106 protein-coding genes and 1 pseudogene (2 of these 107 cut by a window edge) are annotated in these 115,063 nt (G+C 66.1%); 52 read left to right on the forward strand and 55 right to left on the reverse strand.

Annotation, left to right across the window (positions count from 1 at the left end):
* The 6 genes from A7G45_RS01355 to A7G45_RS01380 all read left to right on the forward strand — a co-directional run.
* A protein-coding gene (locus tag A7G45_RS01355) for an acyl-CoA dehydrogenase family protein (protein ID WP_043984032.1) crosses the window boundary here: on the forward strand, window positions 1–797 show its 3' portion. Its footprint begins 352 nt before the window's first position; the window shows 797 of its 1,149 coding nt (coding positions 353–1,149); the start codon falls outside the window, past its left edge; it ends in the stop codon at window positions 795–797.
* Window positions 794–2,389, forward strand: a complete 1,596-nt coding sequence (locus A7G45_RS01360) for an acyl-CoA carboxylase subunit beta (protein ID WP_260932741.1) — start codon at window positions 794–796, stop codon at window positions 2,387–2,389. Before A7G45_RS01355 ends, A7G45_RS01360 begins: the two co-directional genes overlap by 4 nt.
* A 7-nt stretch (window positions 2,390–2,396) precedes the next feature.
* On the forward strand, window positions 2,397–4,355 hold the full coding sequence (locus A7G45_RS01365; protein ID WP_260932743.1) for an acetyl/propionyl/methylcrotonyl-CoA carboxylase subunit alpha: 1,959 nt from the start codon (window positions 2,397–2,399) through the stop codon (window positions 4,353–4,355).
* Window positions 4,352–5,515 carry an acyl-CoA dehydrogenase family protein gene (locus tag A7G45_RS01370; protein WP_043390799.1) on the forward strand — a complete coding sequence of 388 codons (1,164 nt, stop codon included), beginning with the start codon at window positions 4,352–4,354 and terminating at the stop codon, window positions 5,513–5,515. Before A7G45_RS01365 ends, A7G45_RS01370 begins: the two co-directional genes overlap by 4 nt.
* 11 nt (window positions 5,516–5,526) lie before the next feature.
* Window positions 5,527–6,294: an enoyl-CoA hydratase family protein gene (locus tag A7G45_RS01375; protein ID WP_260932752.1), complete on the forward strand. Its 768-nt coding sequence runs from the start codon at window positions 5,527–5,529 to the stop codon at window positions 6,292–6,294.
* A 90-nt stretch (window positions 6,295–6,384) separates the two neighbouring features.
* Window positions 6,385–6,972, forward strand: coding sequence for a DUF1707 SHOCT-like domain-containing protein (locus tag A7G45_RS01380; RefSeq protein WP_043390795.1), 588 nt, complete (start codon window positions 6,385–6,387; stop codon window positions 6,970–6,972).
* Between the two features lie 36 nt (window positions 6,973–7,008).
* Here A7G45_RS01380 and A7G45_RS01385 read toward each other — a convergent pair whose 3' ends face one another.
* Entirely contained in the window at window positions 7,009–7,647 is a 639-nt protein-coding gene (locus A7G45_RS01385; RefSeq protein WP_260932756.1) for a TetR/AcrR family transcriptional regulator, read from the reverse strand.
* 190 nt (window positions 7,648–7,837) lie between these two features.
* On the opposite strand from A7G45_RS01385, the gene A7G45_RS01390 reads away from it, so the two are divergent.
* Complete coding sequence (locus tag A7G45_RS01390) at window positions 7,838–9,736, forward strand: linalool dehydratase/isomerase domain-containing protein (RefSeq protein WP_260932760.1); 1,899 nt, start codon at window positions 7,838–7,840, stop codon at window positions 9,734–9,736.
* 9 nt (window positions 9,737–9,745) lie between these two features.
* Here the strand turns inward: A7G45_RS01390 and A7G45_RS01395 are convergent, their stop codons facing one another.
* Window positions 9,746–11,713, reverse strand: a complete 1,968-nt coding sequence (locus A7G45_RS01395; RefSeq protein ID WP_260932763.1) for a VWA domain-containing protein — start codon at window positions 11,711–11,713, stop codon at window positions 9,746–9,748.
* Complete coding sequence (locus tag A7G45_RS01400; RefSeq protein ID WP_260932767.1) at window positions 11,706–13,100, reverse strand: sigma 54-interacting transcriptional regulator; 1,395 nt, start codon at window positions 13,098–13,100, stop codon at window positions 11,706–11,708. Before A7G45_RS01400 ends, A7G45_RS01395 begins: the two co-directional genes overlap by 8 nt.
* A gap of 76 nt (window positions 13,101–13,176) precedes the next feature.
* Between A7G45_RS01400 and A7G45_RS01405 the strand changes: the two genes are divergently transcribed.
* Window positions 13,177–14,190 (forward strand): alpha/beta hydrolase, encoded by a 1,014-nt coding sequence (locus tag A7G45_RS01405; protein ID WP_260932770.1) that lies wholly within the window; start codon window positions 13,177–13,179, stop codon window positions 14,188–14,190.
* A 67-nt stretch (window positions 14,191–14,257) separates the two neighbouring features.
* Here A7G45_RS01405 and A7G45_RS01410 read toward each other — a convergent pair whose 3' ends face one another.
* Window positions 14,258–15,163, reverse strand: coding sequence for a LysR family transcriptional regulator (locus A7G45_RS01410; protein WP_260932773.1), 906 nt, complete (start codon window positions 15,161–15,163; stop codon window positions 14,258–14,260).
* A gap of 84 nt (window positions 15,164–15,247) precedes the next feature.
* Between A7G45_RS01410 and mqo the strand changes: the two genes are divergently transcribed.
* Complete coding sequence (mqo, locus tag A7G45_RS01415; RefSeq protein WP_260932774.1) at window positions 15,248–16,666, forward strand: malate dehydrogenase (quinone); 1,419 nt, start codon at window positions 15,248–15,250, stop codon at window positions 16,664–16,666.
* Between the two features lie 63 nt (window positions 16,667–16,729).
* On the opposite strand, the gene purH is transcribed toward mqo, so the two are convergent.
* The 5 genes from purH to sfnG form a co-directional block, all read right to left on the reverse strand.
* Window positions 16,730–18,298, reverse strand: coding sequence for a bifunctional phosphoribosylaminoimidazolecarboxamide formyltransferase/IMP cyclohydrolase (purH, locus tag A7G45_RS01420; protein ID WP_260932776.1), 1,569 nt, complete (start codon window positions 18,296–18,298; stop codon window positions 16,730–16,732).
* A complete protein-coding gene (purN, locus tag A7G45_RS01425; RefSeq protein ID WP_260932779.1) occupies window positions 18,295–18,924 on the reverse strand; it encodes a phosphoribosylglycinamide formyltransferase in 630 nt (209 codons plus the stop codon). The genes purH and purN overlap by 4 nt, the downstream gene beginning before the upstream one ends.
* Window positions 18,925–18,933: 9 nt before the next feature.
* Entirely contained in the window at window positions 18,934–20,457 is a 1,524-nt protein-coding gene (locus tag A7G45_RS01430; RefSeq protein WP_260932781.1) for a cell division protein PerM, read from the reverse strand.
* Window positions 20,458–20,533: 76 nt separating this feature from the next.
* Window positions 20,534–21,460: a DUF5336 domain-containing protein gene (locus tag A7G45_RS01435; protein WP_260932784.1), complete on the reverse strand. Its 927-nt coding sequence runs from the start codon at window positions 21,458–21,460 to the stop codon at window positions 20,534–20,536.
* 129 nt (window positions 21,461–21,589) lie between these two features.
* Window positions 21,590–22,720: a dimethylsulfone monooxygenase SfnG gene (gene sfnG / locus A7G45_RS01440; protein ID WP_260932789.1), complete on the reverse strand. Its 1,131-nt coding sequence runs from the start codon at window positions 22,718–22,720 to the stop codon at window positions 21,590–21,592.
* Between the two features lie 184 nt (window positions 22,721–22,904).
* Between sfnG and A7G45_RS01445 the strand changes: the two genes are divergently transcribed.
* From A7G45_RS01445 to A7G45_RS01460, 4 genes are all read left to right on the forward strand, one after another.
* Entirely contained in the window at window positions 22,905–23,756 is an 852-nt protein-coding gene (locus A7G45_RS01445; protein ID WP_260932793.1) for an LLM class F420-dependent oxidoreductase, read from the forward strand.
* A gap of 223 nt (window positions 23,757–23,979) precedes the next feature.
* On the forward strand, window positions 23,980–24,213 hold the full coding sequence (locus A7G45_RS01450) for a hypothetical protein (RefSeq protein ID WP_260932794.1): 234 nt from the start codon (window positions 23,980–23,982) through the stop codon (window positions 24,211–24,213).
* A gap of 169 nt (window positions 24,214–24,382) precedes the next feature.
* On the forward strand, window positions 24,383–25,912 hold the full coding sequence (locus A7G45_RS01455) for a DUF4185 domain-containing protein (RefSeq protein WP_260932796.1): 1,530 nt from the start codon (window positions 24,383–24,385) through the stop codon (window positions 25,910–25,912).
* Window positions 25,913–25,914: 2 nt separating this feature from the next.
* The gene (locus A7G45_RS01460) at window positions 25,915–26,478 is read left to right on the forward strand and encodes a hypothetical protein (protein WP_260932800.1); all 564 of its coding nucleotides are present in this window, start codon (window positions 25,915–25,917) and stop codon (window positions 26,476–26,478) included.
* Window positions 26,479–26,550: 72 nt separating this feature from the next.
* Here A7G45_RS01460 and A7G45_RS01465 read toward each other — a convergent pair whose 3' ends face one another.
* Window positions 26,551–28,080: an acetyl-CoA acetyltransferase gene (locus A7G45_RS01465; RefSeq protein ID WP_260932803.1), complete on the reverse strand. Its 1,530-nt coding sequence runs from the start codon at window positions 28,078–28,080 to the stop codon at window positions 26,551–26,553.
* A gap of 331 nt (window positions 28,081–28,411) precedes the next feature.
* On the opposite strand from A7G45_RS01465, the gene A7G45_RS01470 reads away from it, so the two are divergent.
* Window positions 28,412–29,524 carry an ATP-binding protein gene (locus tag A7G45_RS01470; RefSeq protein ID WP_260937884.1) on the forward strand — a complete coding sequence of 371 codons (1,113 nt, stop codon included), beginning with the start codon at window positions 28,412–28,414 and terminating at the stop codon, window positions 29,522–29,524.
* Window positions 29,525–29,527: 3 nt separating this feature from the next.
* Window positions 29,528–30,613 carry a MarR family transcriptional regulator gene (locus tag A7G45_RS01475; RefSeq protein ID WP_260932806.1) on the forward strand — a complete coding sequence of 362 codons (1,086 nt, stop codon included), beginning with the start codon at window positions 29,528–29,530 and terminating at the stop codon, window positions 30,611–30,613.
* 60 nt (window positions 30,614–30,673) lie between these two features.
* Here the strand turns inward: A7G45_RS01475 and sucD are convergent, their stop codons facing one another.
* Both sucD and sucC read right to left on the reverse strand, forming a co-directional pair.
* Window positions 30,674–31,576, reverse strand: a complete 903-nt coding sequence (gene sucD / locus A7G45_RS01480) for a succinate--CoA ligase subunit alpha (RefSeq protein ID WP_020099021.1) — start codon at window positions 31,574–31,576, stop codon at window positions 30,674–30,676.
* 15 nt (window positions 31,577–31,591) lie between these two features.
* Window positions 31,592–32,755 carry an ADP-forming succinate--CoA ligase subunit beta gene (sucC, locus tag A7G45_RS01485; RefSeq protein ID WP_260932819.1) on the reverse strand — a complete coding sequence of 388 codons (1,164 nt, stop codon included), beginning with the start codon at window positions 32,753–32,755 and terminating at the stop codon, window positions 31,592–31,594.
* A 269-nt stretch (window positions 32,756–33,024) separates the two neighbouring features.
* Here sucC and A7G45_RS01490 point away from each other — a divergent pair, with 269 nt between their 5' ends.
* Both A7G45_RS01490 and A7G45_RS01495 read left to right on the forward strand, forming a co-directional pair.
* Entirely contained in the window at window positions 33,025–34,116 is a 1,092-nt protein-coding gene (locus tag A7G45_RS01490; RefSeq protein WP_043390982.1) for a M23 family metallopeptidase, read from the forward strand.
* Window positions 34,117–34,119: 3 nt separating this feature from the next.
* Complete coding sequence (locus A7G45_RS01495; protein WP_377042095.1) at window positions 34,120–34,809, forward strand: hypothetical protein; 690 nt, start codon at window positions 34,120–34,122, stop codon at window positions 34,807–34,809.
* Between the two features lie 66 nt (window positions 34,810–34,875).
* Here the strand turns inward: A7G45_RS01495 and pcrA are convergent, their stop codons facing one another.
* Window positions 34,876–37,212 carry a DNA helicase PcrA gene (pcrA, locus tag A7G45_RS01500; protein WP_043390770.1) on the reverse strand — a complete coding sequence of 779 codons (2,337 nt, stop codon included), beginning with the start codon at window positions 37,210–37,212 and terminating at the stop codon, window positions 34,876–34,878.
* A 200-nt stretch (window positions 37,213–37,412) separates the two neighbouring features.
* Here pcrA and A7G45_RS01505 point away from each other — a divergent pair, with 200 nt between their 5' ends.
* Window positions 37,413–37,706, forward strand: coding sequence for a chorismate mutase (locus A7G45_RS01505; RefSeq protein WP_133763263.1), 294 nt, complete (start codon window positions 37,413–37,415; stop codon window positions 37,704–37,706).
* A 45-nt stretch (window positions 37,707–37,751) separates the two neighbouring features.
* Entirely contained in the window at window positions 37,752–39,416 is a 1,665-nt protein-coding gene (pgi, locus tag A7G45_RS01510) for a glucose-6-phosphate isomerase (RefSeq protein WP_260932829.1), read from the forward strand.
* Window positions 39,417–39,467: 51 nt separating this feature from the next.
* Here the strand turns inward: pgi and A7G45_RS01515 are convergent, their stop codons facing one another.
* On the reverse strand, window positions 39,468–40,217 hold the full coding sequence (locus tag A7G45_RS01515) for an SDR family oxidoreductase (protein WP_260932832.1): 750 nt from the start codon (window positions 40,215–40,217) through the stop codon (window positions 39,468–39,470).
* Between the two features lie 60 nt (window positions 40,218–40,277).
* Here A7G45_RS01515 and A7G45_RS01520 point away from each other — a divergent pair, with 60 nt between their 5' ends.
* Window positions 40,278–40,835: a chorismate mutase gene (locus tag A7G45_RS01520; protein ID WP_260932837.1), complete on the forward strand. Its 558-nt coding sequence runs from the start codon at window positions 40,278–40,280 to the stop codon at window positions 40,833–40,835.
* Between the two features lies 1 nt (window position 40,836).
* Here the strand turns inward: A7G45_RS01520 and A7G45_RS01525 are convergent, their stop codons facing one another.
* Window positions 40,837–41,700, reverse strand: a complete 864-nt coding sequence (locus A7G45_RS01525; RefSeq protein ID WP_043984016.1) for an Fpg/Nei family DNA glycosylase — start codon at window positions 41,698–41,700, stop codon at window positions 40,837–40,839.
* A gap of 40 nt (window positions 41,701–41,740) precedes the next feature.
* On the opposite strand from A7G45_RS01525, the gene A7G45_RS01530 reads away from it, so the two are divergent.
* A complete protein-coding gene (locus tag A7G45_RS01530; RefSeq protein WP_260932840.1) occupies window positions 41,741–43,528 on the forward strand; it encodes an FUSC family protein in 1,788 nt (595 codons plus the stop codon).
* A gap of 48 nt (window positions 43,529–43,576) precedes the next feature.
* Here A7G45_RS01530 and A7G45_RS01535 read toward each other — a convergent pair whose 3' ends face one another.
* Window positions 43,577–43,972: a phage holin family protein gene (locus tag A7G45_RS01535; RefSeq protein WP_260932843.1), complete on the reverse strand. Its 396-nt coding sequence runs from the start codon at window positions 43,970–43,972 to the stop codon at window positions 43,577–43,579.
* The gene (cobF, locus tag A7G45_RS01540; protein WP_260932846.1) at window positions 43,969–44,724 is read right to left on the reverse strand and encodes a precorrin-6A synthase (deacetylating); all 756 of its coding nucleotides are present in this window, start codon (window positions 44,722–44,724) and stop codon (window positions 43,969–43,971) included. Before cobF ends, A7G45_RS01535 begins: the two co-directional genes overlap by 4 nt.
* Window positions 44,725–44,840: 116 nt before the next feature.
* Between cobF and A7G45_RS01545 the strand changes: the two genes are divergently transcribed.
* On the forward strand, window positions 44,841–46,037 hold the full coding sequence (locus tag A7G45_RS01545) for a diiron oxygenase (RefSeq protein WP_260932850.1): 1,197 nt from the start codon (window positions 44,841–44,843) through the stop codon (window positions 46,035–46,037).
* Window positions 46,038–46,096: 59 nt separating this feature from the next.
* Window positions 46,097–46,972 (forward strand): LLM class flavin-dependent oxidoreductase, encoded by an 876-nt coding sequence (locus tag A7G45_RS01550; protein ID WP_260932853.1) that lies wholly within the window; start codon window positions 46,097–46,099, stop codon window positions 46,970–46,972.
* Window positions 46,973–47,031: 59 nt separating this feature from the next.
* Here A7G45_RS01550 and A7G45_RS01555 read toward each other — a convergent pair whose 3' ends face one another.
* On the reverse strand, window positions 47,032–47,394 hold the full coding sequence (locus A7G45_RS01555; protein ID WP_260932854.1) for a DUF5709 domain-containing protein: 363 nt from the start codon (window positions 47,392–47,394) through the stop codon (window positions 47,032–47,034).
* Window positions 47,395–47,518: 124 nt separating this feature from the next.
* On the reverse strand, window positions 47,519–48,679 hold the full coding sequence (locus A7G45_RS01560; RefSeq protein WP_260932856.1) for an acyl-CoA dehydrogenase family protein: 1,161 nt from the start codon (window positions 48,677–48,679) through the stop codon (window positions 47,519–47,521).
* Between the two features lie 95 nt (window positions 48,680–48,774).
* Between A7G45_RS01560 and A7G45_RS01565 the strand changes: the two genes are divergently transcribed.
* Genes A7G45_RS01565 through rnhA form a run of 4 tightly spaced genes read left to right on the forward strand, consistent with a single transcriptional unit; the run spans window position 48,775 to window position 50,637 of the window.
* On the forward strand, window positions 48,775–49,353 hold the full coding sequence (locus A7G45_RS01565; protein WP_260932858.1) for a TetR/AcrR family transcriptional regulator: 579 nt from the start codon (window positions 48,775–48,777) through the stop codon (window positions 49,351–49,353).
* Window positions 49,350–49,994 (forward strand): glyoxalase, encoded by a 645-nt coding sequence (locus A7G45_RS01570; protein WP_260932860.1) that lies wholly within the window; start codon window positions 49,350–49,352, stop codon window positions 49,992–49,994. Before A7G45_RS01565 ends, A7G45_RS01570 begins: the two co-directional genes overlap by 4 nt.
* A complete protein-coding gene (locus tag A7G45_RS01575) occupies window positions 49,991–50,170 on the forward strand; it encodes a hypothetical protein (RefSeq protein WP_043984000.1) in 180 nt (59 codons plus the stop codon). The genes A7G45_RS01570 and A7G45_RS01575 overlap by 4 nt, the downstream gene beginning before the upstream one ends.
* Window positions 50,167–50,637 (forward strand): ribonuclease HI, encoded by a 471-nt coding sequence (gene rnhA, locus A7G45_RS01580; protein WP_043390745.1) that lies wholly within the window; start codon window positions 50,167–50,169, stop codon window positions 50,635–50,637. The genes A7G45_RS01575 and rnhA overlap by 4 nt, the downstream gene beginning before the upstream one ends.
* Here rnhA and A7G45_RS01585 read toward each other — a convergent pair.
* Window positions 50,624–52,840, reverse strand: a complete 2,217-nt coding sequence (locus A7G45_RS01585) for an ATP-dependent DNA ligase (protein ID WP_260932865.1) — start codon at window positions 52,838–52,840, stop codon at window positions 50,624–50,626. The two genes, rnhA and A7G45_RS01585, sit on opposite strands and share 14 nt — an antisense overlap.
* A gap of 46 nt (window positions 52,841–52,886) precedes the next feature.
* Here A7G45_RS01585 and ku point away from each other — a divergent pair, with 46 nt between their 5' ends.
* The 4 genes from ku (at window position 52,887) to A7G45_RS01605 (ending at window position 57,345) form a co-directional block, all read left to right on the forward strand.
* The gene (gene ku, locus A7G45_RS01590; protein WP_043983996.1) at window positions 52,887–53,681 is read left to right on the forward strand and encodes a non-homologous end joining protein Ku; all 795 of its coding nucleotides are present in this window, start codon (window positions 52,887–52,889) and stop codon (window positions 53,679–53,681) included.
* An 89-nt stretch (window positions 53,682–53,770) separates the two neighbouring features.
* A complete protein-coding gene (locus tag A7G45_RS01595; protein ID WP_260937888.1) occupies window positions 53,771–54,562 on the forward strand; it encodes an SDR family oxidoreductase in 792 nt (263 codons plus the stop codon).
* Window positions 54,563–54,573: 11 nt separating this feature from the next.
* Window positions 54,574–55,650 (forward strand): NAD(P)H-dependent amine dehydrogenase family protein, encoded by a 1,077-nt coding sequence (locus A7G45_RS01600; protein ID WP_260932870.1) that lies wholly within the window; start codon window positions 54,574–54,576, stop codon window positions 55,648–55,650.
* A gap of 132 nt (window positions 55,651–55,782) precedes the next feature.
* Entirely contained in the window at window positions 55,783–57,345 is a 1,563-nt protein-coding gene (locus A7G45_RS01605) for a flagellar motor protein MotB (protein WP_260932872.1), read from the forward strand.
* 69 nt (window positions 57,346–57,414) lie between these two features.
* Here A7G45_RS01605 and A7G45_RS01610 read toward each other — a convergent pair whose 3' ends face one another.
* Window positions 57,415–58,305, reverse strand: a complete 891-nt coding sequence (locus A7G45_RS01610) for a LysR family transcriptional regulator (RefSeq protein ID WP_071286622.1) — start codon at window positions 58,303–58,305, stop codon at window positions 57,415–57,417.
* 74 nt (window positions 58,306–58,379) lie between these two features.
* Between A7G45_RS01610 and A7G45_RS01615 the strand changes: the two genes are divergently transcribed.
* The gene (locus tag A7G45_RS01615) at window positions 58,380–60,929 is read left to right on the forward strand and encodes an AAA family ATPase (protein WP_260932877.1); all 2,550 of its coding nucleotides are present in this window, start codon (window positions 58,380–58,382) and stop codon (window positions 60,927–60,929) included.
* Window positions 60,930–60,971: 42 nt separating this feature from the next.
* Complete coding sequence (locus tag A7G45_RS01620; protein ID WP_043390733.1) at window positions 60,972–62,198, forward strand: Nramp family divalent metal transporter; 1,227 nt, start codon at window positions 60,972–60,974, stop codon at window positions 62,196–62,198.
* On the opposite strand, the gene A7G45_RS01625 is transcribed toward A7G45_RS01620, so the two are convergent.
* From A7G45_RS01625 to A7G45_RS01635, 3 genes are read right to left on the reverse strand one after another with little or no spacing between them, the layout of a single operon-like run.
* Window positions 62,188–63,405: a lysine N(6)-hydroxylase/L-ornithine N(5)-oxygenase family protein gene (locus tag A7G45_RS01625; protein WP_452296532.1), complete on the reverse strand. Its 1,218-nt coding sequence runs from the start codon at window positions 63,403–63,405 to the stop codon at window positions 62,188–62,190. The two genes, A7G45_RS01620 and A7G45_RS01625, sit on opposite strands and share 11 nt — an antisense overlap.
* A complete protein-coding gene (locus A7G45_RS01630) occupies window positions 63,398–64,186 on the reverse strand; it encodes a GNAT family N-acetyltransferase (protein WP_276554701.1) in 789 nt (262 codons plus the stop codon). Before A7G45_RS01630 ends, A7G45_RS01625 begins: the two co-directional genes overlap by 8 nt.
* A 46-nt stretch (window positions 64,187–64,232) precedes the next feature.
* The gene (locus A7G45_RS01635) at window positions 64,233–65,747 is read right to left on the reverse strand and encodes an MFS transporter (protein WP_081936517.1); all 1,515 of its coding nucleotides are present in this window, start codon (window positions 65,745–65,747) and stop codon (window positions 64,233–64,235) included.
* Between the two features lie 64 nt (window positions 65,748–65,811).
* Between A7G45_RS01635 and A7G45_RS01640 the strand changes: the two genes are divergently transcribed.
* Window positions 65,812–66,633 (forward strand): LLM class F420-dependent oxidoreductase, encoded by an 822-nt coding sequence (locus tag A7G45_RS01640; RefSeq protein ID WP_043390730.1) that lies wholly within the window; start codon window positions 65,812–65,814, stop codon window positions 66,631–66,633.
* Here A7G45_RS01640 and A7G45_RS01645 read toward each other — a convergent pair.
* Window positions 66,614–68,179: an alpha/beta fold hydrolase gene (locus A7G45_RS01645; protein ID WP_051954489.1), complete on the reverse strand. Its 1,566-nt coding sequence runs from the start codon at window positions 68,177–68,179 to the stop codon at window positions 66,614–66,616. The two genes, A7G45_RS01640 and A7G45_RS01645, sit on opposite strands and share 20 nt — an antisense overlap.
* 195 nt (window positions 68,180–68,374) lie before the next feature.
* Here A7G45_RS01645 and A7G45_RS01650 point away from each other — a divergent pair, with 195 nt between their 5' ends.
* The 3 genes from A7G45_RS01650 to A7G45_RS01660 all read left to right on the forward strand — a co-directional run bounded on the left by A7G45_RS01650 (window position 68,375) and on the right by A7G45_RS01660 (window position 71,703).
* The gene (locus A7G45_RS01650) at window positions 68,375–69,025 is read left to right on the forward strand and encodes a TetR/AcrR family transcriptional regulator (protein WP_043390728.1); all 651 of its coding nucleotides are present in this window, start codon (window positions 68,375–68,377) and stop codon (window positions 69,023–69,025) included.
* A gap of 22 nt (window positions 69,026–69,047) precedes the next feature.
* The gene (locus A7G45_RS01655) at window positions 69,048–69,605 is read left to right on the forward strand and encodes a type 1 glutamine amidotransferase domain-containing protein (RefSeq protein WP_043390726.1); all 558 of its coding nucleotides are present in this window, start codon (window positions 69,048–69,050) and stop codon (window positions 69,603–69,605) included.
* A gap of 79 nt (window positions 69,606–69,684) precedes the next feature.
* Window positions 69,685–71,703 (forward strand): MDR family MFS transporter, encoded by a 2,019-nt coding sequence (locus tag A7G45_RS01660; protein WP_377042108.1) that lies wholly within the window; start codon window positions 69,685–69,687, stop codon window positions 71,701–71,703.
* A gap of 17 nt (window positions 71,704–71,720) precedes the next feature.
* Here the strand turns inward: A7G45_RS01660 and A7G45_RS01665 are convergent.
* Window positions 71,721–72,140 (reverse strand): annotated as a pseudogene (locus A7G45_RS01665) (protein kinase domain-containing protein); the annotation flags it as partial.
* A gap of 258 nt (window positions 72,141–72,398) precedes the next feature.
* Between A7G45_RS01665 and A7G45_RS01670 the strand changes: the two are divergent.
* The 6 genes from A7G45_RS01670 to A7G45_RS01695 all read left to right on the forward strand — a co-directional run bounded on the left by A7G45_RS01670 (window position 72,399) and on the right by A7G45_RS01695 (window position 78,199).
* Window positions 72,399–72,602, forward strand: coding sequence for a hypothetical protein (locus A7G45_RS01670; protein WP_043390723.1), 204 nt, complete (start codon window positions 72,399–72,401; stop codon window positions 72,600–72,602).
* 44 nt (window positions 72,603–72,646) lie between these two features.
* Window positions 72,647–73,918, forward strand: coding sequence for a PucR family transcriptional regulator (locus tag A7G45_RS01675; RefSeq protein WP_260932893.1), 1,272 nt, complete (start codon window positions 72,647–72,649; stop codon window positions 73,916–73,918).
* A 108-nt stretch (window positions 73,919–74,026) separates the two neighbouring features.
* Window positions 74,027–74,647 carry a hypothetical protein gene (locus A7G45_RS01680; protein WP_043390719.1) on the forward strand — a complete coding sequence of 207 codons (621 nt, stop codon included), beginning with the start codon at window positions 74,027–74,029 and terminating at the stop codon, window positions 74,645–74,647.
* 69 nt (window positions 74,648–74,716) lie between these two features.
* Window positions 74,717–75,868: an acetyl-CoA C-acetyltransferase gene (locus A7G45_RS01685; RefSeq protein WP_260932896.1), complete on the forward strand. Its 1,152-nt coding sequence runs from the start codon at window positions 74,717–74,719 to the stop codon at window positions 75,866–75,868.
* Between the two features lie 3 nt (window positions 75,869–75,871).
* Entirely contained in the window at window positions 75,872–77,023 is a 1,152-nt protein-coding gene (locus A7G45_RS01690) for an acyl-CoA dehydrogenase family protein (RefSeq protein ID WP_260932900.1), read from the forward strand.
* 21 nt (window positions 77,024–77,044) lie between these two features.
* Complete coding sequence (locus A7G45_RS01695; RefSeq protein ID WP_260932903.1) at window positions 77,045–78,199, forward strand: acyl-CoA dehydrogenase family protein; 1,155 nt, start codon at window positions 77,045–77,047, stop codon at window positions 78,197–78,199.
* Between the two features lie 66 nt (window positions 78,200–78,265).
* Here the strand turns inward: A7G45_RS01695 and A7G45_RS01700 are convergent, their stop codons facing one another.
* The 14 genes from A7G45_RS01700 to A7G45_RS01765 all read right to left on the reverse strand — a co-directional run bounded on the left by A7G45_RS01700 (window position 78,266) and on the right by A7G45_RS01765 (window position 90,870).
* A complete protein-coding gene (locus A7G45_RS01700; protein ID WP_260937892.1) occupies window positions 78,266–79,570 on the reverse strand; it encodes a phytoene desaturase family protein in 1,305 nt (434 codons plus the stop codon).
* Between the two features lie 29 nt (window positions 79,571–79,599).
* Window positions 79,600–80,166, reverse strand: a complete 567-nt coding sequence (locus A7G45_RS01705) for a nuclear transport factor 2 family protein (RefSeq protein WP_260932905.1) — start codon at window positions 80,164–80,166, stop codon at window positions 79,600–79,602.
* The gene (locus A7G45_RS01710; RefSeq protein WP_260932907.1) at window positions 80,067–81,233 is read right to left on the reverse strand and encodes an acyl-CoA dehydrogenase family protein; all 1,167 of its coding nucleotides are present in this window, start codon (window positions 81,231–81,233) and stop codon (window positions 80,067–80,069) included. The genes A7G45_RS01705 and A7G45_RS01710 overlap by 100 nt, the downstream gene beginning before the upstream one ends.
* 96 nt (window positions 81,234–81,329) lie before the next feature.
* Window positions 81,330–82,523: an acetyl-CoA acetyltransferase gene (locus tag A7G45_RS01715; RefSeq protein WP_260932910.1), complete on the reverse strand. Its 1,194-nt coding sequence runs from the start codon at window positions 82,521–82,523 to the stop codon at window positions 81,330–81,332.
* Window positions 82,520–83,797: an OB-fold domain-containing protein gene (locus tag A7G45_RS01720; protein ID WP_260932912.1), complete on the reverse strand. Its 1,278-nt coding sequence runs from the start codon at window positions 83,795–83,797 to the stop codon at window positions 82,520–82,522. Before A7G45_RS01720 ends, A7G45_RS01715 begins: the two co-directional genes overlap by 4 nt.
* A complete protein-coding gene (locus A7G45_RS01725) occupies window positions 83,794–84,990 on the reverse strand; it encodes an acetyl-CoA C-acetyltransferase (protein WP_260932916.1) in 1,197 nt (398 codons plus the stop codon). Before A7G45_RS01725 ends, A7G45_RS01720 begins: the two co-directional genes overlap by 4 nt.
* Window positions 84,987–86,168 (reverse strand): acetyl-CoA hydrolase/transferase family protein, encoded by a 1,182-nt coding sequence (locus tag A7G45_RS01730; protein WP_260932917.1) that lies wholly within the window; start codon window positions 86,166–86,168, stop codon window positions 84,987–84,989. The genes A7G45_RS01725 and A7G45_RS01730 overlap by 4 nt, the downstream gene beginning before the upstream one ends.
* Window positions 86,165–86,377, reverse strand: coding sequence for a hypothetical protein (locus tag A7G45_RS01735; RefSeq protein ID WP_043983981.1), 213 nt, complete (start codon window positions 86,375–86,377; stop codon window positions 86,165–86,167). The genes A7G45_RS01730 and A7G45_RS01735 overlap by 4 nt, the downstream gene beginning before the upstream one ends.
* Window positions 86,377–86,862 carry an aromatic-ring-hydroxylating dioxygenase subunit beta gene (locus tag A7G45_RS01740; protein ID WP_110788917.1) on the reverse strand — a complete coding sequence of 162 codons (486 nt, stop codon included), beginning with the start codon at window positions 86,860–86,862 and terminating at the stop codon, window positions 86,377–86,379. Before A7G45_RS01740 ends, A7G45_RS01735 begins: the two co-directional genes overlap by 1 nt.
* Window positions 86,862–88,103, reverse strand: coding sequence for an aromatic ring-hydroxylating oxygenase subunit alpha (locus A7G45_RS01745; protein WP_043983978.1), 1,242 nt, complete (start codon window positions 88,101–88,103; stop codon window positions 86,862–86,864). Before A7G45_RS01745 ends, A7G45_RS01740 begins: the two co-directional genes overlap by 1 nt.
* Before the next feature lie 9 nt (window positions 88,104–88,112).
* A complete protein-coding gene (locus A7G45_RS01750; protein WP_260932924.1) occupies window positions 88,113–88,886 on the reverse strand; it encodes an enoyl-CoA hydratase/isomerase family protein in 774 nt (257 codons plus the stop codon).
* A 1-nt stretch (window position 88,887) separates the two neighbouring features.
* A complete protein-coding gene (locus A7G45_RS01755) occupies window positions 88,888–89,682 on the reverse strand; it encodes an enoyl-CoA hydratase/isomerase family protein (protein ID WP_260932927.1) in 795 nt (264 codons plus the stop codon).
* Window positions 89,675–90,415, reverse strand: a complete 741-nt coding sequence (locus tag A7G45_RS01760; RefSeq protein ID WP_260932929.1) for an enoyl-CoA hydratase/isomerase family protein — start codon at window positions 90,413–90,415, stop codon at window positions 89,675–89,677. Before A7G45_RS01760 ends, A7G45_RS01755 begins: the two co-directional genes overlap by 8 nt.
* A complete protein-coding gene (locus A7G45_RS01765; RefSeq protein WP_276554702.1) occupies window positions 90,412–90,870 on the reverse strand; it encodes a MaoC family dehydratase in 459 nt (152 codons plus the stop codon). The genes A7G45_RS01760 and A7G45_RS01765 overlap by 4 nt, the downstream gene beginning before the upstream one ends.
* Before the next feature lie 153 nt (window positions 90,871–91,023).
* Here A7G45_RS01765 and A7G45_RS01770 point away from each other — a divergent pair, with 153 nt between their 5' ends.
* On the forward strand, window positions 91,024–91,704 hold the full coding sequence (locus A7G45_RS01770) for a TetR/AcrR family transcriptional regulator (RefSeq protein ID WP_043983974.1): 681 nt from the start codon (window positions 91,024–91,026) through the stop codon (window positions 91,702–91,704).
* Between the two features lies 1 nt (window position 91,705).
* Here A7G45_RS01770 and A7G45_RS01775 read toward each other — a convergent pair whose 3' ends face one another.
* Together A7G45_RS01775 and A7G45_RS01780 are read right to left on the reverse strand one after the other, a co-directional pair.
* The gene (locus A7G45_RS01775; protein ID WP_192830159.1) at window positions 91,706–92,920 is read right to left on the reverse strand and encodes an enoyl-CoA hydratase-related protein; all 1,215 of its coding nucleotides are present in this window, start codon (window positions 92,918–92,920) and stop codon (window positions 91,706–91,708) included.
* The gene (locus A7G45_RS01780; protein WP_260932938.1) at window positions 92,917–93,786 is read right to left on the reverse strand and encodes an HpcH/HpaI aldolase/citrate lyase family protein; all 870 of its coding nucleotides are present in this window, start codon (window positions 93,784–93,786) and stop codon (window positions 92,917–92,919) included. Before A7G45_RS01780 ends, A7G45_RS01775 begins: the two co-directional genes overlap by 4 nt.
* An 81-nt stretch (window positions 93,787–93,867) precedes the next feature.
* Between A7G45_RS01780 and A7G45_RS01785 the strand changes: the two genes are divergently transcribed.
* Window positions 93,868–94,890 (forward strand): MBL fold metallo-hydrolase, encoded by a 1,023-nt coding sequence (locus A7G45_RS01785; protein WP_260932940.1) that lies wholly within the window; start codon window positions 93,868–93,870, stop codon window positions 94,888–94,890.
* Here A7G45_RS01785 and A7G45_RS01790 read toward each other — a convergent pair.
* Genes A7G45_RS01790 through A7G45_RS01800 form a run of 3 tightly spaced genes read right to left on the reverse strand, consistent with a single transcriptional unit; the run spans window position 94,887 to window position 99,102 of the window.
* A complete protein-coding gene (locus A7G45_RS01790; protein WP_260932942.1) occupies window positions 94,887–96,614 on the reverse strand; it encodes a class I adenylate-forming enzyme family protein in 1,728 nt (575 codons plus the stop codon). The genes A7G45_RS01785 and A7G45_RS01790 overlap by 4 nt on opposite strands.
* Window positions 96,611–98,221 (reverse strand): class I adenylate-forming enzyme family protein, encoded by a 1,611-nt coding sequence (locus A7G45_RS01795; RefSeq protein WP_260932945.1) that lies wholly within the window; start codon window positions 98,219–98,221, stop codon window positions 96,611–96,613. Before A7G45_RS01795 ends, A7G45_RS01790 begins: the two co-directional genes overlap by 4 nt.
* Before the next feature lie 20 nt (window positions 98,222–98,241).
* Window positions 98,242–99,102, reverse strand: a complete 861-nt coding sequence (locus A7G45_RS01800; protein ID WP_043390956.1) for an SDR family oxidoreductase — start codon at window positions 99,100–99,102, stop codon at window positions 98,242–98,244.
* Between the two features lie 184 nt (window positions 99,103–99,286).
* Here A7G45_RS01800 and A7G45_RS01805 point away from each other — a divergent pair, with 184 nt between their 5' ends.
* Genes A7G45_RS01805 through A7G45_RS01820 form a run of 4 tightly spaced genes read left to right on the forward strand, consistent with a single transcriptional unit; the run spans window position 99,287 to window position 101,762 of the window.
* Window positions 99,287–100,084, forward strand: a complete 798-nt coding sequence (locus tag A7G45_RS01805) for an SDR family NAD(P)-dependent oxidoreductase (protein WP_260932948.1) — start codon at window positions 99,287–99,289, stop codon at window positions 100,082–100,084.
* Between the two features lie 43 nt (window positions 100,085–100,127).
* Window positions 100,128–100,871, forward strand: coding sequence for a hypothetical protein (locus A7G45_RS01810; protein WP_043983967.1), 744 nt, complete (start codon window positions 100,128–100,130; stop codon window positions 100,869–100,871).
* On the forward strand, window positions 100,855–101,487 hold the full coding sequence (locus A7G45_RS01815; RefSeq protein ID WP_338048585.1) for a cytochrome c oxidase subunit 3 family protein: 633 nt from the start codon (window positions 100,855–100,857) through the stop codon (window positions 101,485–101,487). The genes A7G45_RS01810 and A7G45_RS01815 overlap by 17 nt, the downstream gene beginning before the upstream one ends.
* 2 nt (window positions 101,488–101,489) lie before the next feature.
* Window positions 101,490–101,762: a cytochrome C oxidase subunit IV family protein gene (locus tag A7G45_RS01820; RefSeq protein ID WP_043390675.1), complete on the forward strand. Its 273-nt coding sequence runs from the start codon at window positions 101,490–101,492 to the stop codon at window positions 101,760–101,762.
* Between the two features lie 23 nt (window positions 101,763–101,785).
* Here the strand turns inward: A7G45_RS01820 and A7G45_RS01825 are convergent, their stop codons facing one another.
* The 7 genes from A7G45_RS01825 to A7G45_RS01855 all read right to left on the reverse strand — a co-directional run bounded on the left by A7G45_RS01825 (window position 101,786) and on the right by A7G45_RS01855 (window position 109,540).
* Window positions 101,786–102,349: a TetR/AcrR family transcriptional regulator gene (locus A7G45_RS01825; RefSeq protein ID WP_052506257.1), complete on the reverse strand. Its 564-nt coding sequence runs from the start codon at window positions 102,347–102,349 to the stop codon at window positions 101,786–101,788.
* An 84-nt stretch (window positions 102,350–102,433) separates the two neighbouring features.
* A complete protein-coding gene (locus A7G45_RS01830; RefSeq protein ID WP_157850336.1) occupies window positions 102,434–102,973 on the reverse strand; it encodes a TetR/AcrR family transcriptional regulator in 540 nt (179 codons plus the stop codon).
* 16 nt (window positions 102,974–102,989) lie between these two features.
* On the reverse strand, window positions 102,990–104,534 hold the full coding sequence (locus A7G45_RS01835; protein ID WP_043983962.1) for an acyl-CoA synthetase: 1,545 nt from the start codon (window positions 104,532–104,534) through the stop codon (window positions 102,990–102,992).
* Window positions 104,535–104,536: 2 nt separating this feature from the next.
* Entirely contained in the window at window positions 104,537–105,775 is a 1,239-nt protein-coding gene (locus A7G45_RS01840; protein ID WP_043390670.1) for a cytochrome P450, read from the reverse strand.
* A complete protein-coding gene (locus A7G45_RS01845; RefSeq protein ID WP_043983959.1) occupies window positions 105,772–106,734 on the reverse strand; it encodes a PDR/VanB family oxidoreductase in 963 nt (320 codons plus the stop codon). Before A7G45_RS01845 ends, A7G45_RS01840 begins: the two co-directional genes overlap by 4 nt.
* On the reverse strand, window positions 106,734–108,155 hold the full coding sequence (locus tag A7G45_RS01850; RefSeq protein WP_043983958.1) for a wax ester/triacylglycerol synthase family O-acyltransferase: 1,422 nt from the start codon (window positions 108,153–108,155) through the stop codon (window positions 106,734–106,736). The genes A7G45_RS01845 and A7G45_RS01850 overlap by 1 nt, the downstream gene beginning before the upstream one ends.
* Window positions 108,155–109,540, reverse strand: coding sequence for an aldehyde dehydrogenase family protein (locus tag A7G45_RS01855; RefSeq protein WP_260932967.1), 1,386 nt, complete (start codon window positions 109,538–109,540; stop codon window positions 108,155–108,157). Before A7G45_RS01855 ends, A7G45_RS01850 begins: the two co-directional genes overlap by 1 nt.
* Window positions 109,541–109,682: 142 nt before the next feature.
* On the opposite strand from A7G45_RS01855, the gene A7G45_RS01860 reads away from it, so the two are divergent.
* Window positions 109,683–110,510, forward strand: coding sequence for an SDR family oxidoreductase (locus A7G45_RS01860; protein ID WP_260932970.1), 828 nt, complete (start codon window positions 109,683–109,685; stop codon window positions 110,508–110,510).
* 1 nt (window position 110,511) lies between these two features.
* Here A7G45_RS01860 and A7G45_RS01865 read toward each other — a convergent pair whose 3' ends face one another.
* Both A7G45_RS01865 and A7G45_RS01870 read right to left on the reverse strand, forming a co-directional pair.
* The gene (locus tag A7G45_RS01865; RefSeq protein ID WP_260932972.1) at window positions 110,512–111,723 is read right to left on the reverse strand and encodes an acyl-CoA dehydrogenase family protein; all 1,212 of its coding nucleotides are present in this window, start codon (window positions 111,721–111,723) and stop codon (window positions 110,512–110,514) included.
* A 43-nt stretch (window positions 111,724–111,766) separates the two neighbouring features.
* Complete coding sequence (locus A7G45_RS01870; protein WP_071286653.1) at window positions 111,767–112,483, reverse strand: TetR family transcriptional regulator; 717 nt, start codon at window positions 112,481–112,483, stop codon at window positions 111,767–111,769.
* Window positions 112,484–112,566: 83 nt separating this feature from the next.
* Here A7G45_RS01870 and A7G45_RS01875 point away from each other — a divergent pair, with 83 nt between their 5' ends.
* Window positions 112,567–113,649, forward strand: coding sequence for a fatty acid desaturase (locus A7G45_RS01875; RefSeq protein ID WP_260932976.1), 1,083 nt, complete (start codon window positions 112,567–112,569; stop codon window positions 113,647–113,649).
* 28 nt (window positions 113,650–113,677) lie between these two features.
* Window positions 113,678–113,860 carry a rubredoxin gene (gene rd / locus A7G45_RS01880; RefSeq protein ID WP_043390653.1) on the forward strand — a complete coding sequence of 61 codons (183 nt, stop codon included), beginning with the start codon at window positions 113,678–113,680 and terminating at the stop codon, window positions 113,858–113,860.
* Here the strand turns inward: rd and A7G45_RS01885 are convergent.
* Window positions 113,848–115,063 carry the 3' portion of a heavy metal translocating P-type ATPase gene (locus A7G45_RS01885; protein WP_260932981.1) on the reverse strand. Its footprint extends 734 nt past the window's final position, so the window shows 1,216 of its 1,950 coding nt (coding positions 735–1,950); its start codon lies beyond the right edge, outside the window; the stop codon is at window positions 113,848–113,850. The two genes, rd and A7G45_RS01885, sit on opposite strands and share 13 nt — an antisense overlap.

Here is a 115,063-nt window from a genome sequence, read left to right on the forward strand (position 1 = left end):
GCAAGATGATCGGCTCGCTGGCCATCACCGAACCCGGCGGCGGCTCGGACGTCGGACACCTGACGACGCGCGCCGAGCGCGACGGTGACGACTTCATCATCAATGGCGCCAAGACCTACATCACCTCGGGCGTGCGGGCCGACTATGTGGTGACCGCGGTGCGCACGGGTGGCCCTGGCGCAGGCGGGGTTTCACTGATCGTGGTGGACAAGAACACGCCCGGTTTCACCGTCAGCCGCAAGCTGGAGAAGATGGGCTGGCGCTCGTCGGACACCGCTGAGCTGTCCTATGTGGACGTCCGCGTCCCGGCCGCCAACTTGGTGGGGCCGGAGAACTCCGGCTTCCTGCAGATCGCCGGCGCCTTCGTCTCCGAGCGGGTCGGCCTGGCCGCCCAGGCATATGCGAGCGCGCAGCGCTGCCTGGACCTGACCGTGCAGTGGTGCCGGGACCGGGAGACGTTCGGCCGGCCGCTGATCTCGCGGCAGTCGGTGCAGAACACCCTGTCCGACATGGCCCGTCGCATCGATGTGGCCCGGGTCTACACGCACCACCTGGTGGAGCGGGAGTTGGCGGGTGAGACGAACCTGATCGCCGAGGTCTGCTTCGCCAAGAACACCGCCGTCGAGGCCGGTGAGTGGGTGGCCAACGCCGGCGTGCAGTTGTTCGGCGGCATGGGCTACATGGCCGAGTCGGAAATCGAGCGGCAGTACCGCGACATGCGCATCATCGGCATCGGCGGCGGCACCACCGAGATTCTCACCTCGCTGGCCGCCAAGACGTTGGGATTCCAATCGTGACCGCACTCAGATCCAGGCTCGACACCGCGTCGGCCGGGTACACCGAAGCCGCCGCCACCATGGCGGCCAAGCTCACCGAGCTCGATGCCGAGCATGCCAAGGCCGTCGCCGGTGGTGGCGCGAAATACGTTGACCGCCACCATGCCCGCGGCAAGCTGACCGCGCGCGAGCGCATCGAGCAGCTCGTCGATCAGGACTCGCCGTTCCTGGAGCTGAGCCCCCTGGCCGCCTGGGGCAGCGACTTCGTCGTCGGCGCCAGCCTGGTCACCGGCATCGGCGTCGTCGAAGGCGTCGAGTGTCTGATCGTCGCCAACGATCCGACCGTCAAGGGCGGCACCAGCAACCCGTGGACGCTCAAGAAGATCCTGCGCGCCAACCAGATTGCCCGTGAGAACCGGCTGCCGGTGATCTCGATGGTCGAATCGGGCGGCGCCGATCTGCCGACGCAGAAGGAAATCTTCATCCCCGGTGGCGCGATGTTCCGGGACCTGACCCGGCTATCGGCGGAGGGCATCCCGACCGTCGCGCTGGTGTTCGGCAACTCGACCGCCGGCGGCGCCTACATCCCCGGCATGTCCGACCACGTGGTGATGATCAAGGAGCGCTCGAAGGTGTTCCTGGCCGGGCCGCCGCTGGTCAAGATGGCCACCGGCGAGGAGTCCGACGACGAATCCCTCGGCGGCGCCGAAATGCACTCCCGGACATCGGGGCTCGGTGACTACTTCGCGCAGGACGAGCTCGACGCCATCCGCATCGGCCGCCGAATCGTGGCCCGGCTGAACTGGCGCAAGCAGGGCCCGACGCCGGCACCGGTGGTGCCGCCGCTGTACCCCGAAGACGAACTGCTCGGCATCGTCGGCGCCGATCTGCGGATCCCGTTCGATCCGCGCGACGTCATCGCCCGCATCGTCGACGGCTCGGACTTCGACGAGTTCAAGCCGCTGTACGGCTCCTCGTTGGTGACCGGTTGGGCGAACCTGTGGGGCTACCCGGTCGGCATCCTGGCCAACGCCCGTGGCGTGTTGTTCAGCGAGGAGTCCCAGAAGGCCACGCAGTTCATCCAGCTGGCCAACCGCTCCGACACGCCATTGTTGTTCCTGCACAACACGACCGGCTACATGGTGGGCAAGGCGTACGAGGAAGGCGGGATGATCAAGCACGGCTCGATGATGATCAATGCCGTCTCCAACTCGAAGGTGCCGCACATCTCGCTGCTCATCGGCGCCTCGTACGGCGCAGGTCACTACGGCATGTGCGGGCGGGCCTACGACCCCCGGTTCCTGTTCGCCTGGCCCAGTGCGAAGTCCGCCGTGATGGGCGGTGCGCAGCTGGCGGGCGTGCTCTCGATCGTCAGCCGGGCGGCCACCGAAGCCCGGGGCGGCCAGGTCGACGAAGCCGCCGATGCGGCGCTGCGGGCCGCCGTCGAAGCGCAGATCGACGCTGAGTCGCTGCCGGCGTTCCTGTCCGGCCGGCTCTACGACGACGGCATCATCGACCCCCGTGACACCCGCACCGTGCTGGGAATGTGCTTGTCCGCCATTGCCAATGCCCCGATCGAGGGGACGTCGAACTTCGGCGTCTTCCGGATGTGAGTATCAGATGATCACGAAAGTACTGGTTGCCAACCGCGGCGAGATCGCCCGCCGGGTGTTCGCCACCTGCCGTCGGCTCGGCATCGGCACCGTCGCGGTGTACACCGATCCCGACGCTGCCGCGCCGCACGTCGCCGAAGCTGACGACCGGGTGCGCCTGGAAGGTCGCACCGGTTACCTCGATGCCGTGCAGCTGATCGCCGCGGCCAAGGCATCTGGCGCCGACGCGATCCATCCCGGCTACGGATTCCTTTCCGAGAACCCGGATTTCGCGGCCGCGGTGCAGGATGCCGGGCTCACCTGGATCGGCCCGCCGGTGGCGGCCGTGCAGGCCATGGGCTCCAAGATCGAGGCCAAGAAACTGATGTCGGCGGCCGGGGTTCCGGTCCTGACCGAGCTGGACCCCGACACCGTCACCGCCGACCAACTGCCGGTGCTCATCAAGGCGTCCGCCGGTGGCGGCGGCCGCGGCATGCGGGTGGTTCGCGAATTGTCCGCGCTGCCGGCCGAAGTCGCGGCGGCGCAGCGCGAGGCCCAGTCCGCGTTCGGCGATCCGACTGTGTTCTGCGAGCGCTACCTGGCCAGCGGGCACCACATCGAGGTGCAGGTGATGGCCGACGCGCACGGCACGGTGTGGGCCGTCGGCGAACGCGAGTGCTCCATCCAGCGCCGGCACCAGAAGGTCATCGAGGAAGCACCGTCCCCGCTCGTCGAGCGGACCCCCGGGATGCGCGAGAAGCTCTTCGAGGCAGCCCGGTTGGCGGCCACCGCGATCGGGTACACCGGCGCCGGCACCGTCGAGTTCATGTCCGATGCGAACGGCGATTTCTTCTTCCTGGAGATGAACACCCGCCTGCAGGTCGAGCACCCGGTCACCGAGGAGACCACCGGACTCGATCTGGTGGAGCTGCAGCTGGAGGTGGCCGACGGCGGCGCGCTCGCCGCGGAACCGCCCGCCACGCAAGGACATTCGATCGAGGCCCGGCTCTACGCCGAGGACCCGGCGAAGGACTGGCAGCCCCAGGCCGGTACGGTCCACCGATTCGAGGTGCCGGGCGTCCGAACCGAGTTCAGCCTGTTGGGCCGAGCCGGAACGCGTCTCGACTCCGGCATCGTCGACGGTTCGGTCGTCTCGGTGTTCTACGACCCGATGCTGGCCAAGGTGATCTCGTTCGCGCCGACTCGTGACCGGGCCGCGGCGATCCTCGCCGACGCGCTGTCCCGTGCTCGCATCCACGGCCTGCGCACCAACCGCGACCTGCTGGTGAACGTGCTTCGGCATCCCGCTTTCCTGGCCGGTGACACCGACACCGCGTTCTTCGACACGCACGGACTGGCCGAACTGGCGGCACCGGCGGACACCGATGTCACGCTGGCCGCGGTCGCGGCGACGCTGGCCGATGCGGCACACAACCGCGCCGCGGCAACCGTTTTCGGCGCCGCACCCAGCGGCTGGCGGAACCTCACGTCGGGTTACCAGAGTCGTTCGTACGCTGACGCAGCCGGCGCCGAGCACCAGGTGCGGTACCGGTTCACCCGCGACGGAGTCGACCTGCCCGACCGCGACGACGTCACCGTGGTGACCACCGACCCGGCTCGGGTCGTGTTGTCGCGGGGTGGAGTTGAACGCTCGTTCGACGTCGCTCGATACGGCGCGGACGTGTTCGTCGACTCCCCCGCCGGCGCGGTGCATCTCGTGGCCCAGCCGCGGTTCCCCGACCCGGACGCGGCGGTGGCCCAAGGTTCGCTCCTGGCCCCGATGCCCGGTCTCGTGGTCCGGGTCGGCGCGGCCGTCGGCGACGCGGTCACGGCCGGCCAGCCCCTGATCTGGCTGGAAGCCATGAAGATGGAACACACCATCGCCGCACCGGATTCCGGTGTGCTCACCGAACTCAACGTGCAACCCGGCCAACAGGTCGATGTCGGCGCCGTGCTGGCCCGCGTAGAAACCCCCGAAGGAGAATGACCGTGTCTTTCATCGAATCCGAAGAGCGCCAGGCGCTGCGCGAGGCCGTCGTCGGCATGGCCTCCAAGTTCGGCCAGGACTACTTCCTGGAGAAGGCCCGCGCCGGCCAGCACACCGATGAATTGTGGGCTGAGGCAGGCAAACTCGGCCTCCTGGGCGTCAACATGCCCGAGGAGTACGGCGGCGGCGGTGCCGGCATGTACGAGCTGAGCCTGGTCATGGAAGAGATGGCCGCGAACGGCTGTCCGCTGCTGATGATGGTGGTCTCGTCGGCCATCAACGGCACCATCATCTCCAAGTACGGCACCGAGGCACAGAAGAAGCGTTGGGTTCCGGGCCTCGCCGACGGCTCGTTCACCATGGCGTTCGCGATCACCGAACCCGACGCCGGCTCCAACAGCCACCGCATCACCACGACCGCCCGCCGCGACGGCGGCGACTGGATCCTGTCCGGGCAGAAGGTCTTCATCTCGGGCATCGACCAGGCCGACGCCGTGCTGGTCGTCGGGCGCACCGAGGACCACAAGACCGGCAACCTGAAGCCGGCGCTGTTCGTGGTGCCCACCGACGCGCCCGGGTTGAGCTGGACCAAGATCGAGATGGAGATCATCAGCCCCGAGAGCCAGTTCCAGGTGTTCCTGGACGAGGTGCGGCTGCCGGCCGATGCCCTCGTCGGCTCCGAGGACGCCGCCATCGCGCAGCTGTTCGCGGGCCTGAACCCGGAGCGGATCATCGGTGCGGCCATGGCCGTCGGCACCGGTCGCCTCGCCATCCGGATCGCCACCGAGTACGTCAAGACCCGGCAGGTCTGGAAGGTCCCGGTCGGTGCCCATCAAGGCATCTCGCACCCGCTGGCCCAGATTCACATCGAGCTCGAGCTGGCCAAGCTGATGATGCAGAAGGCCGCCACGTTGTACGACGCCGGCGACGACTTCGGCGCCGCCGAGGCCGCGAACATGGCCAAGTACGCCGCGGGCGAGGCGTCGGTGCGCGCGGTCGATCAGGCCGTCCAGTCGCTGGGCGGCAACGGCCTGACCAAGGAGTACGGCATCGCTGCCGCCGTCACGGCGTCGCGACTGGGACGGATCGCTCCGGTCAGCCGCGAGATGGTGCTTAACTTCGTGGCGCAGACCTCGCTGGGTCTGCCCCGCTCGTACTAAAGAGGGACCTCATGACCGCACTGGTCCATTACTCCGTCGAAAGCGGTGTCGCCCGGCTGACGCTGGACTCACCGCACAACCGCAATGCGATGTCGACCGCGCTGGTGGACCAGTTGCGGCAGGGCCTCACCGATGCCGCTGCCGAGCCCGGCGTCCGGGTCGTGGTGCTCGGCCACACCGGCGGGACCTTCTGCGCCGGGGCCGACCTGAGTGAAGCAGCCGGACGCAGCCCCGGCGACCTCGCCGCTGCCCGGGCCCTGGAGGCGGCGCAGTTACTGCGGTCGATCCTCGAGCTGCCCGTTCCGGTGATCGCCGCGATCGACGGTCACGTCCGGGCCGGCGGCATGGGGTTGATCGGTGCCTGCGACCTGGTGGTCGCCGGCACCGCCAGCACCTTCGCGCTCACCGAGGCCCGGATCGGGGTGGCTCCGTCGATCATCTCGCTGACGCTGCTGCCGAAGATGACGGCCCGCGCGGCCGGTCGCTATTTCGTCACGGGCGAGAAGTTCGGCGCCGAGGAGGCCGAACGGATCGGCCTGGTGACGGTCGCGACCGACGATGTACCGGCCGCGGTCGCGAAGCTCACGGACGAGATCACCAAGGGTTCACCGCAGGGCCTGGCCGCATCGAAGGCGCTGACCACGGCGTCGATCCTGGCTGACTTCGACCGCGACGCGCAGAAGCTGGCCAAGCAGTCGGCGGAGCTGTTCATCTCCGACGAGGCGCGGGAAGGCATGATGGCGTTCCTCCAGAAGCGGCAGCCGAACTGGAATAAGTGATCCACATCCCGTAACGGATCCGACATCGATGCGGCCACAGTTTGCAACATCAGCCTTGCAAGTCCCTGTGATCGTCGTAGGCTCGACTTGATGAGCACCCCAGGTTCGCGCGCACAGATGCGCGTCGTCGATACCGACCGGATACAGGTCGCTCACCTCCTCAGCGACGCGGCCGCGCAGGGACGGCTGCCGATGTCCGAGTACGAGGACCGGCTGAACCGCGCCTATTCCGCGCAGACGTACGCCGAACTGTCGAAGCTGAGTTCTGACCTGCCCTACATCACCACCGCGCCGTGGGAAGCGGGCGGCGAGTGCCACCCCGCACCCTCGACGCTGTTATTGGCGATCATGAGCGGATTCGAGCGCCGGGGCCGCTGGAATGTGCCGCAGCGGCTGACGTCGTTCTCGTTGTTCGGCGGCGGCGTCATCGATCTGCGGTACGCCGATTTCACGTCACCGGACGTCGAGATCCACTCCTACTCGATCTTCGGCGGGCAGACCATCCTGCTGCCGCCGGAGGTCAACGTCGACGTGCACGGTGTCGGTGTGATGGGCGCGTTCGACCACCTCGGGCAGCAGGGCACCCCCGGCGCCCCGCGCGTCACCATCCGCGGCTTCTCTCTGTGGGGCCGCGTCGGCATCAAGTCGAAGAAGCGCAAGCCACTCGAGTCCGCCTAACCGCGAGCGCGCGTGTCTGCACAGCGCGGGGCGTAGTCAGTCGCCGGTGACACCCCAGGCCGAGGCCAGCCAGACAGCGCGGACCGCCGCCATGACGCGCTCGGACGAAGCCGGCTGCGCACCGACGTGTTGTTCGTGCAACGCCCAGATCGTCATTCCGAGTAATGCCTGCGTCAGCGCCGCGGTGTCCGCAATCGCCGGCCGGGCTCGTCCGTCCGTGTTCAGCATGTCGATGAAGGCTGACAACTTGGCCGACAGATTGCCGATGAAGCGCCCCCACAGCTCACTCAGCTGCTCATCGGACTCGCGCGCCTGCAGGCACGCCCGCAACACCGGGTAGTGGCGTAGCCATACCTCGATGACCGCGGTGATGATGCGGTCGCTGAACTGGGCAGGCGGTTCGGCGAAGTCGTAGGACGCCAAATCAGCCGTTGCCGCGTCGATCTCGGCCCAGACCTCTTCCAAAGCCGCGGCGACGACCGCGTACTTCGATTCGAAGTAGAAGTAGAACGCCGGCCTGGTGACGCCGACGTGCTCGGCAACGCGTGACACCGACAGGTTCGCGATGGGCACGTCAGCGAGCAGCTCTGCGACGCCGTCGATGATCAGCGCACGCTGGCGGTCACCTCGGCTAGGGGGCCGACGATCACCGACGACTGTCCGCGGCTGTGTCACATGTCGCATCATATCGTGATTGACACCACGTCAGACAACCTGACACTGTGTCAGGTATGGGCTGTTGCATCGCCGCCACCTTCGTCATCGCGGTCATCCTGAACGCCACCCGCCGACTATTCGGCCGACCGGCGGTCGGATCGGTCGACTTCCCTCCACCCGCAACCCGCCGCGCACCGGAGCTGATCGCATGACCGTTGAAACCGACCGTCGTTACACCCTGCGACTCACGGCTCGCCGCTGGACGGGACCCGTCGCCCGCCGGCGCATCTCGCACTCACTGACAGTCCTGGCCGCGCTGTGGCTGACCGGATTGACGGCAGTCGTCGCCGGCGCCCCGCAGCAGCTGACGGCCTTCGCACTCAGCCTCGCCCTGCCCGGCGGCGGGCTGCTGTACCTGGGCCACTGGCTGCTCTTCGCCGCCGGCCTGGCGCTGCTCGTCTGCTCGGTGTTCATCTGGTGGGCCGCCGGCCCGGTGGCGTTGCCACTGTTCACCTGGCTGGCATTGGCAACCTTGTCGGCCAGCCACCGCCACGACAGCGTGCCGTCATGGACGGCCGCAGCGGCGCTGGTGATCACCCCACTGTTGGTCGCGGTCGCCGTTGGAGTTCAGGCGATTCGGTTTCGCGGCCAGGTGCGCCGCGGACGTGACATCGACGCCCGGCTGGCGCGCGAAACCTTCACGCTGCCAACGACTTCGGCCGTCCCGGACGTCGCCGAATCAACCCCGGAAGACCTCGCTTCGCTGCGCTACGCACTCGACCTTGCATTGCAGCCGATCGACGCGTTCGACGGGTTCACCCACATCGACCAGTTCCGCGAAGCAGCCCTGCGTTATCAACTGAATTCGCTCGGCTATGCGCTGGCCACGTCGCAATACACCCGCACACCGGCCTTCTCCGGCTATCTCGCCGAGGCACAGCGCAATGCCATCGCCAAGATGCTCGACAAGAGGGTCTGGCGCTACTGGGCACTCGAGAACCTGTGGGGCAACCTGCGCTGGAACCCCGACCCGGCCGACCGCGAGAACGTCATGCTCACCGGGTTCATGGGTCTGCAGGTCGGCATGTACGAATCGCTGAACGACGACCGCTACAGCCGGCCCGGCGCGCTGACCTTCACCTGGGACGACCGTCGCGTCTACCCGCACAGCCTGACCACGCTCGCCGAGTCCGTCCACCGCAACATGCTCGGGTCCGACTTCACCCTGTTCCCGTGCGAGCCCAACTGGATCTACACCGTCTGCAACACATTTGGTCTCAACACCATGCTCGTGCACGACCGCCTGCACGGCACCCGCCTCACCGGCGATATCGCAAAGCGACTGCAACACTCCTACGACACCGAATTCACCCGCCCTGACGGCCGCATCGTCGGCGTGCGCTGCGAACGTCTCGGATTGTCCTGGAACTTGTGGGCAGGCCCGGCCATTCAGCTGACGACGGCGTTCTGGGCCAACGCGGGCCTGCCGGAGGTGGCCCAACGAACCTGGTGGATCGTGCGGGACCAGGAGATCCGCGACTACGGCGACCGCGTCGGCTTCGCTCCTTCGGTCAGCAGCCGACTCGACCCGGGCAACTACCGCCTCGGCAACGACGCCTACGGCCAGGCGATGATCGCCATGGCGGCCCGCGAGATGGGCGACAGCACAATCGCCGCCCGAGCGGTTGCCGGTCTCGAGGAGAGCGGAAAACCCGTCACCGCCAAGGGAGTTCGCCGCTACAGCGCGCTATCGACCCTGGCCAATCTGTACGCCCTGCAATCCCGCTTCAATCGCGCCAACGGTCTGCACGACTTCGTCAACCAGGGCGCTCCCGACGAATGGCGACGCGGTCCGATTCTCGCCGAAGCCGCCTATCCCGACGTGTTGGTCGCCAAAGCCGTCACCGACGGCCACACGCTTGATCTCGTCCTGCGCCCCGGCGCCGGACCGCGCCGCACCTCACTGCGCCTCGAACGGCTTGTCCCACAACGCGATTATCGCGTTGTGGGCGCGGTCGATGATTCGTTCACCGCCTCGGCGGATGGCACAGCCACCGTCACCGTCGATCTGGGTGACCGGATCGATGTACGCGTCATTCCTCGCTAACGCGGCAACCTAGCGGCGACGACGCCGCGAGCGCAGGTAGTCACCGACCACCGCGGCACCCAACCCGTCCAATTCGGGTTCCACGACGCGACCTTCGACGCGCCGGGCCACCTGGTCGATGAACCGGGCCAGGCCCGGATCGCTCCCCAGCCGGAAGATGGTGATCTGCGCGCCCATTCGGGCCACCTCGTCGAAGCTGCGCACCGTGAAGGCGATGGTGCGCGGATGCGGCGGGTAGTCGAAGAACGTCTCGGTCCCGTTGCGGTACTGCTCCAGGTGGGCCGTCGGCTCGCCGTCGGTGACCACCAAGATGACCGGCTGCGCATTGGGATGACGACGCAGGTGCCGGGCGGCGAGCAACAGCGCGTGGTGCAGGTTGGTGCCCTGTTCGTAGACGCCTTCCAGCCCGGTCAACTCGGCCGCGGACACCGTGCGGGCGTGCCGGCCAAAAGCGATGATCTGCAACGCATCTGACCGGAACCGGGTGCTCACCAGATGATTGAGCGCCAGGGCGGTGCGCTTCATCGGCAGCCACCGGTTCTCCATCACCATCGAGAACGAGGTGTCCACCAACAGCGCCACCACAGCCTGGGTGCGGGTCTCGGTTTCTGAGATCTCCACATCGTCGACGCTGATCCGCAACGGCCCGTCGGGGTCCGTGCCCGCCTGCCGCAGCACCGTGTTGGTCAATGTGCGCGTAACGTTCCACGGCTCGGTGTCACCGAACTGCCACGGCCGGGTGGCTCCGGTCAGCTCGCCGGCCGCACCGGCCCGACGAGTGTCCCGCTCGCCGTGGCGGCCGGAAAGTTGTTGCGCCACATCACGCAGCGCCGCCTGGCCGAGCTGGCGCATGGCCTTCGGCGACAGCCGCCACTGCCCGTCCGAGCCGCGGTCCAGGAAGCCCTGATTCATCAGGGTGCGTTCCAGCTCCGCCAACGAGCGCGCATCGACAGCGGCCTCGTCGCCCAGCTGCCGGGCGAGCATGTCCAGATCGACGTCGTCCATCTGGGCACCGGCGTAACTCTGCGAAAGCTGTTCCGCCAGTTGCTCCAACTCGGCGATGTCCACCATCGCCTGGGCGGCCTCCCCCATGCCCAGCGGGTTGTTTCCCGTGAAACTCCGCTCCCCGGTCCAGTCTTCGCCGGGGCGGGCGGCCTGCAGGTTGCCGTCGAGTCGGTCGAGCGCGTTCATCAACGACGGTGACCCGAATGCCTGCTGCGCCAACGCATCCAGCTCGGCGCGCTGGTCGGGCGACAGACTGTTGCGGAATCGCTGCGCGGCCGCGGCCCGCTGCGCCAAGGAGTCCAGCAGCTCATCGACGTTCTGCGGATTCTCCGGGAAGAACTGGCCGTGCTTGGCCATGAAATCCTGGAAATCCTGTTGGGTGTCTTCGTCTTTGGCGTGCTTCTCCAAGAGGTTGTTCAGGTCGTCGAGCATGTCATTGACGGCCTGACGGTCCTCGTCGGTGGCGTTCTCCAGCGCGTCCTTCATGCCGGCGAACCGTTGGTCCAGCATCTCCCGGCCGAGCAGATCCTTGATCTGCTCGTACTTCTGCCGGGCCTCCGCCGAACGCCAGTCGTATTCGGACAGCTCCTGGACAGCTTTCGCCGGCGACGGCGACAACGACTCCAACTGCAGTTCGCCGAACCGCGCGTCGTCGTCGAGCGCCCTGGCCAGCTCCTTGCGCTCGGCGAGCACGGCCTCGTCGAGCAGCTTCTTGATCTCCTGCAGGGTGCCGTCAAGGTTGTTGCGTGACAGCAACTCCCGACGACGCCGGTTGGCCTCGGCGGCCAGCCGGTCGGCACCGCGCATGTTCTGGGTACCCCGACGCAGGAGTTCGGACAGCGCGCGCCGGGGCGACGCGCCCTCCATGACGTCCTGGCCGATCTGCTCCAGCGCCTCCCTCAGGTCAACAGGGGGCGCCAGCGGATCCGGGCCGCCGGTGTAGCGCGAATACCGCGAGAGGTGTTCAGCCATAAACCGTTTCGCCGTCGTCAGAAGTCTTGTCGATGCGCTTGGCCAGATACAGTGCTTCCAGCGCCAGCTCGACGGCCGCCGCCCGCTCGCCGTCGGATTGGGCATCGAGACGCTCAGCGATCGCCTCGATGACGGGCAGGTCGGGCAGTGCAGCCAGGACGTCCTTGGCCGACACCCGCTCCCCCGTCGTCACCGGCGAATCCCCTTCCACCGCAGCGACCAACGAACCGACATCGATGCCGCCGAGCAGTCGCTGTGCGGTGTCGGCGGTGGCGCGACGCAGCAGGTGCTCCAGCACCGCCTGCTCGCGCCCCTCCTCACCGGATTCGAATTCCAGCTTGCCGCGCAGCACGCCGATGATGGTCTGCAGGTCGACGACCCGGGCCACCGGATCCTGTTCGCCCAGAATCGCCGAACGGTGCTGAGCCGCGGCGCCAACGGTTTCGGCCGCGGCGATGGCGAAGCGGGCCGAAACACCGGAGCGCTGATCGATCGACTGCGACTCGCGCAGGTACCGCGCGAAGCGGCCCAGAATCTGGAGCAGGTACCCCGGAACCTCGGCGGCCAGGTGGGCCTCCTGCTTGATGACGCCGACCTCGGCGTCGAGTTCCAACGGGTAGTGCGTGCGAATCTCGGCGCCGAAGCGGTCCTTCAGCGGCGTGATGATGCGGCCACGATTGGTGTAGTCCTCGGGGTTGGCGCTGGCCACCACGAGCACGTCGAGCGGCAGCCGCAGGGTGTAGCCGCGGACCTGGATGTCGCGCTCCTCCATCACGTTGAGCATCGCGACCTGGATGCGCTCGGCGAGGTCGGGCAGCTCGTTGATCGCGACGATGCCGCGGTGCGCCCGCGGGATGAGTCCGTAGGCGATGGTCTCCGGGTCGCCCAGGCTGCGTCCCTCGGCCACCTTGATGGGGTCGATGTCGCCGACGAGGTCGGCGACGCTGGTGTCCGGCGTCGCCAGCTTCTCTGTGTAGCGCTCGCTGCGGTGCTTCCAGGTGATGGGCAGGTCGTCGCCCGAATCCGCGGCCCGACGGATCGACTCGGGTGTGATCGGCGAGTAGGGGTGCTCACCCAGCTCAGAACCCTCGATGACCGGGGTCCATTCGTCCAGCAGCCCGACCAGGCCGCGCAGCAGGCGGGTCTTGCCCTGGCCGCGCTCGCCGAGCAGCACGACGTCGTGCCCGGCGATCAGCGCGCGCTCCAGCTGCGGCAGCACGGTGTCCTCGAAGCCGAAGATGCCGGGCCATACATCTTGGCCGTCAGCCAGCGCAGCCAGCAGGTTCTCGCGGATTTCGGTCTTGATGCCCCGTTCCCGGTGGCCGGTCGCTTTCAACGCGCCGACGGTCTTCGGCAGATCGGCTGGCAGGTCGTTAGGTGATGTCACGACCTCCACGCTACGACGGTGCTCGGTGACCGGCAGCACCTTGGGCTCCGGAGCTTTACCCAGTACCCTCGGTATCGTGAACTCGCTCGACTGGACGAACCGCCCCACAGACCTCGAGTTCGGCCCCGCCGCATGGCAGAGCCGACTGCTCGGCGGGCTGACCGCGGTGTTCGTCCGACCGGTAATTGCCCTGCTCACGCTGGTCGGCATGGTCGTCAACCGGTTCCGTCCCGAGCTCGTGCAGCGCGGTCGCTACGACATCATCGACCCCGCCTTCCGAGTCTTCCGTCCGTTGCCGGGCACCGAGGTGACGTCGATCGCACTGCCCAATTGCCCGGCCGAATGGATCGTCGCGCCCGGCGCACGGGATTCCGATCGGGTGATCGTGTACTTCCACGGCTCTGCGCTGATCACCCTCGGGTTGAACTCGCACCGGCGCTGGGCCAGCAAGCTCTCCGCAGCGACGGGAGCCCGGGTTTTGAACGTCGGCTACCGACTGGCCCCGCAGGCCACGATCGAAGAGGCCGTGAGCGACGGACTCGACGCCTACCGCCTGGTGCTGGCCTCCGGAGTGGACTCCACGAAGATCGTGTTCGCCGGCGACTCGGCGGGCGGCCTGATCGCCGCCGACACCGCGATCGCCGCACGCGACAGCGGTCTGCCGGTGCCCGCGGCACAGGTGCTGCTGTCGGCCCTGACATCGTCGGACATGAACTTGAAGTACAACGCCATGCTGGAATCGCGCGACGTGCTGTTCCCGTTCATGGCGGTGAAGTACATCTACACGGTCTTCGCCACGAAGAACGGCACCCACCCCGTGCCCCAGATGCCCACCGAAGCCGACCTGCACGGCCTCGGCCCGACGCTGCTGCAGATCGGCACCAACGAGATGCTGCGCAACGACTCCTTCGCGCTCGCCGACGCACTGCGCGCGGCCGGTGCCCAGGCCTGGGTTCAGGTGTGGGACGCGGCAATGCACATGTTCCAGCTGAGCTTCGACGTCAACCCGGACGCCCGCAAGGCCGTCTCCGAGATCGTCGCGTTCTTCGAATACGCCACCACTCAGAAGCACGACGAGGTCGCTTCCTAGCCCTCAACAGCGTTGACCCTGCGTCAGCGGCGTGAGCCACTCGACATTTGTCGCCGCGGGCTCAGGGTCAACGCCGACGACCAGACTCGATTGACCATTCAGCCCGCAAGAAGGTGAGCAACCTGCGGGCTGCCGGAGTGACCGCGGTCGACGCCCATGCCAGTGCGATTTCTCGCTGATAGGTGTTGGGCGTCAACGGGATTTCTCGAACCTTGCGCGAAGTGTGCTCGTCATGCGGTAGCAGCGCTATTCCCATACCTCGTCCGACCAACTCGCGGATGGTCGAGAACTCCGTGATCTCCACCGGCACGCGCGGCACGAAACCCGCATCACGGCACCAGCTTTCAGTCACTTGGCGCAGGTGATAGCTGGCTGGGTTGGCAATGAACGTCTCGTCGTGCAGCTCATCCAAACGGAGACGACGGCGGGCAGCGAGCGGATGCAATGCGGGTAGCACGGCCCTGATCTGTTGGCCGCCGATAAGTGCATGCTCGACGTCGCCGGGCGGAGGGATCACCACCGCCACGTCGAGCATCCCGGACTTGAGGTCGGCGGCCAATTCACTGCCGTGCGCCTGTTTGATCTGCAGCCGGATTCCCGGTGCGCGCCGGTGGAATTCAGTGACCAGGTTCGGCACCACGCCGGCCCCCATCGTCAACGGGAAGCCGAACCGAATGGTGCCGTGTTCAGGGTCGGCTTCACCGGCGATGGTTTCGACGATCGCTTCCAGTTCCCGCAGCGGGCGCCGAGTCTGCTCGGCCAGGTGTACCGCTGCCGGTGTCAGGCGCACGGCCCGGCCCTCCTGGGTGAGCAATCGAACGCCGAGCGTCTTCTCCAATGCGTGGATACGTCGACTCATCGACGACTGCGGAATCCCCAGGCTATCCGCGGCGCGGGTCATGTGTCCGCCTTGGGAGTCAAGCTCCTCGAGCGCCCGTAACTGTGGCGCAAGCAGACTCATCCATTGATCCATATTCGGATGGTAATCGCCAAAACATTCATTGGACGGATTGAAGTTGTCGGAGTGATGCTGGATTCATCGAGACAAGGAGCAACAATGAATACCGTTGAACCCGATGTCGCCGACGTCCTCCTCATCGGTGGCGGCATCATGTCGGCCACGCTCGGCGCGATGCTCAGTGTGCTGGAGCCCGAGTGGCGAATCATGTTGATCGAACGGGCATCCGACATCGCAACCGAGAGCAGCGGACCGTGGAACAACGCCGGCACGGGCCACTCCGGCTACTGTGAGCTCAACTACATGCCAGACCCCGCAGACGGCGCGGCGGCCACTGAGATCGCCAAACAATTCCAGCTGTCCCGCCGATGGTGGGCACATTTGGTCGAGCAGGGCCTGCTGGACCCGGCGACCTTCGTCCACGGCACCCCGCACATGGACGTGGTGTTCGGCGACCACGACGTGGCGTACCTGCGACGGCGGTTCGAAACCCTCAGCGCCGACCCACTGTTCGCCGAGCTTGAGTTCAGCGACGATCCCACGACGATCGCGCGCTGGGCACCGCTGGTGATGGCCGGTCGCGGCTCGGAGCAACCGGTTGCGGCGACCCGGCACCCCGGCGGCACCGATGTCGACTTCGGAGCGCTCACCCGTGGGCTGACCCGAATTCTCGCCTCGAACGGCGGCGAGATCCGACTCAACCACGACGTGCGCCGACTGGCCCAGGAACCCGACGGCACCTGGCTGGTCAGTGGCCGACGTACAGACTCGCGCAACAGGTTTCAGTTCAGGGCGCGGCACGTGTTCGTCGGTGCCGGCGGATTCGCCCTGCACCTGCTGCAGCGCGCCCACTTGCCCGAGGTCCGGGGTTACGGTGTCCTGCCCGTCGGCGCCGCCTTCCTCCGATGCTCGCGACCCGACGTCGTCGCTCAGCACGACGCCAAGGTGTACGGCCAAGCCGCGATAGGTGCCCCGCCGATGTCGGTGCCGCACTTGGACAAACGCGTGGTCGACGGCGAGGGCTACCTGATGTTCGGCCCGTATGCGACATTCAGCACCAAGCTCCTCAAAGGCGGCAGGCTCACCGACTTCTTCACGACGCTACGGTGGCACAACCTGCATGTGCTGGCCGCCGCGGCCGCGCAGAGCCTGCCGTTGGTGCGGTACCTGATCTGCGAGCTGCTCACTCCACGCAGCGGGAAAATCAAACAGCTGCAACGGTATTACCCAGGGGCTGACCCGCAGGACTGGGAACTGGTGCCAGCCGGGCAGCGAGCCCAGCTGGTCACTCCGGACGCCGAGCGCATCGGCGCACTGCGATCAGGAACCGAACTGGTCACCTCGGCCGACGGCACCATCGCCGGGCTGCTGGGTGCATCGCCAGGAGCCTCGACCGCCGTGCCGATCATGCTCGACCTCTTGCAGCGGTGTTTCCCCGAGCAATGGACCACATCGTGGCAGGAGCAGATGAACGGCGCACTCCACGATCGAGATACCGCTCCGGCGCTGGGCCTCTAACGCCAAATGGCCAGGTCTGCACGAGTCACCTGCGTGCGGACCTGGCCACTCAGCCAGCAAGACCTAGTGGGCGAAGTGCCGAGCGCCGGTCAGGTACAGCGTGATCCCGGCGGCGGCAGCGGCAGCGGTGACTTCGTCGTCGCGGACCGAACCACCCGGGTGCACAATGGCTTTCACGCCGGCGTTGGTCAGGGTCTCCAGGCCGTCGGGGAACGGGAAGAAGGCGTCCGACGCCGCAACAGCACCGCGCACCCGGTCACCGCCCCGCTCGACCGCGAGCCGCGCCGCGTCGACCCGGTTCACCTGGCCCATGCCGACACCGACGGTGGCGCCGTTGGCGGCGACCACGATGGCGTTCGACTTCACCGCACGGCAGGCGCGCCAGGCAAACACCAAGTCGGCCAACGTCTCTGGGTCGGCCGGGGTGCCGGTCGCCAGGGTCCAGTTGGCAGAGTCATCGCCCGCCGCGTCCAGCGCGTCGCGCTGCTGCACCAGCAGACCACCGCTGACCTGACGGAACTCGGTGCCGCCGGGCTGTGGCTCGGAAGCCACCAGGATACGAATGTTCTTCTTACGGCTCAGGATTTCGACGGCACCCGGCTCGAATGCGGGGGCAACGATCACCTCGGTGAAGATGTCGGCGACGGTCTCGGCCATCTCCTCGGTCACCGCCGTATTGGCCGCGATGACGCCGCCGAAGGCGCTCAGCGGATCGCACTCATGCGCCTTGCGGTGCGCATCGACAACCGAGATCGACGACACCGCAATGCCACACGGGTTGGCGTGCTTGATGATCGCCACGCAGATGTCCTCGTGGTCGAACGCCGCCCGCCATGCCGCGTCGGCGTCGGTGAAGTTGTTGTAGGACATCTCTTTTCCGTGCAGCTGCTCGGCCTGCGCCAGCCCCGGCCAGCCGGCGTCGTCGCTGTAGAGCGCGGCCTTCTGATGCGGATTCTCGCCGTAGCGCAGCACATCGGAGCGACGCCAGGTCGAACCGAGCCAGGCCGGCATGCCCGCGGCAGACGCCTCGTCATCGCCCGGCACCAGCACCGATCCCATCCAGGAAGCCACGGCCACGTCGTACTCGGCGGTGTGCCGGAAAGCCAACGACGCCAACTTCTTCCGCTCTTCGAGCGTGAAGCCACCGGCGTTGACGGCAGCCAGCACACCGTCGTAGCCCAGCGGGTCCACGACGACAGCGACGCTCGGGTGGTTCTTCGCCGCGGCGCGGACCATCGACGGGCCACCGATGTCGATCTGCTCGACGCACTCGTCCTCGGAAGCACCCGACGCGACGGTCTGCGTGAACGGATACAGGTTCACCACAACGAGTTCGAACGCCTCGACGCCGAGCTCGTCCAGCGCGGCGAGGTGCTCGGCCTTGCGGGTGTCGGCCAGCAGACCGGCGTGCACGCGCGGGTGCAGCGTCTTGACCCGGCCATCGAGCACCTCCGGGAATCCCGTGACCTCTTCCACGGGCGTGACCGGGATACCCTCGGCAGCAATGGTTTTCGCAGTCGACCCGGTCGACACCAGGGTCACTCCGGCCGCGTGCAGCCCGCGGGCCAGCTCCGCCAGGCCGGTCTTGTCGTACACGCTGATCAGCGCGCGCCGAATCGGTCGTCGCGTCATCCTATGGCCGCCTTTCGTCCACTCCACGTCACGCCGCGGAGGGCCACCGCGGCGATCACATCTACCAGCAGTCGTCGCTCGACGACCTTGATCCGTTCATGCAGCGACGATTCGTCGTCGCCGTCGAGTACCGCCACCGGCTCCTGCGCCAGGATCGGCCCGGTATCGGTACCGGCATCCACCAGGTGCACCGTGCTGCCGGTGACGCGCACTCCGTACGCGAGGGCGTCGGGCACCGCGTGCGCTCCGGGGAACGACGGCAGCAGCGCCGGGTGAGTGTTCAGCACCCGGCCTTGGAAGCGCGCCAGAAACGTCGGTCCGAGGATTTTCATGAAGCCCGCCGACACCACCAGATCCGGCTCATGGGCGGCGACCGCTTCGGTCAGCGCGACATCCCAGGCGGCCCGGTCGGCGTGGTCGCGCAACCGGGCGGTGAACGTCGCCGCACCGGCCGCCGCGCCGATCTCCAACGCTTGGCAATCCCGGTCCGTTCCTACCGCCACGACGCGCGCCGGGTAGTCACCAACCGCTGCTGCCAGCACCGATTCGAGCAGCGAACCGGTCCCCGAGGCCAGGACGACGAGCCGCGCCGGCGCAGTCGGGGGCACACGGAGCGGTTGCTGCACGGGAGCAGCCTAGTGGCCGTCGTCGTCGACGACGAAATGCGCCTCAGGGTCCTCGTCAGGGTCGAAGGCGATGTGTTCGCCGATGCGATCGGTGGTGCCGGACTGATATGCCTCGGCCGGCGCCGGGGTCATGTCCGGTTCGGGACGGGCCGGCCGACGGGGTTCGGCGGGTTTGGCCACCGGCTCAGGATCGGGTTCGGGCGCCGGCTCAGGTGCCGGCTCGGGGGCGGACTCGAACGCCGGGCCGCCCGCGAAATGCGAATCGTCATCAACATCCACGGCAGCGGCCGGGACGTCGCCGAACAGCACCTCGGTCACGGGTTCGTCGTCCTCGACGATCGCGGCGTCCGCGGGTTCGTCGTCATGCGGTTCTGCCACCGGCGCGACCGGCACCGGCCGCTCCGGGCGACGCGTCAGACCGCCGGCCATCGCCACCGTCAGACCGCCGATCGACACGAACCACAGGAACACCCCCGGCCCGAACGTCGTGTGGTCCACCCCGAGCTCACCGAAGTTGCCCAGGCGACCACTGCCGGCGATCGCGAGCATGACCATCATCACCGCAGCCAGCAGCGACGCCACCGCCAACTTCGCGAACGCAATCGGCCACGGGGCCGGGCGCCGCGCGCACTGCTGCCCCACCGCCACCGCCGAGGCCGCCGCGATGATCAGCAGCGCCACCCACACCGGACCCAACGGAGGTGACGGCACCGCGGCCAGCACCGGCACCGCGGGGACGTCGCCGCCGAGCACCGTGAACGAACTGAACGTCGCCAACCCGATGTGCACACTCGAGCCGACCGCCACCGCCGCGGATCCGACCATGACGTTCGGGATGTACAGCGCAGACAGCACGGTCAGGCTGAGCTGGCCGAACACCGAGTCGGTGATCCCGAACAGGTCGTGCATGGTCGACCAGTGCACGACCATCGAACCGACCGCGACCAGCCCAGACAGGCCGAGCAGCGCCAGCACTCCGGCGAGCGCCGCGCGCAGCGCTTCGGGGAGCCAGTAGGGCAGGTGGGCGTCGGTCAGGAGTCGTCCCTGCAGCCGAGAGCCGACGCCGATGGCCGCGCCGACCGCGTGCACAGCCAGCACGCAGCCGAACGCTTGGAGGGCGTTGGGGGTCTGCAGCTCGGTGAGCACCGACGACGCATCGTGGATCACCGCGATTGCGATTGCCGCGATCAGCAAAGGGCCGCCGAGGGCCGACGCGACGATCCACCGGACGACGAACCACGACGCACCCGGCCGCGTCGCCGCCGCCGTGGTGCGGGCGGTGCCCCACACCATCGCCAGCAGCGGGGCCAGCGGCATCACGCCGAGTTCGGCGCCGGCGATCGACACCGGCACGCCGTGCACGCCCAGCCACATGCTGGCCATCGCGCCGAACGCGCCGGTCAGATCGCTATTGGCGATGACCAGCTGGATCAGCGTCAGCGCAGCGATGATCGCCAGGGCGATGCCCGACGGGCCGAACGCAACCCGAAGCAGGTCACGCGCTTGGCGCGTACCGACTGGTCGGTTATCCACTAGCTGGGTCACTCCTCGCGCAGGTCTCACCCGCCGGTTGCGAGTGCCCTAGCGATTATGACGACGCCGGACCCGATTACTGCGGAGCCGGGGGCTGCTGGAAAGTCGTTGTCGGCTCGGAAGCACCCGGAACGCTCGGCGACGAGCCGTACGACGACGATCCGGCGACGGCCTCAGACGCCGACGGCTGCGGGGCCGACGACTGCTGCGGGGCCTGAGACTGACCGGCAGACGACTGCGGCTGACCGAACGCGGGGAATCCGGTCGGAGGGGTCGGCGGGCCCGAGTCGGCACCGTGCTGCGGCGCACCCTGCTGACCGGTGTAGCCGCCGATGGGACCGTTCTGCGGCTGCTGGTATCCGCCCTGCTGACCGAAGTGCTGGCCGGTCTGCTGGCCGTATTGCTGCTGGGGCTGCTGGCCGTAGTACTGGGCCTGCGGGTTGTAGCCCTGTGCCGGTCCGCCGTAGTTGTACGGATCGGGCTGCGGGCGCGGCGCGGGCGGCTGGATGACGCCGGCGTCGAGCAGCAGCGCAGCCACGGCGCTACCGGCCTGCAGCACGGACAGCACCAGCACGGTGTAGAGGCCCCACTCGACCTCGATGCCCTTGGGCGCCTGCACGATCTCGTTGATGACCAGCAGCAATGCCAGCACCGACAGGATGGCGACCCACGACTTGAAGCTCTTCTGCTTCGGCAGCAGGCTGACGCCGGCGAGCAGCGCGGCCAGGACAGCGACCACGATCGGGGCCTGGGTCAGGATGCTGCCGGTGCCCGCGTCGAGGCCTCCGGCACCCAACTGGGGCGCGAAGTTGAACCCGAAGATGAGCAGGCCGAGCGCGGCCACCGCGGTGGTCAGGTACTCCGGCAGTTTGCTCGGGCCGGCCGGCGCGGCGGGCGCAGCCGGGATCTGCTCGGGCAGGCGGTTGAACTGCTGGGTCGGCCCTCCGAACTGGTTGGGCTGCTGGGCGGGCGGATAGCCGGGGTTACCGGGCTGGTACGTCATGACCTCTCCTGTACCTGTCGACTCGACCAACCACGCTAGCGCACTTCATTAAGGGTGCCCTGCATGAGTTGAGCGCGCTGACCACCGGCCTGACCGGCCGCGACGGTGCTGAGCAAACTTGCCGACACGTCAGGCCGGGACGCGAACCGGACCCTGCGCCGCGTCCTGTTCCGCCTCCTCGATTTCCCGCACCAACGGCAGCACCTTGGCCCCGAAGTACTCGATTTCCTCCTGGAAATGCAGGAAGCCACCGAGGATCAGATCGACGCCGCGTTTGCGGTAGGCAGCAATCCGTTCGGCGATCTGTTCCGGAGTTCCGATCAACTTGGTACGAAAACCGTCGTTGTACTGCACCAGGTCATCGAAGCTCGAGTCCGCCCACATGCCTTTCTTGTCGCCGGTGGAGTTGCCGGCCTGCTGCACGGCCTGACGGAACCCCTCGACGGCCGGCCGGTTCGCCTTCGCGACGATCTCCCGGAGGACTTCTTTCGCCTCCCTCTCCGTATCGCGGGCGATGATGAAGCCGTTCAGCCCGAAGCGGACTTCCCGGGCAACCTGGCGGGCGTGGTCGCGAACGTCGACGAGTTGTTCGGTCACACCGTCGAAGTCCTTGCCGTTGGAGAAGTACCAGTCGGCGTAGTAGCCACCGTTGCGTCGTGCGGCGCTCGAGTTTCCGCCCTGGAACAGCTCCGGGTTGGGACGGTCGGCCGTGTTGAGCGGCTTGGGCTTCAGCGTGAAGTCGTGGATGCGGTAGAAGTCGCCCCGGAAGTCCACGTCGTCCTCGGTCCAGATCTTGCGCAGCACCTGGAGGAATTCAGCACTGCGGCGGTAGCGCTCGTCGTGTTCCAGCCAGGGCTCGCCCAGGTGCGTGAATTCGTCCTTGAACCAACCGGAGACGACGTTGACGGCGAAGCGCCCGTTGGACAGGTGATCCGCGGTGGCGCCGAGCTTGGCCAGCACAGCCGGCTGCCAGAGGCCCGGATGAACGGCCGCAATGACTTTCAGCCGTTCCGTCGCCAGCAGGAGGGCAAGGCTGAAACTCGTTGACTCGTGCTGGTATTCGGCGCCATAGCTGGCCTCGTACCGAACCTGGCTGAGGGCGTACTCGAAGCCGTTGTTCTCCGCGGTTTGTGCGAGCTTCTTGTTGTATTCGTAGTTCCAGTCGGTGCGCTGTTCGATGTCACTGGTCACCAGACCGCCGCTGACGTTCGGCACCCAGTAGGCGAACTTGACGTGGTCGGCGATGCGTTCAGTCGTCATGCGCCCATGTCAGCAAGTGCTGTGCCCATCGTCGTGGGTAACGTTCGCGATGAAGTTATCTCCCGATCGGTTCACGGGCGTCTCGAGGCTGCCGTCTCCGTCAAAACACCAGGTAATCCGCCTTGTTCGGCTTTCTGGCCACCCACCCTTGCGCCCCATACTGAAACACGTTCTAATTCACCGTATGGACTACGGGCTCGTACTTTTCACCAGCGACCGCGGCATCAAGCCCGCCGCCGCCGCCAAACTGGCCGACGATCACGACTTCACCACCTTCTATGTGCCCGAACACACGCACATTCCGATCAAGCGCCAGGCCGCTCACCCCACCACCGGCGACGAGACCCTGCCCGACGACCGCTACATGCGGACGCTGGACCCGTGGGTCGCGCTCGGGTCCGCCGCATCGGTCACGTCGCGGGTGCGACTGTCGACCGCGGTGGCGCTGCCGGTCGAGCACGACCCGATCACGCTCGCGAAATCGATTGCGACGCTGGATCACCTGTCAGGCGGCCGCGTGTCGGTCGGCGTCGGATTCGGTTGGAACACAGACGAACTCCAAGACCACAACGTCCCGCCGGCCCGGCGGCGCACCATGCTCCGCGAGTACCTGGAGGCGATGCGCGCGCTGTGGACCCAGGAAGAAGCCGAGTACGACGGCGAATTCGTGAAGTTCGGTCCGTCGTGGGCGTGGCCCAAGCCGGTGCAGTCGCACATCCCGATCCTGGTCGGCGCCGCCGGCACCGAGAAGAACTTCAAATGGATCGCCAAGTCGGCCGACGGCTGGATCACCACGCCCCGCGATTTCGACATCGATGAGCCCGTGAAGCTGCTGCAGGACACCTGGGCCGCGGCCGGACGTTCGGGCGCACCGACGATCGTCGCGCTGGACTTCAAGCCGGACGCCGACAAGCTGGCGCACTGGAAGAAGCTCGGCGTCACCGAGGTGCTGTTCGGGTTGCCGGACAGCGACGACGCGACCGTGTCCGCGTACGTCGAGAAGCTGGCCAAGAAGCTGAGCGACTTCGCGATCTGAGATCTGAGGCTCTCCGACGCTTTTGGCGTCGGAGAGCACCTCACCGCCGTGCCACGATTGATCCATGCGGATACCAGCGCTGGTTGTCGCCACTTGCGCAACGCTGCTCGGTTGTTCGACTGAGGAGTCTGTTTCGGCCCCTTCAACCACTTCGGCGACAAGCACCGCTCCCAAAGTCGTTTCCACGACGCCAGGCCCACCGGAGATCGAAGAGGACTGCGGCGTGGTCCACCAATACAGAACCGAAACGACGTACGCCATTCGAGGCAGTAGGAACATCGACTGCGCCGAGGCGCGTCGGGTTGGTGAACTGTGGTGGGCCACACCCAACGGAACTGCGGGCTACCACGTCGAGTTCGAGAACTGGAACTGCCTTGCCGAAAGCGGCAGGTTCCAGACGCGCTGCACCCGGTCCGACTCGGCGGTGGTGCTGTTGCAGAACCGACAGGCCGAGTAGAGCCCGTCAACTGTTGACGAAACGGTTCGTTCCCAGGGCAGTTCGAGGATTTGCCGCGCACGCGGAACGCGGAGTCTTCAAAAGTGATCTTGTCGTCGTGCAATTCCGCGCATGGCTTGCTCATTCTGGTCACCTACGCTAGTGCTGCTGAGACAATCACGGGGGTGTCATGGGTATTTCAACAATCCGCGCCGCGAGCCCACTCCGCTTGGTTGATGGCGGCGAAGACCTCCAGAAGAAGGCCGCCACACTCGATGGAGTCATCGGCGATCAAGTTCGCGCTGTACACAAGTTAGAAGAGACTTGGAAGGGCAGCGCTGCCAACGCTGCGCGCGCGAGCGCTTATCGACTCCTCCAACGACAGCATCGAACCCATGAGATTCTCGCGGCGCTCTCCACCACAATGACGACGGGCGGTTGGAGCCTCGTCCATGTCCGCGACGCTCTACTCAATTGGGTAGACACGGTTTTGCAAATGTTCAATGTGTCTGATGACGGCGTCGTCACCACACGTCCGCCACATAACGGCCCGGCTTGGACTTCTATTGCGACGGCATTCACCAAATGCACCCAAGCACTAATCAAGGCATTCATGGACTCCGACGCCAGGCTTGCCAATCAGTTGAATGCCATTGCGGGCGGGAACCTTCCAGGGAGTCCGCCAGGAGTTGACCCGGATAGTTTCAACAATCCGCAAATAACCTACGACCAGAACATGGCTGGGTTCGGCAATCCGGCAGATGGCTCGGGCGGTGTCGGTGTTCCCAACACTGATCTTTCAATTATGGGCATGACGCCCGACGGCCGGATGTTCACGATCCAGGGTGATTCCGCAAAAGGCTCGAATCCGGACGGCGGACCGGGTCCGCGCCTGGACAAGGGCGGCAATAACAACATCATCTACTGGAAGATGGACGAGCATGGCAAATGGGTTCCCGACGAGGTGGTAAACAATCCATTCCCGACTCAGATCGGGCCAGACGGAAAACGTGATATCTCGACAATTCCGACGTCGACATTTAACGTCGGGGACACGATGTACACGTCTGTCATGAATGTGTCGTCGTGGAATGAGCCACGCAAGTTCCCTGGCCAACCAGGCTGGTATACCAACAGCTCCCAACTATACAAATCCAACGATGGGGGCAAGACGTGGAATCCTGCAGGTGATCCGTGGCAGAACAACGGAGCACGCACCAATCCATTTCAGGTCCAGAGTTTCACCCCATCACAAGATGGCAAGTACGTGTACATGTACGGCACACAGGACGGCCGAACCAATGATGGCCTGCACGCAGCCCGCGTCCCTGTCGAGTCAATAGAAAACCACTCGGCTTACGAGTACTGGGATGGAAACAAATTTTCCGCAAATCAAGGTGCCGAGACTAGCCCTCCCATCATCAAGACTCCTCCCGGTGTAACAGGTATCGGCGAGCCGAATGTGCATTTCTACGAAAACAAAGTGCTGGTGACCTTCAACGACGAAAAGGGCGGCGTCTTTACGAGTTCATCAGTCAACGGAGAAGCCCCATGGACTAGTCCGACAAAAGTCGTAGAGCAAAGTGGACTTTACGGAGCATTCCAATCACCGTTCTCTGGTGGAGATTCGATAAGCACCACGCTGTCAGTGTGGAACCCATATGGCACAGCGCTTTATGACGTGCAGAACAAGGACACGCAAGGCCTGGGGGCGTACTGAAAATGCTGATCAGAGATACGCTTAGAACCGCCTTCATTACCGCGGCGGTGCTCATCACGACCATCGTCGGGTGCACGCCGGCTGCGCCGGATCGCTCAGCGGCAGCCGATTCGACGTCCGCGCCGGAACCTTTGCCAGTCCCGGGTTTTCCCGACCTGTCGACGTTCAAAGAAGCCGACCACGGCCGCTTCTTCATGATCAACAGGCCTCAGGCACAAGGCTTCTGGTTCAGCGCACCTGGTGATCTGAACTGCGGAAACAACGCCTACCCGGATGCAAAGTTCGAAACACTCAGCTGCACCGGCCCCCGCTCAGACAAGGGCCCCGGGCTCTGGAGTGTGACGGTCGACGCCCGCGCAGACGGTCCAGCCACAATCGAGCAGCTCTTTCCCAACCCGAGTTATGCCGGACCAGTAGATCCTGCGCCGCCGCTACTACCCGCCGGAGAAAAGGTGACAGCCGACAAAGGTGTGTCCATGTGCAGTGTCACTACGGACGGCACCACCGCATGCCGCCTGGGCAGCCACGGATTCATCCTCACGCCAGACAAGACCACACTGTTCTGATACGTCGAGATTGACCAAATGGTCGCGAAACCTGCTGCAGAACAACCATTTCGTCGATCTCGACGCCGCAGATCAGGCCAGTACAGCCCGGTTGCCCTCGTCGGTTGAGGTCACGACGATCTTCGCTCCCAGCGGTTCGCCGTCGCACAGCAAGGCCATCAGGTCAGCATCGGTCGTCGTCGCCAAGAACCGACTCCCGTCGCCGTCGAGGCGCCCAATGATGATGCCGGTGTTGGGAGTCCAGTCGTATCGGACGGTGTAGGTCTCGATGGTCGCCGGGCCGTTCGCATGCTCGACGACCGCAACCGCCGGCCACGACGCAACCTCGGCACACAATTCAGCACTGTCGTCCGCCACCCAGTCGGCCGGCTCGGTCGAATAGATGCCGACAGAGAACTTGCTGGCGATGCCGCCGTTCGCACCCACCAATGCGAATTCGCCTGGGGTTTCCCGCATTCGGGTGACGGCCTCAGCGATGCCGTGCAATGAGTAGTTGTTTCCCGGGCCGCCGAAGTACGGCAGGCCGCCGGTCAGCGTCAGACCACGCGGGTCGTCAACGGCAAGGTCGACACCGTCGCAGATGTTGAACACCGGGAACGGGAAGCAGCTGTACAGGTCGAACGCCGAAACGTCGTCGAGCCCAATTCCGGCTACCCGCAACGCTTCTTCCACAGCCAGCACCGATGCCGGGCTGGCACCGACGTCTGGACGGTCGAGCAGCTTCTGCTCCTTCATGTCCGCATGCCCACGCAAGTACACCCACTTGGATTCCGGCACACCAAGTTTGCGCGCCGACTCCACCGACATGAGCAGCGCCGCTGCGCCCATGTTGACCTGGTCGCGGGCCACCATCAGCCGCGGATACGGGTCACAGATCATCCGGTTCTTGTCGGTGACGGTGACCAGCTCGTCGACAGTGCGCTCCACCGGCGCCGACGAATACGGGTTCTTGGCAGCGACTTTCGACATCGGAGCGAACAGCTCCCCCATGGCCTCTCGGTAGTCCTGCACGGACAAACCGAGCCGCGCACGCCGCGCGTTGTCCAACAGGCCGTATTGCACCGGCGCACCGATCAGCCCGTGCCGCACGGTGTACTCGTCGAAGATGCCGTCGTAACCGTAACCACGGTCTTCGAGCTGACCGTCGATGGTCTCCGAGTGATCGGGCTTGTCGTCGCGGCCGTCGAAATACCTGAGGCTCGAAGTGTTCTCCGACCCCATGACCATCACGACGTCGGCGCGGCCGGCCACGATCTCGCCGGCGAACTCGGTGATCAGGTGCTGCGGGCTCTGCCCGCCGATGACTTCCAGCACCGCGCGGGCCGGGTCAGCGCCGATGCGCTGCGCAACCGAGCGCGGGTAGTTGTTGGACTTGCCGAGCGGCGCGGGCGTCCGCCCGGAGATCTCGAACTGGCGGGTGCCGGCGATGGTGTCGATCGCAGCAGCGACGGCCGCGCCGTCGGCCCCGGTGTCCTGCAGCGCCGCCTGCGCGGCTGCGGTGGCGAGGTCAACCGACGACATCCCGCGGTAGTCGGGGTCCTCCAGTCGCTCGGCGAACTGACCGACACCCACGATCACCGGCGTACGCGGATCGACACCCATTACAAACCTCCAGGCAACTGTTAATTCGATAGGCTAACCGATTGCGATGAAGACGCCACAATGCGGGTAGCTGCACATTTGCGTCAGGAGGTACCCGCGGGGCGACGTACGGTTGTGCAATGGCCGGTCCGAAGTCGATCACGGTCGGCGCAACCGGATGCGCTGTCGGTGACGACCACTACATTGCATGCGTAACCAGCCAACACCACGGTTTCGTCATTTCGCCGACCGGCAGTTGGACCTTCTAACCCACGACAAGTCGAACGTACAACTATCTAGACGTACATCTAATTCGACGTACAATTGCCAGATGAATTGGCCGATTAGACCCATGTCGCTCGTGGTCGGCGGTGTCGTCCCTCCCGAGAACGTGGTGGGCCGCGTACGCGAACAGCAGGAGATCCTGGCCAGCCTGCCCGACGGCGGCGCTGCGCTCGTCGGCGACCGCCGACACGGCAAGACATCACTGTCCCGCCTCGTCGCCCACACCGCGCGACTGCAGGGCCTGACCGTCGTCTCGGTCAGCGCTGAGAGGCAGACCTACGCCGAGTTCGTCACAGCCCTCGCCGCCGAACTCGGCCGCGTCGACAACGCCCTGCGCCAGGAGGTCGACCGCTGGAAGGTGGCAGTCGGTACCGGGCCGTTCAAGTTCGAGCGAGTCCGCGCCGACGCCGCCCTCGACGACCTGCTGCAGCGCGCCGTCGCACGCACCAAGAACGGCCCACTGGTGCTGTTCATCGACGAGGTCACCGTCCTGGCTCGAAACCTCGAACGCGAAAAGCCCGGCGGCGGAGACGCATTCCTACATCTGCTGCGCCGGTTCCGTCAGGACAACTCCGGCCGGCTGGCAACCGTCCTCTCCGGTTCCATTGGCTTCCACCATGTTTCGGAAGACGCGCTCAGCTCGGTCAACGACATCCGCAAGGTCACGGTCGGTCCTATCCGCCACGACCACGCCACCTACCTGGCCGAGTGCCTGCTGCTCGGCGCGAATGTCCCGACCACCGACCGGCATCAGGTCGCGGAATCCGTTGCAGCCGCGGCGGAGAACGTGCCGTACTACATCCAGCACCTGGTGGCGGGCGCTGCGCGGGAGGGCGCCGTCAAGCCGGGCCGGATCGCGGAATTGCTCGCGGCCGCCATCACCGACCCACACGACCCGTGGGACCTACGGCACTACCGTGACCGACTGCGCAACTACTACGGCGACGACGCACCCGCCATCGCCGGCCTGCTCGACATCTACGCCCATGCCCCAACACCTTTGAGCGTCGACGCAACACTGCAGTTCCTGAAGACCGAGGGCTCACCTATCAGCGACCGCGACCAGCTCGTGTCGTTCATCGAACGCCTCGAGCAGGACCACTACCTGCGCCGCGTCGGCGACGACGACTGCTTCGCGTCCGGTCTGGTGCAATCGGCGTGGCGCGCCATGAGGCGGTAGGCCATGACCCACCCTGCGTTCTCGCCCGGCACCGTCGACCCCGCGGACCTCGACGCCCGCACCGTCGGCCGCGGCCCACTGCTCAAGCGTCTGACGGACCGCATCGTCAGCTCCGCGCAGGACGGCTCCCGCCCGCACACCTTGCTCATCGCACCGCGCGGCGCGGGCAAAACCCACACGCTTCAGGTAGCGATCCATCGGGCACTGAAACAGCGCAAGGCCGCCAAAGCCACACTGCTGCTGGCACTTCCAGAGGACGCACTGGCCATCGGCAGCTACCCGGATCTGCTCGTCGAGCTGCTGCGTACGCAGGGCCAGGAGATCCACGAGCGGGCTCGCGATCTCCGCGGCGACGCACTGGAACTGGAACGGGAAATCCTCGACCTGGCCGAGGGTCGCATGGTGCTGGTCGCGATCGAGAACGCTGACCGGATCTTCGACGCCATCGGCGAAGCGGGCCAGGGCAGCTTCCGAGCCTGGGTCGAAACCTCCACCGCCGTCTTGGTTTTCGCCACAGCCCCGGCGCTGTTTCCGGCCGTCTCGTCCCGCACCCACCCGTGGTACGGGTCATTCATCATCGAGGAACTCCCCGACCTCACCGAGACCGACGTCGCCGAACTCCTCGCGCAGCACGCCCGTGACCGCGAATTGGCTTCGTACGTCGAGACTTCCGAGGGGCGCGCCAGGATCGGCGAGGTGGCGCAGATCATCGGCTGGGCGCCGCGCGCCTGGCAGATCATCGCCGAGACCGTCGACCGAGCCGCACTAGAGAGTGTCGCTCCCGCCGCCGACGCGGTACTCGAACAGCTGACGCCGCACTATCAACAGTTGTTGTGGCAGCTGCCGGCCGGAGAACAACGCCTCGTCGTCGAACTCGCCCGCGCCGACGGTCCGCGGACGGTGACCGATCTTGCTGCTGCCGTGGGCATTTCGAATCAGTCGGCATCGGCGGCGCTGGGTCGCCTCACGACCGGCGGCTGGGTCCACGCCGCAAAAGCGGAGTCCGGCGATCGCCGCGCCACCTGGTACGACCTCAGCGACCCGCTGCTCCGGAACTACGTGCACCATCGCGAGCGCCGCGCACCCTGACGCCGCCAAAACAACAATGCCCCGCACCACCAGGTGCGGGGCATTGCCGAAACTACTGAATCACAGCGACTGCAGGATCTCGCGAGCCAGCGCAGCGGTGGCCGACGGGGTCTTGCCGACCTTCACGCCGGCGGCCTCGAGGGCCTCCTGCTTGGCGGCGGCGGTGCCCGACGAGCCCGACACGATGGCGCCGGCGTGGCCCATGGTCTTGCCCTCCGGAGCGGTGAAGCCCGCGACGTAGCCGACGACCGGCTTGGTGACGTTGGCCTTGATGTAGTCGGCGGCACGCTCTTCGGCGTCGCCACCGATCTCGCCGATCATCACGATGACCTTGGTCTCCGGGTCCTTCTCGAACGCCTCGATGGCGTCGATGTGGGTGGTGCCGATGACCGGGTCGCCGCCGATGCCGATAGCGGTCGAGAAGCCGAAATCGCGCAGCTCGTACATCATCTGGTAGGTCAGGGTGCCCGACTTGGAGACCAGACCGATCGGGCCCTTGCCGGTGATGTTGTTCGGCGTGATGCCGACCAGCGCCTCACCGGGGGTGATGATGCCCGGGCAGTTCGGGCCGATGATGCGGGTCTTCTGACCCTTCTCGACGTTGTAGGCCCACGCGTAGGCGCTGTCCTGCACCGGGATGCCCTCGGTGATGACGACGAGCAGCGGGATCTCGGCGTCAATGGCCTCGATGATGGCGTCCTTCGAGAAGGCCGGCGGCACAAAGGCGATCGACACGTCAGCGCCGGTCTCCTTCATGGCCTCGGCCACCGTGGCGAACACGGGCAGCTCGATGTCGTTGCCGTCCTTGTCCACGTGCGAGACCTTGGTGCCGGCCTTGCGCGCGTTCACGCCACCGACGACCTGGGTGCCGGCCTTCAGCATCAGCTTGGTGTGCTTGGTGCCCTCACCGCCGGTGATGCCCTGGACGATGACCTTGGAATCCTTGTTCAGGAAGATAGACATAAGTAGTTGGCTCCCTTACTTGTTCGCCAGCTCGGCGGCTTTGTCGGCACCGGAATCCATGGTCTCGGCCTGGATCACCAGCGGGTGGTTGGCCTCGGCCAGGATGCGGCGGCCCTCTTCGACGTTGTTGCCGTCGAGACGAACGACCAGCGGCTTGTTGGCCTCGTCGCCCAAGGTCTTCAGCGCGCCGACGATGCCGTTGGCGACCGCGTCACACGCGGTGATGCCACCGAAGACGTTCACGAAGACGCTCTTGACCTGGCTGTCGTTCAGGATGACGTCCAGACCGGCGGCCATCACCTCGGCCGAGGCGCCACCACCGATGTCCAGGAAGTTGGCGGGCTTCACGCCGCCGTGGTTCTCACCGGCGTACGCGACGACGTCCAGCGTCGACATGACCAGACCGGCACCGTTACCGATGATGCCAACCGCGCCGTCGAGCTTGACGTAGTTGAGGTCGTGCTCCTTGGCCTTGAGCTCGAGCGGATCGGTGGCGTCCTTGTCCTCGAACTCTTCGTGGCCGGGCTGGCGGAAGTTGGCGTTCTCGTCCAGGGTGACCTTGCCGTCGAGGGCGAGGATCTGGTCGTCCGGGGTGCGCACCAGCGGGTTGACCTCGACCAGGGTGGCGTCCTCACCAACGAAGACCTCCCACAGCTTCTGGATGGTCACGGCTGCGGCGTCCAGCACCTCGGCGGGCAGCTTGCCCTTCTCGGCGATCTCACGAGCCAGCGCCAAGTCGACACCCTTGACCGCGTCGACGGGCACTTTTGCCAGGGCGTCGGGGTTCTCCTCGGCGGTTACTTCGATCTCGACGCCGCCCTCGACCGAGCACATGGCCAGGTAGGTGCGGTTGGCGCGATCGAGCAGGAAGGAGATGTAGTACTCCTCCGCGATGTCGCTGGCCTCGGCAACGAGAAGCTTCTTGACGACGTGGCCCTTGATGTCCAGGCCGAGGATGTTCTGCGCGTGGGTGAGGGCGTCCTCCGGGGTGGCGGCGTACTTCACGCCACCGGCCTTGCCGCGGCCGCCGACCTTGACCTGCGCCTTGATCATGACGGGCTTGCCGATTTCTTCGGCGATCGCCTTGGCGTCATCGGCGGATTCGGTGACCCGGCCCGGTGTAGTAGGAACGTTGTGCTTGGCGAACAGCTCTTTCGCCTGGTACTCGAAGAGATCCATGAGCTCTGAGAAATCCCGTTCTGTCTGCGTTGACGGTTGAATTCACTTCAGCATTGGGCCGCACTGGCTCGCTCGGCACTTTAGCCATGTACTAATGAGTAGCCTGCACCGCCTACCACCCATGTGGTACATCTCACCCGACAGCCACGAGTGAGGCAAATCACAGTTCCCGGCCAATGGCATCGATAGGTTGCCAATCGGTTCTGATTTTCAGTACCGTCATGGGCGGTCTCGGTAACGGTACGGTCACGGAGCAAAGGAATTTTCGGTTGGCTGAGCACGATTCGTCTGGAACTCCCCTCGGAGAGGCGACGAACGCCGGCATCACCGAGAACGCTGACCGCACCACCATCAAGCTATCCCGCGCGATGAGCCCCGCCGAAGTGACCGACATCATCCCGTTCAACGAGTTCGGCGATCTGCACGATCTGGACCTCTCCGAGAGCGCTTTCGACCGCGATTCCCGCGTCAACGCCGCCCCCGAGCTCGACGATCTGGACGACACCGACGACCAGACCCCCCTGATCCTGACTGTCCCGGCCGAATTCCGGCAGCCCGAGGGCGCCCAGCGCCTCTCCGCGAGCGCCTACCGCGACAGCCACACCGATACCAGCAATGGTCTCGACGACACCGACGTCATCGATCTGCGCGCGAGCCGCGGCACCCACCGCAAGCCTGAGCCCGTCAACGGCGTGAAGGGCCGCCTGGTCGCCGCTGCCATGGCCGTCGGCGCCACCGCCGCCGCCGGGTACTCCATGATGACCAGCGCCGATCAGCCGACCAGCACCAAGCTGGCCGCCGATCAGGTCCTGGCGTCGGGTTCCGCCGGCTCGAGCGATGGCATCCAGATCGTCAACGTGGCACCCGCCGCCTCGTCCGGCGCCGTACATGCCCAGGAACTGGCCAATGGCGCTGCCTTCGCGCAGGAGCGCGCCGAGCGCGAAGCCCGGCTGGCCCGCCCGCTGTTCGTGATGCCGACCAAGGGCGTGTTCACCTCAGGCTTCGGCTACCGCTGGGGCGCACTGCACGGCGGTATCGACATCGCCGGCCCGATCGGCACCCCGATCGTCGCCGTGTCCGACGGCGTTGTCGTCGCCGCGGGTCCGACCGCTGGTTACGGCGCGTGGGTCAAGGTCCGCCACTCGGACGGCACCGTGACCCTGTACGGCCACGTCAACACCTGGGTGGTGTCGGTTGGCCAGCGTGTTTTCGCCGGCGACCAGATCGCCACCATCGGCAACCGCGGCAACTCGACCGGCCCGCACTGCCATTTCGAGGTGCTCATGGGCGGCAGCCAGCGCATCGACCCCGTGCCGTGGCTGGCGCAGCGTGGCTTGAGCCCGGGTAGCTACGTCGGCTGATTCGTGACGGACGACAACTCCGCCGATGGGCCGTTGTCCGACCCCACCCAGACGTTCGGGCGCCAGTCTGACGACGAACCCAGAACCGGCCTGATCCGTCGGGTACCGACGGGCCCGTTCCCGGCTGCTGACGCACCGCCCACCAGCATCATCCGCCGCACCCCAACCGGCGCCATCCCTGTCGCCGACGCTCCGCAGACCAGCATCATCGAGCCCGCGACGGGCCTGATCGCCGCTGAGGATGCTCCGGCGACCACGATCATCCCGGCCTCGGCCCCGGTTCCAGCTGTCGAGGACACTCCGACGCCGGCGCCGAAGCCGCCGCCCGGCCCGTTCGCCGCCTGCGCCACCGCCACGGCCTGCATCCTGAGTGGCTGGGCGACGGCGGTCATCGCCACCTCGCTGATCGCCGGGTGGTGGCGCACCGATCCGCTGTTCTGTGTCGCCATCGGCTTCCTCGCCGCGGTCGGCTGCGGCGCCACCATCGGCGGGCAGATCGCCGTCCTGCTACGGCGCCGCACGGGCCGGGTGGTGGTGGTCGTCGGTGCCTTGGTGACGCTGGTGATCTTCGCCAGTTTGTTCGTCGCGGGGGCGAAACTGCCGCCGATCGTCTACGGCATCCCGGTGCTGCCCATCGCGAGCATGGTGCTCGCGATGCTGCCCGTCACCGGGCGCTGGTGCACCAAAATCTGACGCACCGAGTCGAATCCGGCTAAAAATCAGCGAGATCGCACCGTCTGATTTTCGCGCGCGGCGACGCTAAAGCTTCTGTACGGGCGCGTGGTTGTGCATCAACTTGACCCGGCCGGAACTGCCGAAATCGATGAGCGACATGGCCGATTCGCCGACGCCGCTGACCTCTTCGACGCGACCCAGACCGTACTTGTCGTGCGTGACGCGGTCGCCCGGGGACAGCACCACCAGCGGCTTGTTGCGGTTCGGCGCCGGCCGCATCGGCGACGGACGTCCACCGCCCAAACCGCTCGAGCCACCGGACCCATAGCGGCTCGGTGCCGACAACGATGGTGGCGGCTCGACCCGCCGCCAGTCGATCAGCTCTTGCGGAATCTCTTGCAGGAAGCGTGATTCCGGGTTCAGCATCGGCTGCCCCCACGAGGACCGCACCTTCGCGCGGCTGAGGTACAGCCGCTGCCGCGCCCGGGTGATGCCGACGTACGCCAGCCGGCGTTCCTCGGACAGCTCGGTCGGATCGCCGAGGGCGCGCATGTGCGGGAACATGCCGTCTTCCCAGCCGGTCACGAAGACGACGGGGAATTCGAGGCCTTTGGCGGTGTGCAGCGTCATCATGGTGACGACGCCGTCGCCGTCTTCGGGGATTTCGTCGGCGTCGGCCACCAGGGAGACCCGCTCCAGGAACGCGGCCAGCGCTCCGGTGTCGGGCACGTCCTCGTCCAGTTCCTCTTCCTGCAAGGCCTGCGCATTGGCCAGGTCGGTGCTGAATTCGTGTGCGACGCTGACCAATTCGTTCAGGTTGTCCAGCCGCGCCTGATCCTGCGGGTCGCTGGAGGCCTCCAGTTCGCGGCGGTAGCCGGTGCGGTCCAGCACAGTCTCGACCAGGTCGCCCAACTCACCGTCGAGCCCGCCGCGCAAGCTGTCCATGAGCTCGACGAAACTGGCGATCGCTTTCTCCGAGCGGGAATTCAGCATCGGCACCCGACCCTCGGCGGCGGCCTGCAGGGCGTCGTTGAAGCTGGCGCCGGTGTTCTCGGCGTACACCGCCACGCAGGCTTCCGCGCGGTCGCCGATGCCCCGGCGCGGGGTGTTGAGGATGCGCCGCATGCTCACGGCGTCGCCCGGGTTATCCAGCACCCGCAGGTACGCGACGATGTCGCGAATCTCCTTGCGCTCGTAAAAGCGCATGCCGCCAACGACTTTGTACGGAATGCCGGCCCGGATGAAGATGTCTTCCACCGCCCGCGACGAGTTGTTGGTGCGGTAGAACACCGCGACGTCGCCGTAGGTGAACTTGGTGTCGATACCGCTGCCCTTGGTGGTCAGCGTGTCGATCTCCTCGGCGATGAACCGGGCCTCGTCGTGCTCGTTGTCGGCGACGTAGCCGACGATCAGCTCGCCCTCACCGGCGTCGGTCCACAGCTTCTTGTCGCGGCGTCCGGCATTGCGGCTGATGACGCCGTTGGCCGCCGACAGGATGTTCTGGGTGGACCGGTAGTTCTGTTCGAGCAGAATGGTTTTCGCGTTCGGGAAGTCGCGCTCGAAGTCCTCGATGTTGCGGATCGTCGCGCCGCGGAACGCATAGATGGACTGGTCGGCGTCACCCACGACGCACAGTTCGGCGGGCGGGACGTCATCGGAGCCTTCTGGCGCGTGGTGCCCGACCAGCTCGCGCACCAGTACGTACTGGGCGTGGTTGGTGTCCTGGTACTCGTCGACCAGGATGTGCCGGAAACGCCGACGGTAGTACTGCGCGATCTGCGGAAAGCTTTGCAGCACAGCGACTGTCTCGCCGATCAGATCGTCGAAGTCCATGGCGTTGGCGGCCCGCAGCCGGCGCTGATACTCGCCGTACACCTCGGCCACGATGCGCGGCAGGTCCTCGTCGGCCTCGGACGCCTCGGAGGCGGCCTGCAGCGGGTCGATCAGTTCGTTCTTCAGGTTCGAGATCGCGGTGGCCAGCATGCGCGGCGAGTACCGCTTGACGTCGAGGTTGAGGTCCTTGCCGACCATCATCAGCAGTCGGCGCGAGTCGTCGGCGTCGTAGATGGAGAAGTTGGAGTTCAGCCCCGGCAGCAGCGAGGCCTGGTTGCGCAGGATGCGGACGCAGGTGGAGTGGAACGTCGACACCCACATCGACTTGGCGCGCGGGCCGATCAGCTGGACCACGCGCTCACGCATCTCGGCGGCGGCCTTGTTGGTGAAGGTGATGGCCAGCACCTGGCCGACGCCGACGTCGCGGTTGCCCAGCAGGTAGGCGATGCGCCGCGTCAGCACCGCGGTCTTGCCCGAGCCGGCTCCGGCCACGATCAACAGGGGCGAACCTTCATGCAGCACCGCTGCGCGCTGCTGTGGGTTGAGGCCGTCTAGAAGCTGATCAGTGTCGGGGGCTGCGCTCGTCATATCAGCTCAAACTTACCGCTGCAGACCGACAACTTTGCGCTGGCACCGGCCGGGATGGCACACTCGAAACGTGCTCAATGCGCAGCAGCGATTTTTCTACGGGTACCGGACGCCGGTACCCGGGGTTTAGCTGCTTCCCTTCAGCCCCGTGGTCCGCATCCGGATCCGGGGCTCGTTTGTTGTGTGAGGCCTGAATTCGGATGACACCAGAATCCACCAACAGCGAGGAAAACATGTCAACCGAAACCGAACTCCCCAACATCGACGAGCTCCGCCTCGAGATCGACGAGCTGGACGCCACCATCCTGGCGGCCGTCGCCCGTCGCACCGAGGTCTCCAAGCTCATCGGCAAGGCCCGGATGGCCTCCGGCGGCACCCGACTGGTGCACAGCCGCGAGATGAAGGTCATCGAGCGCTACAGCGAGCTGGGCCCCGAGGGTAAAGACCTCGCGATGCTGCTCCTGCGCCTGGGCCGCGGCCGCCTCGGCCACTAGCCCCATACCGGGCGGCGTTTCCTGCGTCACACTAGGGTTTGAGGCATGGCTGATCACACTCCCGCTGCCGACATCTCGACCACCACAGCCTGGAAGTCGCTCAGCGCGCACCATGCCGCGGTCGAGACGACGACGCTGCGCGAGTTGTTTGCCGACGACCCGGACCGTGGCCGGGAACTGACGCTCACCGTCGGTGATCTGTACATCGACTACAGCAAGCACCGGGTGACCCGCGAGACCCTTGCGCTGCTGCTCGACCTGGCCCGCGCGGCCGGGCTGGAACAGCGCCGCGACGCCATGTTCGCCGGCCAGCACATCAACACCTCCGAGGACCGCGCGGTGCTGCACACCGCTTTGCGGCTGCCGCGGGGTGCGTCGTTGGTGGTCGACGGTCAGGACGTGGTCGCCGACGTGCACTCAGTGCTCGACGAGATGGGCACGTTCACCGACCGGCTGCGCAGCGGCGAGTGGACCGGCGCCACCGGGCAGCGCATCACGACGGTCGTGAACATCGGTATCGGTGGCTCCGATCTGGGGCCCGTGATGGTCGACCAGGCACTGCGCCACTACGCTGACGCCGGCATCTCGGCCCGGTTCGTGTCGAACGTCGACCCGGCGGACCTGGTTGCCAAGCTCGACGGACTCGACCCTGCCACAACGCTTTTCATCGTCGCCTCCAAGACGTTCTCGACCTTGGAGACCCTGACCAACGCGACTGCAGCCCGCCGCTGGCTGGTCGCCGCACTCGGTGATGACGCCGTCGCCAAGCACTTCGTCGCCGTCTCCACGAACGCAAAGCTGGTGTCGGAGTTCGGCATCGACACCGCCAACATGTTCGGCTTCTGGGACTGGGTCGGCGGCCGCTACTCGGTGGACAGCGCCATCGGGCTCTCGGTCATGGCCGTCATCGGCAAGGAGCGGTTCGGCGAGTTCCTGGCCGGCTTCCATCTGGTCGACGAGCACTTCCGCACCGCACCGCTGGAAGCGAATGCGCCTGTGCTGCTTGGCCTCATCGGCCTGTGGTACTCGGATTTCTTCGGCGCGCAAGCGCGCGCGGTGCTCCCCTACTCCAACGACCTGGCCCGCTTCGCGGCCTACCTGCAGCAGCTGACCATGGAGTCCAACGGCAAGTCGGTGCGCGCCGACGGCACCCCGGTGAGCACCGACACCGGCGAAATCTTCTGGGGCGAACCGGGCACCAACGGCCAGCACGCCTTCTACCAACTGCTGCACCAGGGCACCCGGCTGGTGCCCGCCGACTTCATCGGGTTCAGTGAGCCGACCGACGACCTGCCCACCGCCGACGGCACCGGCAGCATGCACGACCTGCTGATGAGCAACTTCTTCGCTCAGACACAGGTGCTGGCCTTCGGCAAGACTGCCGAGGAGATCGCGGCAGAGGGCACCCCGGCCGACGTCGTGCCACACAAGGTGATGCCCGGAAACCGGCCCACCACTTCGATTTTGGCGACCAAGCTGACGCCGTCAGTGGTCGGCCAGTTGATCGCGCTGTACGAGCACCAGGTCTTCACCGAGGGCGTCATCTGGGGCATCGACTCGTTCGATCAGTGGGGCGTCGAGCTGGGCAAGACCCAGGCCAAGGCACTGCTGCCCGTCATCACGTCCGACGCCGCACCCGCCGCTCAGTCCGACAGCTCGACCGACGCCCTCGTGCGGCGTTACCGAGCGGAACGCGGCCGCGTTTCGTAGTGATTTGTGCACGAAAATCCGCGGTCCGCGCGGAAAATCGTGCACAAATCGCTAGGCGAAGTACTTGGTGAAGCGCGGCGGGACGAGCTTCATCACCTCGACCAACGGCCACCACGGCCAGCCCGGGACGACGGCGCGGCCCTTTTCCTTCTCGATGGCGTCGACCATGGCCTTCACGCCGGTCTCGTTGTCGACCATGAGCATGGTGGATTTGGACTTGGCGGTCATCTCGGACTCGATGTAGCCGGGCTCCAGCACGGTGACCTTGATGGGGCCGGACGGGTATTCGGCGCGCAGCGACTCACCCAGTGACGTGACACCGGCCTTGCTGGCGGCATACGCGGCCTTGTACCCCGGGACGCCCACGTTGCCGAGCACCGACGACACCAGGACCAGGTGACCCCGGCCCGCCGCCTTGAAGATCTCCAGCGCCGTTTCGATCTGCACCAGTGCCGCAACCAGATTCGTCTCGATGGTCGCCTTGTTGGCCCACAGTTTCCCGCCGCCCAGCGGGTAGCCCTTGCCGATGCCGGCGTTGACGATGACGCAGTCGATGCCGCCGAGTTCGTCGGACAGCTCCTGGAACACCTTGGGCACCTGATCGTGGTCGTTGACGTCGAGCGACGCGATGGCGACCGTGACACCGGGGTGTTGCGCCGCCAGTTCGGCCTTGAGTTCTTCGAGGTTGTCCAGCCGGCGGGCACACAGCGCGAGGTCGCGGCCCTTGGCGGCGAACTGCCGGGCCATACCGGCGCCCAGGCCCGAGCTCGCGCCGGTGATGAGGATTTTCTGCCGAGTCATGACTGCAGCGTAGCGAACTCGACACGTGTCAAGAAAGGTCGCAGGGTGCAGGATCGACGTATGAAGCTCGCCGCCCTGTTGGTCATCGGGTTGGGCATCGCGTGGGGTCCGGTGTCCTCTCCCCTCGCCCACGCCGACACCGATCCATTGTTCCGCCTGGTCGACACCGCAGCCCAGCGGCTGCAGACCGCCGATCCGGTCGCCGCCGTCAAGTGGATCAACGGCGGCTCGATCGAGGATCCCGCGCGGGTCGATCAGGTGCTGTCCGCCGTCGGCGCCCAGGCCACAGCGTCGGGTGCCGACCCCGCGTTCGTGCGGGAGGTGTTCACCGACCAGATTCACGCCACCGAGGGCATCGAGTACCTGCGATTCAGCCAGTGGAAGTTCGATCCGGCCACCGCTCCCGTGGCGGCGCCCGACCTGTCCCAATCACGCACGGCGATAGACGGTTTCAACCACACGATGGTCACCGAGATCGCCGCGCAGCAGGGCGTCCTACACGGCCCGGGCTGTACCGTCGCACTGGACGCAGCCCGCGCGCAGGTGACCGACCAGCGGCACCTGGACCCGCTGTATCAGCAGGCACTGGCGGCCGCGACCAAGAACTACTGCAGCTGAATCACTTGAGCAGCTTGGACATTCGCCGGTCGGCCAGCACCTTGCCGCCCGTCTGGCACGTCGCGCAGTACTGAAAAGACTTGTCCGCAAAGGACACCTCACGGACCGTGTCGCCGCAGACCGGGCACGGCAGCCCGGTGCGGGCGTGCACCCGAAGCCCGGACCGCTTCTCCCCCTTGAGGGTTGCCGCGCCCTGCCCGACCGATCGAGTCACCGCATCGGTGAGCACCGAGATCATCGCGTCGTGCAGCGTCCCCAACTGTTCGTCGGTCAGCTTGCCCGCGGTCGCGAACGGGGACAGCTTGGCCACGTGCAGGATTTCGTCGCTGTAGGCGTTGCCGATCCCGGCAATCGTCCGCTGGTCGGTGATGACGTTCTTGATCCGCCCGGTGTTGCCGGCCAGGACCGCACCCAATTCCGTCGGCCCGAGTGACAGCGCGTCCGGTCCCAGCGTGGCGATCTGCGGGACCGCCAGCGGATCGTTCACCAGCCAGACGGCCAACCGCTTCTGGGTCCCCGCCTCGGTCAGGTCGAAACCCGGTGCCTCACCCGGCTTTCCGAGATGCACCCGCAAAGCGATCGGGCCCTTGCCTGGTTTGAGCGGCGCGGGAGCCAGCTTCTCCGACCAGCGCAACCACCCCGCCCGGGACAGGTGCGTGATCAGGTGCAGGTCGCCGACCTGCAGGCCCAGGTACTTGCCCCAGCGGTTGGCCCCGGTGACCTCGTTGCCGTACAGCGCCGTCGGCGGCGGATCGAAGGTCTTGAGCACAGAGAAGGCGGAGACGTCGACGCGGCCGATCGGCAGACCGACCGCATGACGACGCAGGTGATCAGCGAGCGCCTCGACCTCGGGAAGTTCCGGCATGGGTTCAGGCTAGCGACTGGAGGTACCGCATGCTGTACACATGGCAGACCGCTCGGCGCCCGCCCCGGCCACCAATCCGCTCCGACGCATGTTGGTCATGAACGCGGTACCGCGCCGCTGGCCGTTCGCGCTGCGGGCCGCGGTCTGCATGATGGTGCCGATTCTCGCCGGGTGGGCCGCCGGAGACGTGTCCGCCGGGTTGGTCGCCACGATCGGCGGATTCACCTCGCTCTACGGCAGTGGGCGCCCGTATCTCAACCGCGCGATGTACCTCGGCGCCATCGCCGTCGCCTTCGCGGTGGTCGTGGCACTCGGCGACTGGGCCGCCGCGACCCCGTGGTCCGCCGTGCTGGTGGTGTCGGTGATCGCGATGATCGCCGTGCTGATCTGCCAGGCGCTCTCCGTCGGACCACCGGGCGCCTACATGCCGGTGCTGGCCTGCGCGGCGGCGGTCGGGATCGCGGCCGAGCACCTGAGCCCGTGGCGACTGGGTGCGCTGGTGCTGGCCGGCGGTGCGTTCTCCTGGGTGGTTCACATGGCGGGCGTCCTGGTCCGCCCGCGCGGGCCGGAGCGCGCCGCCGTGGCCGGTGCCGCCGACGCGGTTGCCACCTACATCGAAACCTCGTCGCCCGACGCCCGGCACCGTGCCGCACAACTGCTGCACGAAGCGTGGATCACCCTGGTGACGTTCCAGCCGGTGCGGCCCAAACCGGATGACGCCCTGTATCGGCTGCGAATGACGAACCGCCGGCTACACGTGCTGTTCGCTGAAGCCATGGCCGCCGCCGACCGCGGCCAACCCATGTCGGTCGACGGCGCCGCGTTGGCACGGCAGCTGGGCGCGGTGCCCGACGACATCGGCGGCAGTTTCGAGGGCCTGATCCCGCTGGGACGGCCGTCGGTCGGCACCCTGCTGCGTCGGGCCGTGACGCCGGGGGCTCCCCCGCTGACCGCCGCACTGCGCACCGCGGTCGCCGTGGCGATCGCCGGCACCGTCACCGTCGGCCTGAACGTGGACCACGCCTACTGGGCCATGGCGGCGGCAGTGCTGATGCTGCACCAGGGGTTCGATTGGCGGCGCACAGTGCAGCGCGGCATCGAACGCACCCTGGGCACCTGGCTCGGCCTGCTGCTGGCCGGTGGCATCTTGGTCGCCGCGCCCGGTGGCCCCTGGCTCGCCCTGATCGTCGGCACGCTGCAGTTCGTGATCGAGATGTTCGTGGTGCGCAACTACACGGTCGCGGTCATCTTCATCACGCCGGCGGCGCTCACCATCGCGTCGGGTGGTCACCGCATCACGAACGTGCTCGACTTCCTGCTCGCCCGCGGCATCGACACCGTGATCGGCTGTGCGGTAGCACTTCTGGTGCTGTGGCTGACGCGGCGTGGACATCCGGCAGCGCGCCCCGCAGAGTCGATCGCCGCGACGCTGGATGCCGTCGCCGTCGTGGTCAGCCATCTCGCCGCGGGCGCGGTCACCACCGACCAGGCCCGCAATGACCGTCGTGATCTGCAGCTGCGCGCGATGGCCATGCTCCCGGTCTACGACACCGCCATCGGCGGGTCGACCCGGGACCGGATTGCGGCAGAACGACTTTGGCCGGCGATCGTGGCCACCGAGCAACTGGCCTACCGGACGCTCGCCGCGGGTTGGGCCACCGAACGGTCCGAAGCGCCGATCACCCCCGACGACGCCGAGCGGCTGACCGCGACCATCGGCGACCTGGCCGAAACGGTCCGCACCGGACGGCCCGCAGCCGACATCATCGAGCCACCGGCCTTCGGCGCCACCGAGTTACAGGCGATCCGGGCGTCGCTGACGTCGTGATTTGTGCACGTTTTTCCGCGCCGACCGCGGAAAATCGTGCACAAATCGCTAGTTCTCGATGGCGCGCTGCACCAAACCCAGCGCCCAGCCGACGACCGACAGCAGGATCGCCGCCCAGATCGCGGTGAACCAGAACTGGTCGATCGACAGGCCCCAGTGCGTGGTGTTCTCGGTGATCCACGAGGTGATCCACAGCATCCACGCATTGATCACGATGTGGACCAGGCCGAGCGTGAGGATGTACAGCGGGATCGCGAACAGCTGCACGATCGGCTTGATGATGGCGTTGACCAACCCGAAGACGAACGCGACGACCAGGATGATGCCGACCCGCTCCAGTTGGCTGCTGCCCACCGGGAAGACGAAGGCGATCCCCGACACCATCTTGGTGACCACCCACAACGCCAGGCCGGTCACGGCGGCCCGCAGCAACAACGATTTCATACCGTCGATTCTGCCCGCAGCAGATAGATGTCCATGATCCAGCCGTGCCGGACCCGGGCCTCGGCACGCTCCCGGGCGATCCGTTCCCCGACCTCGGCGACGGTGCCGGCGATCAGCATCTCGTCCGGGGTGCCGAGGTAGGCGCCCCACCAAATGCGGGTCTGCGGTGGGCATTCCAGGAACGAGCACTCGCCGTCGAGCATCACCACCGCGGCGCCGGCCGGCCCGTGCTCACGCAGCTGACGGCCCGTCGTGATCAGCACCGGCTCGCCAATGTCGTTGAGCGGGATGCGATGCCGGGCGGTCAGTGCCTGGATGGCGGTGATGCCGGGAATGACGTCGAACTCGAATTCGACGTGTTCGGCGACCCGGTCCAGGATGCGCAGGGTGCTGTCGTAGAGCGACGGATCGCCCCAGGCCAGGAAGGCGCCGACGCCGTCGGGCCCGAGTTCGGTTTCGATGGCCTCGGCCCACAGTCGGGCCCGCGCGGCATGCCATTCATTCACAACGTCGTGGTAAGCCCGGCCATCTTCGGCCTTGGCCCGCTTGGGATCGGGCAGCGCCACGAACCGGTAGTCGGGGTTTTCGATGAACCGCTCACAGATCAAGCGGCGTAGCGCGACGAGGTCGTCCTTGGTGTCACCTTTATCCATGGCGAAGAACACCTGGGTGTCATTGAGCGCCGCGACGGCCTGAGCGGTGACGTAGTCCGGGTCGCCGGCGCCGATACCGATGACGTGGATAGTGCGCATCCGCGAAGGCTAGCGGCCTACGGCGGCTTCACTTTTATCCAGTACCGCAGGTATTGACTACCTCCGGTATCGGACGTAACTTCGAGACACCGGACACTTTCGAAGGGATGTCAACGATGACAGCTTCGGTCAAGGGCCAGACCAGTCGCGCAGAGTTCGCCGAGCGCCTGCTCAAAGGCTCGGTGCGCAAGTCTTACGCGCCGATCGTCGATATCGACTGGGATGCACCGATCGATCCGGACAAGTACTTCCTGCCACCGAAAGTGGTGTCGCTGTACGGCACGCCGATCTGGGAATCGATGAGCCGGGCCGAGCAGATCGAACTGTCCCGCCAGGAACTGGTGAACACCCTCTCGGCGGGCATCTGGTTCGAGAACATCCTGAACCAGGCGCTGCTGCGCAAGATGATGCACCAGGACCCGACTGCGAGCACGACCCACTACGAGCTGACCGAACTGGGCGACGAGACCCGGCACATGGTGATGTTCGGCAAGGCCATCGAGAAGGTCGGCGCCGATCCGGTGCGGCCGAAGTGGTACCAGCGCACGATCATCAACATGCTGCCGTTCGCCTTCCAGGGCTCGATGCTGTGGGTGGCGGCGCTGATCGGCGAGGAGATCTTCGATTCGCTGCAGCGGCAGATGATGGACGACCCCGAGCTGCAGCCAATGGTGCAGCGGCTCATGCGGATTCACGTCACCGAAGAGGCCCGGCACATCCAGTTCGCCCGCGACGGGCTGCGCAAGCGCACACCCGAGATGTCGTGGCCGAAGCGCTTCTGGATCGGCAATCTCAACGGCGTGGGTGGGCTGTTCTTCCGGTTCCTGTTCACCAACAAGGTGCAGTACCGCCGCGTCGGCCTGGACGCGCGGGCCGCCCGCCGGATGGCGCGGACCTCGCCGCACCGGATCGAGACGCAGATCGCGGGCTTCGCACCGCTGGCCTCGTTCCTGGAGGAAGTTGGACTCCTCGGCCCCATCGCGCGCCGGCTGTGGCGACGCAGCGGATTCCTGCCCGGCGGCCCCATCGCGCCCGCGGCACGCGCGGACATCGCCGACGCCGAAGACCTCTATGACGGACCCGCCACCATCGACGGCCGCGAGGTGCGGGTCCGGCTGGCCGGACACCTGAATCCGATCGACGGCCAGTACCACTGGCGCGGAACGGTTTTCGAGGCACTCGATGAGCTACCCCGCACCCCCGTCACCGTGGCGGTGGGCGACCGCACCGCGACGGCACGGGTCACCGAACGCAGCCAGCAGGGCGGCTACGCCATCAGCGGCGCCGGTCTGCCGCCGTTCCCGCTCGCCTGACACCCACCGAATGGGCTGTGCCCTTCCCAACAAACTAGAACACGTTCTAATATCGGGCGATGAGGTTCACCTACGCCGAAGCGATGACCGATCCGAAGTACTACATCCCGCTGGCCAAGGCGGCTGACGAAGCCGGTTACCACGCGATGACCATCCCGGACAGCATCGCGTACCCCTTCGAGTCCGACTCGAGCTACCCGTACACCGCGGACGGCAGCCGCGAGTTCCTCGACGGCAAATCGTTCATCGAGTCGTTCTCGCTGATCGGCGCCCTGTCGGCCGTCACGACCAAACTGCACTTCAACATCTTCGTGCTGAAGCTGCCCATCCGGCCGCCGGCCCTGGTCGCCAAGCAGGCCGGGTCGCTTGCCGCACTGTTCGACAACCGGCTGGGCCTGGGCGTCGGTACCAGCCCGTGGCCGGAGGACTACGAGGTCATGGGCGTGCCGTTCGCCAAGCGCGGCAAGCGGATGGACGAGTGCATCGACGTCGTCCGCGGCCTGACCTCAGGTGACTACTTCGAGTACCACGGCGAGTTCTACGACATCCCCAAGACCAAGATGACGCCTGCGCCGACCAAGCCGGTGCCGATCCTGGTCGGGGGCCACGCCGACGCCGCACTCAAGCGCGCGGCCCGCAACGACGGCTGGATGCACGGCGGCGGCGACCCGGCCGAGCTCGACCCGCTGCTTAAGAAGCTGGCGCAGTACCGCGAATCCGAGGAGCGCATCGGACTCTGCGACGAGTTCCAGATTCACGTCATCTCGATCGACGGCTTCACCGTCGACGGCGTGAAGCGCCTCGAGGACAAGGGCGTCACCGACGTCATCGTCGGCTTCCGGGTGCCCTACATCATGGGCGAGGACACCCAGCCGCTCGATGAGAAGATCAAGCACCTCGAGATGTTCGCGGAGAACGTCATCGCCAAGGTCTAGTCGCCGCGCGGACGCGAAACCCCCAAAACCAGCACGTTTTGGGGGTTCTCGCTCGGTGGTTACAAGTCGATGATGTGCATGGCGGCCTCCTCGGCCGAGGCCGCGCCACCATCGATGCCGACATCGCCGCCGGTGAGTTCACCGTCCTGATCGCCCGAGACGAGGCGGCCGGACCGCCGGTCACCCACCTCGTCGTCACCCCACTGCTCATCGACCGTGTCACCATCGTCGAGTTGCATTGCGGGGTCTGGCTCCTCCTCAGCGAGGAGTTCATCGAGTGTCTCGTGATCCCGCGGCTCGCGCCACGCGTCCGGCGGTTCGTAGCCTTCATCCAGCAGGTCGTCGACGCCGCGGTCGATCAGCATGTCCTCCTGGGTCAGCTGATCGTCGTCGTCGACGCCGTACTCGTCTGAGCCGCTCATGGCTTCACCTTGCCACGTATCGCCAAATCCCGCGACCAGCTGCGCACCAATCGGCGAGCAGACGTGAACACCCCCAAAACCATCGCGCTTTGGGGGTGTTCACGTCTGCTCGCGGGAATAGAGATCACAGCGTGCGGCTGATGATCTCCTTCATGATTTCGCTTGTGCCGCCGTAGATCTTGTTGACCCGCGCCGCGGCGTAGGCGCGGCCGATCGGGTACTCCATCATGTACCCGTAGCCACCGAAGAACTGGACGCACCGGTCGACGACCGCCACTGCCCGGTCGGCGGCGATCAGCTTGCCCATGGAGGCAATCGCCGGATCGTTGTCGCCGTCGATCAACGCCTGCACGCAGTAGTCCACCGTGGTCTTGATGGACAGCACCTCGGCCTTGAGCTCGGCGAGCTGGAATCGGTTGTGCTGGAACTTGATCAGCGGCTTACCGAACGCCTCGCGCTCCTTGGTGTACTTGATGGCCTCCAGCACCGCGGCCTCGGCCATGCCGGCGCAGATGGAGCCGATGACCAGACGCTCGCGAGCCAGCTGCGACATCAATTGGTAGAAGCCCAGCCCCTCCTGCTCGCCGAGCAGGTTGGCGACCGGTACCCGCATGTCGGTGAAGAACAGCTCGCGGGTGTCCTGGCCGTGCTGGCCGACCTTCTCCAGCACCCGGCCACGCTCGAAGCCCGGCAGGTCGTTGACCTCGGCAACGATGAGCGAGACACCCGCCGCCCCTTGAGTGGGATCGGTCTTGGCGACAATCACCACCATGTCGCACAGAGATCCATTGGAAATAAAGGTCTTTGACCCGTTGATGACGTAGTCGTCGCCATCGCGGATCGCGGTGGTGCGGACGGCCTGCAGGTCCGAACCGGTGCCCGGCTCGGTCATCGCGATGGCCAGCACGGTCTCGCCACTGATGATCCCCGGCATCCAGCGGGCCTTCTGTTCCGCGCTGCCGTACGTGTCGATGTAATGGGCCACGATCGGCGAGTGCACCGACCAGCCCGAAGCTGAATCATGTGCCAGCGCAAACTCTTCGGCCACCACTGCCGAGAAGCCGAAGTCGCCACCCGCGCCGCCGTACTCCTCGGGCAGGTCCAGGCCCAGCAGGCCGGCGTCGCCCAGCTTGTTCCAGAACTCGCGGTCGACCTGGTGATTCTTGGCCCACCGTTCCTGATTGGGCGTGGCCTCTTTGGCCAGGAACGCCGCGGCGTGCTGACGCAGCTCGCGGTGCTGATCGGTCTCCCAGCTGGCCCGGTACTTCGGGAAGAGCTCTGACATCGGTCCACCTCGCTAAAAGTTCCGTGCGCTATACAACTGTATAGGCTCTTGTTCATGTGTACAGTACATTGATCTGGTTGTCGACGGGAGGTCTGATGGTTGATCCACGGGCAACTGTCGACGACCTGACGGCCAAAGCGCGTATTCGCAACACCGCGCTGGACCTCTACGCCAAACACGGCGAGGACCGAATCTCTTTGCGCGCCATCGCCGCTGAGGCAGGTGTCGCAGTGGGACTGGTGCAGCACCATTTCAAGACCAAGGCCGGCCTGCGGGATGCGGTGGATCAGCTGGTGGTCGACTACTTCGCCAATGCCCTCGCCGAGGTCCCCGAATCCGCCTCGACGGCAGTGCGCGACGATGCCGTCCGGGACATGCTGCGGGCCAATCCGACGGTGGTCGACTACGTGCGCCGGGCCCTGCTGCAGCCCAACGTCGCCGACAGTCACCTGATCGACGTCATCGTCGACCTGACCCAGCGCGAGGTCCGGGCCGCCCGCAAGACCGGTCGCGCCTCGACCACCCGACGGGAGAACACCCAGGTCGTCGCCGTGCTGGCCCGGCAGATGGGCGAACTACTGTTGGCACCCATGGTCGACGCGGTGTGGCAACGGGTGGCGCCGGATACGAAACCGCCGCGACTGCGGGTGGCTGTCGACGAGGCCGCGCAATGACCGTCACCGTCGATGCATTCGAGGTCGCGGACACCGCGGACTCCTGGACCGCTGCCGGCTTCACCGTCGACCCGGACGGCGCATGCCGGATCGGCGGCGTCCAGATCCGGTTGGTCGGGCGTGATCGCGGCAAGGGCATCGTCGGCTGGTCGCTGCGCGGACTGCCGTCCGACGCCCCGCTCGACGGCATTCCCACCACCCGGTCGGACACCCCGGCAACGACGCCGGCCGTGCACGCGAACGGCGCCATCTCGATCGACCACGTCGTACTGCTGTCGCCAGACCTGAATCGGACCGTTGCGTCGCTGGCGGTGGTCGACGTCCACCCGCGCCGGGAACGCGACGGACAACTCGGCGGACGACCGATGCGTCAGATCTTCTTCCGGCTGGGTGAGGTGATCCTCGAAGTCGTGGGCTCACCGGAGACGACGGGCGACGGGCCGTCGACGCTATGGGGTCTGACCTTCGTCGCCCAGGACATCGACGCCACCGCGGCGTTCTTCGGCGACCGCACCGCACCAATCAAACCGGCGGTGCAGCCGGGACGACGGATCACCACGCTGCGCCACCAGGAATTCGGGATGTCGGTCCGCACGGCGATGATCTCCTCGCACGTCCGGGACGCTAACCTCGCACCATGACCGACCGCGGCCCCGTCTTCGACGGCATCTCGATCGGGCGGCCCGCGACCGGCGCGCTGATCGACGCCGGCTATCGCACCCTCGCCGACCTGCCCGCTGATCTCAGCGAGCTTCTCCCCATGCACGGCGTCGGACCGAAGGCCGTGCGACTGCTCCAGGAGGCGCGCCAGTCATGAGCGACTCCGACACCGATGACATCGTGGTCATCCACACCGACGGCGGCTGCCGCCCCAACCCCGGTCCCGGCGGCTGGGGCGCGGTGCTGCGCCTGCGTCACCACGTGCGCGAGATGTGCGGCGGCGAGCCTGGTGAGACGAGCAACAACCGGATGGAGCTGACGGCGCCGATCATGGCGCTCGAAGCGTTGACGCGGCCCGTCGTCGTGCACCTGCACACCGACAGCACCTATGTCCGCAACGGCATCACCAAGTGGGTGCACGGTTGGGAACGCAACGGCTGGCTGACGGCGTCGAAGCAGCCGGTGAAGAACGTCGACCTCTGGAAGCGACTGCAGGCTGCCTGCGCCCGGCACGAGGTCGAGTGGTTCTGGGTGAAGGGGCACGCCGGCGTCGCCGACAACGAGCTGGCCGACCAGTTGGCGACCCGGGGCCTGGAAGAAGCCGTCGCCGCTATTCCCAGATGACCTCATCCGGCGTCTTGTCGGGTCGCAGCCCGCGCCAGCTGGGCTGGCGCAACCGGCTGTCGGTGGTGCGCTCGCTGTAGCGCACCTCCCCCACCAGCTCGGGCCGTACGTACGTCACGCCTTTGGCATCCAGGGTGGAAAGTGGTGCGGTAAAAGGTGATTCACTGGTTTCTAGAGGCTGCAGCAGCGCCCGCAGGTCGCCCAGCATCTTGTCGGTGAACCCGGTGCCGACCCGCCCGGCGAACTGCAAACCGCCCGCAGCCGGCACCCCCACCAGCAGCGCCCCGATGCCGCTGGTGCGGCCGCCTTCCCCGGCGCGCCAGCCGCCGATCACCACTTCCTGGGTTCTCCAGAACTTGTCCTTGACCCAGGCCTCGGACCGTCCGGGCCGGTAACCGGAATCCCATTTCTTGGCGACCACGCCTTCGAAACCGCGGTCACCCGCATATGTCAAGGGAGCCTCCGCGGGCAGCAGCGGCGGCACCGTCAATGCGCCATCGGAAGCCAGCGTTTCCAACAGCTTTCGCCGATCCCGGTACTTCGCCCGGCTCAGATCACGCCCGTCGAGGGCCAGGATGTCGAAACACCAGAACTCGATGTGGGTGTCGGGGCCGCGGTTCTGCATGGCCTGAAAACTCGGGACCCCATCCTGCAGCGCGACCACCTCACCATCGAGGATCACGTGGTGCTCGGCGAGATCGGCTGCCAGGGACTGCAATTGCGGGAACTCGTCGGTGATGTCGCGGCCGCTACGCGCGGTGAGCCGGATCCGGCCGTGGTCGGCGTCGACCAGCAATCGGTAGCCGTCCCACTTGCCTTCGAAGGCCCAGTCATCCGGCGACAGTCGGCTCACCGAGCCATGGGTCGCCAGCATCGGTTGCAGCCGTTGCTCTTTCATTCGTCGGACCAGCCAGTTCTTGCCCTCGGTTTGGATCAGGACATACCGCCCGGAAACCCGGCTGCCGTGGAGGTTGACGATCACCTCACCGTGTTCACCTGGGTCCCGGAACTTTTCGGTGTCGTAGGTGCCCGCGTCCCAGATCGTGACGTGCCCGCCGCCGTACTCGCCCTTGGGGATGTCTCCTTCGAAGGTCGCGTACTCCAGTGGGTGATCTTCGGTGTGCACCGCCAGGTGGTTGACGGTCGAGGTGTCTGGAAGGTTCTTCGGCACAGCCCAACTGACCAGCACGCCGTCGCGTTCCAGCCGGAAGTCGTAGTGCAGCCGGCGGGCGTGGTGCTCCTGGATGACAAAGCGGTTGTTCTCCCCCGACGCCGGCCGCGCCGACGGCACCGGCTCGGGTGTCCGGCCCGGGTCGCGCATGCTGCGGTAGGTGGTGAGCCGGTCGGCCACGGGCGCACCGGCATCCAGTCCCGCGAGCAGGTCACCGTCGCGGTTCAGCCGGGTCAGCACCTCGTCGAACCGCAGCTGGCGCAACCCCGCGTCGTCGAGTTCGTCCCAGCTCCGCGGCGCCGCTACCGTCGGCTCGTCGCGGCCGCGCAACGAATACGGCGCCACCGTCGTCTTGGCTGACGAGTTCTGGCTCCAGTCCAGGAACACCTTGCCGGCCCGCACGCTACGGGTCATGGTCGCGGTGACCAGCCCGCCCATCGACGATTCGAGCTGCTGGGCAACACGTTTGGCGACGGCCGAGGCGCCGCGTGAGCTGACGGGCGTGGCCAGCGGCACATAGAGGTGCAGCCCCTTGCTGCCGCTGGTCAGCGGATAGGCCTCCAGGTCCATGCCGGCGACGAGGTCGCGGACCGCACGGGCCACCTCGCACAGCTGCGCCATGGTGACGTCGTCGCCGGGATCGAGGTCGAACACGATGCGGGTGGCCGGGCCTGGAGCATCGCCCACGAAACGCCATTGCGGCACATGCACTTCCAGTGCTGCCTGCTGGGCGATCCAGGCCAGCCCCTCGACCGTGTCGATGATCGGGTAGACGGTCGTCCCGCTGCGATGGGTAATGGCGCCGCGGTCCAGCCACTCCGGCGCCGACGACGCCAGATGCTTTTCGAAGAACGGCTGCTGCGCAACACCATTGGGCCACCGTTTACGGGTCACGGGGCGACCGGTGATGTGCGGCAACATCGCATCGGCAACGGCCAGGTAGTAGTCGAACACGTCGGCTTTGGTGGTGCCGGTCGCCGGGTAGAGCACCTTGTCCGGGTTGGTCAGCCGCACCCGTCCGAATTGCTCCACCGCTCAAGTATCCAAGTCCGGACGCGATCATGGGCCATACTTGGGTATGCGGTCCATCTGGAAGGGGTCAGTCGCCTTCGGACTGGTCAATGTGCCGGTGAAGGTGTACAGCGCCACCGAGGATCACGACATCAAGTTTCATCAGGTGCACGCCAAGGACAATGGTCGCATCAGATACAAGCGGGTGTGCGAGGTCTGCGGCGAGGTCGTCGAGTTCCGGGATATCGCCAAGTCTTTCGAATCCGAGGACGGGCAGACCGTCATCATCACCGATGACGACATCGCGACCCTGCCCGAGGAGCGCAGCCGCGAGATCGAGGTGGTGGAGTTCGTTCCCGCCGATCAGATCGATCCGCTGATGTACGACCGGAGCTACTTCCTGGAGCCCGACTCGAAGTCATCCAAGTCGTACGTGCTGCTCGCCCAGACGCTGGCGCAGACCGATCGGGTCGCCATCGTGCACTTCTCGCTGCGCAACAAGACTCGGCTTGCGGCGTTGCGCGTCAAGGACTTCGGCAAGCGCAACGTGATGATCGTGCACACCCTGCTGTGGCCCGACGAGGTTCGTGACCCGGATTTCCCGGTGCTGGACAAGGAAGTCGAGATCAAACCCGCCGAGCTCAAGATGGCCGGGCAGGTGGTGGACTCGATGACCGACGACTTCCACCCCGAGCAGTTCCACGACACCTACCGCGAGCAGATGGAAGAGCTCATCGAAGCGAAGATCGCGGGCGGCGAGGCGTTCACCACCGAGGAAGCGGCGACCGAACTGGACGCGACCGAGGACGTCTCCGATCTGCTGGCCAAGCTGGAGGCCAGCGTCAAAGCCCGCAAAGGCTAATTGAAACGTGTTCTAGAAATCTATTCCCGCAGCGCCTCAATCTTGCTAGCGTGCCTAACAACGACCACGACGAGGCGAATGAGGCACACGTGATTCTGGACAGATTCCGACTCGACAACCAGGTAGCCGTGGTGACCGGCGCGGGCCGCGGCCTCGGCGCGGCCATCGCCGTCGCATTCGCCGAAGCCGGTGCTGACGTGGTGATTGCCTCGCGCACCGAGTCCCAGCTGCAGGACGTGGCGAAGCTGGTCGAGCAGGCCGGCCGACGGGCGCACATCGTCGCCGCGGACCTCGCCCACCCCGACGAGACGGCCAAGCTTGCCGCGGCTGCGGTCGAAGCCTTCGGCAGACTAGATGTCGTCGTCAACAACGTCGGCGGCACCATGCCCGCGCCGCTCATGTACACCTCGCCGCAGGATCTCAAAGACGCCTTCACCTTCAACGTGGCCACCGCGCATGCGCTGACCCAGGCGGCGGTCCCGCTGATGCTGGAGCACGCCGGCGGCGGCAGCGTCATCAACATCACCTCGGCCGTCGGCCGGTTGGCGGGCCGCGGTTTCGCCGCATACGGCACCGCCAAGGCCGCATTGGCGCACTACACGAAGCTCGCCGCGATGGACCTCTGCCCGAAGATCCGGGTCAACGGCATCGCCCCCGGTTCGATCCTGACCTCGGCGCTGGACATCGTCGCCTCCAACGACGCGTTGCGCGATCCCATGGAGAAGGCCACCCCGATGCGCCGCCTCGGCGACCCCGAGGACATCGCCGCCGCGGCGCTGTACCTGGCGTCACCGGCCGGCGCCTACGTCACCGGCAAGGTGCTGGAGGTCGACGGCGGCCTCACGTTTCCCAACCTCGACCTCCCCATCCCGGACCTGTGAGGAACCCTTACATGCCAATCAAAGTCGCCGCAGTCGGCACTGGCAACGTCGGCCGCCATGCCCTGACTCAGCTCATCAATGACCCCGCCTACGAACTGACCGGCGTCTGGGTGTCCTCGGCCGCCAAGGCCGGCAAGGATGCCGGAGAGCTTGCCGGACTTGAGGTTTCGACCGGAATCAAGGCCACCAACGACCTCGACGCCATCCTGGCCGGCAAGCCGGACTGCGTCGTCTACACCGCCATGGCCGACAACCGGCTGCCCGAAGCGCTCGAAGATTACCGGCGCATCCTGGCGGCCGGGGTCAATGTCGTCGCCAGTGCGGCAGTGTTCCTGCAATATCCGTGGCAGGTGCTGCCCGCCGAACTGATCGCACCGCTCGAAGACGCCACACAGGAGGGCTGTTCGAGCCTATTTGTCAATGGCATCGACCCCGGCTTCGCCAATGACCTTCTCCCCCTTGCCCTCATGGGCACCTGCCAGAGCATCGAGCAGGTCCGGTGCATGGAGATCGTCGACTACGCCACCTACGACAGCGCGACGGTGATGTTCGACGTGATGGGCTTCGGCAAGCCCATCGACGAGCTGCCGATGCTGCTGCAGCCAGGCGTGCTCAGCCTGGCCTGGGGTTCGGTGGTGCGCCAGCTGGCCGCGGGCCTCGGCATCGAGCTCGACGAGCTGACCGAGGAGCACACCCGGGTGCCGGCGCCCGAGGACTTCGACATCGCGTCGGGCCACATCCCCGCGGGCACCACGGCGGCCATGCGGTTCGAGGTGCGCGGCATGAAAGACGGCCACCCCGTGGTCGTCCTCGAGCACATCACCCGCCTGCGCGACGACCTGTGCCCCGACTGGCCGCAGCCGGCGCAGGAGGGCGGCTCGTACCGCGTCGAGGTGACCGGCGAGCCGTCGTACGCCCTTGACTTGTGTCTCAGTAGCCGCAAGGGCGACCACAACCACGCCGGACTCGTTGCTACCGCGGCGCGCGTCGTGAACGCCATCCCGGCCGTCGTCGCCGCCGAGCCGGGCATCCGGACGACGCTGGATCTGCCGCTCATCACCGGAAAAGGCCTGTACCGCCCCAACTGACGCCGTCGAAAATAGAGTCATTCGTCGCTAGCGGGTGACCTACCTCTCAAAGCCAGAATCACTGCGTCCGATTCTGAGCCTTTGAAAGGGCCCGCTATGCACACCGCCGCTCGACCATTCGCTTCCGTCGGCGTGTCCCTGGCTGGGGCCGCGGCTATCGCCGTTGCCCCGGTCATGGCGCCGACCGTCAGTACCCAGATCCACCACATGGAAGCGCAGATCGAGCGCACCGCCGTACGTTTGACCGCCGCTGTCGATCCGTTCGCCGCATTCGGTGCAGCGTTCAAGAACACCGTCGCCAGCCTGCAGACCATCGTCAGCACGGCGCAGACCAACGGGCCGACGCCGATTCTGACCGCAGCTCTCAACAACCAGCTCGCCGCGCTCCAGGACCTACTGAAGCTGGTGTCGTCACCCGGATCGGTGAAGGTCGATCCCAGTCCGCAACCGGCTGTTCCCTTCGCGTCGGCCCCGCCGCTGCTGAACGCGCTGGGCAGCACGCTCGGCCAGATCGGGACCAACCTCACCACCGCGGTACCGCCGCTGTTGGCCGCCGCCGTCAACGACCTGGCGAAGGGCAACGTCGAAGATGCGACCAATCAGCTGCTGCTGGTCGGTTTGAACGCGTTGATCCCGCTGACCAATCTGCTCACACCCGCCATCAACTCGATCGCCTACCCGCTGCAAGGTCTCGTCACAGCCATCGACAAGCTCGGCCCGCTGGGCGTCATCGCCGCCAACCCGCTGCAGAACGCCGTCAACGTGCTCAACACGCTCAACCAGGGCTTCGGTGGGCTGCAACCGTCCAATGCCCTCGTCATCGTCGGTGGTCTGCTCGGCCCACTGATCCAGGCGCCCGCCGCGCTGGGCGCCGCGGTGCAGGACGTCATCGACGCCACGCGCACCGGCGACCTCGGCAAGGTGGCCACCTCGCTCATCTCGATTCCCGCGACGGTCCTCAACGGGGTCCTCAACGGCGGCTACGGCCCGGACCTGTCGACCGTGATCAACACGGGCCTGCCCGGCGTGCCGCTGTACGCGGGCGGACTGCTGACCTCGTTCGGCATCAACATCGGCGGCGGACCGCTCGGCTTCACCGTCAACCTGCCGGGCCCCGTCGCCGCACTGCAGCTCATGCAGAAACTCGTCGCCGACGCGCTCAAGCCGCCGCCGATCAAGACGGCTACGACGGCAGTCGCAGCCACCGCACCTGTCGCCGCCAACTCGGTGCCCGCTGCCGGCGCGACAACCGTCGCACTGCCGGCCGCGGCCGTCGTCAAGGCCCTGCCGGCTGCGCCGTCAAAGACCACCGCCACCACGAAGCCCGTTGACCAGACCACGACGAAGACGGATACGACGAAGGCCGACACCACGATTCCGACGGAGACGCCCACGAAAACTGGTGCGACAAAGCCTGATTCGTCGACCGAGACCGGGACGACCAAGCCCGCGGACACCGCCGGCAGCGAGGGTGCGACCAAGCCCGCGGACACCGGCACCGGGAAGACCCCCACCAAGGAACAGGGCGCAGGCGCTGATCACACCAAGGGCGGCGACACAAAGGCCGGGGATTCCAAGGGTGCGGACACCAAGGCTGACCCGAAGCCTGCCAAGCCCGCCAAACCCCACACCAAGCCCGGCAAAACCGACGCCAAGCCCGCCAAGGCATCTCACGGCGCCGAGCACGCCAAGTAGGACATCGAATGTTGGCTGGTGGTCGAGGATTTCGAGGATTCTCGACCACCAGCCGACGCTCGGGGCGAACTAGCTCGAAGCCGCGGCCTGAATCAGCATGTCCGCCAGGGCGGCGGTGGCCGGGGTCAGACGGTCCATCGGCTGCGACGCCAGATAGACCTGCCACCTGACGGTGTCACTCAATTCGATGGCTCGCAGATCGTCGAATTCCGCGCATTCCGACGCGGGCATGAAGGTGGTCCCCAGCCCTTGACGAACCAGTTCACCCACAACCGAGAAGCCGGCCGGAATCACATGGACAGGCCGCGACTGGGCGCCCGCCGCCAGAAAAGCGTTGTCCATCAAGGAGCGAAAGCCCCAATCCGGCGGGAACCCGATCAGGTCCTCAGCTGCCAGGTCGATCAGGCCGACCGTCCGCTCCGACGCCATCGGGTGATCAGCGCGGCACACGAAGAACATCGGTTCCTCGAACATCAACCGCATTTCGAGTTGCGGAGGAAATCTGTTGGGCACCGAGACCAGAGCCAAATCCAACGAGCCGTCGACCAGTGCCGACAGATATGCCGAGGCGCCAGATTGATTGAGTTGCAACCGAAGTCGAACAAAGGGGTGCGCTCGGTGAAACTCGCCGAGCACCTGGGCGACATTCATGGGGCCGTACGAGATCAATGACCCGAACTCGACGCTACCCATCAGCTGGCCGCGACTGGATGCCACCGATTCTGCAGCCGAACCCGCGACGCGCAACAGTTCGTGCGCCTGGGCGAGGAATCGTTCGCCGGCGACAGTGAGCTCGATCTGCTGACGGGAGCGATCGAACAACTGCACACCGAGCTCACGCTCCAGCTTCGCGATCGACGTCGAGATGGCTGACTGCACGACATGGACCCGACGTGCGGCGCGGGTAAAGCTCCGCTCGATGGCGACCGCCACAAAATGCTCGACCTGCCGTAGCTCCACGCGGCAGATTATCTACGTCGTAGATGGGACTTATCAATATCTGTCGTTAGACGTGCTGACCGATCGGATGTCTCATGGTTCTGGTGAACACCGGGTCGACGCAGCTCATCGGGCGCGACGCGGAACTCACGGTCCTGCGGGACACCATCGCGTCACCGCCGCGCGGACAGGTCATCGTCATCTCCGGGGCATTGGGCTCAGGAAAGACATCCCTGCTCGTCGCGGCCGAGCGCCAAGCTGATGCGTTGGGCCATCGCGTCCTCGGAATCGCCGGATTGCCCGGTGAGACCGGCACTCCGCTGGGTGGCCTCCATCGACTCCTGCGGGCATTGAACGACGCCGAAGCCAACCCATACGGCCGGGCCAACATCATCGAAACCCTTTTCAGCACACCACTGTTCGGCGATCAGATACACACCGCCAGACTGGCCACGGCGCTGCTCGAACTCTTGGACGCGGTACCGCGGCGACAGCCGGTCCTGGTCACAGTCGACGACGCCCACTGGCTCGACGAGCAGTCCCGCAGCGTCCTGTTGTTCGCCGCCCGCCGCAGCGCGGGCCGCCCGATCACTGTCGCGCTGACGCTGCCGGACACCGTTGCCGCGACGGGGCTCGCGGGTCGGTCGGCCGTCGAAATTCCGCTCGCACCAATGACTCTCGACCAGTCGATCGAGCTGCTGGAGGCTCAACCCACACCGCCGAGCGGACTACTGCGCGAGCAGATCCTGAAACAGTCCGCGGGCAATCCCGCTGCGATCATCCACTTTTCCAGCACGACTGCCGGCGCAACCCCCACGGCGGGATACACACCGGACCCACTGCCGCTGCCGATCAGCGTCCACGCGATCTATGCACAGCACCTGGCCCACCTCCCCCCATCGACGCGTGCCGCGCTCGTCGTCGTCGCGGCCGCGTCCGCAGCAGATCTGCACGGGCTGCACCCGGGAGCAGTGGCCGACCCGGCGGTCCTGGCACCGGCAGAGACCGCAGGCGTCCTGCGGGTTGAATCAGCACGCATCAACCCCGTCAATCCGCTCATCCGGTCTGCCGCGTATTACGGGGCGCCGCTGACCGCTCGGCAAGACGCGCATCAACTCCTGGCGGACGCGCTGAATGCGTTGCCGCAACGCCAGACCTGGCACCGCGCCCATGCGGCATCATCGGCCACCGGCAGTCCACATGACCGGATCCGCGCACTGACCGCACACGGGATGACCACGATGTGGCACAACGGGCGGGCTGCTGCCGTGACCCTCCTGACCGCGGCCGACGAAGCGCTCCGGCTGGATCCCGCGCTGGCCTGGGAACCGCTGCGCGTGGCGGCCGCCGCGGCATTCCTGTCCGGTGATCCGTCCGCGTATCGGGACACAGCGAAGGCGCTACAGCGTCTTGATGACTCGATGCCGGTGACCGCGGGCGGCTCGTCGACTTCGCGACTGTGGGTCCGGGCGGTGACCGACTCGCCGCGCACACAGGCCGACATGGCCTCGTTCAGCAGCCGACCGATCGAGGGCCTGGGAGTTCTGGACCTGAGCCTGATCGGGCTGGCGGCCGGCGTGACAGACGAGTCCGAGCTCAGCATCCGAACTTTGCGGATCGCACAATCCCTGATGACACAACATGATTCGACGAACGGGCACGCGCTGACGACCACGGTCCTGGCCTGGTCGTGTGTCGACACCGGGCGCTGGGACGAGGCCCTGCGGATCACCAGCCAACTACACACGCTCGGAGCTGTCAGCGATCAACCACTGGTGACCGCAACCGGGGACCTGATTCGAGCGACGGTCGCAACGCGGCGCGGCGACACCGCAGCGGCTCGGGTCCAGCTGACCGCGGCCCTCAACGTGCTGGACTTCCAAGACAACCGATTGCACTCCGCGCAGGCACACCACGTGCTCGGGCTGATCAATATCGTGGAGGGCAACGACCTCGGCGCCTATGGCCACCTCGCCGAACTGTTCACCACCTCCGGCGTGCCACTGCACCCGCACGTATCCTTCCGCGCTCTCGTCGACTTCGCCGAGGCGGCAGCGCGGACGGGCATGGCCGACGACGCAAGGCGCAGATTCACCGCAGCCCTGACGCACCTGCCGCAGCCGCGCTCCGCTCGCCTCGACCAGCTGCTGAACCACGCCGCGGCTCTGCTCAACGTCGGAGATGTCGGCGACGCCCTGGCCCGGACGCTCGCCGACCCCGCCGGTGAGCAGTGGCCCTTCGAACGCGCCCGGTTGCGACTCACTTACTCAGGCTGGCTTCGGCGCAGCCGCCGACGCAAAGAAGCCCGCCAGCACATCTCCGCCGCACTGGCGACCTTCGAGAAGCTGGGGGCCAAACCATGGCTGGAAATCTGCGCGCGGGAGCTGCGCGCATCCGGCGTCCCCACGACAGCGCCGGCGATACCGTCCACCGGACAGTTGAGTCCCCAGGAGCATCAGGTCGTCTACCTCGCCGGCCGCGGCCTGACGAACCCGCAGATCGCGGCACGCCTGCAACTGTCGACTCGCACCGTGTCCGGATACCTCTACCGGTCATTTCCGAAGCTGGGCGTCACCAGCCGGCATCAGATCCGCGACATCCCGCCGCCGCCCGACACATTTCCCCAATCGCAAGGTTTCGGCTAACCTAACTTTTCTATTCGCAGACCCGGATAGAGAGTGAGTGCAGTGCTGACCGAGACCCGCGCACCGTCGCGCCCAACCTGGTCCTTGCTGGGCCCGGCGTTCGTCGCCGCCATCGCCTATGTGGATCCCGGCAACGTCGCGGCCAACATCAGCGCGGGCGCGAAGTTCGGCTTCCTGCTGGTGTGGGTCATCCTGCTCGCGAATGTCATGGCCGGCCTGGTGCAGTACCTGTCAGCCAAGCTGGGCCTGACGACCGGCCGCTCACTGCCGGAACTGGTCGCCGAGAACTGCCGCACCCCAACCCGGATCGCATTCTGGGTCCAGGCCGAAATGGTCGCGGTCGCAACCGATCTCGCCGAGGTCGTGGGCGGCGCCATCGCGCTGCAACTGCTGTTCGACCTGCCCCTGCTCGTGGGCGGCGTGATCACCGGCGTGGTCTCCATGTGCCTGCTGTCGGTGCAGAACCGCGGCGGTCAGCGCGCGTTCGAACGGATCATCGCCGGGCTGCTCGCGATCATCACCATCGGCTTCCTCACCAGCCTTTTCGTCGATCCGCCCGCTGCGGGTGATGTGATCGGCGGCATTGTGCCGCACTTCGCCGGAGCCGAGAGCCTCCTGCTGGCCACCGCCATCCTGGGCGCGACGGTCATGCCGCACGTCGTGTACCTGCACTCCGGCCTGGCCCGCGACCGGCACGGGAAGCCGGAGACCGGCGCTCCCCTGCGCCACATGCTGCGCGTCACCCGCTTCGATGTCGGCTTGGCGATGGTCGTCGCGGGTGCGGTGAACCTGTCGATGCTGCTGGTCGCGGCGACGCACCTGCAGGGCGTCAAAGGCACCGACACCATCGCGGGCGCACACGCCGCAGTCGGCAACGCCCTCGGTCCGGCGGTCGCGCTGTGCTTCGCCATCGGCCTGCTGGCCTCGGGCCTGGCGTCGTCCTCGGTTGGCGCGTACGCCGGCGCGATGATCATGCAGGGCCTGCTCAACCGGTCGTACCCGCTGCTACTTCGACGGGCGGTCACGGTCATTCCGGCGCTGGTGGTGCTGGCCGTCGGCTTCGACCCGACGCGCGCATTGGTCATCTCCCAGGTGGTGCTGTCGTTCGGCATCCCGTTCGCGCTGATTCCGCTGATCCGGCTGACCAGCAACCGCGCCGTGATGGGCGAGAGCATCAACCACCGCGTCGTCACGACACTGGGATGGACTGTGGCCGTAGTGATTTCGGCGCTGAACGTGGTGCTGATCTACCTGACCGTCACGGGCTGATCGCGGCCGCGATCTCTCCGCTGCGGACGGCCACGTTCGACAGCAGCGTCGCGCCGAGCCCGTGGCTGTGTTCGACCGTCGCGCCGTTGAGATAGATGTCGCCGGGAGCACCCGGCCTGGCCACCAACTTGTAGTCGCGGGCGGCCATCGGGCGGCCCCGCTCGTCGAACTCGTAGCAGGACGCCAGCTCGCCCAGGAACGCCGACACATCCATCGGCGCATAACCGGTCGCGTACACCACGGCGTCGCAGCGCACGGTCTCGGTCGTGTTGTCGATGAGGTTGCGCACGCCGAGGCGCACCTCCGCCTCGTCCTCATCGGCGCCGACGACGGCGCAGGCCCGGTGGATGAACAGTCGAAGGTCTCCGCTCACGCGTTCCCCGTACTCGCGCTCGTACAGGTCCGCGATCAGGTCGACGTCGACGGCCGAATAATTCGCCGACCGGTGATAGTCGAGTAGCCGCTGCCGCTCGACGCTGTCCGCGCCGTAGAACTCGTCGACCGCCGACGGATCGAAGATGCGGTTCACGAACGCACTGTCGTCGGCGAGGCTGTACCCGTACCGGCTGAACACGGCGTGCACCTCGGCGAGCGGATAGGTGCGGTGCAGATAGGCGACCACCTCCGCGGCGCTCTGCCCTGCCCCCACCACGGCGAAGCGACCGCGTGCCACGGAGCCAAGGGCCGCCAAGGCGCTGAGCAGTTGGTGGCTGTGCCACTGGCGCAGGCTCGGCCGCGTGCCGGCGGGCAGTACCGGATGCAGACCCGTGCCCAGCACCAGGGTTCGCGCCGAGATGACCTCGTCAGGGTCCAGCCGTACCGCGAATCCGGCATCATTCGCCGTCACCCCGGCCACGCGGTGGCCGTAGCGCACGTCGGCGGCGAACTGGTCGGCCGCCCACTGCAGGTAGTCGTGGAACTCGTGCCGGCTGGGAAACACGTCATGACGACCGATGAAGTCGACCAGCCTGCCGCGCTCGCTGAGATAGTTCACGAACGAGAAGGCACTCTGCGGATTGCGCAGCGTCGCCAGGTCTTTGAGAAACGGGATCTGCATCCGGGTGCCGGGCAACAACATGTCGCGGTGCCAACCGAACCGCGGCTGGGCATCGACGAATCGACCGCGCACGCCACGCTCGGCAAGGGCCACCGCCAGAGCCAGATTCGATGGCCCGAATCCGATCCCCAGCATGTCGGCCTCAAACACGGGTCAGCCGAGCGAGATAGAGCTGATGCACCATGTCCCGATTGATCAACACCACGAAGTCAGCCATGTCGAATTCCGGGTCGTAAGACGGTTCCCCACAAATCACGCCGCCGATCCGCAGGCTGCCGGCGACCATCGGCGGAATCCGCACCCGGCCCGGATCGGGCAGCTCTGCCAGCGGAGTTCCGTTGACCTGTACTGGATTTCGTGGTGTGACCCGGAATTCCTCGGGCGCCGGGTGCTTCCGGAAGGCCCGGTCCAGGACGCCGCGCACCAACGCACCGCGCGGACCGCCATCCTCCATGCGCACCGACAGACTGCCGATCGCCCACCGATAGCCGGTCAGTTCCTGATACCGCAGGATGCCGGCCCACAGCATGGCCATCACCGCGCCGCTGCGATGGTCGGGATGCACACTGGCCCGGCCCAACTCGACCAGCGACGGCCGCAACGCGTCGATGCCGGCACTCATCTCGAAGTTGGTGTCGGTGAAGATGCCGCCGGCCGCCAGGGCGCCGTCCGGGGACAGCAACCGATAGCAGCCGACGATCGCCCCGGTTTCTTCGTCGCGGGCCAGCAGATGATCGCTGTATGCGTCGAAGCGGTCGGTGTCGATCATCTCGCCGGTGCGCGGTCCTCGAATCGCTTGTGGGAGAGCGGCACCCAACTCCTCGGCGAACGTCTGATATCGCAATCGCTGGGCCGCTTCGACCTCGTCGGGGTCATCGGAGATCACGACGCTGTACCGCCCCCCTGAGAAGAGAACAGCAGCGCCGACCATAAGGCTTGAACGTATCCGCATCCAGCCCCGGCCGTAGCAACTTTGGCTAATCCACAGTATCGGCGCGAATTGTTTGCCGGGCCCCTATCCGGATGAGCAGCGCCACGGTCACCGTGGCGACGGTGGCAGCCAGCGCGGCGGCGGTCAAAGCGGACTGCATGCCGGCCGCACTGGCCTCGCGCGCGAACGTCGCGAGTGCCGGACGCATCCGGTCGGGTACCGCCTCGAGCGCCCGCAGCCCGGCGCCGGCGGCCAGCCCGTCACTCAGCTGCCCGGCAGCGTCGGCGCCAAGCCCTGGCACAGCGGAAAGCCGCGCCGCGGCAAGGTCGCCCGCGTGCCGGCTGAACAGTGCACCGAGGCCGGCGACGCCGGCCAGAATGCCGATCTGACGCGCGGTGCTGACCGTGCCCGTCGCCATCCCGGCGTTGGCGACCGACACGAAACGCAGCGCCGCGTCAGACGTCAGCGCAGACAGTCCACCGAGTCCCAATCCCGCCACGACGGACCCGGCGATGAAATGCGTCCACGTCGTACTCGCGTTTACTGCGGTCATCATCCACATGCCCACGGCAATCAATGCGACGCCGGCGGGTACGGTCGCCGCCACCGGTATCCGCCGCGCCGCGAGCATCGCCAATGGGGCGCCCACCACGATGGCCAGCGTCAGCGGCAGCGCCCGCAATCCGGCGCCAAACGGACTGAACCCCAAGGTGTTCATGAAGTACAGCGCGAGGTAGTTGGTCGACGCGATCAGCGTCCCGCTGGCGGCGAACGCGGCCAGAGAGACACCGGCGAAACCGGGAACGGAAAGCAGCCGCACATCCAGCATCGGCTCGGCCTGGCGTAACTCGTGCCACGCGAAGGCCGCCAGCGCAGCCACGCAGAATGCGCTCAGCCCCAACATGATCGGGCTGCTCCACCCGAAGCGGTTGCCCTCGATCAGCACGTACACACCGGCGAACAACGCCGCCGTCAGCACCGCCGTGCCCCAGACGTCGACCGGACGGGAGTGTGCCACGACGGTTTCCGGGACGGCGAAGATGACGATGTACAGCGCGAGCACCCCGACCGGCAGGTTGATCAGGAAGATCGACGGCCACCCATACGCGGTGACCAGCGCGCCGCCCAGCAGCGGCCCGACGGCACCGCCGGCCCCCATCGCCGCGCCGTACGCGGCGATCGCGCCCGCCCGATGCCGCACATCGGGGAACGCGGCCGCGATCATCGGCAGCGAGACCCCGAGCAGCACCGCGCCGGCCGAGCCCTGCACCGCCCGAAGTCCGTTGAGCACGTCGATGTTGCGGGCCAGCGCGCACCCGGCGGACGCGAACATGAACACCACCAGCCCGCCGAGATACAACCTCCGCCGCCCCAACCGGTCGCCCACCGTCGCCGCGGTCAGCAGCAATCCGGCCATCGGCAGCGCATAGGCGTCGACCACCCACTGCAACCCGGACAGGTGGGCGCCGAGAGAAGCCTGGATATCGGCCAGCGCCGCCGCGACGATCGTCATGTCGAGCAGCAGCATGAACACCACGACGCAGACCGCGGTCAGGGTCAGTCTGGCGTTCACACCTGCAGTTTGCACCGGCGGGTGCGCCCTGCGTGTCCGTAAGGTCGAACACATGACGAGAGATTTCCGGTTCGGAGTCGGCCTGCGACATACCGACAGTCCGTCAGCGGTCCAGGACGCGGCGCGCCGCGGTGAGGACCTCGGGTATGACGTCCTCCTGGTGCCTGACCATCTGGGCGCGCCGGCCCCGTTTCCGGTGCTGGCGACGGCCGCCGCGGCGACCAACTCCCTGCACCTGGGCACCTTCGTCTTCAACGCGTGCTTCTACAAACCGGCGCTGCTGGCTCGCGATATCGCGGCCATGCGCGACCTGACCGAAGGGCGTTTCGAGACGGGTCTGGGCGCCGGTTACGTCAAGGAAGAGTTCGACGCCGCCGAGCTGCCGTTCCCCAGCGCCGGGAAGCGGGTGGAGTACACAGCGCACGTCACCTCGTACCTACGCACGCACCTGCCCGATGTGCCGGTGATGATCGCCGGTGCCGGCGACAAGCTGCTGACCGTCGCCGCGCAGCAGGCACAGATCATCGGGCTGACCGGCGGCGGACCGCGCACCGACGAGCACGATCCACTTGCCGAGCGAATTTCGTTCGTGCGCACCGCCGCCGGTGCCCGGTTCGACGAGCTGGAGCTGAACCTGGCCATCACCGCGGTGCCGACCGACGGGTCCGGGATACCGAATCTGTCGATGACCCGACACTTCCAGCCCGAGCTCAGCGATGCCGAACTGATGACGACGCCCGGCGTGCTCAGCGGCAGCACCGCCGACATGGCCGACCGGATCCGCGAACTCCGGGATCGCTACGGGGTGAGTTACTTCATTGTTCAGCAGCAGCATTCAGAGGCCTTCGCGAAGGTCATCGCAGAACTGCGCTGACGGCCGCAGCCGGACTGGTCTGTCCCAGGGGCTCGTAGACAGCCACCTGCATCACGGCGTTCAGGATCAGTTGCGCGACGCCGTCCCACGGCGTCGCCTGCACCGACTGGGTGGACGCGAACGGCAGAGCCACCGCGGTGGCGGGACCGGCTTTGGTGGCGATCTCGATCGTCTGCTGTGGCGATCCGTAGATGCCGGTGTGGGTGCCGGCGAACATGTCATTGATCCATCCGCCGGCGAGGATCTTCTCCGCTTCCACGTTCGACGATTTCGAGAAACCGGCGATCGCATACTCGGCGAACTGCAGCACCGGATTGGCACCCTGCAGCGCGTCGATGTGCCGACCTCCGATGAGCATGACCCCGTTGAACTGCCCGGGTCGAGCCGTTTCGAGCTCCTGCCCGACCAGACCGTCCCTGTTCCACACGTACGGTTCGGATGAAATATCGTAAATCGGAAGGTAATTGGCGCCAGTCAACTTCTGCAGCGTGGTCGGCACCACGTTGTTCAGATCGACGGAGTCCATCAACACGACGCCCTGCAGGTTCTCGATGGCGCCGTTGTCCGCCATGCGGCCGGCGGCCGCGGTAACCAGCGCGCCGCCGAGCGAGTGCCCGACGAGAACGAATTTCGTCGGCAACGTCATCTGGTGTCCGGCTGCGGCACTTGCACTTTCGGTCAGCGCCGAACGGTCACCGGCGAACAAGTTTGCCACGGCCTGCTGATCTGCCGAACCTCCGAGCCATCGAGCATTCGGGTCGAATGCATTGGAGGACAGTGTTGGAGCCACCACAATGCTGTTGGTGCTCTGCGCCAGCGCGGCGAGTGTGTAGCTGTACATCGGGGCGACGGCCATGAACCCGTGCTGGAAATAGATCATCCGGGTCGTCGTGTCGGCGTGCTCGGGGAAATACCAGTTCGCCTGGACCTTCTGCCCGGTGTCCGGCATGGTCAGGCTGGACACCTTGACGGTGACCGTGCTGCCGCGCGGCAGTACCGGCGGGCCGGCAAACGCGAGCATGGCGCCGCCGATCACGTTGAAGACGAACGATCCGATGACGTTGATCAGGCTGGGCCGTGCGGTTTTGGCGACGGTGGTCGTGGTGGGTGCCGCGGCGGTGGTCGTGCTGGTGGCAGCAACTGCAGCCGTCTTGACCACGGCGCTCGGCTGCGACGTTGTCGCTGAAGCTGCTTGCGCGGCGGCGACCATCGGCGCCTGCGACTGCGTGGCCGGCACGTCGTGCAGAAGCTTCGCGAGCGGGGCCGGCGGCTTCGGCCGAACCGAGCGCGCCCGAGCCACCTTCTCCGGGTTCGTGGGTTCGGCCGTCTCGCGCTTCTCGGATTTGGCCTTGTCGGGCTTGCCGGATTCCGTGGCCTTCTTATTGCGCGGAGGGTGGTCGGCAGACTTGCGCGCGTGCGCATCAGTCGATGGCTTCGCCTTCCCGATTTGCGACGACGCGGTCTGTGATGACGCATTACTCCCGCCGTGGTGGGGGCCGGAAGCGTCGTCGGCCCACGCCGGCGCGATCGGTAACCAGAGCGCCATAACTCCCGATGCCAGCAGTACCCACACAGATCTGGACAACCTCGTCATCAACCGCACGCTAGCCCGCGTCCCGGCCCATCGAGGAAAAATGAACAAATTTGTTCTGATGTTTCATTAATGATCCGGGCCGCTGGTCAGCGCTGCGGGCTGCGGCATACTGGTGATCCCATTGGCCCACCCCGGCAGGACCATCGAGTGTCAGCACCGCAGCGCAGGCCCCGAGGGCGGCCTGTCGGTGGCGGCAACAACACCGAGCAGGCCCGACAGGTGCTGCTCGACGCTGCGGAGCAGTACTTCGTCGAGGGCGGCAGCGCCACCTTCACCATGGAGGTCATCGCGGCCGAAGCCGGCTATTCAAGGAGCGCGGTCTATCGGCAGTTCGCCAACCGCAAGGAGCTGATCGCCGCCTTGGTGCAGCGCACCACCGAGCGGCACATGCTGGCGATGCTGCAACAGATGGCGGCCGACGCGACGCCGGTCGACCTGTTGGTCGACAGCCTGGTCATCGTCGCGACCCAACTGGTACGCGACCCACTGCTCAGAACCATCGCTGCCCAGACTCCCGATGGCACGGTCGTCGCGCTGATCGCCAACGACGGATCGCTGACCCAGACGGTCCAGTCGATGGTCGAAGGGATGCTAGCCGACACCACGACAACGCAGTTCCGAGCCGGCCTGCACCCACACGATCTGGCGCAGTTCATCATCTCGACAGCGCTGAGCCTGCTCTTGGACGTGGTGCCTGGAAGCAGTGATCCAACGGTGGCGAAGCGGTATCTCGAGACCTTCGTCTTGCCCGCGATCGTCGACAAGCCACCGCCGGTGACGCGCGTGTTTCCGGAGTAGCCGACACGGGTAGCCAACCCACGTGCTCAAAGAACTACGCTGCCGACGGATCGCCATCCTCGCCGCTGACGGTGTCGAGAGAGCCGAACTCGAGCAACCGCGCGCCGCGGTCGAGGAGGCCGGTGGTTGCGTCGAAGTGCTGTCGGTCACCGCCGGCGAAATCCAGGCCCGCAATCACGACCTCGAACCGGCAGGCAACATTGCGGTCGACCGCACAGTATCGGAAGTGCGGGTCGACGCGTTCGACGCACTGATCCTGCCGGGCGGCACGGTGAACCCCGACAAGCTGCGGCTCGACGGCACCGCGGTGGCGTTCGTCGGCGACTTCGTCCGCTCTGGCAAGCCCGTCGCCGCGATCTGCCACGGCCCGTGGACGCTGGTCGAAGCAGACGTCGTTCGCGGCCGCAGACTGACCAGCTATCCGAGCATCCGTACCGACCTTCGTAACGCCGGTGCCACGGTGGTCGATCAAACAGTGTGTATCGACGGCAATCTCATCACCAGCCGTTCGCCCGCCGATTTACCGGCGTTCTGCGAGGCCATCACCGAAGCGTTGGCGAGTACTCCGGCCCAGACCTGAGGCCGGTTCTGACGTGACAGACCAGGTGCCCTCAAGCATCCGACAACGCAACTTCGTCTTCCTCGCTGTCGTCCTCGGCATGCTGCTGGCCGCGCTCGACCAGACCATCGTCGCGACCGCGCTGCCGACGGTCGTCGCGGATCTGGGCGGCGCCGGCCACCAGTCCTGGGTCGTCACGAGTTACCTGCTCGCCTCGACGATCGTGACCGCGGTGGTCGGCAAGCTCGGCGACATCTTCGGCCGGAAGAAGGTCTTCCAGGTCGCGATCCTGCTGTTCCTGGCCGGGTCGGTCCTGTGCGGACTCTCGGAGTCGATGGGGATGCTGGTCGCCTCGCGGGCGCTGCAGGGCCTGGGCGGTGGCGCCATCACCGTGACGGCCGTCGCCGTGATCGGCGAGGTCATCCCGCTGCGCGAAAGAGGCAAGTATCAAGGCGCTTTGGGCGCGGTCTTCGGCGTCACCACCGTCGTCGGGCCGTTGCTCGGCGGGCTCTTCACCGACCACCTGGGCTGGCGGTGGGCGTTCTGGATCAACGTGCCGGTGGCGATGGTGGTCATCGCCATCGCGGCGGTGGCCATTCCGGAAATGGCCCGTGCCGGCCGGGCCGTCGTCGACTATGCCGGCATCGTCCTGGTCGGGCTCGGCGCCGCGGGCCTGACGTTGGCGACCAGCTGGGGCGGCACCACCTACGCGTGGGGTTCGGCGACGATCATCGGGTTGTTCGTTGCCTCGGTGTTGGCACTCGTCGGCTTCGTCATGGTGGAACGTCGTGCGCCCGAGCCGATTCTGCCGATGCGCTTGTTCGCCAACCCCGTCTTCACGGTGTGCTGTGTGCTCTCGTTCGTCGTCGGGTTCGCGATGCTGGGTGCGCTGACGTTCCTGCCGACCTACATGCAGTTCGTCGACGGCGTCTCAGCCACCGCGTCGGGACTACGCACCCTCCCGATGGTGGCCGGTCTACTCGTCACCTCACTGGGCAGCGGCGCGATCGTCGGCCGCACCGGCAAGTACCGGATCTTCCCGATCGCCGGCACCGCGATCATGGCACTGGGATTCCTGCTGCTGTCCCGGATGGACGCCGACACCTCGACTTTGACCCAATCACTGTTCCTGCTGATCCTCGGCACCGGCATCGGGCTGAGCATGCAGGTGCTGATTCTGGTGGTACAGAACACCGTCGACTTCGCCGATCTCGGCGTCGCCACCTCCGGCGTCACCTTCTTCCGCACCATCGGAAGTTCCTTCGGCGCCGCGATTTTCGGCTCGATGTTCGCGAACTTCCTGAGTGCCCGCATCCCAGCTGGCGCACCACCCGATCCGAAAGTGCTGCACAGCCTTCCGCACGAGACCGCCGCACCGATCATCACCGCCTATGCCGATTCCCTGAGTCAGGTGTTTCTGTTGGCGGCGCCGGTCGCGGTCGTCGGCTTCGTCCTGGCGCTCTTCCTCAAGCAGGTGCCGCTGCGCGACGCTGCCGCCAGCGGAAGCACCGACATGGGCGAGGGTTTCGGCATGCCGACCACCGAGTCGCCGGAGAAACTCCTGGAAGTCGCTGTCGGCCGGCTGTTGCAGCACAGCAACGGCATTGACCTGGAAGCGGTTGCGCGCACCTCGAACAGCCGACTGGGCACCGCACAATTGTGGGTGCTGATGCTGATCTACCGGTATGCCGCGGCGACCGGGGCCGCGGACCTGCTCGACATCGCGGACGACCGGCGCGTGCCACGGCAGGTCCTGGAACCGACCTTCGACCGGTTGGTCGCCACCGGATTTGCCATGCGCGCCGGAAACGAATACACACTGACCCCGGCCGGCTCTGCCGAGGTGAGTGCGGCTCGCAATGTGATCTCGAGCTGGATCACCGAAACCCTCACGCAATCAGACGAATTCCACGGCGCACCCGAGCGCATTCACGTCCAGAGTGCACTCGACCGCATTGCCCGCGGTGTGCTCATCGAACGGGAGTCGGCCCGGGGAACGAAACTCGGCCCACCACATCAGTCTGTCGCCGACCTGCCCACCACCCGGATGCGCGCCGCGCGGGCCGAGGAGCCACCGACCCGGCCATTCCGCACACACGCCAGCTTGCCCCGCGGCTGAGTCACCCCGTCCGGTGCGCGGTGTGCGGTTTCGAGGGCCCCTGCCAGCCGCACCCCGACCGTCAGCGCCTCCCCGACGGCCAGCGGCCCGTGCTGCCGGATCCATGCCGACAGTGTGTTGCGGCCGCGGTACGGCATGACGATGAACGGCCGCCCGGTGAACGTCAGCCCGCTGTGCAGCACCGGCACGATATTCGGGTGACCTGATGCCCGTCCCATCGCCCGTTGCTCGCGCTCGAAGCTCTCCAGGTCGACGTCCTCTGAGTCAGTGTTGAGGACCTTGATCGCGACGACCCGGTCCAGCGACGGCTGGCGACACCGGTAGACCACGCCGAACCCGCCGCGCCCGACAGGCTCTGCACCGTAGAAGCCTTCGGCTTCGAGCTCCGCGACGATGCCGGTCGCGACGCCGCGTTGCGTTTCGTCGGGTTCGGACACGTCAGACGCCTTCGGTTCGGTTGCTGCCTTCACTTTCAATTGCCGGCTCGGCGGGCCGGAATGGGGGCCACCCGCGGAAAATTGATGCTCCTTTGTTCCTCAGAGACAACGATTCGGGGCCTCATCGACAAAAGATTGTCTCGGCGGTACCTGGGTCGCGGTGCGCGCGAGCCGTACCGTTCTGGTATCAGCTTCCCGTTGAGAAACCGCCAAATATCAACGGACCAAATACATTTCACCAATCTCAGGAGTAGAACCATGCTCGAAGCCAAGTTCATCTTCGACGGCATCGTCATTTTCGGCATCGGCCTGTGGCCGCTGCTGCTGGTCGCCGCCGCCGCCGGCGTCCGGTGGTTCAACGCCCGTCGCAGCGCCGCTGCTGCCGCCGTCCACTCGGTCGCATTGCCGCACGTCGCAGCGCCGGCCCGCGCGCGCACCCTGGCCTACGCCGGCAGCCAGTAGCAAATGCGGGCGTGAGCCCGCCCCTAAAGCCATAGAGTCGAGCGATGGCTCGCAGTCACGACACCGGGGTGCTCTCCGCCGAGACTGCCGCAATGATCGTGGACCGGTTGAGCGACAAGCTGCCGGACATCGCCCGCTCCCTTCAGGAGTTGCTGGTCCAGGAGCGATCGGAAATGGCCGGTGAGGGCGAGCTGACCGCGCTGCTGTACGACGCGGTACAGGGCAATCTCGAAGCATTCTTCCCCGCCATCCGCCACGGGATACCCATCGATCGGATCGAGCCGCCCACGGCTGCGCTGGAGCACGCGCGCCGGTTGGCGCAGCGCGGCACCGATGTGGACGAATTGGTTCGGGCCTATCGACTCGGACACCAAGGCGTCCTCAAACTGATCCTCGACGAAGTCCGGGCCGCGCAGCTCGAGACCGAACTGGGGTGGCGGGTCTTCGAAGAGATCGCCGCCAGCTCGTTCACCTACATCGACCGGGTGTCGCATCAGGTGGTGACCGCCTATCAAGCCGAGCGCGATCGATGGCTGGCCAATCGGAACCAGATACGGGCTCTACGGGTACGCGAGGTGCTCGACGGCGGCGATCTCGATGTCGATGAGACGACCGACCTGATCCAGTACCCCCTGCACCGCAGCCATCTCGCGCTCATCGTCTGGTGCGCCGAGCAGGCCGACGGCGACGAACTGGACGCCATGGAGCGGTTCGTCACCGACCTGGCTGCCACTCTGGGGTCTCGAGAGCGTCCCCTGTTCGTGGCGTCGGATCAGATGACCGGGTGGGCCTGGATTCCCTTTGCTTCCGATGCCGCCGACACCGCGGTGAGTCAGATCCGCGAATTTGTCCGGCTCCGGGCGGACGCGCCATGGCTGGCCGTGGGAAACCCGCTCGACGGACTCACCGGATTCCGCCGGTCACACCGCGAGGCCATCGCCGCCCGTGCGGTGGCGATGGCACCGGGGGCGCCACCACGGCCGGTCACCGCTGCCGACGAACCTGGCCTCATCGTCGCAGCACAGTTCAGCTCCGACCTGGACAACGCCCGCTCCTGGGTCGCCCGGGTCCTCGGCCCGCTGGCCACGGATACCGACGGTGACGAGCGGCTACGGGAGACCCTCCGAGGGTTTCTGCGCAACAGCTCCAGCTTCAAATCCAGCGCCGACGAGCTGCACCTGCACGTCAACTCGGTGAAGTACCGCGTCCACCGCGCCATCGAGCGTCGCGGCAGACCAATCGAAGAAGACCGCATCGATGTGGAAGTCGCACTGCTGCTTTGCCATTGGTTCGGCGCCGCGGTCCTCGCTCCTTAACGCAACCTGTGGATTCCGGCAAAGTCCGTACACCATCCGGGTCGACAGGGGACGCTGTGAGGAGAACCAGCAGTGCCACCAGGCGCTGCCGTAACCGAGGAGCGCTTGGTGTACGCACGCTCAACCACGTTTCAGGCCGAGCCGGCGTCGATCGATACCGGTGTTGCGTACATGCGCGACACCGTGCTGCCCGCTCTCGAGGAGCTAGGGGCGGCAGGAATGTCCCTGATGGTGGATAGGCGCCTCGGCCGGTGCATCGCCACCAGCGCCTGGGAGTCCGAGGCGGTGATGCACTTGACGGCACACGCCGCCCGGCCGCTCGGGGAACGAGCAGCGGAGCTGATGCACGGCACCCGCAAGGAGATCAACGAGTGGGAGGTCACGGCACTGCACCGCGACCACCGCTCGCCGCAGGGCGCCTGCCTGCGGGTTGCGTGGTTCACCGTCGAGCCGCATCAGGCAGACCTCGCCACGGACTTCTACCGGACGTTGGTCCTGCCGGCAGTGCAGCAGCTCGAGGGATTCTGCAGCGCCAGCCTCATGCTCGACAAACCATCCGGACTCGCCGTGTCATCGGTGACGTTCGACAGCGCCGCGGCCCTCGACCGCAACCGTGAGCAGGCCAGCGAGGTGCGCACCGAGAAGCTCGGGCAACTGGGCGGCAACCTGGTCGATATCTGCGAGTTCGAGCTGGCAATTGCTCATCTGCGGGTGCCCGAACTCGTCTGAACAAGACCGTCTCGATGGGTCATCGTCTTCGATTGACCGCATTTTCGAATCTATGTTAAATTCAATTTTATGACTGAGGCATACATCGTCGACGCCACTCGCACTGCCGTCGGCAAGCGCGGCGGCGGGCTGTCCGGCACACACCCCGCCGACTTGGCCGCGCATGTGATCAAGACCGTGGTGAACCGTCACGACATCGACCCGGAAGCCATCGATGACGTGATCCTCGGGTGCCTCGACAACATCGGTTCGCAGGCCGGTGACATCGCCCGCACCGCGGCCCTCGCGGCCGGCCTGCCCGAATCCGTCCCCGGCGTGACGATCGACCGTCAGTGCGGCTCGGCTCAGCAAGCGGTTCACTTTGCCGCACAAGCGGTTATGAGCGGCACGTGCGACCTCATCGTCGCGGGTGGCGTGCAGAAGATGAGTCAGTACCCCATCTTGAGCGCGTTCGCCGCCGGCGAACCGTTCGGCGCCACCGACCCGTGGACCGGCTGCGAGGGCTGGCGGGCACGCTACGGAGATCAGGAGATCTCGCAGTTCCGTGGCGCGGAACTGATTGCCGCCCACTGGAAGCTGACCCGCGAGGCCAATGATCGGTTCGCATTGACCAGCCACCAGCGCGCCCTCGCCGCCATCGCCGAGGGGCGCTTTGCCCGGGAGATCACCGAACTCGCCGGAATCAGCGTCGACGAAGGGCCGCGAGCCGACACGTCACTGGAAAAGATGGCCGGCCTGAAGCCTCTGGTGGACGGCGGCGTCGTGACCGCCGCAGCGGCGAGCCAGATCTCGGACGGCGCAGCCGCATTGCTCGTCGCCTCCGAGAGTGCGGTGGACCGGTTCGGGCTCACCCCGCGGGCCCGCATCCACCACATGTCTGTGCGCGGGGCCGATCCCGTGATGATGCTGACCGCCCCGATCCCGGCCACCCAGCACGCCTTGAAGCGTGCCGGACTGTCCATCGACGACATCGATGTCGTCGAGATCAACGAGGCGTTCGCACCGGTCGTCCTCGCCTGGCTCACCGAACTGAACGCCGACCCCGCCAAGGTCAATCCCAACGGCGGCGCCATCGCCCTCGGCCACCCGATCGGCTGTACCGGCGCCCGCCTCATGACCTCGATGCTGCACGAGCTGGAACGCACCGGCGGTCGGTACGGACTGCAGACCATGTGCGAAGGCGGCGGGCAGGCCAACGTCACCATCATCGAGCGGCTATAGGCCATGGAGCGCACGCTCTACACCGCGGACCACACGGCTTATCGCGAGACGGTGCGCGAGTTTCTCGCGCGTGAAGTCGTTCCCCATCAACATGATTGGGATCGGGACCGCTGGATCGATCGCGCCGTATTCGCTCGCGCCGCCAAAGCGGGAATCTACGCCCTGCAGATCGACGAGCAGTACGGCGGCGCCGGCGAATCCGACTACCGCTACCGGATGGTGGTGTGCGAGGAGGTCTCCCGGATCAACGCCTTGTCGTTCGGTCTGACCGTCAGCTTGCAGGATGACCTGGTTCTGCACTATCTGCTCGACCTGACCAACGACGAACAGAAGCAGCGCTGGCTGCCCGGGTTCGCGGCCGGCGAGATCATCGGCGCGCTGGCCATGACCGAACCCGGCGCCGGCAGCGATCTACGCGGCATTCGCACCACTGCCCGGCGCGAAGGGGACATCTGGATCCTCAACGGGCAGAAGACATTCATCTCCAGCGGCATCATGTCCGACCTGGTGGTCGTTGCTGCCCGAACCGATCCCGAGGCGGGCTCGCGCGGATTCAGTCTGTTCGTCGTGGAGCGCGATACCCCGGGGTTCGAACGCGGACGCAAGCTCGACAAGATCGGGCTGCCCGCTCAGGACACCGCTGAACTGTACTTCCGGGACGCCGCGGTACCCGCGACGAACCTGCTGGGCGAAGCGGGAATGGGCTTGCCGTACCTGATGAGTCATCTCCCACGGGAGCGTCTCGGCGTCAGCGCCAAAGCGATCGCCACGACCCGCGCCATCTTCAGCAGCACCGTCGACTACTGCCGGCAGCGCCAGGCCTTCGGCAAACCGCTCACGGACAAGCAACACATCAGGTTTGAGCTCGCCGAGATGTCGACGGAGATCGATATCGCGGAGTCCTACGTCGATCGTTCGGTCTTGGCATACAACGCCGGAACGCTCAGCGCGATCGATGCGGCCAAGGGCAAGTGGTACGTCAGCGAGCTGCAAAAGCGCGTGATCGACCGCTGCCTGCAGCTGCACGGTGGGTACGGCTATATGACTGAATATCCAGTGGCCCGAGCCTATCTCGACACCCGCATCCAAACGATCTACGGCGGAACGACCGAGATCATGAAGGAGATCATCGGCCGCGATATCGCGGCCTGCTGATCCTCAGATAGGAGACCAGCTGTGGAGTTGTCAGCCGAAGAGCGGCAGGTCGTCGCGACTGTGCGGGACTGGGTCGACCGTGAGGTGCGGCCCGTCGCACGCGATCTCGAACACGCCAATGAGTACCCGGAGAAGCTCATCGACCAGATGAAGCAGATGGGCATCTTCGGTCTGGCGATCCCGGAGCCGTACGGCGATGCGCCGGTGTCCACCCAGTGCTATGTCGGGGTGACCGAGCAATTGGCACGTGGCTGGATGAGCCTGGCAGGCGCGATGGGTGGCCACACCGTTGTCTCCAAGTTGATCCTGAACTTCGGCACGGACGACCAGAAGAGCCGCTACCTCCCGCGGATGGCCACCGGAGAGATCCGGGCAACCATGGCGCTGACCGAACCCGGCGGCGGCTCCGACCTGCAGGCGATGACCACCGTCGCCCGTCGCGACGAGCACGGCTACGTCATCAACGGGGCCAAGACGTGGATCAGCAATGCCCGCCGGTCCCAGCTCATCGCGCTGTTGTGCAAGACCGACCCGGCGGCCACGCCCCGGCACCGCGGCATCAGCATCCTGTTGGTCGAACACGGTCCGGGACTGATCGTGTCCCGCGATCTACCCAAGCTTGGGTACAAGGGCGTCGAGAGTTGCGAGTTGGCCTTCGACGACTTCCGCGCGCCGCTGGACACCGTCCTCGGCGGAGTGGAGGGGCAGGGCTTCGCGCAGATGATGAAAGGTCTTGAGACAGGCCGGATTCAGGTCGCATCCCGCGCGCTCGGCGTCGGTCAGGCCGCTTTCGACGATGCGCTGGCCTACGCCCAGCAGCGCGAGAGTTTCGGCGTCCCGATCTGGAAGCACCAGGCTGTCGGCGGCTATCTGGCCGACATGGCCACCAAGCTGACGGCCGCCCGCCAGCTGGTGCTGCATGCGGCGCAGCGGTTCGACGCCGGCGAACGATGTGACATGGAAGCCGGCATGGCCAAGTACTACGCGTCCGAGGTCGCCATGGAGGTGGCGCTCAACGCCGTCCGCATTCACGGAGGTTACGGCTACTCGACCGAATACGACGTCGAGCGTTACTTCCGCGATGCGCCGCTGATGATCGTCGGCGAGGGCACCAACGAAATCCAGCGCAACGTCATCGCAGCGCAACTCGTCGCCCGCGGTGGACTGACCGCCTGAGGACTGGCCACCCTGCCGACGAACCGGCCCTTCGCCAACCTCGGATGGCGAAGGGCCGGAACAGCATCAGGCCGTCGGCGAATACACGGCCCGAATCTTGTCGACGACGATCTTGGCCGTCTCGGCACACGCCGTCGTCCCGCCGTTGGCGTACTCCTTCACCGCATCTCCGACATTCCACAAGTTCGCGATCGGGGTGTCGTGCGGTAGGTCGAAGCCGGCGACGGCGCGCTGCGGCGGCCAGCCGTCGCGGGTGACCGCGATCGACAGGATGCGGGCATCGGTGAAGCCGTCGATCTCCTCGCGCAGATCAGCCAGCAGCAGTTCGGTTTCCGCGTTCTCGTCGAAGTCGCCGACCGCGGGTTTGGGCACCGATGTCCCCGCATAGAGGTGCCAGCCCTCCGGCGCCATCTCGGGACACGTCTCGGTGAAATTCGCGACGTAGCACAGCCTCCGGGTCTTCGCGAAGCTCAGCATGCCCGGCGCCTTCAACAGCTTTCGCCGGCTGGCGAAGTTGACGGTGATCATCGAGCACGGCCGGTTTGCCGCGTCGACCTTCGCGACGTAGTCGGCGGGCAGATTCTGGCTGCCGACCAGCTCGACCGTCGCGAACGGACCGACATCACTCACCGCGAATTTGCAAGAGATATCGACGGTTTCATCGCCGTGGACGACGGTGGCTCCGGTGATTCGCCCGTTCGTCAGGTGCAGCTGCTGCACCTCCGACGAGAGCCAGACCGCTCCCCCGTTCTTCTCCACCACCTCGGCGAGCGCCTGCCAGATGCCGATGGTGCCCTCAGGGCAGAAGCCGAACTTCTTGAATGCGCTCTTGCGAGTGAAGTACGTCAGAAACACCCGCGCCGGCAGTTCCTCGGAACCCACCGCGAAGACCGATCCGCACATGTTGCGGAAGATGCCGTGCACCGACTCGTTCTTGGTGTACTTGGCCACCCAGTCGGCTGTCGACAGCTCGTCTTCCGGCAACCCCGAATCGTTTCGGGCCGCGCCGATTCCACTCACCAGCTTCGCGCCCTGGCGCGTCAGCTTGGACAGCAGGAATCCCCAGCCGCCGCCGGTCACGTCGACGTCTTTGTCGCCGATGCGGTAGAGAATCGGCGGTTCCGCGGCGCGGACGTCGAATTTGGCGCCGACCTCGTGGAATGTCTCCTCGGTGAGGCCGCCGGTTTCGATGACGATGGCGCCGTTGTTGACCTTGAACCCGTCGATGTCGCGCGTCGACGCCCGCCCGCCGACGACCTCGAGCCGCTCGACGACCAACGTCCGGTAGCCGAGGTGCGAGAGCCGCGCCGCGGCGAACAGCCCGCCCGCGCCGGCGCCGACGACGAGTGCGTCCCAACGATTCTCGTTCATCGTTCGCCCCGCATGATTCTCGCGGTCGTTCACTCTGGGCATGATTCTCCTTGTCCAACATGGGTTTTCAGACCGATCTGCTGCAGCAGATCCAGCACGTCGTAGTAGTCGCGGTGATATGACACGGCAGCTTCACCGTTCAGCCGCCCGATGCACGCGCCAGGCACAGCGAATGCACGTCCGGTCGCCGCGTATGTCTCGCTTCCGAGCGCGAGCTGACCGTTGGCAGTTCCCGACCAGACCCACTCGAGAGCGAACGTTCCGCCAGCAAAAATGGGATTGGAGAACACGATCCGTGAGTCCGGCGCAAATCGCAGCATGTGTCCGTAGAACCAGGCGATGTGCTCGAATCCGCGATATTCCTTCTGCATTCCACCATCGATGTACACGCCGTCGGACGCGAACATCGATCGCAGCAGATCGCTGTTCGGAGCAGACCACGCCTGGCTGTAGTTGTCGGCGAAATCATCGGGTTTGGGATTCACAGGTGTGGTCCTCAGTACGAAGCCGGCAGCTCGAGCATGGTTTGGGCGACGAAGTTCAGCACCATCTCGCGACTCACCGGTGCGGTGCGCATGAGCCGGGCCACGAACCATAGTTCGGCCAGTCCGTACTCCTTGGAAAGTCCGTTGCCGCCATGGGTTTGGATGGCCTGGTCGAGCGCCTTCAGCGACGCTTCGGCCGCGGCGTACTTGGCGATGTTCGCCGCCGCAGCAGCGTTCCCGCCGTCGTCGAAAATCTGGGCGGCGCGTTGGGTAGCCAGGCGGGCGAGCTCGACCTGGATGTGGCAATCGGCGATGGGGTGCGAGATGCCCTGGTGCGCCCCGATCGGAACCGACCAGACCGCACGGTCTTTCGCATAGGCGACGGCTTTCTCGACCGCGTAGCGGCCGATGCCCCCGCTGAGCGCCGACGCCAGAATCCGCTCCGGGTTGAGCCCGGCGAACACCTGCCTGAGCCCGTTGCCGGCGGTACCGATCAACGCTTCGGGCCCGACCCGAACGTCGTCGAAGAACACGGTGAACTGATGATCCGGAGAGGTCACGGTCGTCTCGAGCAATTGGAGTGTGACTCCCGGCGCATCGGTGGGTACCACGAAGAGCGACAGCGGGTTCCGCCCACTGTCCGCGGCGGTTCCGTCCCGCGCCACCACGAGCAGTGCGTGCGCTTCGTCGGCGGCGGAGATGAAGTATTTGCCGCCGGACACCACCCACCCGTCGCCGTCCTGGCGGGCGGTGGTCTTCACCTGGTGACTGTTGGACCCGGAATCCGGTTCGGTCAGCGCAAACGCCATCTTCAACGAGCCGTCGGCGATGCCGGGCAGCCAGCGCTGCTTCATCTCGGGCGAGCCATGAGCGGCCAGGATCGAACCGCAGATGGCGGGCGAGATGACCGTCAAGAGCAGCGGAATGCCATGTGCGGCCAGTTCTTCGATGACGATGGCCAGCTCGGACATGCCTGCACCGCCACCGCCGTATTCCTCGGGCAGGTGTACCCCGAGTAGCCCGGCCGCGCCGAGGTCCGCCCAGAGTTCATCGACCTTCCCACCGGCGCGCGAACGTTCCAGGAAGTACTCCGCGCCATATTTGTCGGCGATCTTGGCGACGGTGTCGCGAAGCATCGCATGGTCGGCGGTGTCAGCAACCAAGCTGGTGAGTGTCATTTTGATCCACATTTCGTTGAGCTACTTCGTAGCAATTTTGAATCTATAATAAAATAATGACCTATGGGGGTCAACGCTGCCGCCGCGGCGACAGTGTCAGCCCAGTTCGTTACCCACTACCGCGGCGAGCGATACGCACGCTCCCGGCCGCCCACCGAGATTGTGCGTCAATGCCATTCGAGGCTCGGCCAGTTGCCTATCGCCGGCCTCACCACGGAATTGCAGCCAGCATTCATAGAGCATGCGCAGCCCGCTGGCGCCGACCGGATGGCCGAACGACTTGAGGCCGCCGTCGACATTGACCGGCAACCGTCCGTCGGCGTCGAACTCACCGGCGAGGCTGGCCCGCCAGGCATCGCCCCGGTCGACGAACCCCAGATCCTCCATGAGCACCAGCTCCGTCGGAGTGAAGCAGTCATGCACCTCCGCGAAAGAGATTTCCGCACGCGGGTTCTCGATCCCGGCCTGCGCATACGCGTCGCGTGCCGATCGGACGACTTCGGGGAAGGTGGTGAAGTCGTAACCGGGGTCCACCGCGCCCCGGCCCGGACCGGCCGCCAGCGCAATACCTTTCACGTACATGGGCTGGTCGGTGTACTCGGCTGCGCGTTCTGCGGGAACGATGACCGCGCACGCCGCGCCGTCGGACACTCCCGAGCAGTCGAACACACCCAGCCGTCCGGCGACGATGGGCGCGTTCGCGATCTTCTCCTTGGAGACCTCTGAACGGAACTGCGCCTTCGGGTTTCGCGCCCCGTTGCGATGGTTCTTCCACGCCACGTGCGTCATCGCATCGCGCATCGCGGCGGGGTCGACACCGTAGCGGGCGCAGTAGGCCGGGTCGAGCAACGAGAACGCCGCCGGCGCGGTGAGCGAAAGCTCCGAAGCGGTACCGTCACCCGGCGGATCGCCCCGCAGCAGTCCCGAGTAGCCCGAGTCTTTCAGCTTCTCGACCCCCACGGCCACCACCATGTCGTAGGCACCGGACGCGACGGCGAAGCAGGCGTTGCGGAAGGACTCGGATCCACTGGCGCAATAGTTTTCGACCCGCGTCACCGGGGTGTAGTCCAAGGCCAGCGCCTTGCTGACAGTGAGCCCACTCTGGCCGGTGGCCAGAGTGCCCAGCCAGTACGCGCCGACGCCGGCCCGATCCAGCTTCGGGTTGGCCGTGAAGCATTCATCGATCGCCTCGATGATGAGGTCTTCGGCAGACGCACCGAACCGTTCGCCGAATCGGGTGCATCCCATGCCCACCACAGCGACCTTGTCGCGGATGCCGGTGCTACTCACAGGAGTTTCGCCTTCCAGAAGTAGTTGTGGACACCGCCCGCGCTGTGCAGACAGCGGAACGTCAATCCAACGCGTGAGCCGACAGCGATGCGGTCGGCTCCACCGTCCGCGAGCTCGAGGGTGTAGCGGCCGCCGCCGTCGAAGTCGACGACTGCGCCGACGACGGGCGGCGCAAGCGAGTAGGCAAGCCGGTCCACCGTGAAGGTCGCGACGGTCCCGGCCTCCGCACGCAGCGGCCGCCGCGTCATCTGATCGACGACGCCGCACCTCTTGCAGACCCGCACCGGCGGTAGATGAACGAACGAACAAGCAGTGCAGCAGCTCGCGGTAAAACCGAACTTCCAATCGCGCTCGCGAGCAGACGGCGGCGCTGCGACCCGGTCGGGTTCCGGTCGCCGCGGCGGCTCCTGCTCGAGCAGTCCGCGCCACGTCAGGTACGTCAGGTAGTCGACGTCGGCACCGGCCGCAAGCTGCTCGGCCACAGAGACCGCCTGACGCCGGACCTGCGCGGTGACGCGCAGGGCGATGGCGTCGGCCCCGTCCGCCGCCGAGATCACCAGGATCGTCTCGTCGGGTTGCGCGACGTCCAGCACGTTCGCCAGTGCGATGCCCAGATCAGCGACGCCTGCGTGGCCTACGGGCGACGTCGTGAACGTACGCGCGGCCCATTTCCGGACCGCGATGTTCGGTGACACCACGACCACGTGATCCGGGTCGTCGACCCCGATCTGGGAGCGCACCGTTTCGATCAGCGGCAGATACTCCTCGAAACCGAAGCGTTCCTCCCACTGCGCGCCCGCACCGCCGGGGACGCGCCAGCGGTCGAGGAATTCTGCTGTCACGCCGGCATATCCGATGATGTCGGCGATCGTGTCAGTGTCGCCGAACAGGAAGGCCGCCGCGGCGTCGGCACCGTCCTTCTCGTCGGAGGAGCCGGCACGCCCGACCCGGACATCGGACAGCACCGCCATACCGCCCGACGCGGACGCGGCCCGGAATGCCGCGACGGCGCTGCGCGCTGACCCCACCAGGTCGACCGCAAGCGCGCCAGGCGACAGGCCGAGCGCGGCGTGGATGGCGGTGGCGTTCGCCTTGTCCGCGTACGCAGGCGTGGTGGACGAGAAATACAGGGCGCCGGCCGGTCTGTTGCCGAGAGCGGCCTGCGCGGCGGCGACACCCAGCGTCGTGCTGTCCTCATCGAACGATGCGACGACTCGACGGCCCCGCAACCGGTGCGACGGCAGATACGTGGCGTACGAGACGATTCCGGTCATGGCGCCTCGATGATCGCCGCCATGCCCTGCCCGCCGCCGATGCACATCGCCTCCAAGGCGTATTTGCCTCCGCGGCGGCGCAGTTCGTGCGACAGCGTGGCCAGGATCCGCACGCCGGTCGCGCCGATCGGATGCCCGAGTGAGATGCCGGAGCCGTTGACGTTGAGCCGATCGAGATCGTCGAATCCCCAGCCCTTCATCACTGCCAGCACCTGAACGGCGAACGCCTCGTTCAGCTCGACCAGATCCATGTCATCGAACGACAACCCGGTGCGGGAAAAGAGTTTTGCCACCGCCGGCACCGGGCCGATACCCATCACCCGCGGTTCACAGCCTGCCGCGGCCCAGCCACGCAGGAAGGCGAGCGGCTCCAGACCCAGCTCGTCGAGCCGGTCCTCGGCGACCACCAGACACGCCGCGGCAGCATCGTTCTGCTGGCTGGAGTTCCCGGCAGTCACGGTGCCGCCAGGTGTGATCGGGCGAAGTCTCGCCAACGAATCGGCGGTGGTATCAGGGCGGATGCCTTCGTCTTTCGCGAAGACGATCGGATCACCCTTCCTCTGCGGCACCTCGACCGGTACCACCTCGTCGCTGAACCGTCCGGATTCCCATGCGGCTGCGGCACGTTGGTGACTACGAGCGGCGAACTCGTCGGCGGCGGATCGGGAGATGCTGTACTCGGTCGCGAGGTTCTCGGCGGTTTCGATCATTCCGCTGATCGCTCCGAACCGCCAAGCCGGCTGCGAGCGTTCCCGTCCCCGATCCAAGCGGTCGTAGAGCGTCGCATTGCCCGACCTCGAACCCCACCGTGTCGATTGGGTGTAGTACTCGATGTTGCTCATGCTCTCGACGCCGCCGGCGAGGACGACGTCGGCAGCTCCGGTCTGCACCATCATCGCGGCGGTCACCACCGCCTGCAATCCGCCGCCACACCGACGGTCGGTCTGAAAACCGGGCAATTCCACCGGCAGACCGGCATCCAGTGCTGCCCACCGGCCGATACAGGGCGCTTCGGAATTGGCGTACGACTGTGCCATTGCCACGTCGTCGATCCGCGCCGGATCGATACCCGACGTCTCCACCACGGCTTTCAGGATCGTGGACGCCAACCGCTCGGCGGGCACAGAACGCAGCGCTCCGCCGAACGTGCCGACCGGGGTACGCAGTGGGTTCACGATCGCCGCGCGTCTCATGATGTTCCTTCCAACAAGGCTTCTCGGTGTTCGGGATGTGCGATCTCGATCATGCGGCGGCGCCGCAGCGCCAATGGCTGCCCGCGTAGATCCGCGATGCCGTATTCGGTGACGAAGATTCCGGCGTCCGCCCGCGCTGTCGACACCGGCCCGGACAACGCCGCGACGATCCGGCTCGCGGGTAGCGCGACGATGGGCAGTCCGCCCGATGACCGCGCCGCGGCACGCAGAAAGTCTGCCGCGCCGCCGACCGCACCGACGTACGTCCCGCCGGCGATCTCGGCATTGACCTGACCGGTCACATCGACCTCGACCGCTGAGTTGACGGCCACGAACTTTTCCTGTGCCGCAAGCACATCGGGGTCATGGGTGTAGGACGCCGGGCGCAACGCGATCGCCGGATTGCAATGCGCGAACTCGAACAGGCGGCGGGTACCGATGAGAAACGCCGCGACCCCACCGCCGGCCGCCCCGACCTCGATGAGACCGGCAGCGCCGTCACTGAGCTGCCCCGAATGAAACCTCAGGTCGCGCCTGTCTTTCAGTTCGCCCAACATCAATTCGGGGACGGCGCCGATGCCCAGCTGCAAGGTCGCGCCGTCCTCGACCAGACCGGCGGCCAGCTCGGCGATCCGTATCGTGGTCGCGTCCACACGACCCGCCGGCGCCTCCACCGGCGGCCGCGAGCTCTCCACCAGCACATCGATGTCAGCGGCGGTCAGATAGCGCGAGCCGGCGACGAAAGGAACCTGGTCGTTCACCTCGGCGATCACCACTCGCGCGACATCGATTGCGGCGGTGAGATAGTCATGCGCCAGGCCCAGGCTGTGATTGCCGTCCACGTCGGGCGGCGATACCTGCACGAGCACCACGTCCGCTCGCAGCGGTCCGTGTGACACCAGCCAAGGCAGCGTCGAGTAGTGGCCCGGATAGATGTCGAGCACGCCCACCTGCGCCAACGCGCGGTTCGCTCCGGTCCCGCAATAGCTGACGAACCGGATGTGATCGGCGTGCTCGGGCTTCGCAGTGCCGGCAAATTGGATACCCAGGAAAGCCGTTATGCCGCCGAGGGACTCACGCTGCGCCGTGAGCGCCTCGGTGAGGGTCAGGGGCTCCGCACAAGCCTGCCCCCAGACGACCGTGTCGCCTGGACGAATGTGTGCGCTGAGGTCGATCATCCTTCTTTCCATCGGTCTGCGGACGGGTCGAGCAATTTCTGCATGTGCCCGTCCGGCAGCCACACGATGGTCTCGAGTTCAAGTGCGTCGAGGAAACGCACGCGCCCGGTCTTGAGGTCGGTCAACGACAGCCGGGGACTGTTCCCGACGCGGTCGACTCGCACCGCGACCTGGGCGAACTCGTTGTGGACGACGTCGCCGGCATCCATCAGATCAGGAATCCCAGAGTCGGCAACGCCTCGTCGTAATTCACCAGCAGCACCGTTTTCCGGGCCAACTTCAGCTCGCCGTCGACACGTCGCAGCACGTAGGTGACCCGGCCGGCCCAGGTCTCGATGCCGCGTGACTTCGATTCGTAGAGCACGAAGTTCGCGCCGACGGTCGACTCGTCACCCTCCGCCTCCAGGATTTCGATGTTGGAGATGATCCGGCGCAGGTTCGATGCCGGCGCTTGCGCGTACCGCTTGCCGGTGCGCAACTGCTGCAACCGCGTCGAGATCCGACGGCGGTTGTCGTAGATGACCGACACGTGGTGCTCCGGGTCGGCAAGCGATCCCGCGGCAGGCACCCAATACAGCGCGTCGTCGGTCCACAAGGCCTCCCACGCGTCGTATTCGTGCTCGTCCGCAAAGCGGGCCTCGCGGTAGATGAACTGCTCGAGCTCGCGCAGGTCTACTCCGGTCGACGTCGTCATCATGGCTCCATCAGCGTCTTGTAGTGCGCCCAGAAGGCGCGCATGGCCGTCTCATCCGTGGCGCCACCGATCTGAAAGCCGTTCTCGTCCTGGCGCTCCCGGACGGTGCCCCGGCGGATGTCGAGCCATTCGGGCAGCAGTTGCGCGACGCCGGCCTGGTTGCGCTCGTACATCTCGGTGTCGTCTGCGAGCAGCATTCCGGCCGGTCCAACCGATCCGATGGACTGCGAGAGCATGCGCTTGTTGAGCTCTGGCGCCCCCTCCAGCTGAACGGCGGTCGAGTATTGGATGCACTCACCGGCGGACAACGGCTGGATGTTGAACACCTGAATCTCGGCGATGAAGAGGTTCGGAAACACCATCACGTGCGGGCCACCCTCGATGAGGATCTGCTCGGCCGCGTCGCCGTGAACTGCTCGCATTCTGGCCACGTAGTCAGGGACCCGTTCGGCCGTCGTGCCGAACCATCGCATCGGTTCGGCGAACTTGCGGAATTCCGGCCGGAGGTCGTTCTCGCTGTGCCCGTTTCCGAGCGCACGTGTGACGGCGGTGGACTTGTCGCTGTAGAGCGGGCCGATGGTGCTGCCGGTCACCGAGAAGATCGAGCCGTGCACGAACTGCGGGTGGTAGCCGTCGGTCTCGTTCTCCGCCAGCAGCTTCCAGTTGGCGCGGGTCTTGTGCTTGAGCCAGCCGGCGTCGAGCCGCACCTGGCCTGCCGGCGACAGGCGCGCCAGCCGGTCCATCTCACCGGCAGCGGCGCCGAGGTGCTCTAGCAGCGGCGGTACGTCGGGGTTGAAACTGCCGAACACGAAGCCGTGGTAGCTGTCGACTTTCGGCAGGCGTCCGAGGCCCAGGTCCAGCTTCTCGTCGCCGTAGCCCTTCTTGAACGGGTAGCCGACCAGCGCACCGTCATTGCGGTACGTCCAGCCGTGATACGGGCAACGGAACGATCCCGAGTTGCCGCTCGCGTCGTCGCACACCAGGTTGCCGCGGTGGGCGCAGCGGTTCACCAGCAGGTGGACGTCGCCGGCACGGCTCCGGGTCATGATGATGTCCTGCGGGCCGATCTGCTTGCGCACGTAGTCATTCGGCTGCGCGATTTCGCTCTCGTGGCCGACGAACACCCAGCCGCCGTACCAGATGCGCTCCAGCTCTTCGGCGAAGATGGCGGGGTCGGTGTACAGCGAGCCGTGCACGCGGGTCGGCTCGATGAGCCGTGAATAGTCGACAGCGGTGGTCATGGCTTCTCCTCAGCAGCCCCGGAATCGGGGCGGACGACGGTCATGGAAAGCGGCGACGCCTTCGTCGAAGTCCTCGGTGTCGAACAGGCGAACTGCCACGTCGACCTCGTGGTCGAGCATCGCCAGCGGCGCACCGGGCCAACGGGTCAATGCCCCTTTGATCTCGCGGACCGCAAGCGGCGCGAGTGCCGAGATCCGCTCGGCGTCAGCAAGTGCCGATGTCAGCGTCGAACCCGACGGCACGAGCGCATCGACGAGGCCGAGCTCAAAGGCCTCCGCGCCAGACAGCTTCTGCGGCAACAGCATCAGCTGCCGCGCCTTTGCCGGACCGACCCGTGCGGGCAGTGATGCGAAAATGCCCATGTCGCCGGCCAGGCCGACACCCGTGAAGGCCGTGGAGAACACCGCGTCCTCGGCGGCGACCACTCGGTCGCAGGCCAGCGCCAGCGAGACACCGGCGCCGAACGCGGCACCTTCCACCGCGGCGACGACCGGTGTGCCACCGGTCCAGATGGCCCGCACCACCCGTGCCGCGGCTTCGGCACGCGGCCGGCTCTCGGCCTCCGGCATCCGGCGCATGGTCGAAATGTCACCGCCGGCACAGAAGCTCGCGCCCGCACCCGTCAGCACCACAGCCCGAATATTGCTGTCGGCCATGGCATCTTCGAGGTGATCGGCCAGCGCCACGCGCAGTGGTATGTCGATCGCATTCCGCCGGTCGGGCCGATTCAGCGTGATGACCCGGGTGTGCCCGTGATCAGCGGTCGTTACAACGTCGTCCATGTCATTTCCCGGTGAACCGAGGCGGCCGCCGCTCGATGACGGCAGCCAGCCCTTCACGTGAGTCTGCTGTGCCGGACAGCTCGGCCACGGTGCGAGCCTCCTCGCCCAGTCGCTGCACCACGCCGGCGCCCACGCCGCCCCACATCAGCCGCTTGGTCGCCCCCACAGCCTTGGGCGCCATCTCGGTGAATTGTGCCGCAAAGGAAGTCAATTCATCACCGAGCTGGTCGTCGGACACGACCTTGGTGAGCAGGCCGATGTCGAGGGCCTGCTGTGCTGACAGTGTCGGATTGGTGAGCACGATCTCCATGGCCTTGCGGAGCCCGACAAGTTGAGTGAGGGTCACCGATACACCGGCGTCGGGCGCCATCCCGACACGGACCGCACCCGACATGAACTTCGCGGACTCGGTGGCGATGACGAAATCCGATGCGCAGACCAGCCCGAATCCGCCACCGCCCGCGGCGAATCCGTGTACTCCGGCGATTACCGGTACCTGCAGCTGGAGCAGTGCATCGACGGCCAGCTGCAGCCATGCGGTGGCCTCGCGCAGGTAATCCGGCAGCGCCTCACCCTTGGAAGCGAATGTTCGAACGTCGCCGCCGGCGCAGAAGTTCTTGCCTTCGCCGGTGATGACGACGGCGCGGATGGCGGGATTGCCGTGGCATTGCATGATCACGGCGTGCAGCGCCTGCAGGAAAGGCACATTCATGCCGTTGGCAGCCTCGGGCCGGTTCAGCCGCAACCGCGCGACGCCGTCGTCCGCGACGTCGAGAAGCACCAATTGCTCAGCCACGCCCTACCCCTGTTCCGGTCACCGCGACGTGGTCCAGCACCGCCTCGCGCTCCAATGCCAACCCCTCATCGAGGGGTTGCCGCAACCCCTGGTAGATCAGGGCCTTGCTGCGCGCGAGCGCAGTGCGGTCCCTGGTCGCCAGCCGCTCGGCAAAGGCTGTTACGGCCGAGTCGAATTCGTCACTCGCGAACACGCGGTACGCCAGTCCCCAGTCGAGTGCTTGGGCGGCCGTCAGGCTGTCGGCGGTGAGAATGTGGGCGAGCGCTCGTTGCCGGCCGACCAGTCGCGGCAGTCGCTGCGTGCCACCGCCACCCGGAATCTGACCGAACTTCGCGTGGATGTCGGCAAGCACGGCATTTTCGTGCAGGAGCACGATGTCGGCTGCCTGGATGAGTTCGAAGCCTCCGGCGGTCGCGAAACCTTCGACCGCGCAGATCACCGGTACGGGCAGCATTTCGATGATCGCGCAGGCACGCCGGAAGTTGTCGAAGAGCTCGGCCATCGCAGCGCGGCCGAGCGCGCGCAGACGTCCCAATTCATGGAAATCCCCTCCTGCGCAGAAGTTCCCGCCGGCGCCGCGCACCACGACAACGTCAGCGAGGGCAGCGGCCTCGTGCAACGCGTCTTCCAACGCAGCCCCGAGGGCGACGGTGATGGCGTTGCGCTGTTCGGGCCGGTTCAAGGTGACGGTGGCCACCTTGCCGGATACCTCGAGCAGAACCGGCTTCGTCACGCGTAGTACCGCGCAATGGATTCGAGGACACACGCCGGCTTGTCGGAGCCTTCGATCTCGATGGTCGTCGTCAGCTGCCCCTGGACACCGCCGGGCACGACGGTCACCGGTCCGACCACGGCAGCAGCCCGGATCTTCGAACCGACCGGCACCGGCGAGACGAAGCGCACCTTGTTGTAGCCGTAGTTCACCGCCATCTGCACACCTTCAACGGTGTAGAGATCGTGAACCAGCACCGGCGTCAGCGACAGGGTCAGTAGACCATGGGCGATCGCGGTGCCGAATGGTCCCTGCGCGGCCCGCTCCGGATCGACGTGAATCCACTGATGATCGCCTGTCGCATCGGCGAACTTGTTCACGCGCTCCTGATCGATCGTCAGCCAACCGGTGGGACCCAACGACGTCCCCTCCGCTGCCGCGAATTCCTCGATGCTCCGAAAAACCTTCACGCACATCACCTCCGTACCTCTCTCACTTTTGAATATAGATTAAAACTTGGGAGTTGGTCAATGACGCTTCGGGGCACCGGCAGGCGTTGGACACCGGCAGGAGCAACCGTCCGCGTGCCCTGGGGAACGTTTGCCCGCCGTTCCCCATATAGTTGAACGATGGCTAGAAAATCGGCCCAAGCTCTGGCGTCGGAAGACGGCAGTGACGCGGACTCCAAGTCGGCGCGCACCCGTCGGCGCATCCTCGATGCCGCAGCGCACGTACTGAGTACCAAGGGTTATGCGGGCACTCGCCTCACCGACGTTGCCGAGCACGCGGAACTTCAGGCGCCGGCGATCTATTACTACTTCCCCTCGCGCGAAGATCTGATCGAAGAGGTGATGTGGAGCGGCATCGCCGACATGGCACGGCACCTGCAGACGGTCCTCGACGAGCTGCCCTCCGAAACTGCGCCGTTAGACCGGATTCTCGTTGCCGTCGAGACACACCTGCGCCACGAACTCGAGCTGTCCGACTACGCCACCGCGTCGATCCGCAACAGCGGCCAGGTCCCCGAGCACCTGCGGGCCCGGCAGCTGGCGGAGGAAGCCACCTACTCCGCCATATGGCGCAAGCTCCTCAGAGCGGCCCATGCAGAGGGCCAGCTGCGCGACGACCTCGATCTGACCGTCGCACAGCTCCTGATCATCGGATCGCTCAACTGGGCGGCCGAATGGTGGACACCCCGCCGCGGGTCCGTGGACTCGGTCGTCCGCAACGCGACGACATTCGTCCGCAACGCGATCGCCGAACCCGGCGCCGACGAGGACGTATCGCCGCGTCACAAACGCGCCAAGTAACTCATCGGCCGGTGAAGCGCGGCTTTCGCTTCGCGACGAACGCGGTGATGGCGTCGCCGGCATCGGCGCTTCCGCCCAACACTCGCATCGACTCAGTCTCTGCCAGTAGCTGCTCGGACAGGTCACGGCTCCAGGTCTCACGCAGCAACGCCCGCATGCGCCCAAAGGCACGCGTGGGTCCAGACGCCAGCTCTGAAGCTAGTTGTGTTGCGCGCGAGCGTAGTTCGTCTGCGGGAACCACCGCATTGACCATCCCCCAGCGCAACGCGTCGGCCGCGGTGATCGGGGTGTTGCGCAGGTACACCTCGGCAGCTCGCCGCGCACCGATCAGACGCGGTAGATGCCACGTGCCACCGCCGTCGCCGGAAAGGCCGAGGTCGGCAAATCCGGTCACGAACTTCGTGCCTTCGGCGGCGACGACGAGATCGGCGGCATATACGTAACCGAGGCCGCCGCCGGCGACGGCGCCGTGTGCGGCGGTCACGATCGGCGCGTCGATTCGGCTCAGTATCCGGAACGCTTCGTGAAACGGGCTGGTCATGCGCGCGAACAACGAACCGAATCGATCGGGGGGTGTGCTCACGAAATAGTCGATATCGCCACCGACGGTCAGCGCAGGTCCGTTGCCGCAGATGAGCACGGCCCGCACGGCGGAATCTTCGGCGATCTGCTGGGCGACCCGAAGGGTCTCCTCACCCATCCGCATGTCGATGGCGTTGCGCGCCTCGGGCCGGTTGAGGCACATTGTCGCGACGCCGTCGCGTACGGCGTAGTCGATCACCGATGGCTCGGCGGCCGCTTCCAACGCGGCAATCCAGGAAGCGCTGTCGGTGAGCTGATCCAACCGCACGATCGTGCCATCTGCGGCGAACGTCAGGACGTGAACGAACTCGGCCTCCAGCCGGTTACCCGACGCGCGGCCATGGCCGCGGTACCGGCCCCGCACAAACAGTCGTCCGTCATCCAGGCGGCGCATCTCATCGGGATGCGCCTCTGCCACGTAGTGACGCCCGATCCGCCACCAGAAGTCCCGTTGCATCTCGTCAGGCCCCGAGTGCTCGCCACCGAGGTCCAGCGGCAGGCCCGCTGTGGTGTGGCCGACAAACCCCGGATGCAACAGAACTGCGAGCGTGTCTCGGTCGCCCCCGCGCAATGCCTCGTACAACCGTTGCGCGGCATCGGCATTGGCGGTCAATGTGGAGTCAGTCCCGGTCAATGCAGTTTTCCTTCCAATTGGCCGCCCGACGGCAGCGGTTCGTCGTTGCGGACCCGCGCCAAGAGCCGGACAGCCCTGTCGATCACGGGCTTGTCGACCATGCAGCCATCGACGACGCATGCCGCTCCTCCGCCGACCGCCGCAGCGTCCAGGACGCGGTGCGCCCAGGCCTGTTCCGCCGACGAGGGCTGGAACTCAGCGTTGACGATCGCCACCTGCCGGGGGTGGATGCAGAGCTTGCCTCCGAACCCCAATTGCCCGGCGTGGGCAGCGTCGTCGCGGACCGCCTCGTCGTCGTGCACGGCAGTGGTCACCCCGTCCCATGGTGCGGGCCGCCGCGCGGCAGCGGCCGCGAGTACGACAGAGCTGCGCGCATGAAGCAGTGCCTGTCGATCGTCGGGACGAATGCCGAGTTCCGCGCTGAGATCGATACTCCCGAAAGCCACGGCGGCGATCCGATTGGCTGCACAGATCTCCCCGGCCGCCAGGACGCCCAACGCCGTCTCGATGAGAGCAATCAGCGGGATTCGGCTGGGCAGCAGGCGCGCGACCGTCGAGACATGTTCAGCGCTGGAGGTTTTCGGCAACATGACGGCGCACTGGTGCGCCGCCGCCATGGCGACGTCGTCGTCAAACCACGGGGTGCCGGTCCCGTTGATCCGGACGACGGCCTGCCGTCCGGTACCGAGCCATCGATCTACCGCGTCACGAGCAGTACTCTTCGCGTCCGGCGCCACCGCGTCCTCGAGGTCGAGCACGACGAGATCGGCCCCGCATGCGGCGGCTTTGGTGAATCGGTCGGGACGATCGCCCGGCACGAACAGCACACTGCGTGCGCAATCGAGGTTCTCAATGCGTCGTTCCATCGTGACGCGCAGCCTAACACCATTTTCAAATCTGTGTTAAATTAAATTAGTTGCCCATGAAACCACCCGGAGGACGCCGAGATGCCTGCCCTAAGTACCTCAGGTGTCGGGTCCCCGCACGAATTGATCGCCGATCACGTGGTCCGGGTGCCGCTGCCGTTGCCGCTGCCCGACCTCACGTCGGTCAACGCGTACCTCATTCTCGGCGGCGACGGTGTCACCCTCATCGACCCCGGTTGGGATTACGCGCATTCCGAAGCCGTATTGATCGATGCTCTCCGCCGGATCGATGCCGGGCCGTCCGACGTCAGACAAATCCTGGTGACCCACCAACATTGGGACCACTATTCGCTCGCCCTGCGGTGGAGCGGCACCTACGACGCGGAATTGATGCTGGGATACGAAGAGCGGCACAGCATCGAAGCCTTCTCGGCGCTGCCCGGCGTTCATCCGACGCAGGTCGGGATGCTCAGGACCAGCGGAGCACCCCACCTCGCACGTGCCGTCGAAGAGCTGGCGTGGGAACCGTACGAACGCGGTATCGCGTTCACGCCGCCGGACCGGTGGTTGATGGATGGTGGCGTGATCGACTGTGGCGGTGCGTCGGTCGTCGCACGGTTCACTCCGGGCCACACCCGCGGACACATGGTCTTCGATGACGTCGACCACCAGATGGTGTTCACCGGCGACCATCTGCTGCCCCGGATCACACCCTCGATAGCTTTCGAACGAGCGCCCGAGGCATTGCCCCTGCGGTCCTACCTGTCCTCGCTGCGGTTGTTCCTCCAACTGCCGCAGTCCCGGATGCTGCCGGCGCACGGCCCAGCGGACCGGCGCACCGGCGATCGCGCTCAAGAACTGCTCGATCATCACCGCGAACGGCTGGCGCGCGTCGCCGAATTCGTAGCCGCCGGCTCGTCCACAGCGTTCGACGTTGCGACGCAGATGCGCTGGACCCGGCACCAACGCACACTCGACGAACTCGACGTCGTGCATCAGATGACGGCTGTGCTCGAGGTCGCCGCTCATCTGGATCTGCTTGTCACACAACACCTGCTGTCCAGTCGGGCCGAAGCGGGTGTCACCGTGTTCGCCGTCGCCTAGTCAGTGAACGCGGCACCGCCGGAACGCAACTCCTGCACGAGGCGGAATTTCTGCACCTTGCCGGTCAGGGTCGTCGGCAGCTGGTCCGTACGGTAGAACACCACGCGTTTCGGCACTTTGAAACGGGCGAGGTTGGCGCGACAGATCGCCATGATCTCCTGCTCGGTGATGACTCCGCCCGGTACCGGAACCACAACTACACAACCGATCTCGCCCCAGCGATCGTCGGTCAATCCGATCGCGAAGACCTGGCTGATGTCGGGGTGACCAGCGAGGAGATCTTCAATCTCCTTGGGCATCACCAATTCTCCGCCGCTCTTGTACATGTCTTTACTGCGGCCGGTGACCTGCAGGTAGCCATCTGCGCGCCGGCAGCCGAGGTCACCCGACCACAACCAGCCCAGGCGGAGCGCTGCCGACGTTTCGGCGGCACGGTTCCAGTATCCGAGCATGGTGGACGGCCCGCTCGACAACAGTTCCCCTTCGACGCCGGCCTCGACATCGGCACCGGTGGTGGGGTCCACCACCCGGTAGGTGACCAACGCGTCGGTGCCCGCGACACCGGCGGCGCCGGCCAGTTTCGGACGACCGACCGTCTGCGAGGTCAACGACAGAGCGTCCTCAGGCAACGTGAGAGTCATGGCACCGCCGCATTCGGTCATCCCGTAGCCGGTGACGATCTCACTCACACCGAAGTCACGTTCGATCTGCTGCCACAACCAAATCGGTGCAGGCGCAGAACCGCACAGGATCGCAGACAACGAGGAGAGATCGAAGCTCGACCGAGCCGGGCTCTCCACCATGGCCACTGCCATCGTCGGCACGCAGAGGATGTCGGTGGCGTGGTGATGCTGAATGCCTCGGAAATAGCCTTCGGCACTGAACCTCTGCTGCAAGACCGCGGCCCCACCCACGAACATCACCGATAGCAGACCCTCGACGTAACCGAACATGTGATAACACGGCAACGAGAACAGGATTCGCCGGCCATGTTCATATGCGCGTGTCAGCGCAGATGCGAATGCCGTGCGCAGGACACCGTCGTGTGAGGTGACCACACCCTTGGGCGACCCCGTCGTTCCCGAGGTGTAGAGGATGTCGCCAGGTGCACGCGGATCACTTTGGGAGAGCACATGATCCGCCGTGTCCGCGCCCGGCTCGGCGAGGTCCGCCACCGACCGCACGCCCGCTCGGCGCGGACGGTCGGTTTCGAGGACGACGACATGACGCAGCGCGGCGAGCGAGTCGGACGAATCGGCGCGACCCGCAAAACCGTCGTGATCCCAGCCGGGAACGATGTCGTCCAACATCGATTGGTAGTCCAGTTCCCCGAAACCGGTCATGGTGACCAACACCCGGCACCCGGAATCCCCAAGCACGAAGGCCAATTCGTCGCGGCGGTACAGGTAGTTGAACGGCACCGCGATGGCCCCGACCCGGGCGATCGCAAATTTCACCGTCACGAATTCCGGATAGTTGGCCATGACCAGGCCAACTCGGTCGCCCGGTCGCACCCCGAGTGCCATCAGACCCGCCGCCAACCGCCGCGATTCGACGGCGACGTGCTCATAGGTCAGGCAATCATCATCGGACAGCACAAACGGGCGCGAGGCATACCGGGCAGCGCAGTCATCGAGCCAGCCATCCAGTGTGCGCTCACGCCATACGGGAAAGCGCGCGAGCAGTTCGTCGCGCCGGGCCGCTATCGCCTTGGTATCGCTCATAGTTCGTGGAGTTCACCGCGCCTGATCGCCGCTGTCAGCGCGTGGCGTTGCACCTTGCCGGTCGCCGTGGTCGGGTACGTGTCGACGACGAACCAGCGGGCCGGCAGTTTGTATGCGGGCAGGCGTTCGCGCGCATGATCGACCAGATCGGTTCTGAGACCGATGTGAGCGGGGTTGGTCAACCGACACACCACGGCGACGATCTCGCCGAGCCGCTCGTCGGGGACGCCCACCGCGACGGCCTCACTCACGCCCTCATGGGCAGCGACGGCATGTTCGATCTCCGCCGGAGCGATGTTCTCGCCGCCGCGAATGATCAATTCCTTCAGACGCCCCGTGACAGACACGAACCCGCGCGAATCCATGGTGCCGAGGTCGCCGGTGCGGACAAAGTTGTCCGGGTCGAGCGAACGCGCGGTGGCATCGGGGTCGTGCAGATACTCGACGAACTGCTGATAGCCCCGAGCGCAGATCTCCCCGATCTGGCCGACGGGTGCGGTGCCTCCGGTCTCCGGATCGACAATCTTGCAGTCGACCTGAGGCAACGGCCGGCCGACCGTGGACAGCCGCTCGTCCCGGGTGTCGGTTGGCCGGGTCATTGTCAGCACGGGGGCCAGCTCGGTCTGCCCGTAGAGGTTGAACACGCCGGCCCCGAAAACTGCTACGGCGCTGTCGATCAAGTGCGGGGATACCATCGCGGCACCGCCCATGATCACACGCAATGGTGGCGGTCGTTGCCGACTGGCCTCCTGCGCAGCCAGCAGCGCGCTCAGTATGGTCGGCACGTAGAACAGCACCGAGGCTTCCTCGGCACGCAGTGTGTCCAGGACCGCATGCGCGACGAATCGTTCGCAGACGACCGCGGTGCCACCCATCCACAGCGGCCCGAGCGTCGCGATCACGCATCCGGCGGTATGAAACAACGGCAACGGGTTCACACATACGGCGGCCGTGCCGATTCCAGCAGCCTCCATCGTCAACTTCGCCACGTTCACCAGCGCGTGATGAGTGAGCACAACGCCCTTCGGCCGCCCTGTGGTGCCCGATGTGTACTGCAGCATGACGGGGCGGTCCGGATCAACCGGGGCACGTGCGATGACGTCATGGTCGATGTCATCGGGTCGCCAGATGGCGCTGTCCGACAACGATATTCGGCGAAGCCCCGAAATTCTGTCGCACACCTCCCCTGCGACTTCCGCCATGGCGTAGCCGCGACTGGTGTCGGCGTGCAGCAATACGACTGCGCCGCAATGGCGTAACGCATACTCGAGGTCGGCTGCCGGCAGGACCGGATTGAGTGCGACGAGCACCACGCCGGCCAACGCGGCACCGTATTGGATGGTTGTCCATTCCAGGACGTTGGGCGCCCACAGGGCCACGTAGTCGCCGGGCTGCGCGATACGTCGCAGACCCGTGGCCACCCGGCACGCCTCATCGAACAATTCGCGATAGGTCAGCCGGGCCAGATTCTCGGTACCGTGCCGCACGGCTACGAGCGCTTCGCGGTCCGGGTACTGCGCAGCACGATCAGCCAGTAGCGCACCCACGGTGAAATCGACAAGTGGCACACTGTGATCGGCCGGCCAGTAGGACTCCGTCAGCGTCATGTCTGCCACCGAGCCGCCGCTCACACCGGATTGCTGCCGAGGGTCGCCCCGGACATATCGTTGATCTCCGACCACCGGTCCGTGATCGTCGCGAGGTCCGGCGCCGAGGTGAAACTGACACCGGCATTTTGAAACTGCGCCACTCGCTGCACGAGCCCACCGCCGACGACGAAAACCGAACCAGTGTCGGTGTTTTCCGCAGATGCCAAGTACCCGACCGCCGGGGCAACGAGCTCCGGGTCGAGCTTGTCGAGCAATTCTGCGGACCCGATGTCGGCGGTCATCCGGGTGGCCGCCAGCGGCGCAACGGCATTCGCGGTGATGCCGTACTTTCGACCCTCGATTGCCAGGGTGTTGATCAGTCCGACCAGGCCTGCTTTGGCCGCCCCGTAGTTCGCCTGACCAAAGTTGCCGTACAAACCGCTGGTCGACGTCGCCACCACCACACGTCCGTAATTCTGTTCGCGCAGGTGCGGCCAGGCAGCCCGGATGACGTGGTAGCCGCCGTAGAGATGGACCTGCATGACGGCGTCCCAGTTGTCCTGCGTCATCTTGTGGAAGGCACCGTCGCGCAGAATGCCGGCATTGCTGATGACGCCGTGAACAGCACCGAACTCCGACAAGGCGGTGTGGATGATCTCGGCCGCTCCGTCCGGATCGGCCACCGACGAATAGTTCGCGACGGCCCGCCCACCCGCAGTGCGAATCTCGTCGACGACCGAGTCGGCCATCGAAGTCCCGGCGCCAGAACCGTCCCGCGCTCCCCCAAGGTCGTTGACGACGACCAGTGCGCCGTGCGCAGCGAGGAATCGGGCATACGAACGCCCCAGCCCGCCTCCCGCGCCCGTCACGACGATGACCCTGTCCTGCACTCCTGCCACGACTTGCTCCCTCTGGTCGATTGAACTCACTATTGAATCTAGATTCAAAAGTGTTGGAGCGTCAAGGTCGACCTCGTGCGCCGCGCGTACGTGATCGACCAGATTTGCTAGTAGACAAATCTAATCCGAATTTCTATTCTAAATTAAATCCGCGGAGCGAACGCCGCGGTCGGAAAGGATCGTCGTGGACCTGGGACTGGCGAACGCCCGCGTCGTCATCACCGGCGGGGCCTCCAACATCGGTCGGGGCATCGTGCACGTCTTCTCCGCAGAGGGCGCCCGGATCGCGCTGAACGACATCGACGCGGCGCAGGCCGAGCGCGTTCGCGCCGAGGCGCTCGCGCTCGGCGCCGCGGAGGTCGAAGTGGTCATAGCCGATCTCACCGTGCCCGGTAGCGCCGAGTCGGCCGTCGGCCGCGCCGTCGATGCCTGGGGTGGCGTGGACGTCCTGGTCAACAATGCGGGATGGAGTGTCCCCGGCTTCGTGGCCACCGACACCGACCGCGTGAAATGGCAACGCACGATGGAGATCAACTTCTTCAGCGCGCTCGCCGCCACCCAGGCTGCGATCGGTCCGATGCGGGACGCCGGCTGCGGGTCGATCGTTTTCATCGCCAGCGATGCCGCTTTCGGACAGATTCGGCAAGGCGTTTATGGCGCGTCAAAGGCCGCCATGGTGGCGTTGGCCCGTACCACCGCACGTGAACACGGGCGGCACGGGATCCGCTCGAATGTCGTCTGCCCCGGGCTCGTCATGCCCGACGGACCCGAGGCCATCGGCGCCTCGAGTCTGTGGGCGGTCGGGCAGGACGACGTTTTCAACCCCAAGCAGATCGAGTTCATGCTCAAAGACACCCCGATGCGCCGCTTGACGACGGCCGAGGACGTCGGCCGCGCGGTGGCATGGTTCTCGTCACCTTTCGCCGCACGACAGGTGACCGGGCAGCTGATCTCGGTCAGCGGCGGCTACACGATGCCCTGACCACACAGCGCTGACCTCTGCCACCTCAACAAGGAGTGCCACCATGAACCCAGCACGTCGTACCAGTTATCGCGTTCTGCACCTGTGCAACTACTCGATCCTGCTTCTCTGCATCGTCAGCTTGCTCGGCTTCGCGGTATTCGGCGGGTTCTTTCCGCCACCGGCGGCCCACCTCTCCGCTGACCAGATCGGCACCTACTTCCGGGACAACAGTGTCAACATCCGCATCGGCATGGTGTTGATGTTCTTGTCGATTCCCTTCTATCTCACCTGGACCATCGCCATGTGCAAGCTCATGGAGCGCATGCAGAAAGACTCCATGAGCGTTCTGCCGCAGCTGCAGGCGATCAGCGGCGCGGTCGCCATGATCACCTTGCTCGGGCCGGCGATCTGCTGGATGACCGCGGCCTTTCGCCCGGGTGTCCGATCCAACGAGAACATTCAGATGTTGTATGACCTCGGCTGGTTCATCTTCGACCCGCCATTCATGATCTTCACTATCCAATGGGGCGCAATCGGTTTCGCCATGCTGACCGACAAGCGGCAAAAGCCGCTGTTCCCTTCGTGGATCGCCTGGGTGGGATTCTTCACGTGTGCGACGTTCATCTCGACGACGATGATCTCGTTCATGACCCGTGGGCCATTCGCTTGGCAGGGTTTGATCACCTTCTGGCTTGTCTTCGTCATGTTCTTCGTCTACCTCTTTGCCATGGTGCCGTTGACCCGCGCGGCATTGCAGCGACTGGAGGCCGAAGACCGAGAGCTCGAAGGTGCCGAAGTTGCCTGACGGCAGCCTCTCGACGCGCCCTCGGCCGGTCGAACCGACCGCGGACCCCTGCCCACCGGCCAAACATGTGCCTGGCGAACAAGGGGTTTGGGTCTTGATCTTCGGCGACATGCTGCTTTTCACGATGTTGTTCGGCGCGTATCTGAACAGCCGCAGCCACAACCGGGCGCTGTTCGCGGAGTCTCAACTGGCCCTGAACCGGACCCTTGGAGTGGCCAACACACTGGTGCTGCTCTGCAGCTCCATGTTGATCGTATTGGCGGTCAGGGCGATGCGAAGTACGCAGTTTCGACACCTGGCCGCCCGCCTCACTTTGGCGGGCGCACTGGTGGGTTCCTGTTTCGTGATCGTAAAGGTCATCGAGTACCGCACAAAGGTCGCGGCAGGTATCACGCCGAACACCAACGAGTTCTTCCTCTACTACTTCGCGCTGACCGGGTTACACCTCGTCCACGTGATCGTCGGACTGATCGTGCTGCTGGTGCTGTGGCGGTTCGCGCGCAGAACCGAGACCACGCGAACTCAGGTTGCGGTCTTCGAGGGCGGCGGGTGTTTTTGGCACATGGTGGACCTGTTGTGGCTCATCATCTTTCCGCTCGTCTTCCTGGTGCACTGATCATGGCGACTCTGGTACTGAGCAAGGCGTCGCTGGCCTGGGCGGTTCTCGTTGCGCTGACACTGGCCCAATGGGTGATCGGGAGTCAGACAGCGAGCGGCGGCGCGCACGTGGCAGCGAGCCTGGCGATCTTCGTGGTGGCCATCTTCAAGGCACGCCTGGTCGGCCTCTATTTCATGGAGCTTCGCGCGGCGCCGTGGGCGTTGCGTGGCCTATTCGAGTTCTTCTGCCTCGTACTGCTCGGGGTGCTGTCGGTGATGTATCTGCTGGCCTGAAGGCGAGCCGACCGACCGGGCCGCTACGCGATGCTCTCGTCGCCGGTCATCCGAGCGAACAGCACCTTTTCATATTCGTTGAAGATGCGGTTGAAATCCCTTGTGGTCACCGGTGAACGCCACTGCTGGATCCCGATCAGCAGTGTCACACCCATTATCGCCAGGGTCGCTGCTTCCCGGCGCGACCCGACGGCGGGTGCGAGGAGGTTGGTGACGATGTCGATGCGACGGTCGTCCACCCGCTTCTGGGCGGCTGCGACCTGAGCGTCGGTATGGGCCCAGCCACGTATCGCGGCTTCCGCGGAATGGGGAAGCCCTGCGGTCAGGCGCTTCAACAGGTGGACTCGCGCGGCGAGATCTCCTGGGACCCCAGCCAACTGCCCCAACCGCTCAGTCTGGGTCTCTTCCCAATAGGCGAGGAATTCGGCGACGAATCCGTCGAGACTGCCGAAGTACCCGTAGAACGATCCGGTCGTGACATTGAGGGCCCCACACAACGTGGCGATCTTCAGCTTGCCGACGCCGTCGGTGGCCAACAACGTCATGGCTGCGTCGAAATACTGCTCACGTGTAACCAAGAGGCGCACGGCAATTCCTCCCGCGAGTTCAACAAGTCCCCGGCTCTGCGCCGGTTCGATGTAATGATCCTTACATTTGCGGCCGACGTGCAGCTACCCAGCCCATGCGTATTGGCGTATGACTGCCTCGAAGTGGTCGAACATGACGTCGAACTCCGGGCCGCAGGCGCCGGCGTGACGATGTTGCCACCCGATCAGGAAGACCATCCCGAAGTCCCCGAGCCGCGCCGCCACTTCGGGCGAGACCACGATGGGGCGAAGGAATTCGACGAGAGTGGCAACCCGCTCCTCGTCGAGGCGCTGCTGCAGCCGTGCCACGGCCCGATTGCCTGCCGCCCATGTCCGCAACGCGGCCTCGGCGTGGTGCGGAACATCCCGTGCGACTTCCCGCAGGTGCGCCATCCGCATCGCGGACGACACGCGACTGGCGGTCAGTTCGGCCAGTCGCCGGTTCTGCGTCGACAAACGGGCAGCCAGCAGCGCTTCGACGAAATCTTCCAGCCCCCGGAAGTAACCATAAAACGACCCAGTCGTCACGCCCAACGAAGAACACAGCGAGCCGACCTTGATGCTGCCCGGCCCCTCCGTCACAAGCAGTTCGATCGCCGCGTCGAAGTAATCGTCGACGCTCACGATTCGCCTCATCGCATCAGCCGGCCGGAGCGGCTGCGTATCGCTGCACCAGCGTCCGCTTGACCAGCTTTCCCGTCGGCGTACGTGGCAGGCTCTCGACGAAGTCGACGGTCTTGGGCGTCTTGAACGCCGCCACCTTGCTCCGGGAGTGCGCGATGAGCAGCTCGGCCAATTCGTCGCTGGGCTCCACCCCCTCGCGCAGCTGGACCACCGCCTTGACTTGTTGACCCATGGCCGGATCCGGTACCCCGATGACAGCCACATCGAACACCGCAGGGTGCAATGCGAGTGCGTCCTCCACTTCCTGCGGATAAATGTTGACCCCACCGGAAATGATCATGAACGACTTCCGGTCTGTCAGAAAGAGATAACCGTCCGCGTCGACGTAGCCGATATCACCGACGGTGGTCCAATTGGCGTGCGCCGGGTGCTCGGCCTCCTTGGTCTTGGCCGGGTCGTTGTGATATTCGAACGGACGAACGTCACGCTCGAAGTACACCAATCCTGGTTCGCCAAAAGGTAATTCAGCGCCATCATCACTGCAGATGTGGACCGGTCCCAGCATGCTGCGGCCGACGGATCCGCGCTTGTCCAGCCACTCGTGCGAGTTGATGACGGTGAACCCGCACGCTTCGGTCGACGAGTAGTACTCGACGAGAATCGTTCCCCACCAAGCGATCATCGCCTCCTTGACATCGGGGGGACACGGTGCGGCAGCGTGGATTGCCAAGCGCAGACTCGACAGGTCGTACGACGTGCGCTCCTCGTCCGACATTTGCAGCATCCGCACGAACATCGTCGGCACCACCTGGATGGCGGTCGCCCGGTACTGCTGAATCGCGGCCAGCGCGCGGTCGGCCTTGAACCTCTCCAGCACCACGACGGTGCCGCCGTGCGCTTGGATCGCGCCGCACCACCGCAGCGGTGCGGCGTGGTAGATCGGCGCGGGAGACAGATAGACATCATCAGCGGTCACACCGAACGCAGTGCCCAGCAGTCCGGTGATCGGGTCTCCCGGCTCGCCTACCTGAATCGGCAGCAGCGGCGGTTTGATCCCCTTCGGGCGCCCGGTGGTGCCCGACGAGTACAGCATGTCGCTGCCGCGCGGCTGGTCGGCGAGAGTTCGATCACCGGCGCACGCCAAAAGGTCGGCGTACGAGCCGAATCCGGTCAGATCGCCACCGAAGCTGTAGGCGTGTTCGACGCCGGGCACCAGGACCCGCACCTGCTCGGCCAACTCGCCCAGGCCACCGGCGGCGATCAGCACCTTGGCTTCGCAGTCGTCGACGATGTAGGCGACCTCGTCGGCCGTGAGATGGAAGTTCACCGCGGTCAGGTACAGCCCAGACCGCAGGGCCGCCCAGTAGATGGTGAAGCACTCGGCGGCGTTGTCGCTGAGCATCGCAATGACGTCACCCTTGACGAGGCCGAGATCAGCCAATGCGACGGCGAGTTGGCGCGAGCTGTCATCGAGTTCGCGGTAGCTGACGATGCGCCCCGATTCAGCCATGATGACGGCCGCCTTGTCGGGCGTCATCAGTGCGTGCGTCCCTGGGAACATCGTCAGCCTTCCCTGCTGCCGGGCGTGAAAGTGACCGGCATCGAGGTCAATTCGTTGGAGAATGTCGACACCAGCCGGTTCACCGGGCCGGTGATCTCCATGTCCGGGATGCGGCGCAGGAGCTCCTCGAACAACACCCGCAATTCCAGACGTGCCAACTGATTACCGAGGCAGAAGTGCGCTCCGCCGCCGCCGAACGCCATGTGCGGCACCTTGCCGCGCGAGACGTTGAACGTCTCGGGGTCCTCGTTCTTCTCCGGATCGCGGGAGCCGGCCGGGTACCACAGGCACACGCGCTCACCCTCTTTCAGCGCGTGCCCGCCGACGACGGTGTCGGCAGTGACGGTGCGGGTGAAGTACACCACGGGCGACACCCAGCGCAGCATCTCCTCGACGGCGCCGGGGATCAGTTCCGGGTCGTCGAGCAGCTTCTGCCGCTCCGCCGGATTCTCGATGAGCGCACGAAGGCCGCCCGAGGCGGTGTTGCGCGTGGTGTCGTTGCCCGCGAACATCAGAATCGCGAAGAAAAAGGTGATTTCGGCTTCGGACAGGCGCTCGCCGTCCACCTCGGCGGTCAGCATCCGCGACAACAAATCCGTGCCGGGGTTCTCCTTGCGCGCGGCGGTCAGCGCCGTCAGGTAACCACCGATCTGGATCAGGGCGCCCATGCCCATCTGAGAATCACCGGTCGCCGCCGCACGCGACAGCATGTTGGTCCACTCGAACAGCTGCCGGCGGTCTTCCTGCACGACGCCGAGCATGTCGGCGATGACGATGAGAGGCAGCTCGACAGCGATCTCCTCGACGAAGTCGCAGGTACCTCTTTCGATTACGTCATCGATCAGCCGGGCCACCGTGGCACGGACTTCGGCTTCCATCTGCCGGATCATCCGTGGGGTGAAGACCGCCTGCACCACCATGCGCTGCTGCGTGTGCCGCGGCGGGTCCATCCCGAGGATCACTTCGCGCAGCGCCTCGATCGGTGCGGCGCCCATGGAGGCGGTGAAGAAGACCCCACCCCGGGCTGAGGAGAACAGTTCGGAGTTGCTGCTGATCGCCTGGATGTCGGCGTATTTCGTGAACGACCAGAAACCGGGTTCGTCGGCGTCGGTGAGCGCGTTCCAATGCGGACCCGCCTCCTTACGCATGCGCGCGAACAACTCATGCGGCGGCCCGTCCTGGAAGTACGACAGGTCGGTGAGATCGACTGTGGCCAGGTCGATGTCGGATTGAACGGTCATAGGTCAAGCACCAACTTTCCGGATAGGGAGTGGGAAACACAGGGCAGGATGACGTCTCCGGACGCGCGTTCGGCGTCAGTGAGCAGTGAGTCGCGGTGATCGGGAGTGCCTTCCAGGACGGTGGCCCGGCAGGTGCCGCAGACGCCTTCACCGCAGGACGACATGATGGGAACGCCGGCGTCTTCCAACGCCTCCAGCATCGGAACGCCGTCCGACACCTCGACGGTGATGGCCGAGCGCTGGCAGATCACCTGGTAGGTGTCCAGCGCCTGCTCGAGGGTTTCGGCGGCCGGCGCTTTGGCGGTGAACCGCTCGACATGCAGGCTGCCGTCCGGCCAATGCGCACAATGCTTTTCGACTGCCGCGAGCAGCGGCTCCGGCCCGCAACTGTAGATCACCGTGCCATCCGACGGCTCCGCCAGCACAGAGGCCAGGTCGAAAAATCCACCGCGCTCGTCGTCGGCCCACACCGTGACGCGGTCACCGTAGGTGTCCTGCAGTTCCTGTTGAAAGGCCATCGAGGACCGCGAGCGGCCGAGGTAGAGCATGGACCAATCGAGGCCCGCGCGCTCCGCGCTTTCGGCCATGGCCTTCATCGGCGTGATACCGATGCCACCCGCGATGAACAGGTACCTCGGCGCCGCTACGAGCGGAAAATTGTTGCGGGGTCCGCGAACCCGGACAGCGGAGCCTTCCTGCAGGTGCGCGTGGACATGCTGGGATCCGCCCCGGCTGTTCGGGTCGAGCAGGACGCCGACCCGCCAGGTGCCGGTCTCGCGCGGATCACCGCAGAGCGAGTACTGACGCACCAGCCCCTCGTCGAGCAGCAGGTCGATGTGGGCGCCGGGCTCCCACGCGGGCAGTTCGTTGCCATCGGGTTCGACGAGGTCCAGGGTCACCACGCCATCGGCAGCTGTCTCCCGCCGCCGCACCACCAGTTCGACGTCCGTCGCAGACATCAGTGCGCACTCCTTTCTGAATCGACCAAGGCAGACAGTTCGTCCAATTCGCTGCGGAAATCCGCCAACAGGTCCCATGCATCCGGCAAAGCGGTTGCATCACCGACGATTCCGATGTCGAGACCGTCCTGGTAGCTGACCACGGTGATGTTGAGGGCGAAGCCGTCGAACACGAGGCTGCCCGGGTAGGTCGCCACCAGCGGAGCCCCCTCGCACGTCATCGCGGACGGCGAGCCGGGCACGTTGGAGATGACCATGTTGATCGGCGGCCGGGCGAATCGCGATGAGGTCAGTTCCATCAGGCCACGCGCGGCGATCCCGAAGATCGGTACCGGAATCGGATCGTTCACGTCGCTGAGCAGGGTGTCCGGCGCGTCGCTGGTGCGCTGTTTCGCCGCCGTCATCGTTTCGTGCGCAAAACGCAGTCGGTCAACAGGTTTCGGCAGGTGTACCGGCACCGGCGCGATGATGGAACTGATCGCGTTGCCGAAGCGATCCTGCGTATCGGGCGACCGCTTCGATACCGGAATGTAGGCGACCAGCGGCCCCGTCGGCAGGTCGCCGGTCTCGGTGAGTCGGCGCCGCAGCGCACCGGCGCACAAGGCGATCACCACATCGTTGACGGTGATCCCGAAATGCGCTTTCAGCGCCTTGATCTCACCGAACGACACCGTCCCGTATGCCACGGTCCGAGCGCCGGAAAGTTTCACGTTGAACCGAGTTCGCGGTGCGTTGAGAGGCTTCGCAGCTCCGTCGCGGCGCACCGTCTGCGCCAGGGTGTGTACTCCTGGCAGCGCACGGATGGCCGGCACCTGATCCAGGTGCGCCAAGGTCTGAGGGGCGGCCAGCAGCGCCCGAACGCCACGAACGGGGAGCGCTGCCAGTCCACGGACGGCCAGCCCCAACGGGTTTGGCGCAGCTTCCGATCGGCGTCGCGTTTCGAGTTCCGGCGACACCGCGTTGTCGAGGATCGCGGCCAGGACTTCGCTGGCCGCGATCCCGTCGGCAGCCGCGTGGTGCAGCGTGATCACCACAGCAGTGCGATCGGGAAGGCCGTGGATGACGTCCAGCCGCCACAACGGCTTGTCTCGATCCAGGCGCGTCGACAAGATGTCGGCCACCGCCCGGCCCAGCATTTCGTCGTCGGCCTGCTCCGGCAGCGTCGACTCGAAGATGTGATCGTCCAGGTTGACCTCCGCCTCGATGAAGACCGGATGATCAAGCCCGAGCGGAACTTCCATCACCTTCCAATGCAATGGCGGAAGCTGATCGATACAGGCCGCCACCCGACTCCGCATCGTTGCGGCGGTGATGGTCGTACTGTCACCGGTTTCGAAAACGGCCAGCCCGCTGTAATGCGAGCCGAACGTGCGGGTTTCTGCTGCCAGGAACTGGGCATCCAGGCTCGAAAGGCGGCGCATCAGAACACCTTTCGCATGAGCTTCTTCGCCAGACGCCCATATGGCGGGTAGAACATCTGCGGGTCCGGACTGCTGCGCTTGGCCAGCACGGCGCGGTGGTGACTCATCGCTTCGAATCCCCACCGGCCGTGGTACGCACCCATGCCGCTGGCCCCCACGCCACCGAACGGCAACTGCGGCACCAACACATGCATCGCGATGTGGTTGACGACAGCGCCGCCGGACGGAACCGCGTCGATGATGTGCCGCGCCTGCGCCGTCGACTCGGTGAACACATACAGCGCCAAGGGTTTCGGCTTGGCGTTGACGTATCGCACTGCCGCGTCGACTGAGCCGATGCGAATCACCGGCAGGATCGGGCCGAAGATCTCGTCGGCCATGACCGGATCGTCCGCCGCCGGATCGAGAATGACGGTAGGTTCCATGCGCAGCGTCGATCGATCGGAGCCGCCGCCCATCACCACGGTGCCGGTCGTCGTGCCGATCAACCTGGCGAGCCGATCGAACTGACGGTCGTTGACGATTCGCTGCGAGGTGTTCGGCTCGGCCGACCGGAATCGTTCGACGTTTTCGGCGATCTTGGCCACGAGTTCGCCCGCGATGGCTCGCTCGGCCAGTACGTAGTCCGGCGCGATGCAGGTCTGCCCCGAGTTGAGCAGTTTCACCCAGGCGATGCGCCGGGCGGCGACGTCGATGTCGGCGTCCGCAGTCACGATGACCGGACTCTTGCCGCCCAACTCCAGCGTGACGGGGGTCAGCGTCGGCGCCGCGCCGGCCATGATCTTCCTACCCACCTCGGTGCCGCCGGTGAACAGAGCGTGATCGAAACCCTGAGCCAGTAGCGCCTGCGTCGTCGCGCCGTCCCCTTCAGCGATACGAATCGCCTGGGGGTCAAGGTATTGCGGCAGCAGGCGGGCGAGGAGCGCAGAGGTCGCTGGAGCAAGTTCGGAGGGCTTGACGACGGCGCAGTTGCCGGCGGCGACGGCGGCGACCAGCGGGCTGACGCTCAGATAGAAGGGGTAGTTCCACGGGCCGATGACCAGCACCACGCCGAGCGGGTCGTACTGCACCCAGCCCTTGGCCGGTAGTTGGCTCAGCGGCAGACCGACGGGACGCCGGCGCATCCACTTCTTGAGGTGCTTACGTGCGTAGGCCGCCTCGGCCTTGGTGGAGGCGATGTCGGCCAGCCAACCCTCGAACGCCGAGCGGCCCAGGTCGGCAGCGAGGGCATCGACGATCTCCTGCTCACGTTCCTCGCACAGTCGCTCGATGCCGCGCAGCTGGTCGATCCGCCACGACAGCTCGCGCGTGCGACCGGTGGCGAACACCTTGCGCAGCGTGTCGACCACCGCGGTCTCCTGCTCGTACGCCGTTGAACCAACCACTCGCTTCACCACCTTCGTCAGATTCCGTACCGTCTACGCGACATTTGAAATGTAAGTTACGTTATATATGACAGTCAAGACCTCTTGCGCAGGAAATATATGTGGACCTACATTTGAACCGGAACGACGAGAGGAATCACCCATGAGCGCCACTTCCCTACGTGGACGACGGATCGCGATCACCGGCGCCGGCCGCGGCATCGGTCTGGCCACCGCCAGGGCGTTGTACCAGCGCGGAGCCACCATCGTGATCGGCGACCTGGACAACGAGTCGGCAGCCGCTGCCGCCAACATCGTCGGCCCCGGCACCGAGTCCTTCCCAGTGGATGTGTCCGACTACGAGTCCTTCGCGGCGTTCCACAAAGAGGCGACGGCCGACGCCCCGCTCGACGTTCTGATCAACAACGCCGGGATCATGCCGATCGGGCGGTTCCTCGATCAGTCCGCCGACAGGCACCGTCGCGCCGTCGAGATCAACGTCATGGGTTGCATCAACGGCATGCACCTGGCGCTGCCGGCCATGGTGGAACGCGGCTCGGGCCACATCATCAACATCGCCTCGTCGGCCGGCAAGACGCCGGTGCCCGGTGGCCTCACCTACTGCGGCACCAAGGCCGCCGTCATCGCGCTCACCGAGACCGCCCGCGTCGAATATGCCGATACGGGCGTGCAATTCACCTGCGTCATGCCGTCATTCACCAACACCGAGCTCATCGCCGGGACCGCCGGCCTGAAGTTCATCCCGACCGCGCAGCCCGAAGATGTCGCTCAGGCAATCGTGGCTGCCGTCGCACAGCCAACTGCGGATGTGTTCGTGCCCAAGGTCATCGGACCGATCCTGCGCACGCAGCCCCTCATCGGGCGCCGGCTGCGCGATGCCATCAACACGCAGTTGGGCGCATACAGCACCTTCCTCGACTTCGACCCGAAAGCCCGCGCCGAGTACCAGCACCGCATCGACGAGTCGTAATTCAGCGGATCGTCAGACCCGTCACCGCCCGCGAGATGACCAACCGCTGAATCTCACTGGTGCCCTCGAAGATGGTGAAAATCTTGGCATCTCGGTGCATCCGCTCGACCGGATAGTCACGGGTGTAGCCGTTGCCGCCGAGAATCTGAATCGCCTCGTCGGTCACGTACACGGCGGTCTCGCTGGCCACCAGTTTCGCCATCGAGCCCTCGGCATTTTCGAACGGCACATTGTTGCGCGCCATCCAGCCGGCCCGCCACACCAACAGCCGGGCGGCGTCGATGCGGGCCTTCATGTCCGCCAGCTTGAAAGCGATGGCCTGGAATTCGCCGATCTTCTTGCCGAATTGCTCACGCTGGCAGGCATATTCGAGGGCATATTCGTAGGCGGCCCGGGCCACCCCGACTGCCATCGCGCCGACCGTCGGACGTGTCCGCTCGAACGTCTTCATCGCGGCCTGGCCGCCCGCCGACGCACCCGACTTCACCCGAGCCACCCGGGCTTCGAACTTCTCCCGGCCGCCGAGGATCGCGTCCTCCGGCAGCCGCACGTTGTCGAGCACCACCTCGGCGGTGTGCGACGCCCGGATGCCGTGCTTCTTGAACTTCTGGCCCTGGGTCAAGCCCTTGGTGTCCGGTCCGATGACGAAGCTGGCCTGCCCGCGCGACCCGAGTTCGGGGTACACCGACACGACCACGATGTGCACGTTGGCGATGCCACCGTTGGTGGCCCAGGTCTTGGTTCCATTGAGCACCCACTCACGGGTGGCCTCGTCATACCGGGCCCGGGCCCGGATGGACCCGACGTCCGAGCCGGCGTCGGGCTCAGATGAACAGAAGGCCGCAACCTTCGGATCCGCGGCCGTGCCGAACATTTCCGGCAGCCAGCGGCCTATCTGTTCAGGAGTTCCGTTACCCGCCAAGGCCGCGGCGGCCAGACCCGTACCCATGATCGACAGCGCGATACCGGCGTCACCCCAGAACAATTCCTCGAACACTGTGAGCATGCCGAGCCCGCTCGGCTCGGCAGCCTGGGTGGCGAACAGCTCTGGTGAGTACAGCCCGATTTTCGCCGCTTCCTGGATGATCGGCCACGGAGTCTGTTCCCGCTCGTCCCATTCCGCGGCGGCAGGGCGTACGACCTCTGCGGCGAATTGGTGCACCCAGTCGCGCACCTCGATGACGTCATCGCTGAGCTGCAGTGAGAATGTCATGTCACTCCTGTTGGTAGTCAAAGGGTTTCAGTTCCACAATCCATCAACTGCTGCGCCAAGCGGTACCACCGACGTATAGGTACCGAATTTGGCGCTCGAGCATCGCGGTGGCCGCGTCCAGGTCGCGCGCCGTGGTCTCTTCGTCGAGCCCGCGCGCGATGACCTCGAGCATCGAATCGATACCAGCGAGAATGGTGGCCATCAACATGCTCGACAGCATCTCCACATCACCGACGCTCCACGACCGAATGGGCTCGAACCGGGCCATGTAGGTGGCCAACTGGCTGGCGTACAAGCGGATCTCCGACCGGATCTCACGCCGGAGTACCGAATGGCCGGCCGCGCGTTGGCGAGCCAGGAACGCCAGGTGCGCATGGTCGCGCGAGACCACACCACGAAGTGCCTGCACACCGACGTGGATGGCGCCGCCGGACGAATCGATGTCGAGATTGGCCATCTCGCCCATGATCTCGCGCAGCGTGCGAAACGTCTCATGAATCACCGCAAGGCCGAGGTCATCGAGCGACTGGAAGTAGCGATAGAACGCCGACGGCGCGACACCTGCCTTGCTGGCCAGTTGCCGCAGGCTCAGCGCGTCGAAGCTCGACCCGCTGGCCGTCAGATCCAGCGCCGCCGTCATCAGCGCACGGCGGGTGTGCTCGCGGCGCTCCTGCTGTGTCCGGCGCCCATGCCGATCCCGCCCCTTGCCGGAGTCCGCCTCGACGGATAGAGAGCGTCTGTTCTCTGTGTCACCGGTCACGAATCCAATTCTAGCTATTGACCTCGGCATACCGGCAACCATATCTTACGGAACATTCGTTCTCTAACTCGAATGGAGAGATCATGGCACGCATCGCGACCCGCCTACCCGGCGAGCGCAACCTCGCCGAAGAAGACCGCGACCGGATCGCCGAGATCCGGGGCGAGCTCATCCGCATCGGTAACGGCTGGCGCGAGCGCCATCCGTTCCTCACCGCTCACCAGGACGGCGTCGGGATGGCGATCTTCCTGACGTCGATCGCCGGCGTACTCGTCGATGCCGCGCTATACGCGGCCGGCATCCTGCCCTGGTACGCGACCATCCTGATCACCGCGTTCTGGCTGTCGTTGCTGCACGAACTGGAGCACGACCTCATCCACTCGATGTATTTCCGGCAGCACCGCGCGGTGCACAACGTGATGATGTTCGGGGTCTGGTTCTTCCGGCCGAGCACCATCAACCCCTGGATCCGGCGGACGCTGCACCTGCACCACCACGAGGTGTCGGGCACCGATTCAGACCTCGAGGAGCGGGGCATCACCAACGGCGAAGGCTGGGGCAGCCACCGACTGCTCAGCCTGCTCGACTCGATGCTCGGCATCTACAGCAAGCCGCTCCGGCAGCAGGCCATCGTCACCGCCTACATCAACCACGAGGCCCGTTCCGCCGAGGAGGCGCGCCAGCTCGCCGCCAAGACACTCGCGGTGTACTTCCCGCTGGGGATCATCCACTACACGCTGTGGCACCTGTTCATCGGCTTGCACGTGTTCGAATTCGTCACCGGCACCAGCATTTCCGGCAGCTGGGTGACGGCCTTGAACTTCGTCGCCGTCACGCTGCTGGCACCGAACGCGGTGCGCACGTTCTGCCTGCACTTCGTCAGCTCCAACATGCACTACTACGGCGACGTCGAGAAGCACAACGTCATGCAGCAGACCCAGGTATGGACAGCCAAGTGGCTCAAGCCTTTCCACGCCCTCTGCTTCAACTTCGGCGAGACCCATGCCATCCACCACTTCCTGGTCCGCGACCCGTTCTACCTGCGCGAGGCGATCAAGCACGATTGCCAGAAAGTACTGCGCGACAACGGTGTCCGGTTCAACGACTTCGGTACCTTCCACCGGGCCAACCGCTTCAGCCTCGCCCCGGCGCACGTCGAGCCCTGACCGCACCACTTCTCCGAACGGAAACACAATGACCGAGACCCAAACCGCCCAGCTGTGGATCTGCGTGCGCTGCGGCATGATCTACGACCCTGCCGACGGCGACCCTGACAGCGGGATCGCGCCCGGCACCGCGTTCGAGGACATCCCCGACAACTGGGTGTGCCCCGTCTGCGGTGTCAGCAAGGACGAGTTCGTCCCCTACGAAGAATGATTCGAAGCTGACGCTCCCGCAGTCCGCCAGGCGGCATTGCGCAGCATCCGCAGGCCGTTGAGCCCGACGATGATCGTCGACCCCTCGTGGCCGGCCACTCCCAACGGCAGGGGTAGCGTGCCGAACAGGTCCCAAACCACCAGCACGGCAATGAATGTCGCGGCAATGGCCAGATTGGCCATCACCACGCGGCGGGCTCGTCGGGACAGTGCGATCACCGCGGGAATGGCGCGCAGGTCATCACCGATAACCACGGCGTCCGCGGTCTGCAACGTCAGGTCCGATCCCGCACCACCGATCGCGATGCCGGCATGCGCAGCAGCCAGCGCGGGCGCGTCATTGATGCCGTCACCGACCATGACGAGGCGCGTGCCGTCGGCTTGCAACTCGCGGACGGCGGCCACCTTGTCGTGCGGCAGCAGGCCGGCCCGCACCTCGACGATGCCGACCTGACCGGCCAATTGCCTTGCTGCAGCAGCATTATCGCCAGTGAGCAGCACCGGATGCTGCTCGGTGAGGTCGGCAACGCCGGCGACTGCAGCCTCGGCGTCCGGGCGCAGTTGGTCGGTCAGTCCGAGCACAGCGACAGACCGGCCATCGACCCCGACGATCACCGCGGTGCAGCCGCGCTGTTCCACCTGCGCCACCGCGCCGGCGCTTGCGGTCGACGGCGCGGACACGGTGACCGCGCGTCCGTCGACGGTGGCCCGCACGCCGCGGCCCGGTTCGGCAACGAAATCGGCAACACGCGGGAAGGCCAGACGACGCGCCTTCGCCGCACGAACGATGGCCGCGCCGAGCACGTGCTCGCTGGGATGTTCGGCCGCCGCCGCCAACGTCAGCACCTGAGCTTCGGTGAAATCGCCTGTCAGCAAATGAATTTCCGCGAGTTCAGGCGCGCCACGGGTCAGCGTGCCGGTCTTGTCGAAGGCCACGCGGGTGGTGGCGCCGAGCTGTTCCATCACCACTGCCGACTTGACCAGCACGCCGTGACGTCCGGCATTGGCGATGGCCGCCAGCAGCGGCGGCATCGTGGCCAGCACCACTGCGCACGGTGACGCCACGATCATGAAGGTCATGGCCCGCAGCAGGGCCGCGCGCACGGTGTCTCCCGCCAACAGGGGCACGACGAACACCGCGAGGGTGACGACGACCATGCCGAGCGAGTACCGCTGCTCGACTTTCTCGATGAACAGCTGCGTG

Origin of the sequence: Mycolicibacterium llatzerense, from assembly GCF_025331195.1 — a bacterium.
In the GTDB taxonomy this organism is placed as follows: Bacteria; Actinomycetota; Actinomycetes; order Mycobacteriales; family Mycobacteriaceae; genus Mycobacterium; species Mycobacterium llatzerense.

Bases quoted from the DNA above. Each gene is read 5' to 3' on its own strand.
- A7G45_RS01365 (WP_260932743.1), top strand. From the start codon at position 2,397: ATGATCACGAAAGTACTGGTTGCCAACCGCGGCGAGATCGCCCGCCGG.
- A7G45_RS01370 (WP_043390799.1), top strand. From the start codon at position 4,352: ATGACCGTGTCTTTCATCGAATCCGAAGAGCGCCAGGCGCTGCGCGAG.
- A7G45_RS01375 (WP_260932752.1), top strand. From the start codon at position 5,527: ATGACCGCACTGGTCCATTACTCCGTCGAAAGCGGTGTCGCCCGGCTG.
- A7G45_RS01380 (WP_043390795.1), top strand. From the start codon at position 6,385: ATGAGCACCCCAGGTTCGCGCGCACAGATGCGCGTCGTCGATACCGAC.
- A7G45_RS01390 (WP_260932760.1), top strand. From the start codon at position 7,838: ATGACCGTTGAAACCGACCGTCGTTACACCCTGCGACTCACGGCTCGC.
- A7G45_RS01395 (WP_260932763.1), bottom strand. From the start codon at position 11,713: ATGGCTGAACACCTCTCGCGGTATTCGCGCTACACCGGCGGCCCGGAT.
- A7G45_RS01410 (WP_260932773.1), bottom strand. From the start codon at position 15,163: ATGGATCAATGGATGAGTCTGCTTGCGCCACAGTTACGGGCGCTCGAG.
- mqo (WP_260932774.1), top strand. From the start codon at position 15,248: ATGAATACCGTTGAACCCGATGTCGCCGACGTCCTCCTCATCGGTGGC.
- purH (WP_260932776.1), bottom strand. From the start codon at position 18,298: ATGACGCGACGACCGATTCGGCGCGCGCTGATCAGCGTGTACGACAAG.
- A7G45_RS01435 (WP_260932784.1), bottom strand. From the start codon at position 21,460: ATGACGTACCAGCCCGGTAACCCCGGCTATCCGCCCGCCCAGCAGCCC.
- sfnG (WP_260932789.1), bottom strand. From the start codon at position 22,720: ATGACGACTGAACGCATCGCCGACCACGTCAAGTTCGCCTACTGGGTG.
- A7G45_RS01445 (WP_260932793.1), top strand. From the start codon at position 22,905: ATGGACTACGGGCTCGTACTTTTCACCAGCGACCGCGGCATCAAGCCC.
- A7G45_RS01455 (WP_260932796.1), top strand. From the start codon at position 24,383: ATGGGTATTTCAACAATCCGCGCCGCGAGCCCACTCCGCTTGGTTGAT.
- A7G45_RS01460 (WP_260932800.1), top strand. From the start codon at position 25,915: ATGCTGATCAGAGATACGCTTAGAACCGCCTTCATTACCGCGGCGGTG.
- A7G45_RS01465 (WP_260932803.1), bottom strand. From the start codon at position 28,080: ATGGGTGTCGATCCGCGTACGCCGGTGATCGTGGGTGTCGGTCAGTTC.
- A7G45_RS01470 (WP_260937884.1), top strand. From the start codon at position 28,412: ATGTCGCTCGTGGTCGGCGGTGTCGTCCCTCCCGAGAACGTGGTGGGC.
- A7G45_RS01475 (WP_260932806.1), top strand. From the start codon at position 29,528: ATGACCCACCCTGCGTTCTCGCCCGGCACCGTCGACCCCGCGGACCTC.
- sucD (WP_020099021.1), bottom strand. From the start codon at position 31,576: ATGTCTATCTTCCTGAACAAGGATTCCAAGGTCATCGTCCAGGGCATC.
- sucC (WP_260932819.1), bottom strand. From the start codon at position 32,755: ATGGATCTCTTCGAGTACCAGGCGAAAGAGCTGTTCGCCAAGCACAAC.
- pcrA (WP_043390770.1), bottom strand. From the start codon at position 37,212: ATGACGAGCGCAGCCCCCGACACTGATCAGCTTCTAGACGGCCTCAAC.
- A7G45_RS01505 (WP_133763263.1), top strand. From the start codon at position 37,413: ATGACACCAGAATCCACCAACAGCGAGGAAAACATGTCAACCGAAACC.
- pgi (WP_260932829.1), top strand. From the start codon at position 37,752: ATGGCTGATCACACTCCCGCTGCCGACATCTCGACCACCACAGCCTGG.
- A7G45_RS01515 (WP_260932832.1), bottom strand. From the start codon at position 40,217: ATGACTCGGCAGAAAATCCTCATCACCGGCGCGAGCTCGGGCCTGGGC.
- A7G45_RS01520 (WP_260932837.1), top strand. From the start codon at position 40,278: ATGAAGCTCGCCGCCCTGTTGGTCATCGGGTTGGGCATCGCGTGGGGT.
- A7G45_RS01525 (WP_043984016.1), bottom strand. From the start codon at position 41,700: ATGCCGGAACTTCCCGAGGTCGAGGCGCTCGCTGATCACCTGCGTCGT.
- A7G45_RS01530 (WP_260932840.1), top strand. From the start codon at position 41,741: ATGGCAGACCGCTCGGCGCCCGCCCCGGCCACCAATCCGCTCCGACGC.
- A7G45_RS01535 (WP_260932843.1), bottom strand. From the start codon at position 43,972: ATGAAATCGTTGTTGCTGCGGGCCGCCGTGACCGGCCTGGCGTTGTGG.
- cobF (WP_260932846.1), bottom strand. From the start codon at position 44,724: ATGCGCACTATCCACGTCATCGGTATCGGCGCCGGCGACCCGGACTAC.
- A7G45_RS01545 (WP_260932850.1), top strand. From the start codon at position 44,841: ATGACAGCTTCGGTCAAGGGCCAGACCAGTCGCGCAGAGTTCGCCGAG.
- A7G45_RS01550 (WP_260932853.1), top strand. From the start codon at position 46,097: ATGAGGTTCACCTACGCCGAAGCGATGACCGATCCGAAGTACTACATC.
- A7G45_RS01555 (WP_260932854.1), bottom strand. From the start codon at position 47,394: ATGAGCGGCTCAGACGAGTACGGCGTCGACGACGACGATCAGCTGACC.
- A7G45_RS01560 (WP_260932856.1), bottom strand. From the start codon at position 48,679: ATGTCAGAGCTCTTCCCGAAGTACCGGGCCAGCTGGGAGACCGATCAG.
- A7G45_RS01565 (WP_260932858.1), top strand. From the start codon at position 48,775: ATGGTTGATCCACGGGCAACTGTCGACGACCTGACGGCCAAAGCGCGT.
- A7G45_RS01570 (WP_260932860.1), top strand. From the start codon at position 49,350: ATGACCGTCACCGTCGATGCATTCGAGGTCGCGGACACCGCGGACTCC.
- A7G45_RS01575 (WP_043984000.1), top strand. From the start codon at position 49,991: ATGACCGACCGCGGCCCCGTCTTCGACGGCATCTCGATCGGGCGGCCC.
- rnhA (WP_043390745.1), top strand. From the start codon at position 50,167: ATGAGCGACTCCGACACCGATGACATCGTGGTCATCCACACCGACGGC.
- ku (WP_043983996.1), top strand. From the start codon at position 52,887: ATGCGGTCCATCTGGAAGGGGTCAGTCGCCTTCGGACTGGTCAATGTG.
- A7G45_RS01600 (WP_260932870.1), top strand. From the start codon at position 54,574: ATGCCAATCAAAGTCGCCGCAGTCGGCACTGGCAACGTCGGCCGCCAT.
- A7G45_RS01615 (WP_260932877.1), top strand. From the start codon at position 58,380: ATGGTTCTGGTGAACACCGGGTCGACGCAGCTCATCGGGCGCGACGCG.
- A7G45_RS01630 (WP_276554701.1), bottom strand. From the start codon at position 64,186: ATGGTCGGCGCTGCTGTTCTCTTCTCAGGGGGGCGGTACAGCGTCGTG.
- A7G45_RS01640 (WP_043390730.1), top strand. From the start codon at position 65,812: ATGACGAGAGATTTCCGGTTCGGAGTCGGCCTGCGACATACCGACAGT.
- A7G45_RS01645 (WP_051954489.1), bottom strand. From the start codon at position 68,179: ATGGCGCTCTGGTTACCGATCGCGCCGGCGTGGGCCGACGACGCTTCC.
- A7G45_RS01660 (WP_377042108.1), top strand. From the start codon at position 69,685: ATGCTGCTGGCCGCGCTCGACCAGACCATCGTCGCGACCGCGCTGCCG.
- A7G45_RS01670 (WP_043390723.1), top strand. From the start codon at position 72,399: ATGCTCGAAGCCAAGTTCATCTTCGACGGCATCGTCATTTTCGGCATC.
- A7G45_RS01675 (WP_260932893.1), top strand. From the start codon at position 72,647: ATGGCTCGCAGTCACGACACCGGGGTGCTCTCCGCCGAGACTGCCGCA.
- A7G45_RS01685 (WP_260932896.1), top strand. From the start codon at position 74,717: ATGACTGAGGCATACATCGTCGACGCCACTCGCACTGCCGTCGGCAAG.
- A7G45_RS01690 (WP_260932900.1), top strand. From the start codon at position 75,872: ATGGAGCGCACGCTCTACACCGCGGACCACACGGCTTATCGCGAGACG.
- A7G45_RS01700 (WP_260937892.1), bottom strand. From the start codon at position 79,570: ATGAACGAGAATCGTTGGGACGCACTCGTCGTCGGCGCCGGCGCGGGC.
- A7G45_RS01705 (WP_260932905.1), bottom strand. From the start codon at position 80,166: ATGGTTCGTGGCCCGGCTCATGCGCACCGCACCGGTGAGTCGCGAGAT.
- A7G45_RS01710 (WP_260932907.1), bottom strand. From the start codon at position 81,233: ATGACACTCACCAGCTTGGTTGCTGACACCGCCGACCATGCGATGCTT.
- A7G45_RS01720 (WP_260932912.1), bottom strand. From the start codon at position 83,797: ATGACCGGAATCGTCTCGTACGCCACGTATCTGCCGTCGCACCGGTTG.
- A7G45_RS01725 (WP_260932916.1), bottom strand. From the start codon at position 84,990: ATGAGACGCGCGGCGATCGTGAACCCACTGCGTACCCCGGTCGGCACG.
- A7G45_RS01730 (WP_260932917.1), bottom strand. From the start codon at position 86,168: ATGATCGACCTCAGCGCACACATTCGTCCAGGCGACACGGTCGTCTGG.
- A7G45_RS01735 (WP_043983981.1), bottom strand. From the start codon at position 86,377: ATGGATGCCGGCGACGTCGTCCACAACGAGTTCGCCCAGGTCGCGGTG.
- A7G45_RS01740 (WP_110788917.1), bottom strand. From the start codon at position 86,862: ATGACGACGTCGACCGGAGTAGACCTGCGCGAGCTCGAGCAGTTCATC.
- A7G45_RS01745 (WP_043983978.1), bottom strand. From the start codon at position 88,103: ATGACCACCGCTGTCGACTATTCACGGCTCATCGAGCCGACCCGCGTG.
- A7G45_RS01750 (WP_260932924.1), bottom strand. From the start codon at position 88,886: ATGGACGACGTTGTAACGACCGCTGATCACGGGCACACCCGGGTCATC.
- A7G45_RS01765 (WP_276554702.1), bottom strand. From the start codon at position 90,870: ATGTGCGTGAAGGTTTTTCGGAGCATCGAGGAATTCGCGGCAGCGGAG.
- A7G45_RS01770 (WP_043983974.1), top strand. From the start codon at position 91,024: ATGGCTAGAAAATCGGCCCAAGCTCTGGCGTCGGAAGACGGCAGTGAC.
- A7G45_RS01780 (WP_260932938.1), bottom strand. From the start codon at position 93,786: ATGGAACGACGCATTGAGAACCTCGATTGCGCACGCAGTGTGCTGTTC.
- A7G45_RS01785 (WP_260932940.1), top strand. From the start codon at position 93,868: ATGCCTGCCCTAAGTACCTCAGGTGTCGGGTCCCCGCACGAATTGATC.
- A7G45_RS01790 (WP_260932942.1), bottom strand. From the start codon at position 96,614: ATGAGCGATACCAAGGCGATAGCGGCCCGGCGCGACGAACTGCTCGCG.
- A7G45_RS01795 (WP_260932945.1), bottom strand. From the start codon at position 98,221: ATGACGCTGACGGAGTCCTACTGGCCGGCCGATCACAGTGTGCCACTT.
- A7G45_RS01810 (WP_043983967.1), top strand. From the start codon at position 100,128: ATGAACCCAGCACGTCGTACCAGTTATCGCGTTCTGCACCTGTGCAAC.
- A7G45_RS01820 (WP_043390675.1), top strand. From the start codon at position 101,490: ATGGCGACTCTGGTACTGAGCAAGGCGTCGCTGGCCTGGGCGGTTCTC.
- A7G45_RS01835 (WP_043983962.1), bottom strand. From the start codon at position 104,534: ATGTTCCCAGGGACGCACGCACTGATGACGCCCGACAAGGCGGCCGTC.
- A7G45_RS01840 (WP_043390670.1), bottom strand. From the start codon at position 105,775: ATGACCGTTCAATCCGACATCGACCTGGCCACAGTCGATCTCACCGAC.
- A7G45_RS01845 (WP_043983959.1), bottom strand. From the start codon at position 106,734: ATGTCTGCGACGGACGTCGAACTGGTGGTGCGGCGGCGGGAGACAGCT.
- A7G45_RS01850 (WP_043983958.1), bottom strand. From the start codon at position 108,155: ATGCGCCGCCTTTCGAGCCTGGATGCCCAGTTCCTGGCAGCAGAAACC.
- A7G45_RS01860 (WP_260932970.1), top strand. From the start codon at position 109,683: ATGAGCGCCACTTCCCTACGTGGACGACGGATCGCGATCACCGGCGCC.
- A7G45_RS01865 (WP_260932972.1), bottom strand. From the start codon at position 111,723: ATGACATTCTCACTGCAGCTCAGCGATGACGTCATCGAGGTGCGCGAC.
- A7G45_RS01875 (WP_260932976.1), top strand. From the start codon at position 112,567: ATGGCACGCATCGCGACCCGCCTACCCGGCGAGCGCAACCTCGCCGAA.
- rd (WP_043390653.1), top strand. From the start codon at position 113,678: ATGACCGAGACCCAAACCGCCCAGCTGTGGATCTGCGTGCGCTGCGGC.